Source organism: Actinobacillus equuli, assembly GCF_900636745.1.
In the GTDB taxonomy this organism is placed as follows: domain Bacteria; phylum Pseudomonadota; class Gammaproteobacteria; order Enterobacterales; family Pasteurellaceae; genus Actinobacillus; species Actinobacillus equuli.
This window is the reverse complement of record NZ_LR134310.1, coordinates 576,517-691,859: the sequence shown is the minus strand read 5'-3', so window position 1 is coordinate 691,859 and position 115,343 is coordinate 576,517. Positions and strand designations below refer to the sequence as shown.

The window sequence follows — 115,343 nt, the reverse complement described above, 5'->3', positions numbered from 1 at the left end:
CTCTGATTAGTTAGCTCACCGCTAAGACATCAAATAATTTTTCAAGTTGTGCGGTAAGTAACGAAATATCACGTTGGCTCTGTAGAATGAGCTGAATTGCAATTTCTTCGCCGGAATTAACCGCTTGTAGATTCAGAACTTCAAAACCTCGGTGGCGAATCACTCGTAAAATACGTTCAAGTGTTTCGGGACGTGTATTAGCTTTAATAGTTAAATCGTAACGTTGCATTATTATTCTCCTCAACACCTAAACTTCATCGTCCAGCATATCTGCGTTACAAGCGCCCGGCGGCACAAGCGGCCATACGTTATCTTCTTCCGGAATACAAACGTGTAATAAGTAAGCACTTTCCGCATTTAGTAAGCGGTCTAACGCATCAGAGACTTCACTAGCTTTCTCAATACGTTCGCCTTTAATGCCGAATGCTGAAGCAAGCACTACGAAATCAGGGTTGTCATCTAAAATCGTGTTACTGTGGCGACCGTGGAAGAAAAGCGATTGCCATTGGCGCACCATACCTAAACGTTGGTTATCCAGTAATAAGATTTTGACCGGTAAATTACCACGTTTGATAGAACCGAATTCCTGAATATTCATCATAATCGAGCCGTCACCAGTAACTAAAATCACTGGATCATTCGGACGAGCTTTTACCGCACCGACTGCCGCCGGTAAGCCGAAGCCCATCGTACCAAAGCCTGCTGAGGTAATGAAGTTTTCCGGCGCAAAGTGCTGTAAATGTTGCGCAGACCACATTTGGTGTTGACCTACATCCGTGGTGATAATCGCATTTTTCGGTTTACGTTGTGAAAGAGTGTTTAATAATGCCTTAGCATCAATATCGCCTTCACCTGCATTATCGACATATTGGAAATCTAAGTCGGCTTTTAAGCGTTTAACATCTTCACGCCAAGGATCGATATCTAGCGGTTGCGCTAAAGCATTTACCGCTTCAATCAAATCGCCTTGTAATGCAACCTGTACTTTGCGTAATTTGTTAATTTCAGCGCTATCAATATCGATATGAATTACTTTGGCGTGTGGCGCGAAGGTATCAAGTTTACCGGTTACTCGGTCATCAAAACGTGCGCCGCAAGCAATCAGCAGATCGCATTCTTGTACCGCATAGTTTGCTGCTTTGGTGCCGTGCATACCAATCATCCCCATATAAAGCGGCGCATCCGCTTCGATGGTGCCTAAACCTTTTAAGGTGGAAACAGACGGCATATTGGTAATTTTTAAGAAATTTCTGACCGCTTGTACACCACCAGCCATACCGACACCACCGCCGACATATAATACCGGGCGTTTAGCTTGAGCGATAAGAGCTTTAGCTTGCGCAAGGTTTTCGGCATTCTGTGCGCTAGGCGCTTGTTTGGTATATACGATAGGCTTCGCTGAAGTCGGTGCTAATTGCACGTCACGAGGAATATCGACTAACACGGGGCCCGGGCGACCGCTTTGTGCGATTTGGAATGCACGTGCGATAATTTCAGGTAATTCTTCTACATTTTGAACGATGAAACTATGTTTGGTACACGCAAGTGAAAGACCTAATACATCCGCTTCTTGGAAAGCGTCCGTACCGATTAAATGTGAAGCAACTTGACCGGTAATCGCTACCACCGGAATCGAATCTAATGCTGCATCACCCAAGCCGGTAATTAGGTTGGTTGCACCGGGACCGGATGTCGCGATACAAACACCCACTTTACCCGTTGCACGCGCATATCCAATTGCAGCCATTGCCGCACCCTGTTCATTGCGAACTAATAAATGATCTAAACCTGAGTCGTAAAGCGCATCATAAGTAGGCATAATCGCACCGCCCGGATAACCGAATAGTGTGGTCACACCCTGTGCTTTTAGACTTTCAATGACTAAATTTGCACCGTTCATTTTTGTTGTGTCCTAGTTATAATTATTTAATTAAATTTATAAAATTAAAGGCGTTATTGATAACATAGATTTAAGGATTTTTAAACCCGTAATCAGCAAAATTGTGGGAAATTCAACAAGAGAAAGCGGATATGGAAAGAAAACGGTCAATTTTGGCGTAAAATTTGCAAAAAAATACGCAAAGTTGACCGCTTGTTAGCGGTTAAGATGCTAACACTAGATTTGGACACTCTTCATTATTATGAATATGTTGAATATTACTGAGCGTGACTTCTGAAATATTGGTTAACGCTTCAGCCGTCAAAAATGCTTGGTGTCCGGTAAACAATACGTTATGGCAAGAAGATAAACGGCGGAAAACATCATCTAAAATGACATCGTTCGATTTATCTTCGAAGAATAAATCACGTTCATTTTCGTAGACATCCATCCCTAATGCACCGATGCGTTGTTGTTTTAAAGCTTCAATTGCCGCTGAAGAATCAATTAACCCGCCACGGCTGGTATTAATAATCATCACACCGTCTCGCATTTTGTCAAAAGCCTGCTTATTTAATAAATGATAATTTTCCGGTGTCGCCGGGCAGTGCAAACTGATAATGTGAGATTTCGCATATAGCTCATCAAGTTCAACATATTTGGCGCCGATCGCTTCGGCAGCAGGATTTTTAAACGGATCGAATGCTAAGATCTCCATACCGAAGCCTTTGAGGATCCGCATTGTTGCCAACCCAATTTTGCCGGTACCAATAATGCCGACTGTCTTACCATGCATATTAAAGCCAATTAAGCCCTCTAAAGAGAAATTCGCATCTCGTGTGCGTTGATAAGCACGGTGGATACGGCGATTTAAACTTAGCATTAATGCAACTGCGTGCTCGGCAACCGCTTCCGGCGAATAAGCCGGCACTCGCACGACTTGTAAGCCGAGTTTTTGGGCTGCTTTTAAATCAACGTTGTTAAAACCAGCACAGCGTAGCGCCACAATTTTTACACCGACTTTAGCGAGTGATTCCAAGACATCAGCGCTTGCATCATCATTTACGAAAATACATACCGCTTGGCAACCTTCAGCCATTTTGGCGGTGCGTTCACTTAACATAAAGTCAAAGAATTCAAGCTGAAAACCATATTGTTGATTGGCTAATTCGAGATATTTACGATCGTAATTTTTAGTGCTGTAAACGGCGATTTTCATGATTACTCCTGCAAGATAAATAAATCCTACTTTTTTAGTTGGTTATTGTTTATTTTAAGAACAATTCTAAAAAAGTCAATTTAACCCCAGTCTGGTTTATATTTCTTTTATTACATCAAATCATAAAAAGGGATGGTTAGGTAAGCGAAAAACACATACCTCTTAAGGAGTATTTGTGATTTTTTTGTTGATTTATTTCAATAAAAGTTAAGATTCACCTAGTAAATATTATCTATTTTATTCTATGCTCACGCGTGAAACGCAATGTTTATCTTATTGTTTTTAATAAGAAAAATTCTCATTTCTATCAGCATTTTGTGGGGGACACAACGTGAAACGTTTAACTAAAAAATTAGCAATGGCAACCATTGCAATGTTGGGATGTTTATCATCGTCAGCATGGGCGGAGGAAGCAAAATCGCCGTCTTTAACCGATAAAGCTTTAAAACATGAAAAACTAGGAGTGGTAGTAGAATCAGCAAACCATAAATTTGCTGAAAAATATCCGCTTCAATATAACTCATGGAAAGCAACTTCAGAATCAACCGACCGTGGTAGTGCTTTAGCGGCGGATCCTCGCTACGTTGTGTTATGGGCGGGTTATGCATTTGCAAAAGACTATAACAAACCTCGTGGCCACTATTATGCTGTAACAGATGTACGTGAAATTTTACGTACTGGTGCGCCGAAAGATGAGAATGACGGTCCACAGCCAATGGCTTGTTGGACATGTAAAGGTCCTGATGTTGCACGTTTAATCGAAGAAAAAGGTGAACGTGGTTATTTTGATCCTAAATGGGCGAAATACGGTGCTGAAATCGTAAACTCAATCGGTTGTGCAGACTGTCATGACACAACATCGAAAGAGTTTGAAGAAGGCAAACCTGCATTACGTGTTGCTCGTCCACATGTATTACGTGCGTTAGAAACTGTAGGTTGGAAATTTGAAGACTTAGATAAACATGGCAAACGTACAGCAGTATGTGCAAACTGTCACGTAGAGTACTACTTCAAAGGCAAAACAGACGTAACTTTCCCATGGGATAAAGGTGTAGATGTAGATAGCATTGAGAAATACTACGATGAAATTCAATTTGCTGACTGGACTCACGCATTATCTAAAGCACCAATGTTAAAAACTCAGCACCCGGATTTTGAAATCTGGTCGCAAGGTGTTCATGGTAAAAACGGCGTAACTTGTATTGACTGCCATATGCCGAAAGTGAAAGATAAAGACGGTAAAGTTTATACGGATCACAAAATCGGTAACCCGTTCGATCAATTTGACGCAACGTGTAAAACTTGTCACGAACAAAGCAAAGAAACACTTGAGAAACGTGTGAAAGAACATAAACACCAAGTGAAAGAAGCAATGATTCGTTTAGAAGATCAATTAGTGAAAGCGCACTTTGAAGCGAAAGCAGCTTGGGAAGCAGGTGCAACTCAAGAAGAGATGAAAGATATCTTAACTGCAATTCGTCACGCTCAATGGCGTTGGGATTACTCTGCAGCTGGTCATGGTAGCCATATGCACGCACCTGACGTAATGTTACACGTAATTGCAACCGGTATCGACCGTGCAGCGGATGCGCGTGCGAAATTAGGTGTGGTATTAGCGAAACACGGCGTAACTACTCCAGTAGCAATTCCGGACATCTCTACTAAAGAGAAAGCGCAAAAAGCGATTGGCTTAGATATTCCTAAAGACCAAGCAGCAAAAGATGAATTCTTACGTACAGTGGTTCCACAATGGGATGCGGAAGCTCGTAAAAAAGGCTTATTACCGGCAGTAGAAGAACCAAAAGCGGTTGTAGCACCAAAAGCAGAAGCGAAATAATAGAAGCTTGAGGTGAAATTATGAAAAACATTATCTCAAAAGCAGGGCGAGCAATCGCCCTCCAAGCGGTCGTATTTGCAAGTTTTTTTGCAATTTCAACCGCTTCCCAAGCGGAAATGCCGCAACAGCCGAAACCACTTTGGACTGAGCAAGCAAGTGATGCTCAAATTGCGGAAGATGCACGTCGTGACCCGAACAAATATTGTGTGCAATGTCATGAATCGGCAAATGCAACCGGCAAACCGTTCCACCATGCGGGTAAACACTTCCAAAAAGATGTGAAAAGTCCGAATAACGGCGAGCCAATCACTTGCGTAAGCTGCCACGGTAATATTTCTGAAAACCACCGTAAAGGTGTAAAAGACGTAATGCGTTTTAATCCGCACGGTAAAGCAAGCAATCCTTCACTTGAACGTTCGGTGAATGAACAAAACCAAGTGTGCGTAGCTTGTCATACGGCGGATAAATTACGTGAAAAATTCTGGGCGCATGATACTCATGCAACGAAAATCTCATGTACTAACTGTCATGAACTTCACCCGGAAAAAGAACCGATGAAAGACATTCCTGAAAAACAACGTATTAAACTTTGTACGGATTGTCATACAAAAATCCACTCAGGCGAATTTAAAACCCCTGAAATGGACTCACTCAAAGCAAAGGAAAATAAATAATGACTTGCACCCGTAGAGACTTCGTCTCAGGGGCAGGTGCTATCGCTGTCGTAGCAAGCACCGGGCTTGCTACCTCAGTAACTCTTGCTACTGAGAAAGAAGAGAAAAAAATTCGCTATGCGATGGTGCACGATGAAACCTCTTGTATCGGTTGTACCGCTTGTATGGACGCGTGCCGTACAACGAATAAAGTGCCGGAAGGTGTTTCTCGTTTAGAAATTATCCGTAGCGAGCCGTATGGTGAATTCCCTAACGTAGAGTATGAATTTTTCCGTCAATCTTGCCAACATTGTACAAACGCACCTTGTGTTGCGGTTTGTCCAACCGGCGCATCATTCGTTGATCCGGAAACCGGCATTGTTGACGTACATTCAGACTTATGTGTCGGTTGCCAATACTGTATTGCAGTTTGTCCATACCGTGTACGTTTTATTCATCCGGAGAAAAAATCAGCAGATAAATGTAACTTCTGTCGTGATACCAATCTTGCGGAAGGCAAACAACCTGCTTGTGTAGAAGCTTGTCCGACTAAAGCATTAACTTTCGGTGATATGAACGATCGCAACAGCGAAGTGTACAAAAAAGTACATGAGAACCCTGTGTATCGTACCAAAGTAGCTTTAGGTACAGAGCCGAACTTATACCACATTCCATTTGGCAAGGGGGAACATAGATAATGAACGACTATATTCCATTCCAAACCCCGAATTTAGTGTGGGACAGCACCATTGCGATTTACCTCTTTTTATTAGGTATTTCATCAGGTGCGGTGCAGTTAGCGATCGCTTACCGTAATAGCGGTAATAAAATCGAAAAAAATAGCGAAAACTGGGTAATCCGCAGTGCCGCTATTTTAGGGACGGTTCCAACTCTAATCGGTTTAACTTTACTTATTTTTCACCTAACGAAACCATGGACATTCTGGAAGTTAATGTTTAACTATAACTTCACCTCTGTAATGTCGATGGGTGTAATGTTGTTCCAACTTTATATGGCCGTATTGGTTGTTTGGATCGCCATTATGTTCAAAGATTGGGTGGCAGTGTTAGTAAACCGTTACTTACCGGCATTTAAATTTATTTTAAATTGGATTGATGTTGTTGAAAGTAAAGGTTTAAAAGCGGTTGAGTTTATCCTCTTTGTCTTTGCTGCCGTGCTAGGTGCTTATACCGGCTTCTTACTTTCAGCCTTAATCAGTTATCCAATGCTGAATAACCCAGTATTACCGGCGTTATTTTTAGCATCAGGTACATCTTCCGGTATTGCGGCGACGTTCCTCGTCATTTTACTTGCAGGTAAATTATCCGGCGAAAGCAAAGAAGTACACTTTATCCATAAATTCGAAGTACCGATTATGGTTACCGAATTAGGTTTATTAGTGGCGTTCTTTGTCGGTTTACACTTCGGTGGTGCAGATAAACAATTAGCATTACATAATGCTTTATCCGGCTTCTGGGGCGCAATTTTCTGGATTGGCGTACTGTTTATCGGTATTTTGATTCCGTTAGTAGCAAATATCTTCGGGAGTCATAAATTAAAACATAACGTGAAGTTTATCGTCTTAATCTCTATACTGGATTTAATTGGCGTACTTTGCTTGCGTTACTTCATTCTATATGCAGGGCAGCTCACTATCGCTAGCTAGTTCTACTGCAATATATCAACAAGCCCTAACCTATGGTTAGGGCTTTCCTTTTATAACAAGCGGTCAAATTTCGCTAAAATTTTGCGATTTTTCTTGTTAGCTCTGAATGGCTTCTTGTCTTTTCTCAACTCTTCATAAACCTATCTATCGTTTAGCTTTTCTATACTTTCTATAATGCTTTTAAATGTACGCTTTGATTTAGTTATGGCGATAAAGATAATAACCGGAAAGCAAAAGGTGATATAAGGCTATGTAATTGATTTGGATAATCATTTGCATTTGCTTGTTTTTGATAAGGCGCTATCAGTTTTTTAATCTGAAATGATTGTTTTTTGTTTTTTTTATGAAGATAAAATAATCTGTTTTTCATTGAAAATTTTATTAGAGTTTTTGTGTTTAAATAAGTTCAATTATTTTTAAAATAAATTTTGATAAATAATTAAATTAGTGTAATAAGTTCATAATCAATAAATGGTATGCTAAGTTTTAATGAAAAGTCTGTAATTTTTCGCTTTTTTTGAATAGGTTTTTATTGATTATAAGCTTTTGTATTTTGCTTAACTTATTGATTTTTATATGTTTTGTGTTTTTCATAAAAGGGTGAGCTATCAGTTTGATTGTCATGTCTTATTAAAGTCTTACATTAGTGTAAATATTGCTATCTGGTCTGATTTCTTGTGCATGATTAATTTGTGTTTTTGTTTATTATATATATAATATGATTTATTCTTATGAGTGTAAGAATCATAAATGTTCTTTTTTAATCATGGAGATTGAAGAAGAGCAAATTAATGAAAGTGATGGATTGTACTTTCATTATGTTGGAATGATGTATATTAAATTTAGGAGTATTGTATGAACCACATTTATAAAGTGGTTTGGAGCACGGTAACGAATTCTCTCGTTGTCGTGTCTGAACTCGCCCGTAGTAAAGGCAAAGCTGCCTCTACTGTCTCGGATGTCAAAGACGTTTCAAATAAAACAGCAGCGGTAGCCGTTGCTGCAGCCCTTCAAGTCGCCGCCGTCGGTACGATTGCTATCGGTTCATTTGCTCCAATGGAAGCAAATGCGATTATTGCTATTAGTCATGCGGAAAATGATGTTATAAAAAGTGATAATGCCCAAGCTAATGCAAGTAAAGTAGCTAGATATGTTAATGGTGTTTATACCACTACGGATGAAGGTACTCGAGCATATAACTATTATAACCCTGGCAACCCTGGTGATGGTTCAAATCTTTATAATGAATCAAAGTATGTTCATGGTATAGCGATTGGCTGCCATACAAATGCTATTGCGACAACCGGTAAAGGTGGTTCGAATGGTATTGCGATTGGTGATTATTCAGAGGCTACAGGCGGTTTATCTATTTCATTAGGTTCACTAGCCACTTCTCGAGATGTAGGTGCCGTTGCGATCGGTACCGCAGCGCATGCCGCGGGCTTTAATTCACTTGCAATGATGCGTCAATCAGCAGCAATAGGTAATTACTCTACTGCAATTGGTTCGGTTTCTTATGCAAAAGGTGAAGCAAGTGTTGCATTAGGTGCTTCTGCAACCGCACATGGTGAACAGTCTATCGCTATTGGTAGTGTTAGTCCTAAAACAATTAAAGGCACTAATGATGAAGCATTCCGTACAGCCTATGATGGTACCAATAGTACGGAAACCTATGGTGCTCGTTCAATGGCTTTAGGTTCTGGAGCGAAGACCAATGGTAATGATTCATTTGCTGTAGGTTCTGCAGCTAAAACGGGATATTTTACTCGTGGCACTGATTCTTTAAGAAATGCAGATGTTATTGCTGATACGACTCGTTCAGCGAATAAAGCAATCGCTTTTGGTAATGATTCAGAGGCGTTAAAAGATAAGGCTGTTGCTTTTGGTAATAATGCAACTGCTAAAGGTGAAGAATCAGTTGCATTTGGTTTTAATGCGACTTCAGTAGGTAATCAATCAGTTGCAATCGGTACAAATTCTAATGCTGCGCACGATCGTGTTGTAACTATCGGTACAAATTCAACCGCTACCCATAACCGCTCAATGGCAATTGGTGAACAAGCTAAAGCATTAGAAAATCATTCTTTAGCGTTAGGTGCTAATGCAATCGTAACAGTTGAGAATTCGGTATCTTTAGGTGCTGACTCAAATGCGGATGAGATCGGTGGTAGTGGGCAAATGCAGATCAATGGCAAAACGTATACGTTTGCTGGCGGTCAAGCACAAGGTACTGTGAGTGTAGGTAGCGGTTATGATAAAGATCAAGCTCGTGCAGGTACAGTAGTACGTACAATTACAGATTTAGGCGCTGGTCGTGTATTGGCTAACTCAACAGATGCAATCAATGGTAGCCAACTTTATGCTGTTGTAACTGAAATTAATAAAGGTTGGAATGTTACAACTGGTGCAGTAAATGGCGGTGTGTCAACTAATGCGTCGAATGCTCGTGTTATTAATGGTGAGACTGTTAAAGTAATTGCTGGTAAGAATGTATCAATTGATCAGCAAGATCAAAATATCACTATAGCAACTAAAGATGATGTGACATTTACTAATGTTAAATCAGGTAATGTTGATGCTACAACTGTAAAAGCAGGTGATTTAACTGTAACTGGCAAAACCCAATTAGGAAACCTTGAAGTAAAAGGTGGTTCTACTATTGATATGGGGGGGAACCGCGTTACTAATATTGGCGCACCACAAAATGCCAATGATGCGACCACTAAACAATATGTAGATGATGGACGTACAAAATTAGAATCTACAGATGGTTCTGTAACATTTAAGAAGACTCCTACTAATGGAAATAATGTTTATGACTTAAGTGTAAATGCAGATCTTCATTACACAGCAGATAATGGTAAGGGTTCTAATAAATTAAGCGCTCCGGTGAAATTTGCTGGTGTTAAAGGTGAAACAGCAACAACAGCAGTAGATGGTCAAGTAACAGTTGGTTTAGCTAAAGAAGCGACAGATTCTTTAAAGAAAGCTGATTCTGCAATGCAAGACTTTACTGTTGGCGCAGATTCTCAGCATAAAGCAGAGGGTATTAAAGTAAACCAAACAACAAATCGCTTTGATATTATCGGCACAGAAGGTTATGTAAATACGACTGTAACTGACGGTAGTGTGAAAGTTGATATTGCTAAAGATTTTAGAGATGCTGTAAGTAATAACACTAAAAATATTGCTGATAATAAGCAAAATATCACTAATAACGCGAACAATATCACTAAAAATACACAAGATATTGCGAAAGGTTTTGGCTTAAAAGATCAAAATGGTGGTGTTGTTAATAAAGCTTTAGGCGAGAAAATTGAAGTTGTTGGTGGTAATAAAAACATCGAAACTAAAGTTGAAGGTGAGCAGTTAAAAATTAATTTAAACAACACTTTAGATTTAACAGCAGGTGGTTCAGTACAAACTGGTGATACTAAAGTTGATAACAATGGTTTAACTATTGCTAATGGACCCTCAGTAACTAAAACTGGTATTAATGCCGGTAACCAAAAAATCACTAAAGTTCAAGATGGTGACGTTAGTGAAAATAGTACAGATGCTGTAAATGGTAGCCAATTACACAAAACTAACCAAAACGTTACTAAAAATGCAACAGATATTAAGAATGTAACTGATACAGTTAATGCTGGTTGGGAATTACGTGTTGAAGGCATAAAAGCTAAAGATGTTACACCAACAGATAAAGTTGCTCACTTCAAAGCGGGTGACAATATCGATGTTTCAATTGCTGATGATAAATCGGTAGTAATTGCAACTAAGAAAGATGTTACCTTTGATAATGTAACTGCTAAAAATGGTTTAACGGTTAACAAAAACGCAGCCATTAATATGGGTGATAACGTTGTTAATGGTGTAGCGAATGGTGAAGTTTCATCAACAAGTAAACAAGCAGTTAACGGTAGTCAGTTATACCAAACTAACCAAAATGTCACTAACTTAGAAACTAAAGTTAATGGTGGTTTCGGTTTAAAAGCTGAAGATGGTAAAAATATTACTAAGCAATTAGGTGATAAGATCGAAGTTGTTGGTGGTAATAAAAATATCAATACCACAATTGATGGTGATAAATTAAAAGTTAATTTAAACAATACGTTAGATTTAACTAAAGATGGTTCTGTAACGACGGGCAATACAACAGTTAATAACGACGGTGTAACAATTAAAGCTGCACCAGGTAAAACAGAAGTTAGCTTAACTAATAAAGGCTTAAATAATGGTGGCAACACTATTACTAATGTTGCAGCAGGTGTAAATAAAACAGATGCTGTAAATGTTGAGCAATTAGATAAAGTTAATGCGACTGCGAATGCTGGTTGGGTATTACAAGCTAATAAAGATAAAGCAACAGAATCTACAGTTAAACCAAATCAAACCGTTTCATTAAACAACACGGATAACAATATTGTTATTACTAAGAAAGCTGGTGATAACAACATTACATTCGGTTTAAATAATACAATTACTGTTGGTGATAAAACTAAAGGTGGTAATAATCCGGTAACAATTGATGGTACAAAAGGTACTGTTAATGGTTTAACGAATACCACATTTGATCCAAATAAGATCGTTTCTGGTCAAGCTGCAACGGAAGATCAGTTAAAACAAGTTAATGATAAGGTAAATACTAACATTAATAATGTTAATAATGATCTTACGAAAAAAGGCTTAAACTTTGTTGGTGATAACAAAGGTGAAGTAGTTCATCGTGATTTAGGTGCAACATTAAGCGTTGTTGGCGGTGCAGAAGAAAACAATTTATCTGACAAAAATATCGGTGTTATTGGTAATCAAGATGGTTCACTAACAGTTAAATTAGCAAAAACGTTAAAAGACTTAACGAGTGCTACATTTACTAATGGTGCGGGCAATAATGGCAACACTGTTATTGATGGTAAAGGTGTAACTATTACTCCACCGACAGGCGATAAAGCGAAAACTGTTAGCTTAACTAATAACGGCTTAAATAATGGCGGTAACACAATTACTAATGTTGCAGCCGGTAAAGACGCTACTGATGCAGTAAACGTAAGCCAATTAGAGAAAGTGAACGCAACAGCTAAAGCGGGTTGGAACTTAGCGGTAAATGATGAAGCTAAAGGTTCTAATATCGCACCAAACGCAACAGTTCGTTTAAATAATAAAGATGGCAACATTAAAGTTACTAAAGAAGGTAACAATGTAACATTTGATTTAAATAATACTGTTACGATCGGTCCTAAAGGTGGCGCTAAAAATGTAGTTATCAATGGTAATGAAGGAACAGTAACTGGTTTAACAAATAAAGAGTTTACTCCAGGTAAAATCGTAAGTGGCCGTGCGGCGACTGAAGACCAATTACAGTCTTCACATAACCAATTAAATACAAATATTACTAACTTAGGTACAGAGCTAACAAACAAAGGCTTAAGCTTTGTTGGTGATAACAATGGTACTAAAGTTCACCGTAAATTAGGTGAAACATTAAGCGTTATTGGTGGTGCAGAACAATCTAAATTAACTGATAAGAATATCGGTGTGATTGGTTCTGAAGGTAAATTAGAAATTAAATTAGCGAAAGAGTTAACGGATTTAACCAGTGCTAACTTTACCGGTAAAGGTGCAAATACCACAATTAACGGTAATGGCGTAACTATTACACCTAACGGTAATGACGCAACTAAGACAGTAAGCTTAACCGATAAAGGCTTAAACAACGGTAATAACACTATTACTAATGTTGCAAGAGGTGAAAAAGGTACTGATGCAGTAAACGTTGATCAGTTAAAAGAAGTAAGTTCAGCTGCAAATGCAGGCTGGAATATTTCTGCTAACGGTGTGAATTCAACAAATGTTGGACCTAAAGGTAAGGTAAGTCTAAATAACACTGATGGAAATATTGTTATTACTAAAGAGACGAAAGATAACAATGTTACTTTCAACTTAAGTAATGATTTAACCATTGGTGGCAAAGACGGTAAAGACGGTCAAATTGGCGTTAGTGGTAAAGACGGCAAGACTGGTGTAACGTTAAACGGTAAAGATGGATCAATCGGTTTAACCGGCGCAGCGGGTAAAGACGGTAAGAACGCAACCGCAAACATTACAGTTGCGAATGGTAAAGATGGTCTTGATGGCAAAAATGGTGCGAACGGTAAAACTCGTATCGTTTATGAAACTAAAACTCCGGACGGTAATTCAACTACCGAAGAAGTTGCAACCCTTAACGATGGTTTAAACTTTATCGGTAACCAAGGTGAGAAAGTTGCTAAGAAACTAAATGAAACTTTAACGATTAAAGGTACATTGGCAAATGATGCAGCAGCAAATTCTGAAAACGTGCGTGTAGATAGTGACGGTAAAGAATTGGTTGTGAAATTAGCACAAAACTTAACTAACTTAACGACAGCAACATTTGGTAATACTGCAACAGATAAGACGGTTGTAGGTAAAGATGGCGTAACTATCTCGAATGGCACCGATGCAGCTAAAACGGTTAGCTTAACTGACAAAGGCTTAAACAACGGTAATAACATTATTACTAACGTTTCAAGCGGTTTAGTGGGCAATGACGGTACGACTAAAGTTGCATTAAAAGATGCTAACGGCACAACATTAACAAATGCGGTAAACGTTGGTGACTTAAAAGATACGGTTAAAGAATTAACCAATGCAACCACCGGTGGTTTTGGTCTTAAAGATTCAACCGGCAAGGAAGTTAAGCAGGATTTAGGTACTTCAATTAAAGTTACTGGTAAAGACGGTGTGAATGCACAAGTTGTTACGGATGGCAACGGTAAAGCATTACAAATCGGTTTAAATAGCACAGTAACAGTTGGTAAAGATAATGAGCCTGGTGTAATCACTGTTAAAGGTGAGAACGGCAAAGATGGTGTTACTATCAACGGTAAAGACGGCACAATCGGCTTAAACGGCAAAGATGGTGCAAACGGTTCAATTACGGTTAAAAACGGTCAACCGGGTGTTGATGGTAAACCGGGTGAAACTAAAACTCGTATCGTTTACAACACGACAACTCCAGATGGTAAAACTACAACCGAAGAAGTTGCGACGCTTAATGACGGTTTAAATTTTGTGGGCGATAAAGGCGGTGTAATCGCTAAACCACTAAACAAAACATTAACCATTAAGGGTAACTTAGACGTTAATGCAAATGTAACCGATAAGAACTTACGTGTTGATAACGATAACGGTGAGTTAATCATCAAGATGGCGAAAGTGTTAACGGATTTAACCAGCGCTAACTTTACTGATGCTGCAGGCAACAACACAATCATCGGTGGTAATGGCGTAACTATTACACCTAATGGCAATGACGCAACTAAGACAGTAAGCTTAACCGATAAAGGTTTAAACAACGGTAATAACCAAATTACTAACGTAACAAGCGGTTTAACTGATGCAACAGGTAACAAAGCAGATCTTACAAATGCAGTTGATACAAATGCTGTAAATGTTGGTGACTTAAAAGAAACCGTTAAAAACATTACAACAGACGGCTTTGGCTTAAAAGATGATAAAGGTACTGAAGTTAAACAAGACTTAGGTAAGACTATCCAAATTAAAGGTAAAGACGGTGTAACTGTTACTTCAAATGTAACTGATAAATCATTAGAAGTGGCATTAGCGGGTGATGTGGTTGTAAACGGCAAGGATGGTAAAGACGGTACTATCGGTGTTAAAGGCGCGGATGGTAAAGACGGTACCACAATTACTAAAGATGCAATCGTATTTAACGGCGTTGACGGTGTAAACGGCAAAGACGGTAAAGATGGTGCTGATGGTAAAGCGTCAATCAAAGTTGAGAAAGGTGCGAAAGGCATTGATGGCAACGATGGTAAAGACGGCGAAAGCAAAACACGTATCGTTTACGAAAAACCAAACGGTGAGAAAGAAGAAGTTGCGACTCTTAATGATGGCTTAAACTTCGTTGGTAACGATGGCAAAGTCGTTGCTAAGAAACTAAACAAAACTTTAGCGATTACTGGTGGTATTAACACTGAAGCTGGTCTAACAGCAGCGTCAGATCGTAACGTAGGCGTTCGTAAAAACAATGATGGCTTAAATATCGTTATCGCAGAACGTCCAACCTTCTCTGGTATTATCGTTGACGGTAAAGACGGCAAGGATGCAGAAGTTAAATTTGCGAAAGACGGCAAAGACGGTATGTCTATCGTTGGCACTCGTGGTGCAGACGGTCAAAACGGCTTAACGTTGAAAGGTGCAGACGGTAAAGACGGCGTATCATTTAAAGAAGATGGTCGTATTACTAACGTAGCTGATGGTAAAGACGGCAAAGATGCTGTGAATAAAGACCAATTAGAGCGTGTAAATGCAACTGCAAACGCAGGTTGGAAATTAACCATTAATAACGGTAACAACCAAACTACGGTAACACCAAATGCAACTGTAGATTTAGCAAATACAGATGGCAACATCGTTATCACTAAAGCGGGTAATAACGTAAACTTCGGTTTAAATAACACCTTAACAGTAGGTAACGATAACAAGCCGGGCACAATGACTGTTAAAGGCGAAAACGGCAAAGACGGCGTTTCTATCAGCGGTAAAGATGGTATCAGCATTAAAGGCGAAAATGGCCAAGATGCAGTATCAATCAATGGTAAAGACGGTAACGGTGCAATTGCAGTTAACGGTAAAGACGGTAAAACCGGTGTTGGTTTAGATGGTGCAAACGGCACAATCGGTATCAATGGTAAAGACGGTTCTAACGGTGCAATTACTGTAGAGAAAGGTGCGGTTGGTGTTGACGGTACTGATGGTGCAAACGGTAAAGACGGTATGACTCGTATCGTTTATACGGATGCAAACGGTACTAAACATAACGTTTCAACCTTAAATGACGGTTTAAGCTTCGTAGGTGATACTGGTAATCCGATTGCTAAGAAACTTAACCAAACGTTAACCATTAAAGGTAACTTAGATGCTGCGGCAGCAGTTACTGATAAGAACTTACGTGTTGATAACGTAGATGGCGCACTCATCATTAAGATGGCGAGAACGTTAACGGATTTAACGAGCGCAACATTTACTAACGCAGGTGGCGATAAATCAGTAGTTGACGGTAACGGCTTAACGATTACTCCGGCAAACGGTGGTAATACAGTAAGCTTAACCACTAAAGGCTTAGATAACGGCGGAAACAAAGTTATTAATGTCGCTGATGGTGACGTAAGTGCAACAAGTACTGATGCAGTAAACGGTAGCCAATTATATGCAGTAAGCGAAGTGGCTAATAAAGGTTGGAACATTCAAACTAACGGTAATGCTTCAACTAACGTTAAACCGGGTGACACTGTAAACTTTGCAAACGGTGACAACATCAAAATTAATAACGATGGTACAAAAGTAACTGTTGGCTTAGTGGAAGATGTTGATTTAGGTAAAGACGGCAGCATTAAAGCTGGTGACACTATCATGGACAATGAGGGTGTGAAAGTTGGTGATAAAGTATCATTAATGAAAGACGGCTTAACTGCGGGTGATGTGAAAATCTCTGCAGAAACCGGCATCAATGCAGGTAACAAACAAATCACTAACGTAGAAAGTGGTTTAGGTGGTACTAAACTTGCAGATGCGAAAGGCGATACATTGAAGAATGCTGCGAATATCGGTGACCTCCAAACAGCTATCTCTGGCGTAACAGATGCAGAGCAAGGCGGTGGTTTCGGTTTAGCAGATGACAATGGCACTGAAGTGAAACAAAGTCTTGGTAAAACAATCCAAGTGAAAGGTGACGGCAATGTAACAACAACCGTAACTAATGGTTCACTCACAGTAGGCTTAAACAAGGATGTTGATTTAGGCAAAGACGGTAGCTTAACAGCCGGCGGTACGAAAGTATCTGAGAAAGGCGTAAGCTTCGCTGATTCACTAGTGAATTTAACCAGCGATGGTTTAAATAACGGTGGTAACAAAGTTACTAACGTGAAAGCGGGTGAAGTAAGTGCAACAAGTACGGATGCTGTAAACGGTAGCCAATTACATGCAACTAACCAAAATGTAACGAATGTTCAAAACACCGTTGCGAAAGGTTGGAACATTGAGGCTGGCACAGTTGAAGGATCAACTGGTAAAGTAACTGGCGCATCGAAATCTAAGGTTGCGATGGGCGATACAGTAGGCATGAAAGCAGGCAATAACATCGAGATTACTCAAGATGGTTCAAATATTGCAATTGCAACGTCAGCAACACCAACATTTGACACAGTAACTGTAGGCAAAGACGGTAACACTGCAACAGTTGGTACAGTGAAAGATAAACACGGTTCTGCAATCAAAGTAACGGGCGCAGACGGTAAATCTGAAACACGTATTAATAACGTAGCGGATGGTAAAGCTGATAATGACGCTGTAAACGTACGTCAGTTAAAAGGCGTTGCACAAAACGTAGCGAATATCGACAATCGTGTATCTAAATTAGATAAACGTGTTCGTGGTATCGGTGCGAACTCAGCGGCAGCTTCATCATTACCACAAGTAATGCTCCCGGGTAAATCAATGGTTGCTGTAGCAGGCGGTGCTTATAGCGGCGCATCTGCAGTAGCGGTAGGTTACTCAAGAGCAAGCGATAACGGTAAAGTTATCCTTAAAGTGAACGGTACGGCAAACAGTGCTGGTCACTACTCTGGTGGTGTGGGTGTAGGCTTCCAATGGTAATTAATTAGCCTAAAATAAACTAATCAATGCGACCTTCGGGTCGCATTTTTTTTTTGCTTTTAATTTATAAAAATCCAGTAGGATGATGGAAAATAAATAATGATCAAAATGAAGAAAAATATTTTTTGTGGGTTATTAAAAATATGTAGGAAAAATAAATGCTGTAGATGTGTAAATATTCTTTACGATCTATATTAAATTACATAAACTCATCGGATTAGTCTTTATTGTTTTTTAATTAATAATTTTATGTCTCTAAATTTAAAGCCTTTTATTTATTCTTCTTTTTTAACTTTCCCCGTATTTACTCTTGCTACCCCCACAATCGATCCGGTCTTAAACAATTTGGATGCGGTAGAACAGCAACGCCAGCAACAGCAAGCGCAGCAACGAGAAGCGCAATTTACCCCGCAAGCCGATATCCGAATGGATACCCGCCAAGACAGCCACTTACAAATCCCGACAGATGAATCACCTTGTTATCCCATTCATCGAATTTCTTTAATTGATTATTCTGCTGAAGAATTAAATCAAGCTAGCCAATTCCAATGGGCATTTAATAAAGCGGTTGCCGATTTAAAACTGACTTTACCGCATTGTTTAGGCGGAGAAGGTTTAGGTATTTTAATGAAGCAAACACAAAATAATATTATTGAAAAAGGTTATGTGACCACACGCGTTGTAGCACAGGAACAAGATTTACGTTCCGGTAATTTAGTGTTGACCGTGATTGCGGGCAAAGTCCGTCATACATTGGTGGCGGACGGCGGCATCGTGCCTCGCTTTACTCCGTTACATGCGCTGACCGGTTTAACGTTTGAGAAAGGCGATATTTTAAATGTACGTGATATTGAACAATCGTTAGAGAACTTAAAGCGCGTACCGACAGCGGATGCCAATATTGAAATTTTGCCGAGTGAAGGCGAAGGCAGTCAAGTCGGCGAAAGCGATTTAAAAATCAGCTATGCTCAAGCGATTCCGTTTCGCCTTAATCTCGGTTTAGAGGATTCCGGCTCGACCTCAACCGGTAAATGGCAGGCTTCAGCAACCTTATCTTGGGATAATATTTTCTCCGCAAACGACCTTTTCTATACCAGCTTTACCCACAGCATCAAACGTCATTCGGATGATAAGGGCAAGCGTGCCAGCCGTAACCTTTCTTTCTATTATTCTATTCCTTTCGGTTATTGGCAGTTAACCGCTAACCATTCAAGTAACCGCTATCACCAACAAGTGTTTGGAGCTTTTGAAAATTATCTGTATGCCGGTGAAAGTGAAAACGACAAGTTAACGCTTTCTCGCGTGCTATACCGCGATGCGGTACGTAAAACCACACTGTCCGGCGGGTTCTGGTCACGCAGTTCTAAAAACTTTGTGGATAATGCGGAAGTGGAAGTACAACGCCGCCGAATGGCAGGTTGGGAAGCGGGCATTGCGCATAAAGAATATTTAAGTAACGCTACCTTAGAGATGGATATGCACTTTAAGCGTGGTACCGGCGTGAGAGGCACAATCAGCGCCCCGGAAGAAGCGTATAACGAAGGGACATCTCGCCCTAAAATCATTACAGCTTCTATCGACTATAAAAAGCCGTTTGAGTTAGAAGGACAAGCTTGGCAATTTCATACCAGTGTCAATGCGCAATGGAATAAAACCCCATTAATTGCCCAAGACCGCATGAGTATCGGCGGTCGTCATAGTGTACGTGGCTTTGACGGCGAGTTATCGCTATCGGGTGAACGCGGTTGGTATTGGCGTAATGAATTGAGTTGGAATGTCGGGAATCGCGGCCACTGGTTTTATTGGGGATTAGACGGTGGACGGGTTTCCGGCTTAGATGGTAACTCACGTTTAGGTCATCACCTAATGGGCACAGTGATTGGTTTACGAGGCGGATGGAAAGGATTTTATTACGACTATTTTGTCGGCAGACCGATGCGCCATCCGGAAGGGTTTAGAACCTCAAAACACGTTACCGGCTTTAATTTAGGCTACAGCTTTTAGCCGAACATTTTACTGATTAAAAGCATTTTTAAAGGAATAACATCATGAATAAAAAATCTTTCCGAGTCATTTTTAGTAAAACGCTACAACGCCTTGTGGTAGTGTCTGAATTAGCCAAATCCGAAGGTAAAGGCAGCGAAGCTTCTGCAAGCTCAACAAGCGGGCTAATTTCGTCAATTTTTTGCAAAATCCGACCGCTTACCTTTAGCTTATTTTGCGCTTTAGGCTTTGTCAGCTTCTCGGAAAATGCGCTGGCGGAATTAGTTATTCAAGCGGATAAAAGCGCCCCGAAACATGCACAACCGATAGTATTAAAAACGGCGAACGGCTTACCGCAAGTCAATATTCAAACCCCGAATGACAAAGGGCTTTCACACAATAAATACAGCAAATTTGATGTGGATACCAAAGGGGCGATTCTTAACAACAGCCGCACCCAAACTCAAACGCAACAAGCGGGAATGATTCAAGGCAACCCTTATTTAGCCCGTGGTGAAGCGAAAGTAATTTTAAACGAAGTCAACTCAAATGACCCGAGCGTGTTAAAAGGCTATGTGGAAGTGGCGGGTAAAAAGGCGGATGTGATTATCGCCAACCCAAGCGGCTTACATTGCGAAGGCTGCGGCATTATTAATTCGGATAGAGCCACCCTGACGACCGGTAAACCGCAAATCAAACAAGGTAATTTAGACAGCTTTGTGGTGGAAAGGGGTAAAGTAAAAGTGTCCGGTAAAGGTTTGGATAACAGCCGTGTGGACTATACCGATATTATTGCTAAAGAAACCGAAATCAATGCCGGCGTATGGAGTAAGCAAAAACTCACGACAGTCACCGGTAAAAATACGGTAAAAGCTCGTACGGCAGCCGACTCGGACAGTGACTTACAAATTATCAACACTGCCAAACAAAGTGCTCAAACGCCTGCAACCAATGAGGCTCCGCAATATGCATTAGATATTAGCGAATTGGGCGGCATGTATTCCGGTAAAGTGCATCTTATCGGTACGGAACAAGGCTTAGGCGTACGTAATGCCGGTCATATCGGCGCAAGTAGTGAAAATATCAAAATTGATTCGCAAGGACGTATTGTTAACCAAGGCTTGATGAGCGGCGAAAACCAAGCGGAGCTAAGTGCAAAACAAGGGATTGAAAACCACGGAAAATTGGAAACCAAACAAGGCAATATCGTTTTAACTAGCCAAGCTGATATCCAACAACACGGCTCAATTGTGGCACGCCAAGGAAATATCCAACAACGTGCGGTAAATGGCATTCGTCAAAGCGGTGAAACCGTTGCGAAAGGAAAAATTAGCTTTGATGCCGACCATATTGAAGCGAGTGAATCGTCACTGATTGCTGCCGGTGTGGATATTCAAAGTTCGAAACAGGGGGAGACTCGTCAACTCTCAGCACAAGCGGATAACGGCAAAGATATTCATATTACTACACGCCAACAAGCGGTGTTAAATGGCAAAAATATTGCAAGCGGTACGTTACAAATCAAGGCGGACAGAGCCGATTTAAACAAAAGCCAAACCAGTGCCAACAGAATTGATGTTCATGCTAAAACGGGCGATATTCAAGCAAACCAAGCCAAACTCAGTGCCAAAGAGACGCTGCGTTTAAACACGCCTAAAACTTTATCTACCGAAAGTAGTCATGTCAGTGCAAAACGTATTCAAACGACACAAACCGACTTAAATACCCGAAATGCAGTATGGGAACAAACCGGTGAGCAAGATTTTGCCCTCAAAGCCAAAACAATAAATAACCAAGGCGGTGCGATAAAAACACAAGGTAAATTTACTGTTAGAGCGGAACAGCTTGATAATACGAAAGGGCGTTTAGTTTCGAATGCGGAAATGGACATCAAAACTCAAGCACTGAATAACAAGTTAGGTTATCTCGTAAGCAATCAAACCCAAACGGTTAACAGCCAACAATTAACCAACCAACAAGGTGTGATTGCCAGCCAAAACAGTAGCGTGGATTTAAGTGTCTCAAGCTTACTGAATAACCAACAAGGCACGATTTCTGCAAAAAATCAGCTAAATTTAACCGCTTACGGAGTGGATAATAAGCAAGGAACGCTTTATACAGTACAAGATAACCTTGTTTTAGATGCACAGAAACAAGCTTTGAATAACCAACAAGGGCAGATTTTATCCGGAAAAGCATTACAAATTGATTCGGCTGAAATTAATAACCAGAAGGGTACGTTTTTCTCTACGGAAAACCAGCAGATCAATACCAATGGTCAGCAGCTTATGAATACTCAGGATGGAAAAACTCAGAGTTTAGCGCAGCTTATCATCAATACGGCGTTGCTTGATAACCAAGGTGGTTTTATTCAGACGCAGCAGGGCGGAACTATCACGGCATCACATATCTTGAATAATAAAGTGGCGGAAAACGGCTCGTTAATTGAAGCTGGTGCGCCACTTGTTGTGAATACGCCAACCTTTGAGAATAACGGTACTGTTGCTCAAGACAAAACACCGACACAAGGTATTATTGCACAAAAACTGACGCTAACTTCGGATCGTTTAGAAAACGAAAAAGGCGGTATTTATCTGGAAAGCGAGGGTTTACTGAATATTGCTAAGGTAGTAAATAATCAAGCGGGTGAGATTTTAAGTTGGGGCGATTTAGTGGTTTTAGGTAATAAATCACTTATTGTTCATAATCGTGAAGGCAAATTACAAGCAACTAATAATTTTACAGTAACGGCGAAATCCTTATCCGGAGATGGTTATTTGCAAGCTAAGAATATTGCAATTAACTTACAAGATAACTTTGATATTCAGCAAGATATTAATGCGAAACATTCTCTTTCAATTAGTACCGAAGGGAATATTCTAAATCGTAAAAAATTAGCGGCAAATGACAACTTACAGCTTAACGCACGTAATATTACCAATGAACAAAATGCTCGAATCAGTTCGGCTGAAACCCGTCTTAATGCAAAAGCAACCGTACATAATGAAGGGCTAATTAATAGCCGCTCGGATAACGGTTTATCTAAAACGGTAATTAAAGCGGAAAAAATTGAAAATATTGGTACGGGACGTATTTATGGTGATCATGTTGCATTAGGTGCAGAGCAGATCTTAAACCAAGATAAAGACGGTAAATCGGCAACAATTGCTGCACGTAAGCGTTTAGATTTAGCTGCGAAAGAGATTGAAAATGGCACTAAAACGTATGAACTTAATAAAAAAGATGGTTCATTAATTTACAGTGAGGGTGACATTGCAATTGGGCGTCATTTAGATGAACAAGATACTGTGATTGGTAATGCCGAACATTTAAAGAACTTAAGTAGTGTTATGGAGGCTGCTGGCGATATTTATTTGAATGTGAATAAAATTAATAATGACAATATTCACTATAGCTCTAAATTGGAAATAACAGATACTCAGAAAGTGAAAGAGCATTTTATTATACCGAGGAGTAAGCATAACCGAGGAGGAGAAAAAGTTTTTAATGATGGTCATAATGAAAAAATTAATGTTAATGATTTGACTAAAGGCTATTACCGCAAAACTTGGAGTTATTGGCAAAAATATAACGAGGATAGTTTGCCGGTTATTACAGATGCGAGCCAAATTACAGAGAGTACCGTACTTGCAAAACCTTATGCTTTGAAATGTGTTGATCAAAACATGGCGGATTGTATAGCTTTACCTGCGGGGATCTATAACAAGGATAATCCTGTATGGAATAAGTTCGGTATTCAAGCGCCTGATGTTGATCAGCCTGAAATGACACCGGAAATTGTTCGAGCGATGAATGAGGAAGACCAAGCGACTAAACACTTAAGTGAAGAACAGCTGGATAAATTAACTCAAGATCAACAAAATGGTATCGCTCCTATTGTACCGACAAAACCTGTGAAACCGGTGAAATTGGCAACGGAGAGTGATGCGGAATATCAAAAACGAGTAAAAGCTTATCAAGCGGAACTAAAAACTTATGAAGCTGCAGATGCGGCTTATAAGCGTTATATTTTATTAAAGCCGTTTATTGATTGGGAAGCTAAATATGGTGATCGAGTTCAGCTGCTCGATAATGCAATTGCAGAGCATAATAAACGGATTCTAAATCAAGAATATGCGCATTTCTGGAATTTGTGGATCAACGAAAAAGTTGTAAAAGAAAATATCACTCAAACCAGTTTACCCGCACAGATTTTAGCGGGAGGAACGATTAACTATCAAAGTGATGAATTTATCAATGATAAAAGTTGGGTAATCGCAGGTAACGGTTTAAATCAAATCGGGAGCGGTAAAATTGCAAATTTAGATGATAAAGATGCTGTTCGCCAAGATTGGGAGCTAGGTACGCGTAACTTTTCTTTTACTGAATGGCGAGGTGGTTTAAAGCGCCGTCATTCACGTTATGATAAAGAGAGCGGCGATCTTGCTCGTTTGAAAGAAGTACACAAAGATATGAATATTTTTGTGGGGCTGGCGAATACGATTCCATCAAACTATAAAGGATATGTAGATGCTAAATCACTGAATCAGGTTAAAGATGAAGGTAATAATGTAAATATTACCTCGAGCAAAGGTGAATACCGTTCCGGTATTCAGGTAGTGAACCCAAGCCAAACAAACTCAACGTCTCAAGACGGAATAGAAATCCGCAGTACCAAAGCGGATACTCGTTTACCGAATCAGAGTTTATATAAAATTAACCCTGATGCGGATAGTCACGTCTTAATTGAGACGGATCCGGACTTTACCGACCGAAAAAGATGGTTAGCAAGCGATTATATGTATAACGCCCTTCGTTCAGAACACGAAGCGGTACATAAACGTCTGGGCGATGGTTTTTATGAACAGCGTTTGGTGAGAGAGCAAATCAATAAACTTACCGGAAGACAATTCTTAGGTGAGTTTGAAAATTTTGAGGCGCAATATAAAGCATTAATGGATGCCGGTATTACGTTTGCGCAAAAATTTAACTTACGCCCAGGCATTTCATTAAGCTCAAGCCAAGTAGCTCAACTAACTTCCGATATTGTTTGGTTAGAGACCGAAAGCGTGACATTACCAAATAGCCAAGTGGTACAAGTTTTAGTGCCGAAAGTGTATGCGGTTGCTCGCAAAGGTGATATTAGCGGCAAAGGCACATTGATTTCTGCCGATAAAGTGAATGTAAATCCGACTTCATTAATTAATGAAGGGACGATTGCCGGCCGTAATTTTGTAAAATTCGCAGCGGATAAATTGGTAAATAGCGGTAAGATTTCCGGCGGTATATTGCAAGGTAATGTTTCCGGTGATGCGGAAAACAATGGCGGTGTTATGGAAGCAAATAGTGCATTATTCCTTGATGTCGCAGGGAATTTTACACATTCTTCCACCACCCGAGATACTGAAATTGATTTAGACGGCTTTAAACGTAAACAAACTACGCTAGATCGTAAAGCGTTATTACACGTAAAAGATGCAAACGGCACCTTACAGGTGACGGCGAACAATATCACCCTTAACGGCTCGGATATTATTAATGACGGTCAAGGTTTAACTTATCTCAAAGCAAAAGACCAAATGCATTTAGGCACGGTTGCAGTCGGTTTTGATGAGAAAATGGGCGGCGGCAATCACTATCGTAATGAAGCAGTACAAGATGTAGTGGTAAGCCGTGTATCGGGTAACGGCAATGTGACTTTAGTTGCGAAAGATCTCTATGCGGAAGGTGGGGATTTTGAAGCAAAACAACGTCTTGTTGCATATGCAGAGAATAATCTTGTACTTGATTCAGCAACTCGCTCAGGTTCTTATGAAGAATATCATCGTACTAAAAGTGGTGGAGCATTAGGTAGTTCGAAGAAAATCACACGAGATACAGATCAGTACAGAGAAAAAGAAAATGTTCGCTTAGGTGGTGATGAGATTATTGTTTCTGCAGGTAATGATGTGACAGCAAGAAATCTGCAAGCGATTGCAGATAAAGATGTACTGATTCAAGGTAGGAATAATGTTACTTTGACGGCAGATACTAACTATTTTAAAGAAACACATTTTGAGAAAAAATCGAAATCAGGTGCATTTAGCGGCGGTGGACTAGGTATTACCTTTGGGAAAAAATCCGAAACGCATGAAAATGAAGCGGAAGGCTGGCAACAAAGCGAAGCAAGAAGTACGTTAGGTAGTTTATCCGGTAATATAACGGTTTCAGCGGGTAACCATGCACATATTTCAGGAACAGATATGGTTGCCTCGAAAGAATTGGGCAAACAGATTTTAGTCGAAGGTAATTCTACTTATGTCGGTGCAGGTCAAGATGAACTGAGTAGCAGAGAACGTCATGAATATAAGCAATCGGGTTTAACGTTAGCGTTTAGTTCAGCGGTGACGGATGCAGCACTTGCGGCAAAAAGTAGTTTCAAACGTTCAAATCAAGTACAAGATGAACGTTTAGGTGCATTATTAAAAGTGAAAGCGGCAAATGAGGCATTAGAGACGGTAAGAAAAGCGAAAGATTTAATTGATACGATTCAAAATGCGAGTAATGCGACTCAAGAAGCGAGTAGCCCGGACATTAAAATTTCCGTGAGTGTAGGGGCAAGTAAATCGGTATCGACAAGCCATACACAACAAAAGACGCATCAAGGCAGTAGCTTGAGTGCGCATCAAGTTACGATTAGAGCAAAAAATGGCGATAATACGGTTGAAGGCTCAAAGCTTGATGCAGTTAAAGCAGAGCTTGAAGGTAATAATGTGAATTTACTATCAACCACCGACAGCCAACGTAACCGTTCAGATAATAAAAACAGTAGCTGGAGCGTAGGGGTATTTGCCGGAAAATCGGGCGGTGCGTCAGGTTTTGGGGTTGAAGGAGCAGCGAATGTAGGTAAAGGTCATTCAAATAGTGAAAGTGAGGTACGCAATAATACCGAAATTAATGCCGAGCATTTAACCATTAATGCGAAAGAGAAAACCACGCTAAAAGGCGCAGTGGCTAATACTAACCACTTAAAGCTGAACACGAAACAGTTGCATATCGAAAGTGAGCAAGATATTGAAAAATACGAGAGTAAACAGACTCAAGGTGGCGTAGGTGCGGCATTTGCGTGGGGAACTGGTGGTAGTGGCTCAGCCCAAATCAGCCAAAACAAAGCGAAGGTGGATTACGCTCAAGTAAATCAACAGTCTGGCTTTAACATTGGAAAAACGTCAGAGATTAATGTAGAGGAAAACACACATCTAGCAGGCGGCGTGATTAATGCGGAGGGAGATAAAGCGAATCACCGGATGAAGACGGGGACGCTGACCACGGCAGAGATTAAGAATCGCAGTGAAATCAAAGTGAGCTCAGTGAGTGCGGGCGTAAGCAGTGATATGTCACAAATGGCAGGTCACGCGATGGGCGCGGCATTGAGTGCGTTGGGCAATATGAGTGAAAGCGAGCGAAGCACGACAAGTTCAGCGATAAGCGATAATATCGATTTGCAGATAACCGACAGTGATAAACAAAAAGCCCTGACAGGCAAAACAGCAGAAGAGACGTTACAAAGCCTGAATCGAGATGTAGAAAATGCCAATGGAAAAGTAGAAAAACAAGACTTAACCAAGTTACAAGAACAGCAAGAAGCCTCTCAAATCGTTGCAGAAATGGGCGCAAAAGCGGTGGGCGATTTAGCTCAGTTTATGGAGTGGGAAGAAGGTAGCCCGCAAAAACTAGCGCTACATGGTTTAGTGGGATATTTATCAGCGAAAGTGGGTGGAGGAAATACCGCTGCTGGTACGTTATCTGCTATGAGTAGTGAGTACATCAATACCGAAATTGCAAATTATTTAGTGAATAACACCGCTTTAACGGCGGATGAACGCAATGCGATTCAACAAGCAAGTGCAGCGGGTTTAGGTGCATTGATAGGCGCAAGTTTGGGAGGAAATTCTACAGAAGTGAAACAATCCGCTCAAATGGCATTGAGAACGGAGAAGTTTAATAGACAGTTGCATCCTGAGGAGAAACAGCGAATTAAGGATTTGGCGAAAGGAGATAAAGAGAAAGAAGCTCGTTTAACAGTAGCGGCTTGTGCATTAGTTCATTGTTCTGCTCAAATTCCCGAAGACTCACCGGAATATGCAAAAGCTAAGGCATTGGAAGAATTAGGTAATACGAGCGAATATGCGAGTGAACGAGCATTGCTTTCTAAACAAACAGCTTATATTGGTCATGATGCTTTTGCAGCAGGAGCAGAAAAGCCGTTATTTAATTACAATAAGGCTTACCAAGCCAAAGACTATGATGATGCGAATTTACAAGTAATGACACGAGCAGGAGGTTTGGCTCAAGCGACAGGTGGCGTTGCAGCAACAGCTTTAGGCGTAGGGATGTGTGAAACGGGATTAGGCTGTGTAGGCGGCGTTCCGGTTGCGGCTTATGGTGTAGATAATGCGGTTGCGGGAGCGAGAACGGTATATTCGGGTAAATATGTATCAACTCTAGGGGCGAAGGCGTTAAGTGAACTGACGGGAATGAGCAGTGAAGTAGCAGAGTTTATTTATGGCGTACCGGCAGTAGCTTCGGGTAGTGTGAATTTAGCTAAAGGAGCAGGAAAGGTGATGAATGTAGCAGGAAAACAAATGGCAGCAAGTACAGCTGAGGCTAGGTATGTGGCTACGGAATTAGGGAAGGATGTAAAATCAGCTTACAAAGCTATACCGAATAGTTATAAAGTTGTATTTGGTATAGAAGCAAGTATCAATACTGCTGCTGAATCAATCCCTTATTTTACAGGTAAAAAAGAAAGTAGTCTTGATAATTTAGGTAGCTCTGCGCGTAATATTCTTGTTGATTCTACACATGCAACAGTATTTTCTAAATCTAATATGGTTGTTGGGTTTTCTGCGGATTTTGCTAAAAATTTATCTGAAGGCAATAGTGCAGGAGAGGCTGTGATATCTAGTGCTATATCTTCTATTATTGGTAAGGGTGCTTCTATGCTGACTAAAAGTGAATCTTTGCAAAGGGTCATATCTTCGGGAAGTAGCAAGGTATATGAATATCAAAAAGAAAATTTGAAGGAACAAAATAATGAAAACTAAATTATTGTTTATTGTTCGTATTTTGTTAGCTGGTTTTTTTTCTACCTCAGTTATTTTTATTTCTTTATTTTTTCAAAATAAGATTATGAGTGGTAAAGATTTTCTATATTCCTTTGTTTTTTTATGTGTAGTAGTTTATTTGTCAACCATTCCTTCTAAATTTGATAAAAAGAATAGTGGTAAATAAAGGAGGATATATCACGAAGTGTATTATTGGTTTGATGATGCTTTTTACGAAACTTTGAAAGTTACATTAGTCCCATTTATCCTCTATGTTTTAATTTTCTAATCAAAAGGGCTAAGAATGTAAATGAATAAATTTGGAGGGGGAAGATTCTAGATAATAATTATCTCAATCTTTAAGGATAACAAGTAATAAGGATTCATTTATCTATCACCCTTAATGATCTATTATTTTTATAATAAAGATAAATAGGATAAATTTTTTTAATTTAAAGCGGTTAAATTTCCAAAATCTTTTGCAATTTGCAAATTTTTAGCGAAATTTGACCGCTTGTTTTTGTGTTAGGAGTCGATATCCAATAGACGTAGTGTATGTGTATTAGCCCAAATGAGCCAAAACAAAGCGAAGGTGGATTACGCTCAAGTAAATCAACAGTCTGGCTTTAACATTGGAAAAACGTCAGAGATTAATGTAGAGGAAAACACACATCTAGCAGGCGGCGTGATTAATGCGGAGGGAGATAAAGCGAACCACCGGATGAAGACGGGTACGCTGAGTACGGCAGAGATAGAAAACCGTAGTGACATTAAAGTGACAAGCGTGAGTGTGGGCGCAAGTAGTGATATGGGTCAAATGGCAGGTCACGCGATGGGCGCGGCATTGAGTGCGTTGGGCAATATGAGTGAAAGCGAGCGAAGCACGACAAGTTCAGCGATAAGCGATAATATCGATTTGCAGATAACCGACAGTGATAAACAAAAAGCCCTGACAGGCAAAACGGCAGAAGAGACGTTACAAAGCCTGAATCGAGATGTGGAAAATGCCAATGGAAAAGTAGAAAAACAAGACTTAACCAAGTTACAAGAACAGCAAGAAGCCTCTCAAATCGTTGCAGAAATGGGCGCAAAAGCGGTGGGCGATTTAGCTCAGTTTATGGAGTGGGAAGAAGGTAGCCCGCAAAAACTAGCGCTACATGGTTTAGTGGGATATTTATCAGCGAAAGTGGGTGGAGGAAATACCGCTGCTGGTACGTTATCTGCTATGAGTAGTGAGTACATCAATACCGAAATTGCAAATTATTTAGTGAATAACACCGCTTTAACGGCGGATGAACGCAATGCGATTCAACAAGCAAGTGCAGCGGGTTTAGGTGCATTGATAGGCGCAAGTTTGGGAGGAAATTCTACAGAAGTGAAACAATCCGCTCAAATGGCATTGAGAACGGAGAAGTTTAATAGACAGTTGCATCCTGAGGAGAAACAGCGGATTAAGGATTTGGCGAGACAACTTGCAAAAGAGCATGGTAAAGCAGAAAGTTATTGGGAAGAACAACTTACTTTGGTGACATCAACAATGGTAGATGAAAAAGAAAATCAGCAAGTATTGGGAGGAATTAATACGATTTTAAATGATGCCCAAATTTATGCGGATGATTATAAAGAAAGTCTAGCTATTGCTTATAAAACCTTAAAAACGGAAGCCGATAAAAACCAAGCTATTAAATGGAAAGATGGTAATGATGTAGTTTTATATGGAGAGAAGGTGAGAATGTTCCAAGCGACAGAGAAGCAGTATAAGGATAGTAGTATGTTTGGAAAAATAAACTATCCAAATATCGATGTTGTTTCAAGAAATAACTTGAATAGCTTAAATGAGGTTGGTTTGTTAAATGGTTTAAGTACGAGTGATAGTAAATACTCGGCTGAATTATTGGGGAATATAGGTAAAGCGAATCGGAATAGACAGGATAATAATAAGGTATTGCATAATGCTTATTATAATTATGTTATTTCGCCGAAAGGAGTTGCAGAGCCTGCTGTTGTAGAAGATCTCCTTATCGGCGGATCTGTATTTAAAGTTGGTTCAAAAGCTATTTCGGCTACAAATAAAGTATTAAGTAAAACAGGAGAAACCTTAGCTAATGCAATGGTATCGGATGAGGCTATTGCATTGGGTATTGTTGCAGATAATCAATTAAGGAAAGGGTTAGAACGAGTAGTAACATCAACAAGGACATATATTGGAGATTCAATAAAAGTAGTTCAAAATGCGCCATTAAAAACAACTATTGGAAATAGTGCGGCAACAGGAATAGCTGCAACAGTTGGTGAAATTTATGATTATACTAAAGATGAAAAACCAAAAGCATTAACCAAAGAAAATGTAATTAATTCGGCATATTCTATTGGGGTAGATACTTATAAAGGAGCCTTCTTTGGTGTAATGCCAATTGGTTCTGCGACATTAGGTAATATGGTTGTAGATAAAGTTACAACTGGAGATGGAGATGTTGGAAAGAATATTGCTACTGGTATTTCAGGTGCAGTTTGGGATGAAAAATTAAAGGCTAGCCCTAATCCATTTATAAGAGAAATATTTATTAAATATAGTGAAAAACAATTAGATAATTTATCATCCCCTTCTGAGAGAGAAAAGTAATGAAAGATTTGTTAATAATATTCAAAGTAACAATAGGTTTATTTTTTCTAAGTACGCTATATGTGGCAATTAAGAAAAAAGAGGTTTCAATGGACTTATTCCTCTCAGGAGTTGATTTTTTCCCTTATGCCTTTTTATTGGTTGCCTGTTATTATTTTTATAATAAAGATAAATAGGATAAATTAGTTTAATTTAAAGCGGTCAAATTTCTAAAATCTTTTGCAATTTGCAAGTGTTTAGTGAAATTTGACCGCTTGTTTTTTTGTGTTAGCTTTGGGAATTCAATAGGATCTGAGTATTAGCAGGCGCAGTAGCGAAAGGAAAAACCATTAATGCGGATGTGGGTGGTACATTAACAGTAGAAAGCCGTCAAGATGAACATCATTCTAAGAGCAGCAGTGTAGGTGCAGGCGGACGCGTGCAAGTCGCACTGGGTACAGCGTGGGGCGGAAGCGGTTATGGCAATGCCTCAAGTGGCAAATCGAACAGCAAGCAAGTGGTAGAGCAATCGGGTTTATTTGCGGAAGAGGGCGGTTATCATGTTAATGCAGACCACGTACAGCTAAATGGCGGAGCGATAGCGAGTACGAACCCGACTAAGAGTGAATTAAGCACAAATACGCTTGCTTTTAAAGATATTGAGAATGAAAGCGAGAGCAAAGCCTTAACGGGCGGCATGAGTGTATCGGCTAACCTGAATAAATTAGGTAATGCGGAAGCTGCAAGCAAAGAAGACGCGAAACAGCAAGCGGACTTAGCGAAACTGACGGGCACAACGCAAAGTAACGGTATCAACCCGACAGTCCCGATGTATGATAGCGAAAGTGATAGTAGTGTGACGAAAGCGACGTTAACGGAAGGCAAAATCACCTTAAACAAAGATAGCCAACCGACCGAAACGACGGCAGAAGCGCTAGGGCTAAACACAGACTTAAACCAAGCGAATAAACAAGTTGAAGCGACGTTTGATATCAAACAGAAGTTGAAAGACCAACAGGTACTTTCAGCGGCAGTGGGTGATATGCTCGGCGCAGTAGATAGCTATTCCGAACGGAAGCAGAAAGCGGCAGAGGAAGAAGTGAATGCGGCGGAGGAGGCGTTAGCTAAAGCGAAACGCACAGGTGCTTCACAAGAAGAGATATCACAAAAGGAACGTGTTTATACTGAGGCTAAAGCGAAAGAAGAAAGCTGGCGAGAAGGAGGGGCTTCAAAACGTAAGTTAGATACGGTCGCGGTGACGCTGGGTGCGATATTATCAGGCGGTAGTGCGGGAGAAGTAGCGGCGACGGCAATATCTCCGGAGTTAAATGCACAGATTCACAAATACACCTCGGATAATAAGACAGCTAACTTATTAGCCCATGCAGCGCTTTCGGCATTGGAGGCGGGCATTTCGGGTAATAATGCGCTATCGGGAGCGGCATCAGGCGTAGCTGGTGAAGCGAGTGCGATGTTATTATCGGAAGTGGTTTTTAACAAAGAGGCAAGCCAATTAAGTGAAGAAGAGCGAGAGTTACTGAGTGTTGCAGGTCAATTATCGGGTGCTTTAGTTGGTAATGGAGTGGGCGGTAATACGGCAGCAACATTACAAGGGATAGAAACGGCAAAAAGGACGGTGGAGAATAACTATCTCTCAGCTCAAGAAGCGGCAAGAAAATTAGAATTAGAGGATAAACTACATCGAGGGGTTATTACATCAGAAGAAATTACGGAACTTAGTGAAATTAAGAATAAGGATAGAGAAAGCGATTTAGCTTTAATTTCAGCTTGTGAGGGAGAGGCTCTATCTTCAGCATGTAACTCAGAGAGACAAAAATTAGAGCGAGATAAATTTAGCTATTCAAATGCAAAATATACACCAACAGGTTATAACTACCCGACATATACACGTTATTCAGACCTGTATGCAGAAGATTATAAAAAGGTGGCAATTTTTTCAGATAGATATGATGTATTGAAAAATGCCAAAGTAAAGGCGGATGCTGATTTTTATAATGCGACAGGTATTGATCCAAGTTGGATTGGAAGAATTGACGCAGCAAATCGAGTAGTTGCAAGTGTAGCGGGTGTAAAACTTTCAACAACGAAGGTTAATAGTTCAAGTGAAAATATTCCTAAATCTGCAAATTCAAATGAGAAATTGCCGGTTGTTGGTAAGACAGAAGGCTATAAAACAGCTCAGGCTATAATCAATGGTGATGTTGTTGTAAAAGCAACAGGTAAAATTGATCAAAATGAGTATATAGGGGTTAATCAGAAAGCGAAACTTGATAGAACAACTGAGAAACCAACATTAATTTTTGATGTAGTCAAACAAAAGGAAATTCAAAAAGGTAAAATATTACCTAATGCGACGGATAAAACAGCACATGCTGAGATAGAAGTGATACAAAAAGCATTTAATAGTGGTAAAACCAAAGGAGCTACATTGGAAATGCGAGTTGAAGGGAAAGATGTCTGTGGACATTGTAGAAAAGATATTGCAAGTATTGCAGATAAAGCAGGGTTATCAAAAGTGATAGTAAATGCTACCAGTGATAAAGATGGGAGACCAAAAGTATATTTTTGGGAAAAAGGTATGAATCAAATAAAAGAGGTTAAACCGAATAAAAAAAAGGGAGGGGGGAATGAATAATTTTTATTTTTCAGGGTTTGTTATTAATGAAAATCAAAGGGAACAAATATATAAAAATATTTCATCAATAAGTGATATGGAAAATTTTATTAAATTTTTTATGTCCCATCCTAATGGGGTTATGATTTTGTCTGATGAATCTAAAGAAGATGATGATAATTTTTCAGAATTATATTTATATAAGGATGGTGAGTTTTATATGCCTGTTTTACATATCAATGTGTCCGATGATTTGGAAGTGAAAAATATAAAAGGAGAAGGGGAAGGATGGTGTTTATTCCAAGGGGAACCTTACCCTAACAATATGATTACGAAGGATATTGAAATCGTATTTAGTGTTTTTCGTGAGTTTTATTTAACAGGTAAAGTAGAATCTATGGTTTAATTTAAAAAATAATTTACCTTCGTGAAATATGATTTCGATAGAGTATCTAAATGTTCAAGAAGAGGATACTTTTGCAGTAGATTTGTAAAAAAATAACCTTACAAGTGGTCAAGTTTCGTCGAAATTTGACCACTTATTTTTGTATTTTCTTTGGACATCCCGACAGGAGTTGATCGCTAGGTGAGGGAACTTTGAGTGAAGGAAGATAGTATGAAATTTAGAGGTTTAGAAATTAGGTATGATAGTGGAACAGCTGATATTAAAATTATCAAAGGCGTTGAAGATATTTTTAATATTAAGTTTCCAAAATTATATATTGAATTAATGTCAAAACATAATGGTCTCGCCGTAGAACCTAATTGTATTACTTATTATGATAGCTATAGCGATGAAGAAGGGATGGCTGCAATTGGTTTTGATAGTTTTGAAACGGAATTAAATCCAGAACCTCAAGATATTCGTAGGCAGTATATTTATGATGACCCAGTATATGGCTATGAACATGTATATTCATTTGGTCGTACAGCCGGTGGAGATTTTATTTGTTTTGATTATCGGGATGAACCAACAGGAGATGAACCGAAGATTTGCATCGTTATCCACGATGAATATGATGAGGAAACAGGAAAACATTTATTATTTCCTGTCGCGGATAATTTTGAAGAATTTTTAGACGGGCTAAAAACTTTTGATGAAATTATGGCTAAGTATGAAGAATAGATAATGTTTATCTAGTTTAGGATGATTCAGCTTCCTGTTGAATGTCTAAATATTCATAGATAAGCCTTTATATCTAAGCGGTCAATTCTCTAACTTTTTGCAATTTGCAAATTTTTAGCGAAATTTGACCGCTTGTTTTTGTATTGACTTTGGACACTAGACAGGAGTCAAGCGCCGGCGTGGTGTAGTAGATAGCTATTCCGAACGGAAGCAGAAAGCGGCATTGGAAGCTCATTTCAGGTAATAATGCGCTAGCGGGAGCGGCATCAGGCGTAGCGGGCGAAGCGAGTGCGATGTTATTATCGGAAGTGGTTTTTAACAAAGAAGCAAGCCAATTAAGTGAAGAAGAGCGAGAGTTACTGAGTGTTGCAGGTCAATTATCGGGTGCTTTAGTTGGTAATGGAGTGGGCGGTAATACGGCAGCAACCTTACAAGGGATAGAAACGGCAAAAAGAGCGGTGGAGAATAACTATTTATTTATTAATGAAGCCAAAGAAAAAATGGTTTTACAACGTAAAAAAGTAGAAGGTACAGCTACAAAAGATGACTTAGCTCGTTTAGAGGAAATTAATCGAATTGATGAGAAACGCAATCAAGAAATTAGAGATGCTTGTAAGCAAGTAAGTAGTGAGCAATGTTTATCATTAGCTAGGACTGCTCAATATGCTCAACGTGGTTATGAAGAATATTTTTCTTACCGAGGACAGTTAAAAGATATTTTTTCTAATGATTTTGCCAATGTAGAGCAAATTTTACGAGGAAAAGATGCGGATTCGGTATATATAGAGAAAGTAGCTTTATGTATTGCAAAAGCAGAAAATATTCCGTTAGAAGCGGCAAAATCTAAAGTTGAAAACCTAATGCTCTTTAAGAATTTTGCGGAACTTGTTGGCTCTATCAGAGGAGCGACATCTGCTAAATATGGAGCTAAGGTTACAGGGGTACCGGCGAATTATCCAAAAGTTGTTTTCAATGGCATTGAATTGCACCCTAATCTTCCTGAGCCAAAAGCAGGTTATGGTTTTGTTCCACAAAAAGCAAAAGGTAATTCGGTGTATCAAGAATGGAAAGATATTAATGGTTATCGTGGAGAAATAAATTTAGCGAATAGCATTCAAGAAACTCCAAATAGACAAGTAATAAAATGGGGGAATTCAACAGGTACAAATGGTAGTGATGTAATTTCTGTTAATACGAAAACAAGAGAGGTTGAACTTTGGGATAGTAAAGTAAGAACATCATTAACCAAAGGAAGAGAATCTCCAACTTTTTCTAGAGAAAATACTCGTAATAATGCAATTAGAGAGGCAATAGAAGAAATTTCAAATACTAAGATTATTTCTGAACACGTTAAAGACAAAGCTATACAGAATTTAAAAATAGGGAACTTTACAACCCATACAGTTGGATATAGTAAGGTAAAAAATTCTGTAACTCAAAAATATTGCAACAATCAAAAATGTGAGTAAGGAAAGAATATATGAGTTTTAAGGAAACTTTAATTAGGAAAAAAGACGCTTATTATAAAAGTGGATTCAATTATTCTTTTATAAAAAAACAAAAAGCTATAGATCAAAAATTTATTGGAAACTCATCAATTCATGATCTAGATATGGTAGTCTACGGATATAGCGTTGGATATAAAAAATTATATAAGCCTTTCTTACCTAGAATTATAGATTGGATATCTGAGGGAATAGATAACAATGAATGCTTTGGTTCTCTTGCATTCCATCAAAATAATTTAAACTCAGCTTTGGCATTTGCTACTTGGATAAATACGGGAGTAAATGATGTTGAGTTATGGAAAAAGTCTTTGAAATGGCGAGAAGAGCTTTATGGTAACGAAGATTATTCAAAGGGTATGAGTCGTGATGATAAAGAAATCTTTGCATTATCACTTTTGCACTATATTCAAGCTCAAGAATATGAAAAAGCAATCAAACTTTATCAGTCTGTGAAAGGTGATAAACTGCTTAAGTTGAATAAGAATATGAGTGGTTATAGGCTTGCTTATGCATATTGCCTGCATTTTTATGAAAATAAATTTACGGTGGAGCAATTGGAGAAAGCAGCAAAGCCATTTTTAGAAAAGCGCTTACAGATGCTTTATTCAATGGGGCGTCCAACAGAAATGCTTTATTGGTTAAAAATGGTTTGTGATGCAAGAGAAAAGGAATATACACCTGAAGAGGTGATTTATTCGTTTTATGAGTATATTTCAGAAGAAGAAAAGCCCGAGTTTGTTAAGGAATTGTTAGCCGGAAAAGTGGAGAAAAAATCATTTTTTTCCTTTTTAAAGTGGTGAATATAAGCAGAATTAGCAAAGGTATTTATCTTATTTTGTAGAAATTTCAAGCGGTCAAATTTGCAAAATTTTAGCGAAATTTGGCCGCTTGTTTTTGTGTTGGTTTTACTCACTTGATGAGAGTTGAATACTAGCAATTCAGAAGAAAGAAGAAGCAGAGAAATGGCAAACCTCGGGAGAGCATAAACGTAAAGTTGATGCGGTTACTACTGCAATCAGTTTAGCTATCGCAGGCAAACCAACAGAAGCGGTAGTTGCAGGGGCAGCCTCCCCTTATGTGAATCAGGCGATAAAACAGCTGACAGAGCAGAGTGAAACGGCAAATATTGCTGCTCACGTGTTGTGGGGCGCAATAGAAGCGGAACTAGCCGGAGGTAAAGCAAGCACGGGAGCCGTTGCGGCAGGTGCAGCAGAGATAGGCGCAAGAGTACTCACGCAGGGGCTTTATGAAAAAGAGCCGCATGAACTGACGACGGAAGAAAAAGAGGAGGTGTTAGCGCTCAGCAAAGCCTTAGCCGGTTTAGCATCAGGTGCCGTGAATGGTGGCTCAAGTGTAGAAACGCTAAACGCAGTGAGCACAGGTGTAGAAGTAGCGAAGAATGCGGTGGAGAATAATTATCTTACATCAGAACAGTCTCTTGCTTTTGAAAAAGAATTAAAGGAATGTAAGGCAAATAATAAGGATTGTAGTATTGTTATCCAAAAATATTTAAATATGAGTAATAAGAGCTCAGAGGAATTACAAGCAAAATGTAATAATGGTGGAATTATGTGTGCAGCTAAAGAAGAATTGATAGATGCTTATACAACGATAGCAAGGGCGAAGTGAGATAAGACAGGAAGAATCTATCTTGGAACGCCACTTATGGATGATGATACGATAAATATTGTGAATTATGTTAACGAAAGGGATTTAAGTTATTTACGTAATAAAGTTAGCGATACAGATCGAGCAATGTATTATGCAATGGATATTACTAATTGGCCGATGGTGGTCATGGGAATGAGAGGGTTGGTTACGAATAATTCTAAGGCTGCATTGACATCGGCTACTGCTTCAATGGGGATTAATGCAGGAGGACAATATATTTTTAATAAAGAAGTGAATTTGTCTGATTTAGCTATTGCAGGTGTAATAGGTAAAGCAACTGCAGGAAAGTCTCTAAGTGAAACAGTAATATCCAATATGGCCGGTTCGCATTATTCTAATAATATAAACCGCTCGGATAATTCAGCACTAGCAACATTATCTACAGGAATAGCGGCAGCGGGGGGATATAAATCAACAGAAATAATAGGTAATAAGCTGAATAACATGGTTAATCCGACATATAAAAAATATGAATGGAAAGATTTAGGTTATTTAGGAATTAGTTATCAGTCTAAGCCTAGTTATGTGCCTAGTATTGTTGCAGAGTTGTCAGGAAATACAAATAGTGAAATATTAAATAATAAGATTCCTACTTATATAAAGGAGAAGAAGAATGAAAAATAAGTATATTAAATTATTTGTTTTGGTTTTGCTATCTTCTTTGGTTTGTTTAAATGTAATAGGATTTATATTTACAGTGTTTGGCTACATAGATAATGGAGTGTGGGATATGGATATTATAGAAAAATGTTTTGTTTTGTCTGTGTTTTCTCCGTTTGTTGTTGTGAGTTCTTCATTAGTTATTGATTTTTTATATAAATTATTTAATAAGCTAGTTTTATTTTTTAAATAGGTATTTGTTGATACTGTTATTTAGCCTAAATAATATTTGCTTGTAAAGAGAGAAATAAAGCTGAACGCTATTTTTAAACGGTCAAATTCCCTAACTTTTTTGTAATTTGCAAATTTTTAGTGAAATTTGACCGCTTGTTTTTGTATTGGCTTTATACACTAGATAGGGGTTAATTGCTATTGAGGAAAAGAAGCTTGTATAAGGATAATAAATAGTGAAGGGAATGTTATTTTATTTTGTTGTTTTTTACTTTATATTTTCACTTTTGTTTTTCATAATTATCGCAACGATTAACAGCTACTTTTACTTTCTTATGACAGGAGGAATTTGTTTTTTTTCAATCATAACAGAGATGGAGTTGAAGATGTCTTTTATTCCGACCATATTTGTAGCTATGTGGATGGCAGTTATATTTAGAAAGAAATGAATAGTGTTTATTGATAGTAGAAGGTAAAAGTAACTTTGCGTTTAAATGGTCAAATTTTTGAGTTTTTTACTTTGAAGATTCTTAGCAAGAACTGACTTTTTATTTCGGAAAAAGTATTGAATATTGGTGAGGAAATCAGAATCACTTAATGAAGGGGGAATATACAAGTTAAAGATAGAATTCTATTTTTTATTATGCATCTATATTAAATTTTTATTTTTTTTTCTTGATGTTCATGTTGTTTGTTTTTTTATTTTGATTTTAGATGTGAGGAGTTGTTTTATTTTAGCGAGATTGAATAAGTTTGTTATATTTATCCCTCTTGTGATTAGTATAAGTGTATTATTTACATATATAGAAAGTAATTAATGCTTAAATAGTACTTTAGTAACAGTAGATAAAAAATAACTCGACGTTCAAGCGGTCAAATTCCTTAACTTTTTGCAATTTGCAAAATTTCAGCGAAATTTGACCGCTTGTTTTTGTATTGACTTTGGACACTAGACAGGAGTCAAGCGCCGGCGTGGTGTAGTAGATAGCTATTCCGAACGGAAGCAGAAAGCGGCATTGGAAGCGCATTTCAGGTAATAATGCGCTATCGGGAGCGGCATCAGGCGTAGCTGGTGAAGCGAGTGCGATGTTATTATCGGAAGTGGTTTTTAACAAAGAGGCAAGCCAATTAAGTGAAGAAGAGCGCGAGTTACTGAGTGTTGCAGGTCAATTATCGGGTGCTTTAGCCGGTAATGCGGTGGGCGGTAATACGGCAACAACCTTACAAGGGATAGAAACGGCAAAAAGGGCGGTGGAGAATAACTATCTCTCAGCTCAAGAAGCGGCAAGAAAATTAGAATTAGAGGATAAACTACATCGAGGGGTTATTACATCAGAAGAAATTACGGAACTTAGTGAAATTAAGAATAAGGATAGAGAGAGCGATTTAGCTTTAATTTCAGCTTGCGAAGGAAATTCACTCTCTTTAGCATGTAACTCAGAGAGACAAAAATTAGAGCGAGATAAATTTAGTTATTCAAATGCTAAATATACACCAACAGGTTATAACTACCCGACATATACACATTATTCAGACCTGTATGCAGAAGATTATAAAAAGGTGGCAATTTTTTCAGATAGATATGATGTATTGAAAAATGCCAAAGTAAAGGCGGATGCTGATTTTTATAATGCGACAGGTATTGATCCAAGTTGGATTGGAAGAATTGACGCAGCAAATCGAGTAGTTGCAAGTATAGCGGGTGTAAGACTTTCAACAACGAAGGTTAATAGTTCAAGTGAAAATATTCCTAAATCTGCAAATTCAAATGAGAAATTGCCTGTAGTCGGAAATATCTCAGGATATGAGATAAATAAGGTAGATTTTTCTAAATTAGGAATTGAGATATCCAAACAAAATAAACATATTGTGCATACAAATGAATATAAGATCGCTGTTGCAAATGGACAACAAAAAAGCATAATTACTGTTAGTCTGGATTCTTTAAAAGGATATGCTGGAACAGGGCAGCATATTGGAAAAATTGATGTTGGGCTACCAGGTTCTAAAGAAAGGGTTCATTTTAACAAAGTTATAGGAAATTATATCGATCCTATAACAGAGAAAAGCTCTCCGACGACAATAGGAATTATCCATTATAGTAAGAATGGATATCATGTAGTTCCAGCAAGACCTAAGGAGCATTAATATGGTTGATAATGATATTATACGGCTTAGAATATCTATTCAAAATGCCTTGATAGGGAGAATAACAAAAGATATAAGGGGTATATATATAAAAATTGTGGACAATAATATAATCTTAGATGTTGTAGTTGATGGTTCAGCCAATGATTGGAGTGAAGTAATCTATGAAGTTGGAGCAGAGGTTATAGCTGATTTTGATGAAGGGTACAATATCTATGAGAAATTAATTCGTGTAGATTATCCAAATAAATTATGTTTTAAGGATCATATATGCGTATATAAACGATATGAAGATTAAAGTTAAATATTTCTAAGGCATGGATAGTTCTTGTTTGTAATAAGTCGTGAGGCTTGTTTTATTTGTGAGCGGTCAAATTTCCTAAATCTTTTGCAATTTGCAAATTTCTGGTGAAATTTGACTGCTTGTTTTTTATTGGTTTTGGGCACTCTGCAAGGCTATCTAGGCGAATTTGAAGGCTGAGAATGTTGCGTTATATCCGAAGTTGAAAGAGCAGTTGATACAGGAAAATTTAAGTAACATTGCAAAGCAAAGACCGGAATTAACCCATGCGGCTATAGGAGAAGGAAATTTAACAGAAAAAGGAACATTTACCAGAGCTGAAATTGAAAAACTAGCCAAAGAATGGATTGGAGAAGGTGCTATTCTAAATACTGATGGGGGATTTACAAGCGCTGATGGGTCTAGAAAATATAGACCACCTCAACTTAAAAATCATTCAAAATATGCCCCTACAGGTATTCAAGCAAACTTTGAAAGAATACATCAAGTTTATGATCAAAATAAACGTAGATATGTAGAAAAATCGGAGAGTAATTTACATCTTAATGTTCAGGAGTGATAAATAATGGTTATTGCAGACTTAAAATCTATTAACTATTGTGGGGTTTCATCAAAAAATGAAGCTCAGGAATTAATGCTTGATCCTACAGGATATAATTTAAAGATATCTTTAACTATAGGTGAGAAAGGTAAAGAGGGGGGAGATTATTTTGCAGTAGAAGTCTTTAATACTCAATTAGTAAAATCTGCCCAAATAGTTCTTGCATCTAAAAGTTTTATTGTATGCGATGATATAGATGATATAGATGATATAGAGAGAGAAATCAAATATAAAGTAAATAGTATTTCTGGAAAAGATTGGGAAGACGTTTTAAATAAATTAAGGTACTACTTTGATTGGGAATATGAAAATTTAAAATTTGTTAGTTAAAGGAAGAGGTTTTACAAAATATTCTGATGATAACTAGAGTTGATTATAAAACATTAAAAGCGTGTTTTTTTATGATGCCTATATTTGGTGTCAGAGAAAATTTGAAAATGGAAAAATTACAAAATGGAATAAAGATTTCTCTGAATGGGGCGGGGCTTTAGATAGCTTTGATGGGAGTTTCGATTTGCCAATAGAGAATTTAATGCTAAGTGTTATTTATATTAAATGGAGCAAGACATACCTATAGTCACACTTTAGTGATGAATGATATAGATAAGATTTTATCAGACAATAATCTTGATGATCTCATTTCTGTCTTAGAAGATAGAGGAGAAGCAGGAATTTCTTTATGACTTAAATTTAGTTTTAAATAATAGAGAGATAGAAGAGTAAAATTAGTTGCATTTGTAAGCGGTCAAATTCCCTAACTTTTTTGCAATTTGCAAAATTTTAATGAAATTTGACCGCTTGTTTTATAAGAAGAACGTTAAAAATTATTCTGCTTTTTTAGCCGCTTCTTTTGGGAGAAGTAAGTTCATCACGATTGCGGCGATTGCGCAGAGGCTGATGCCTTTCAGTGAGAATTCGCCAACGTTGATCAGCATGCCGCCGATGCCGAAGGTCATGACTACTGAAACGATACAGAGGTTGCGAGCTTCGCCCATATCCACTTTGGCACGAATTAATGTACTCATACCAACTGCCGCGATAGAACCGAAAACTAACATCATAATGCCGCCCATCACTACGCCTGGGATGGTTTGTAAGAAGGCGCCCACTTTGCCGCAGAATGAAATGGCAATTGCCCAAATAGCGGCAAAGGTCATTACACGTGGGTTAAAGTTTTTGGTGAGCATAACCGCACCGGTAACTTCCGCATAAGTAGTATTTGGTGGGCCGCCTAAAAATGCTGCGGCAGAGGTTGCAACGCCGTCACCTAATAACGTGCGGTGTAAACCCGGTTTATTCATAAAATCTTTACCGGTTACCGAGCTGATCGCCATAATGCCGCCGACGTGTTCGACTGCCGGTGCAAGGGCGATAGGTAATAAGTAAAGAATCGCTTCTAACTTAAATTCCGGCGTGGTGAGTTTCGGTAAGCTAAACCAAGCGGCATTAGTTACCGGGCTAAAATCAATGATGCCGAACACGAGCGAAAGGATATAACCAACCACAATTCCGAACATAATCGGTACTAATTTCATTAAACCTTTGGCAAAGACCGCTACGATAAGTGTGGTGATTAAGGTTGCCATTGAAATCAGTAAGGCGGTATTCGGTTCAATTGTTGTACCTTTACCTAGCGCCATATCAACTGCAGTCGGGGCTAAACCTAAGCCGATAATAATGATTACCGGCCCAACTACCACTGGTGGGAAAAGTTTTTCGAGGATATTTGCCCCTTTCCATTTCACTAATGAACTTAATACGAAGTAAACGAAACCGGTAAATACCAAACCGCCCATGGTGGTTGGGATGCCCCATTGCTGTACGCCGTATTGAATCGGTGCGATAAATGCGAAGGAAGAGGCGAGGAAAATAGGCACTTGACCTTTGGTACAAAGTTGGAAAAGTAGGGTGCCGATACCGGCAGTAAGGAGGGCTGTATTAGGATCTAAGCCGGTAATTAACGGCATTAATACTAAAGCACCAAATGCCACAAATAGCATTTGTAAGCCAACAAACACCTGTTTAGGTGTGCTGATAGTTTGATTTGTCATTTTTGTTTCAACTCTCGGTTTGAATTAACATACGTAAACACTACCTCACGGGATAGTCGGCGCATTATAGCTGAAAAGAAAATGACTTGCTAAACAGAAAATAAAAATCCCCTCAGTTTATTGCTAAGGGGATAAATATTAAGCATGATTTATATCATGCTAATTCATTTCACTCATCAAGGTTGCATTACCACCGGCGGCTGCGGTGTTAATGCTGATCGATTTTTCATGTACCAGCGGTAGCAATGAAAGCGCCAATTCAAGGCTTTCCACATAAGTTAAAATCGCACCGTTACGCTCGGCATAATGTTGACGTTCTTGCGTGGAAAGCGGCTCAAGTACAATCATTACACTTAATGCCGAAAGATTATTGAAGTCGTCTGTTATCATTAAGTATTCGGCAAATTGATGTGCGTATTCCGCTAACGGTGAACCCTCTTTAACCACCGCTTTACTGCCGCATACCGCAATAGCAATCATTGCTTTGATTTGTTCGAGCAGTGAGCCATTACTTACTGCAATCATAGGACGAGCTTCAAAGCGTAAGTAGTTGTTTTCGCCGGTAATGCCCTGCATTTTAAACACTTTTGCAAGCGGTGATTTTGGGCGTAAAGTTTGCAAGAGTGTTAATGCTTCGCTTTGTTGTTCACCGGTAAGTGTTTGGCGAATGGCTTGTGCAAGTTTATCCGTTTCTATAATCGTTTCGCCTTCTAAATCAGCAAGCGTCCAAGCTTCGCTTTTTACCAAACGTTGTAAATAAAGCGGCCCGCCGGCTTTTGGGCCTGTACCGGAAAGTCCCATGCCGCCGAACGGTTGCACGCCGACCACTGCACCGACCGTATTACGATTAACATATAAGTTACCGGCGTGTACTTTGTCGAGCCATTGATTAATGGTGGTATCAATACGACTATGTAAACCGCTGGTTAAGCCGAAACCGGTCGAGTTAATGTCATGAATAATTTGTTCGAATTGGTTGGCATTAAAGCGAATCACGTGTAGTACCGGGCCAAACACTTCATGTTCGATTTGTGAGATATGATCGATTTCAAGTAAGGTTGGCGGCACGAAAATCCCGTTCTGTTCCACCTCCGCTGCAATAGGCACTTGATAGTACGATTTTGCCATCGCTTTCATTTTTTCAATATGCGCTAGTAAGCGACTTTGTGCCGTGCGATCGATTACCGGACCAATATCGGTATTCAGTAATTGCGGTTTGCCGACACGTAACTCCGCCATTGCACCTTTAAGCATTGCTAGAATATGATCGGCAACATCTTCTTGCAGATAAAGTACACGAAGTGCCGAACAACGTTGCCCAGCCGAATCAAACGCCGAGTTAAGTACATCCGCCACCACTTGTTCGCCGAGCGCGGAGCTATCCATAATCAAGGCGTTTTGTCCGCCGGTTTCCGCAATCAGCGGTACGATTTTGGTTTGTTTTTGCAAATTGCGGTTGATGGTTTTGGCAGTTTCGGTCGAGCCGGTAAAAATTACGCCGTCCACTCGAGAATCGGAAGTCAGTTGATTACCGATTTCCGCTCCGCTACCCGGTAAACATTGCAAAACACCTTTTGGAATACCGGCTTGATAGCATAATTCCACCGCATAATGAGCCATTAAGGAAGTTTGTTCCGCCGGTTTCGCCAACACTACATTACCTGCAACTAAAGCGGAGACGACTTCACCGGTAAAAATCGCCAACGGGAAGTTCCACGGGCTAATCGCAACAATAATTCCTCTTGGATTCTGATATGCTTGCGGGTTGCGCTTCACTTCATTTGCATAATAACGGCAAAAATCGACCGCTTCTCTGACTTCGGCAATCGCATTATTCAGCGTTTTACCCGCTTCCCGAACCGCAAGATCGAATAAAGTCGGCATATTGCTTTCCAGTAAATCAGCAAATTTTTCAAGAATCGCAGCTCTTTGCGTCGGTGGAGTAGCTTGCCAAGCTGTCTGATTTTGTTCGGCAATTACAAAAGCTTTTTCGACATCTGATGAGTGAGCGAAAATGACTTCACCGACTTGTTGGGTATTCAATGCCGGATTGAAAATCGGTTTGGCGGTACTACCTTCATAATAACTGTCGGCTAGTAATGGATAAGCTTTGTATTGCACTTTTGCCAACTGATTGAGCTGTGTTTGGAGGCGTTCAAGTTGCACCGCATCGCTGAGATCGTAACCTTGCGAATTAATACGATCGTTAAATAAGCAGCGAGGTAATGGAATTTTCGGGTGCATTGAGCCCGCGGTTTTTTCCGCTTTCAGCACCGGATCTTCGGTTAAGCTTTCGACCGATACTCGCTCGTCAACCAATTGATTGACAAATGAACTGTTTGAACCGTTTTCTAATAAACGGCGAACCAAATAGGCTAATAAGGTTTGGTAAGAACCGACCGGCGCATAAACACGGCATTGAATATCAAGGTTTTCTTTGCCGACCACTTGGTCGTATAAGGTTTCTCCCATACCGTGTAAGCATTGAAATTCAAATTTTTTGCCTTTAGCAAGATAATAAATGGTGGCGAGCGTTTGGGCGTTGTGGGTGGCGAATTGCGGATAAATCACATCTTGGGCGCCAAGTAATTTTTTTGCACAAGCAATGTAATTTAAATCGGTATGCACTTTACGTGAGAAAACCGGATAACCGCTGGCACAGTCTGCTTGCGCTCGTTTGATTTCGGCATCCCAATATGCGCCTTTCACTAAACGAATCATTAGCTTACGTTGTTTTTCTCGAGCTTTTTGAATGAGGTAATCAATCACCGATAAACAGCGTTTTTGATAAGCTTGTACCACGAAACCAATACCTTCAAACCCTGCAAGTGCCGGCTCATCTAATAAGCGGTCGATGAGATCGAGTGAGATTTCTAAGCGGTCAGCTTCTTCGGCATCAATGTTGATGCCGATATCATAGCGTTTGGCAAGTAAACATAAATCACGTAAACGAGGATAGAGTTCTGCAACAACACGATCGTGTTGCGCCAGCGAGTAGCGAGGGTGAATAGCGGAGAGTTTTACCGATATACCGGATGACTGATAAACGCCAAGTCCTTTTGATACCGCACCGACCGCATGTACGGAAGATACATAATCTTGATAGTAGCGCTTGGCATCTTCTTCGGTAAATGCCGACTCACCAAGCATATCGTAGGTAAAGCGGAAGCCTTTGTTAAAACGAGCTTCGCTATTTTTAAGGGCAATTTGAATGGTTTCACCGGTAACGAATTGTTTGCCGAGTAAGCGCATCGCAAAATCCATTCCTTGGCGGATAATCGGTTCTCCGCCTTTATTGATGAGTTGAATAAGCGTTTGGGAAAGTGAAGTTTCAGACAGCGAAAGCACTTTACCGGTAAATACCAGTCCCCATGCGGAAGCATTCACAAACAGAGACGGGCTTTTGCCTATATGCGACTTCCAATCACCTTTTGCGATTTTGTCTTTAATCAGTTTGTCTCGGGTCGCTTGATCGGGAATACGTAGTAAAGCTTCAGCTAAACACATTAAAGCGATGCCTTCTTGGCTTGAAAGCGAAAACTCGTGCATCAATGCATCGACACCACTGGCTTTTTGGCGATTAGCTCGCACCTTTTCGACAAGCTGACGGGTTAGCGCTTTAATATTCGGTTGATGCTCATCCGTTCTTGCTTCGGTTAAAAGCTGCTGCACAAGTTCGGTCTCATCAATGCGATAGTGTTGGCTAAGAGTAGGGCGAATCGAAGTGTTAGGGAGAAGATGATATTGTTGCATAATAGGCTCCTCGGTATGTTGTGTTAGCTTGTTAACAAGCGGTCGTTTTTGTCATATTTTTTACATAACGCCAAACAAAAAAGCGATTCACTGTTAAACAGCAAATCGCTTTTGTTTTTATTTTACTTCGTCTAAATAAGACTTATCGGCTCGTTCGAAAGTTTCGATAACGTCTTTACTTGGTGCCGGTGTGATAAGTGAGATAATCACGATGGTAAACATTGCACTGATAAAGCCCGGAATCATCGAATACATTTCAGGCAGTGAAAGCGCTACGGTTAAGTCTTTCCAGAAATAAACGATTAATGCCCCGGTTAACATACCGGCAATCGCACCAAAGCCGTTCATACGTTTCCAGAAGAGTGACAGTAATACGACAGGGCCAAATGCCGAGCCGAAGCCCGCCCAAGCGTCTTTGACCAATGCAAATACTTGGCTGTTCGGATCTTGTGCAATGTAAATGGCAAGCGCCGCTACGGCAAGCACCATTACTCGACCAAGCCAGACTAATTCTTTATCCGTTGCAGACGGGCGAATAATACCTTTATATAAGTCTTCGGTAATTGCACTCGAGCAAATTAAAAGTTGTGCTGAAAGCGTACTCATTACTGCCGCTAAGATCGCTGATAATAAAATACCGGCAATCCAAGGATTGAATAATAATTTTGCCAGTTCAATAAAGATTTGTTCATTATTTTGGTTAACGACTTGGGCATTTTCCGGGAATTTAAAGAAGTATGCCATACCGAAATAACCGATACCGATAGCGCCGGCAAGGCAGATAACCATCCAAGTCATACTGATGCGGCGTGCATTCTCAAGAGATTTGACACTTTCCGCCGCCATAAAGCGCACTACAATGTGCGGTTGACCGAAATAACCTAAGCCCCATGCTAATAAGCTTAATACGCCGAGGACGGTTGTGCCGGTAAACATATCATTGTAATTTTTATTGGCAGCAACTTCGGCAAGCGCAATGCTTTCTTGCATCGCCTCAATGCCGCCTACGTTTAAGATAACGAAAACAGGCGTTAAGATCAGTGCAAATAACATCAGTGAAGCTTGAATCGTATCCGTCCAACTTACAGCTAAGAAACCACCGATAAAAGTGTAGAGAATGGTTGCAACTGCACCATACCAAATAGCATCGGCGTAAGGTACACCGAATAGATTTTCAAAAACTCGCGCGCCCGCTACTACGCCTGAGGCACAGTAAACCGCAAAAAAGAGTAGGAAAATAACCGCAGATAGGATTTTGATCAGTTTGGTTTTATCACCAAAACGATTATGAAAGTATTCGGGTAAGGTTAGTGCATCGCCACTGTGTTCCGTATGAGAACGTAGACGGCCTGCAACTAATTTCCAGTTTAGGTAAGCACCGATGGTTAAGCCGATCGCTAACCAGCCTTCAATTAAGCCGCCAGCATAAATCGCACCCGGTAAGCCCATCAAAAGCCAGCCTGACATATCGGACGCTCCGGCGGATAATGCCGTCACAAAGCTACCTAAACGGCGACCACCTAAGATGTAGTCCGAAAGGTTATTGGTAACACGATAGGCGATAAAACCGATTAAGATCATTCCAATGATATAAATCAGGAATGTGGTCGTGGTAGGATCAAATCCAAACATAGTTATTCCTCTTATTCTTTCTATGTTTTCGTTAGCACAAAAAGGGCGAATTATAGCAAAAAATATCGGTAAAATGAATTTCTATCGCTATTTTCCGCATTTCTATGCGGCTTATATCGAGATAAATAAAATTATTGTTGTTTGTTGATAACCTATACAACCTGACTATAACTAATTTGCAAACGTTTGCAACAATTTTTTTACATTTTATAGCAAAAAATGATCGTTTTTTTAACGAATTTAGTTCGCTTTTTATCTGATTTTTTACGATGGGATTAACAGTTGTACACAGGCAATACTTGTCAAGCGGATTTACAAGAAATATTTTTAAAAATTTTTATCAAAAGGACTAGTCAAAACTTAACTTATTGATTTTCAAAGAAATGTTATTTTGTGCTCAATTTTGAGTGAAAGTGATAGAGGCTAGGTTTTATCTAGGGTTAGCTTGTTTTTCAAAAAGAAATCCACAAAGTTATCCACAGAGATTGTGGATAGAAAAAATACCTGAATATAAAATCAGATCTTCGTGGAATTTTTGCAAAATTCGTTGAAGATCTGACCGCTTATTCCCCTTGCCAGCCTAATTCTTCTGAAATTTTTTGTGCAGTAGTGCGAAGTGCCGGATAAAGAACATCGAAGCCAAGCTGGCTCAAGCGTGCGGTTGATAAGGAGATGGAGACTGCATAATTTACTTTTCCTTGGTTATCAAAAATAGGACAAGCAATACAAGATACGCCTAATTCATTTTCTTCATCATCCATTGCAAATTGTTGTTGGCGGATCTTGGCTAATTCGGCTTCCATTTCCGGAATTGTGGTAATCGTATTTGCGGTAAGTTGGCGAATGATGTCATGCTTTTGTTGCCAATATTGCGGGATATATTCAGCTTTATCATAGGCTAAGAATAACTTACCCATACCTGAGCAATATAATTGTAATCTTTGCCCGATATAAGCCCTGGTTTTCATCATACCGGTGGTCGGTTCGAGTTTATAGATCAAAATCGCATGATTGCCTTCACGTATCGCAAAATTAACCGTTTCACCCAATTTGAGATTAAGTGCTTCAAGGTGAGGAGCGGCAATGTGCAGAATGTTCAATGAACTTAATGCACGTTGACCAATAGCAAGACATTTCGTGGTAAGACGGTAGCTGCCGGTAGTAGGCGCAGGGCGAACGAAGCCTTCTTGTTGTAAGCTTTGTAATAAACGATGCACGGTACTTTTATTTAATTGGGCAAGTTCGGAAAGCTGAGCGAGCGGGCAGCCGTTCGGATATTGAGAAAGTAACTCAAGTAGTTTTAATCCTCTTACCAGCGTTTGGCTTCCTGATGATTCTTTTTCTGTCATTCTGTGTCTCCTAATATCAGATGATTGAGCGGCATATCCCAAGGCTCGACAGGAAGTTGTTCGATTAACTGGCAACGATAAGCTAATCCGACACTAATGGCTTGAGTTTGAGCGAGAGTTCGATCATAAAAACCGCCTCCATAGCCTAAGCGATTTAGCTGGCTATCGCAAGCGAGAAGCGGGGTAAAGATCATCTCTAATTCTTCAAGCGGCTTTAGCTGACGAATATCAAGTTTAGGCTGCTGCATACCGAATGCATGGCGTTCAAGTTGAGAAGACGGATGGTATTGCAGAAAAAGTAGATTACCGGGACTAAAAGGATGTAATACCGGCAGATAAATCGATTTACCTTGTTCAGCGAGGTGTTGCATTAGCGGTAGCGGTGAAATTTCTGCTTTAAATGGCAAATAGAAAGCAAGATGAGAGGCTTGATAATAATCAATCAAAGAAAGCGCCTGAGGGATAAGATTTAATGAAGCTGTAATTTGTTGATGTGTGGTAAGCTCAAGCCGTTTGGCTCGCATTTGATTTCGTATGAATTGACGAGTTTCTCGCCGAGATTGACTTGTTTGCATATTGAAATACCAAACAGAGAAATGAAAGAACCCGAAGTGCCGCCACCGGTGGTGGTCCTTGAACCAGACGGTTCAAGGGAGTCGAACTTAAGCGCCTTTAGGCTTCTTACTCAAGGTAAGCTTGCTCACCAGCAATTAGATGTCCAACTCAAAGTTTTCAATTATCGGCTCAGGGACGTAACCAGTCACGCACACCCCAGGCAAGAGTTATACTAACGGAAATTGAGAATTTTTCCTAGTCTTGAATTTAGAAAAATTCGCAAACGATCAGCTTTTAAACATTTTCTTGATTAATTGCAACCGATGTATTGGTTTGTAATTTATTTAATGAGCTATCGAGTTGTTGGATACAAGATTCTAATACCGCTTTATTATTCGCATTTTTTTGCTTTTCTTGCTCCAGTTCATAATTTAGGTTTAAGGCAACAATCGCTAAGACTTTTTCAAGCTGAATAATACCGGATTGTTCTTTTAATACCGCCACGCGTTCTTCCAAACGTTGCGCGGAAGCAAGTAAATTGTGTTGTTGATCCGGTGGACAATGTAAACGAAGCACCTGCCCAAAAATTTGAACTTCAATATAATTTGCCGACATAGTCGCGAAATCCTCACAAGTAATATAAATTTTTTGCTATTATGCCATTCTTTGACAGAATCACAAATAAGACACTATGGCTATTACACAATCAAATGAATTTAATCAATTAATCGCACAACTTCAAATTGCTGAAACAGCGGCGGAAGTACACGGTTTTTTAAGTGGATTAATTGCAGGTGGCGTACAAGATGAATCTTGGAAAACCTTAACTTACCAATTTTTAAATGACGGTCATGCCTTTTCGCAAGCGCCTTTAGCGGTGTTAACTGATTTTTATCAGCAATTGACCGAAAGTTTTGATGAGGCCAATACGTTATTCTCGCTTTGGACTCCAAGTAATGAAGATGGTTTCGCACTAGCGGATGCGATTGCAGAGTGGACGAGCCAATTTTTATTAGGTTTAGGCTTAGCGCAACCCAAATTAAGTCGTGAGACGGATGAGATTGGTGAGGCTTTAGATGATTTAGAAGAAATATCTAAATTAGGTTACAATGAAGACGATGATAATAATGAATTGTTAGAAGCGGGAGAAGAAGTGGTGGAGTATCTTCGAGTGCTTACGCTCTTCTTGCACAGCCACTTTGCGTTGAATGTGAAAACAGCCGAAAAACCACAAATTCACTAATCCCAATGAGTTATATACAAGCGGTGGCTTTGTGGCAAAATTTTGCAAATTTTTCGTGAAATTTAACCGCTTATTTATATAGAACCGATTACACAAGGAATATTATGAGCCAATTAAAAAATGATCGTTATTTAAGAGCATTACTACGCGAACCTGTGGATATGACTCCGGTATGGATGATGCGTCAAGCAGGTCGTTATCTACCGGAATATAAAGCGACTCGTGCAGAAGCCGGTGATTTTATGTCTTTATGCCGCAATGCGGATTTAGCGTGTGAAGTGACTTTACAGCCGTTACGTCGTTATGCGTTGGATGCGGCGATTTTATTCTCTGATATTTTAACTATCCCGGACGCAATGGGTTTAGGTTTAAGTTTCGGCGCGGGAGAAGGTCCTAAATTTGCTCGTCCGATTGAAACTAAAGCACAGGTAGAAAACTTACCGATTCCGGATCCGGAAGGCGAATTGCAATATGTAATGAATGCAGTGCGTACGATTCGCCGTGAATTAAAAGGCGAGGTGCCGTTAATCGGTTTCTCCGGTAGCCCATGGACATTAGCTACTTATATGGTGGAAGGCGGTTCAAGCAAGGCGTTCACCAAAATCAAAAAAATGATGTATGCGGATCCGCAAATTTTACACGCATTATTAGATAAATTAGCCGATAGCGTGATTTTATATTTAAACGCACAAATCAAAGCCGGCGCGCAAGCAGTGATGGTTTTCGATACTTGGGGCGGTGTATTGGCGCATAACGAATATAAAGAGTTCTCGCTACGTTATATGCATAAAATCGTGGACGGTTTAATTCGTGAAAATGACGGTAGAAAAGTACCGGTAACCTTATTTACAAAAGGTGGCGGCTTATGGTTGGAAGCGATTGCGGAAACCGGCTGTGATGCGGTAGGTTTAGACTGGACGATTGATATCGCTGATGCTCGTCGTCGTGTCGGACACAAAGTTGCACTACAGGGTAATATGGATCCGAGCGTATTGTATGCGCAGCCGGAACGTATTGAGCAGGAAGTGAAACAAATCTTAGCCGGTTTCGGTCAAGGCTCCGGTCATGTGTTCAATCTCGGACACGGGATTCATCAAGACGTGCCGGAACATAGTCCGAAAGTATTTGTGGATGCGATTCACGAGTACTCAAAGCAATACCATAAGTAATCTCATAGCCGGTTTGCCTTAAACAAGCGGTTAAATTTCGGGAAAATTTTGCAAAAAATTATGAAAATCCGACCGCTTGTATTTTGGAAAATCAGCTTAGTTTAACGAAAGAGGGAAAAATGAGAAATCCTATTCATAAACGTATGGAACGTTTTGAGTCTTGGCAACATCTAACGTTTATGGCGTGCCTTTGCGAAAGAATGTATCCGAATTATCAGCTGTTTTGTGAGGTGACTGAACAGCCGGAAAAAGCCAAGGTATTCCAAAATGTTCTCAACTTAGTTTGGGAGTTTTTAACGGTTAAAGGTGCAAAGATTAACTTTGATAATCAGCTGGAAAAATTAGAAGAAATTATTCCGGATGTGAACGATTATGACTTTTTTGGTGTCTTACCCGCACAAGAGGCGTGTGAAGCGCTTTCTGAATTATTACATAGTCTAATTGCCGGTTCGACCTTAGAACAAGCGATTCGCATTAGCCAAATTTCATTAGGTACGGTGGCAAGCTATTTAGAAATGCAGCAAGACCGTGAATTAAATGAACAAGAGCTTAAAAATGCGGAAGAAATTCAAGATGAACTTGATGTACAGTGGCAAGTTTATCGTTTGCTTAATGAGTGTGAAGAACGTGATATTGAACTCATTCTTGAATTAAAAAATGAGATTCGCAGTAGCGGAATTAGTAATATTGGGTTAAAATTTAATCAATAAATCAACTTCCCCATATAATGCTGCATTATTCACTTTGAGAATATCTCAGTTTGAATTAAGCTAGCGGGGCGTTATGCAACAAGTTTCAGGCGGGTTAACGCCATTTATCTAAATAAAATCTTAGAGGATACAATTATGAACAAAACTGAGTTAATCGATGCAATCGCAGCAGGTGCAGAGTTAAGCAAAAAAGATGCTAAAGCAGCATTAGAAGCTACTTTAGAAGCGATCTCTGAAAGCCTCAAAAAAGGTGATGCAGTTCAATTAATCGGCTTCGGTACGTTTAAAGTAAATGAGCGTAATGCACGTACTGGTCGTAACCCACGTACTGGTGAAGAAATCAAAATCGCAGCAGCTAAAGTACCAGCGTTTGTTGCAGGTAAAGCGTTAAAAGATTTAGTGAAATAATTCTTTTTAAAATTTCAAAAAAAAAAGCCTAGACTGTACAAGTTCTAGGCTTTTTTATTGCTATTTTTTAAATGTTAGACTGCGAACGGATATTGAATGCTTGGATGATATTCGTAGCCTTCTACTTTGAAATCATCAAGCGTCACCCAAGTTTCTAAGTCTTGCAATGATTTGATTTCCGGATTAATCCAAAGTTTAGGTACACTTAACGGCTCTCTTTTCAATTGTACATCACGCATTAATTCCAATTGGTCTTCATAAATATGCGCATTGACGATTTTATGAAATGCTTGTCCGGCTTTGTGTCCGGTAATTTGTGCCATTAAAGCTAGGAATGTGTAACATTGGATCATGTTCCAGTTTAAGCCTAACGGCACATCGGCAGAACGTTGCGTACTGTTTAAATAAAGCGTGCCGTCTAAAAGCGAGAAATGATGGCTATATAAGCAAGGACGTAAACAGCCCATATGAAATACACCCGGATGATAAAAAGTATAAATCTCACCTCGATTATCTACACCTTTTTTTAGGTCATCGACAATTTGACGCAGTAAATCAATCGAACCACCGTCCGGCTTAGGAAAGTTACGACCTACTGCACCATAAACCAATCCCATATCATCTTCACCTTTACGGTATGGATTTGCTAGCCAAGCGGCATTTTGATTGGCATTCGCGTCCCATGATTTTGTACCCAGATTACGGAAGTCAGCCGCATTATCGTAACCGCGAATATAGCCGAGTAATTCGGCAATTGCCGCTTTCCAGAAGCTGCGACGAGTAGTGACTAACGGAAATTCACCGTTAGCAACATCATAAGTTAAATCCGCATTGATAACAGTTAAACAACGCTTACCAGTGCGCTCATTCTCTACCCATTTCCCTTCGTTTACGATACGATGACATAAATCTAAATACTGTTTCATGATTACCTCTTAAAAAAATTTAGGTAATTTTGCCATTTATTCGTTAAAATAGATAATAAATTTTATAAAGCGATAAGGAGTGCGATATGAAAAACATCATTAAAACTATGTTGGTTGGTTTAACCTTAGCCGTATTAGCCGCTTGTTCTACAAAAAGTGGTTGGACTCGTTTAAGTGATTCTGAGATTGATCAGAAATCTTATGCGATTGCTTATGGTGCGACTGCACAAACTTACGCTGATCGAGTAAATGAAAGTTACGATATTGATTCATTTATGAATGGGGTAAATGACTGGTACAGCAAAAAAGTGAAAATGCCGGTTGAACAGATTCGCGCGATGATTTTAAATCGTATGATGGATCACAATATCTATGCCTATTATAGTGGCGTACTTTATGCCGCCGATCTACAAGGTAATTTTAACCATTTAGATCCGGAATGTTGGAACTTAGTTCAAACGCCAAGCATGAGCCAAGGTATTCATGATGCAATGTTAGATATTCAAAAAAACAAAGTACGTAGTGATGAATATATCCATAACGGTGTTGAACAGATTCTCCACCTTTGCGTAAAGACTATGGCGGAAGATGAGAATAAAGCAAAAGGCACTAAAGCTAAGAAATCTGCGAAATAATTAATTTGTTAAGCGGTCAATTTTCTCTGAAATTTTGCAAAAAATAGAGAGAATTTGACCGCTTTTTGTAGTTAAGGAGATAAGATGACTACTTATAATTTACGTTTAAAGGCAAAGAGTGAATTAACCCCACATCCGACAGCACAATATTGGCGAAAATGCCAAGTGGAGGAACTGTTTGCGATGCCTTTTATGGAACTAGTGTTTAAAGCGGCACAAGTGCATAGAGAAAACTTTGATCCGCAAGCGATTCAATTATCTACGTTACTTTCGATAAAAACAGGCGGTTGTCCGGAAGAATGTGAATATTGTCCTCAGTCTGCTCGCTATGATACCGGACTTGAAAAGCAAGTGATGATGGATGTAGAAGACATTGTCGAGAAGGCAAAAATTGCGAAAGCACGAGGCGCAAGTCGCTTTTGTATGGGCGCAGCTTGGCGCGGTCCGAAGCCGAAAGACATTAAAGTCGTTTCCAATATTATTAGTGCGGTTAAGGCATTAGGCTTAGAAACGTGCGGTACCTTCGGTTTACTTGAAGAGGGGATGGCGGAAGATTTAAAACAAGCCGGATTAGATTATTACAATCATAATTTAGATACTGATCCGGAACGTTATAGCAAAATTGTGCATACACGTAATCATGATGATCGGATGGATACGCTTGGTAAAGTGCGCCATGCCGGTTTAAAAGTATGTTGTGGTGGGATTGTCGGCATGAACGAAACGCGTCCTGAGCGTGCTGGGCTTATTGCAAGTTTAGCCAACCTTGATCCGCAACCTGAAAGTGTGCCGATTAACCAATTAATTAAAGTAGAAGGTACACCGTTGGAAGACGCTGAGGATCTAGATTGGACAGAATTTGTTAGAACGATTGCGGTTGCCCGTATTACAATGCCGAAAAGTTATGTGCGTTTATCAGCAGGTAGAACCGCAATGCCGGAAGCGATGCAAACATTGTGTTTTATGGCGGGCGCCAATTCGATTTTCTATGGTGAGAAGTTGTTAACGACTTGCAATCCGGAAGAAGATTCCGACCGCTTGTTAATGGATAAATTGGATTTGTATCCGTTGGCGTATGAGCCTAGTGACGTATAATAAAAAAGCCAGCAAGAGCTGGCTTTAAAATTTTAATAAGCATTTTAAGATTAAAGTGCTTTCACGTTTACCGCTGAAGGACCACGATCAGAATCTTGTACTTCAAATTCAACTTTTGCACCTTCTTCTAAAGTACGGAAGTTTGAACCAACAATACCAGAGAAGTGAACGAAAATATCTTTACCGCTTTGATCCGGAGTGATAAAACCGAAACCTTTAGTTGAATTGAACCATTTAACGATACCTGTTGCTTTAGACATAGGATTTTCCTTATAAAAATTTGATAAAAAGAATTGCTACACGTTTATTTGGAGATTAGAGATTTATCGGTGAAGAACTCTCGGAAAATCGAAATGATTTATAGAAAGGAAAACAACATAGAAAGAATCGAACTAATAACGCTACGAGAGCAAGACGATTAGAACACCAATTAGTCATTAAAGCAAATGTTTTTTTATTATTTACGAAACCTAAAGGAATATTCTTGTCTAACATGAACTCGTAGTCGAAAGATTTTGATTTTATATGGACTAGCTTCCTTAAATAAAATATAGTAACGAGCCGAGGCTTCGTATTAAGCTAAACATTTATCTAGACTTAAATTTTAACAGAGAAAACATTATGTCAGAACAACAAGTAAAAACGCAAAATGGCAATAAAACAAACCCAAGTGTGAAGGAAGTAATTGCATATTTAGCGGATAAATTTCCGCTTTGTTTTAGTATTGAAGGAGATGCTAAACCATTAAAAGTCGGCCTTTTTCAAGATTTAGCCGAAGCTCTGGTAGATGATGAAAAAGTGAGTAAAACATTATTACGTCAAGCATTACGTACTTATACGATGAGCTGGCGTTACCTTGCAGCTTGTAAAGCTAATGCGCAACGTGTCGGTTTACAAGGTGAAGAAGCCGGTATTGTGGATGAAGCACAAGCCGAGCATGCTGCACAGTCATTAGCGGTTGCGAAAGAAGCTTATGCAGCTCGTAAAGCTGAACAAAGAAAAGAACAACGTAAAGAACAGCGCAAAGAATTCTTCAAGAAAAAAGCGCGTGAAGAAAAGCCTAAAAAACGTGTTGATGTGCGTGTGAAAAAAGCACCGCGAATTTCTAAGGAAGCTTCAGCGAAAGCAACTGCAGAAAGCCTTGCTGCATTAACGAATAAATTTAGTAAAGGTAATAAATAATTCTAGTCTTTAAGTGATAAGGATAAGCGGTGAGAGTTGTTAACACCGCTTATCCTATTTACTTGGGCATACCTCATAATGAATTAGGATTTTTATGAAAATTAATAAGCTTAGCCGACTCATTGCACTGTGTCTTGGTTCTATGATGGGTACTGCATTTGCAGTTGAACCTCAGATTAAAGAAAGTGCATTAGTTACCCCTAAACCAACAGAACAACATAGTCTTTCTACTAAACGTGTTACCGCACGTTTAACTCAGTCTCATTACCATAAATTTAAATTAGATGATGAGTTCGCAAATAAGATTTTTAATCGTTATATCGATTGGTTAGATGGCACGCACAATACTTTTTTACAATCTGAAATCGATGCGATGCGTGCGAAATACGCAACAAAGCTAGATGAAGAATTGTATGAAGGTAAATTAGATTCTGCATTTGAAATCTATGATCTTATGACAAAGCGTCGTTATGAACGCTATAAATATGCCCTTTCACTTTTAGATAAAGAACCTGATTTAAAAGGTACGGATCAAATTGAAAATGAGCGAGATAAAGCACCTTTCCCAATAACTTCGGAAGAGGCGGATAAATTATGGGAACAGCGTGTTAAAAACGACATTATCAGCTTGTACCTTAAAGATAAAAAATGGCCGGAAATTAAAAAGACATTAACTAAACGTTATAACTTAGCGATTAAGCGTCTTACGCAAATAAAAGCGGATGATATTTTACAAACGTATTTAAATGCTTTTGCACGTGAAATTGATCCGCATACTAGCTATTTATCCCCCCGAGCGGCTAAAGCATTCCAAGAAAGCATGAATCTTTCGTTAGAAGGTATCGGTGCGACACTTGCTATGGAAGATGATGTTACTTCAATTAAATCGCTAGTACCGGGTGCGCCGGCGGCTCGCAGCAAGAAGATTGCAGTAGGTGACAAAATTGTCGGCGTAGGTCAAGAAAAAGGCGAAATCGAAGATGTAATCGGTTGGCGTTTAGATGACGTTGTTGACAAAATCAAAGGTAAAAAAGGCAGTAAGGTTCGTTTAGAAATCGAGCCGGAAAAAGGTGGAAAAACGAAAGTTATTACTTTAACTCGTGATAAAGTTCGCCTTGAAGATAGTGCTGCGAAGTTAACCGTTGAAAAAATTGCAGGTAAAAATATTGCTGTCATCAAAATTTCGACATTCTATATTGGTTTAACCAATGATGTTCGTAAATTATTAGATGATATGAAAACTAAAAAAGCTGACGGTTTAATTATCGATTTACGTGAAAACGGCGGCGGTTCATTAACGGAAGTTGTGGAATTAACGGGGCTATTTATTAAAGATGGACCGGTTGTTCAAGTTCGTGATGCTTTCAATCGTATCAAAGTCCACGAAGATCCGGAGGCGGATAAGTCACTTTATGATGGCAAAATCATGGTAATGATTAACCGTCATAGTGCGTCGGCGTCAGAGATTTTTGCTGCAGCGATGCAAGATTACAATCGTGCAATTATTGTCGGCCAACAAACTTTTGGTAAAGGTACGGTTCAACAAAGTCGTTCGTTAAACTTTGTGTACGATTTAGATCAAGAACCGTTAGGTTTTATTCAATATACGATTCAGAAATTCTATCGTATTGACGGTGGAAGTACTCAGTTAAAAGGTGTTGAAGCTGATATCAAGTTCCCTGAAGTAATTAATGCAGAGAAAACCGGTGAAAGTTTTGAAGATAACGCATTGCCATGGGACAAGATTCCGGCGGCGACTTATCATGCGGCAGGTCATGCGCGTGATGCGGTTTCTGCTTTAACTTCTAAGCATGAAGAGCGCATTGCGAAAGATCCTGAATTTGTAGCATTAAATGAAGATATTACAATTCGTAAAGAAAGGGATGCACGTAAATTTACATCACTTAACTTAGCGGAGCGTCAAAAGGAAGATAAAGCGGATGAAGCGAAACGCTTAAAAGATCTGAATGCTCGTTTTGCTCGAGAAGGTAAAAAGCCATTAAAAGATATTGATGCTTTACCTAAAGATTATGAAGCACCGGATTTCTTTTTGAAAGAAGCTGAGAAAATGATGGTCGATTGGCTAGAAATTGATAAAAAGTCATAAAATCGATTATAATGTATTAATTCAACTGCCGCTTAACCAGAGTTAAGCGGTCTGTTTTTTATGACTTTTTACAATCTCGGTTCTAAGGATTTAGTATGAATAAGGTGAAAACCTTTAAATTGTTGCCGGTTCTTATGTTTTCTGGCATGGCTATGGCGGAAACCGTTCCGGTTGCAGCAGTTGCTTCGGTACAGCCGAATGTTGCAACGGTACCCATTGCACAAGATGCAATTTTGCCTCAATTAAGTTTTGCTGCTCAGCAAGCGCGGGCGGCAGAGTTGGCAAAACGCGCGGATTATGCATTTGAGCAAGAGCAAATTCGCCAAGAAGAAGCTAGAAAGTTAGCGGAAGCAGAAGCAAAATTACAGCAGGTTGTAGGTGCTAATACATTACTATTAAGCAAAACAACCGCCAAAGTGTATTTAGATAATGCTTTTGCTAATATGTGGAATGACAAAGCGGCAGAAAAGCAATTCATCAAAGAATATGCATTGTTAGCGGCCAGCGGAGTATCTGCTAAATCGGCAAAAGCGTTAGAACAGATACTAAATCAGCCGGAAGGACAAGTTCGTGATATGTTATTAACGGATAGCTTTTTAGACTATCTATACTATAACAAGAATGTCTTTAAGAATGCGAACCAATGGTTATATAACTTAGGCAGTTATACACCAAAGTCGCCAAATGAAGAGCAGATTAATCAATGGATAAATGCCGTTCAAGAAGGACGTTCAGGGCAATTTATTGCTAATTTAGTGCCTCGTAATCACATTTATCAAGAAACTGCGCAGCGTGTATTGTCTATGTCAGAGCTGGGCAATGCGAAAAAAGCTACAAAAGCGAAGAAAGCAAAAGTGGCTGAAACTGGTGCTACAACGACGACAGGTAACGATACGTTTTATAAGTTAGCATTAAATGCGCAACGTTTACGAATTATTCCAAGTTTTAATAACGGTATTTTCGTTAATATTCCTAGTTACCAATTATTTTACTTCCGTGATGGTCAGCTGGCGTTACAATCGAAAGTAATTGTTGGTCGTGATGACCGCCGTACACCGGTAATGTATAGCAAGCTAAGCAATGTTGTTGTTAACCCACCTTGGAATATTCCGCCGACAATTTTGACCAAAGATATCATACCGAAGTTAGCTAAAAATCCGGGGTTTGCGGATTCTGCCGGCTATGAAATTTTTGATGGTAATGGTAATAAAGTTAATCCTCGCAGTGTGAATTGGGCGCAGTATGTGAATAGTAAAAATCTTCCTTACCGTATTCGTCAAAAAGCTGGCGATGATAGTGCACTGGGTCGTTTTAAATTTAATATGCCAAGTTCGGATGCGATTTATTTACATGATACACCAAACCGTGGTCTATTCGGTAAAACGGATCGAGCGTTAAGTTCCGGGTGTGTACGTGTTGAGCGTTCAGATGATTTAGCAAGTATCTTATTAAAAGAAGCTGGCTGGAGCATGGACAAAAAACAAAAAGTATTAGCAAGTCAGAAAACGACTTCCGCGAATATTCGTTCGGACAATCCGGTTTATTTATACTATGTTACTGCATGGGTAGAGAATGGGAAGGTATATACGTTACCTGATATCTATAAATTTGATGCAACGATTCCGAAGAATGCAGTAAGTTGGAATAAAGTGAAAAGTGTGATCTAATTCACAAATATAAAAATTTCCGAGAAGTAAGGCTTGCTTCTCGGAACTTTCTTTTTTAGAGTTAGCCTAAAAGGCTTATGAACAATAAGCCTTTATTTATGTATGGCTGATAGTAAATTATTCGAATTGAGTAATCTACTATCAATCATTACTCGTGATAATGAGGAAAAATTCAATGAATCAAACTAATGTTCAACGCCGTAAGTGGTTATCGCTCGGTGGTCTTGTTTTAGGGGCAAGTTTATTGCCAGGTAAAGTAATGGCAGCGCTTTCAACCCCAGCTCCGTTAGCGTTACGTTTCCGAAATATTAATACGGGTGATGCTTATGCGGTTAAATTTCACGGTGGTTATTTATCAGTGGCGGATCTACATCAATTAAATCATTTGATGCGTGATCGCCATACTAACCAAATTAAACGAATTGACCCTATGTTATTCGTTAAATTAAATCAAATTCAACAACGTTTAGGTTTTCGTAATGCGGAAATTTTAGTGTTAAGCGGTTATCGTTCAGCTCAAACGAACGCAAGAATGCATAGAACACAGCGTGGCGTAGCAAGCAATAGTTACCATATTCGTGGACAAGCGGTTGACTTTAGAGTATCTGGCGTACCGCTTGCAAAAGTGAAAGCAGCGGCAGAGAGCTTGCATAATGGCGGGGTTGGTTATTATCCTCGTAGTAATTTTGTTCATGTAGATACCGGTCCTGTTCGTACTTGGCGTGGTTAGGTAAGCGGTCAAATTTTATGTTTAATTTACAAATTATCCCGGTAAGTGCTTTTCAGCAAAATTGTAGTGTTATTTGGGATGATAATAAGAATGCCGCAATTATTGATGCGGGTGATAATGCGGATAAAATCATTCAGTTTGTTGAATCACAAAACTTGAATGTACAAAAATTGTTACTTACACATGGTCATTTAGATCATATTATGGCGGTTGAAAAAGTACGAGAGCACTTTGGTGTAGAAGTGTATGGTTCTCATATTGATGATAAGCCGTTATTTGAACAACTACCGCAAATGTGTGAAATGTTCGGTCTTCCTCCGGTGAAAGCATTCTTACCGGATTATTGGTTAAATGAAAATGATGTAGTTGAAGTAGGTTCGTTACGTTTTAGCGTTCGTCATTTGCCGGGGCATGCACCGGGACATATCGGTTTTTTTGATTTTGAAAATAAAATCGCTTTTAGCGGTGATGTGTTATTTAAAGACAGTATTGGACGTACCGACCTTTATATGGGCAGTTTAGACGTGTTGCTCAATACGATTCGTACCAAAATGTTTGATTTGGATGATGATTTTATTGTCGTTGCTGGTCATGGTCCTCACACCACAATCGGGCGTGAGAAACTGCATAATCCATTCTTAAAATAGTTTTTATGGTTCAAGAATCGCAAACCATAATTGATTTAACTGATTAATGGCAGAATGATATTCTGCCATTTTTTGTTTAAAGCCTTTCTCATCAAATTTTGTTGCTTGCAGATACAAGCGAAGAAACGCAGCTTGTTGTTGTTCGTTGAGTATCTGAGCATTCGCACTAAAGAGCATAGCAATCTCTAATGCCGGATCCGACACGGCACTATATTCCCAATCAATCAGATATAAGCGGCCATTTTTTTCAATAAAATTACCTAAATGTAGATCATGATGACAGATTGCCAGTGTAAAAGGCTGAATCGTTTGAAATGGGGGATGAAATCTCAATACGGCTTGTTGTTGAACAGAGAGTTTCTGCCATAAAAATTGACAGCGTTCAGCAAGATCTAGTTTTGGCAGTGATTCATCAATAGGGAAAAGATGTAATTCGGCAAGTTGTGACGCCAGTTTATCTAATAATGACGAACTGAAACGACTAGGTGTATTACCCTCAATCCAAGTCAATAAACTGGAATTTTCATTGTGGTAATAGACCTTTGGCGTAAAGGGTAAGCGAGTTAAATGGTGTAAAATTTGTGCTTCTTGAGCATAATTAATCCCGAACGTAGTTGCTCTCTCATTTTGTTGGCGTAAAACAAATCGCTCGCCGGAGGCGAACTGAATCTGTTGGCTGCAAGCGGTCAAACCTGCTAAATTTTTTCGAAAAATGACCGCTTGTTGTTGACTCTCAAGCCAAGCGAGGGCATTCATCGGCTACCACGTAAATAGACACGATAATTGCTACTTTCATTGGTCGGTTTTTCAAGCTTCAGTGGTTGCGACTGCTTGCTATTTAGCCATAAATTCAACCAAGGTTGCGTTGATATATCATTAGCGGTTTGGGTAACTCCTTGATTATCATACCAAAATAATTTGTAGTATAAATTAAGCGGATGCTCAGTTAAATTCGTAACAGAGAGTCTTTCGCTTTCTGCATCGACTTTAACAAGAGTAGCAATTTGAGCTTCAATATTTACAATCGGTTCTGATTTCCCTTTGATATAACTTTGCGGATTACTGCCACAAGCGGTCAAAAAAAGCGAAAAAATTGCAAATAGCCAATAAAATTTTAAATGTTTCATATTATTTATTACTTAACATTTTGCCTAAAGGTTCACCACCTACTAAATGCATATGGATATGGAACACTTCCTGACCGCCATGTACGTTACAGTTCATAATTAAACGATAACCGTCTTCTGCAATGCCTTCTTCTTTTGCAATTTTTGCCGCCACGGTAAATAAGCGACCTAATGCTAATTCATCTTCCGCTTCTACATGGTTTACGGTTGGAATTAATTTATTCGGCACGATTAGAATGTGAGTCGGTGCTTGCGGTGAAATATCACGAAATGCAGTGACTAATTCGTCTTGATACACGATCGAAGCAGGGATTTCTTTGCGAATGATTTTACTGAAAATAGTTTCTTCGTAGTTTTTAGTCATAATAAGATTCCTTTTTATATAAGTTATAGACAATAATTCTCCATTGTTTTGCGCTAATTTGCAAATTTACACAAAAATGTTACCACTTGTGAGTTTTTAAACGGCTGAAACATAGTGCTAAAACAAAAAGACTGGACTGAATGAGAATAATTGTCGGACCCGTTGCCGCATCAATATGATAGCTCAAGATCGTGCCGAAAACAGATGAACTGATGGCAATCGTCATTGCGATGACTAACATATAATCAAAGCGGTTTGACAGTTGGTAGGCAGTAATTCCCGGGGCAATTAACATTGCAACAACCAGAATCACACCAACAACTTGCATTGCACTAATGATGGTTAACGCTAAGAGCGCAAGCAATCCGTAGTGTAGCCATTTGACCGGTAAACCAATGACTTTAGCATGGCTACTATCGAAGCAATAGAGCAAGAAATCTTTGCGTTTGAAGATAATGATGCTAAAGGTTATCGCACAAATAATCATGGTTTGAATTAATTCGGCTTGAGTCACACCAAGCAAATTACCGAATAATAAGTGGGTAAGGTGTTGTTCGGTCGGTAGCGCGGTAAAAAGTACAATACCGAGCGCAAATAATCCGGCAAACATAATGCCCATAATGGTATCTTCTTTTAAACGAGAGTTTTCTTTGAGATAACCGACGGAAATCGCACAAAATAGCCCAGAGACAAATGCTCCGACCGCTAAAGGAAAGCCTAATAAGTTAGATACGACCACCCCCGGTAATACCGCATGAGAAATCGCATCGCCCATCAATGACCAGCCTTTTAAAATCAAATAACAAGACAATACCGCACAAACAGAAGCGACTAATATCGCAGTAAACAAAGCGGTTTGCATAAATTCAAATTCAAAAGGTTCAACAAACCATAGCACTAACTCATTCATTGATAACCTCCAAACGCTTACGTTTTTGGCTAATCAAACCGTATTTAGGTGCAAAGCAAAAAGCCAGTAAAAAGATAAAGGTTTGTAAGCAGACAATTACGCCGCCGGTCGCACCATTTAAAAAGTAACTGAGATAGGCACCGATTCCACTGCTGAGGCTACCGATAAGAATGGCAATAATGACTAAACGAGGGAATCTGTCCGTTAGCAAATATGCGGTTGCACCTGGGGTAACGACCATTGCAATCACTAAGATTGCGCCGACCGTTTGCAATGCCACCACGACACAAGCACTTAATAAGGTAAAGAATAAGATTTTGTAGCGAAGAGGAGAAAGTCCTACAGACAGCGCATGATGTTCATCAAAAAAAGTGAGCAGTAAGTCTTTCCAAAATAAGATAAGGCCGAGTAATGATAAGCCAATTATGATCGCAACTTGCCATAAATCTTCATCCGCAATACCGAGAATGTTGCCCATCACGATGGCATTAACGTCAACCGAAGTCGGGTTGAGTGATACAATAAACATACCTAGTGCAAAGAATGTGGTAAAGATGAAGCCGATAACCGCATCTTCTTTTATTCGAGTAATACTTTTCACCCATAAAATCGAAAGAGCAGCAAGAATACCAGAAAAAAATGCACCGAAAGCATAAGGAAGTTTTAACGCATAAGCGATAGCAACGCCTGGTACCACGGCATGTGAAAGGGCGTCACCAATTAAAGACCAGCCTTTTAGCATTAAAAAGGCAGAGAGAAAAGCACAAACCACGCCAACGCCCATACTGACAAAAATCGCTTTTTGCATGTAGTTATATTGGAATGGTTCGAGTAGTAGTTCTAACATTTATAAACCTAAGATTTTCTTCACTGGGGCGAAGCTCTTTCGGTGAAAAGGGGTTGCCCCAAATTGTTCCAGTTTTTCAAAATGTAGTTTAGTCGGATAGCCTTTATGCTTTGCAAACCCATATTCCGGATATTGCACATCTAATTCATCCATTTCCTGATCTCGGGCAACTTTCGCTAAAATGGAAGCTGCGCTGATCTCGGCAACTAAACTATCTCCTTTTATGACCGCTTGTGCCGGCATCGGTAAAGTTGGAATACGATTGCCGTCAACCAACACGAAATCGGGCTGAATATTTAATCCGGCAACCGCCCGCTGCATGGCGAGCATCGTTGCGTGTAAAATATTCAACTGATCGATTTCTTCCGGTTCGGCTCGCCCTAAAGACCAACAAAGCGCTTTTGCTTTAATTTCCTCCGCTAAAAGCAAACGCTTCTTCTCCGACAGTTTTTTAGAGTCGGCTAATCCTTCAATCGGATTATTCGGATCTAAAATCACGGCGGCGGTTACTACTGCACCCACTAACGGGCCTCTACCGACTTCGTCCACACCTGCGATCAAGTGGGCATTAGGATAAATGAAATTTGTACTCATTGCTATTGATTCTTATTCTTCTGTTCTAAAATGACGCTGACTTTTGGTTTCATCACGGCTTTCAATTAAGCGATGATAATTTTCAAAGCGAATTGCATTAATTTCGCCTTTTTCGACCGCTTCTCTAACCGCACAGCCCGGATCCGATTTATGCTTACAATCTCGGAATTTACAAGTGCCTAATACCGATTGAAATTCACGATAACCAAGCGTGATTTGCTCTGGTTCCAAGTGCCATAAGCCGAATTCACGAATGCCCGGCGAGTCAATTAAATTTCCCCCTTGCGGTAAATGGTATAAACGGGAAGAAGTCGTCGTATGCTGACCTAAACCCGAAATATCACTTACTGTACCGGTTAAGGCATTAACTTCCGGCAATAGTTGGTTGATTAGACTTGATTTTCCTACCCCGGATTGGCCGACAAAAATTGAAGTTCCTCGTGATAAATAGCGGTCTAATTTATCCATGTTTTCACCGCTATCAGCAGATAGACAAAGGGTTTCATAACCGATATTTTCATAAATGGCTAGCTGCTTTTGGACTTCTTGTCGTTCTGCTTCCGAGAGTAAATCAATTTTATTTAACACGATAAGCGCAGGAATTTTAGCTGTTTCACAAATCACTAAGTAGCGATCGATAATGTTTAATGAAAGGGTAGGCAATACGGCCGAAACAATAATGATTTGATCGATATTCGCCGCCATTACTTTGATACCGTCATAATAATCAGGGCGACTTAACTCGTTTTTACGAGGATAAATTGCCTCAATAACGCCGCTGATACCTTGCAATTGCTCACTCCCTTGGCGCCAAGATACCTGATCGCCAACGACCACATTTTTTAAGGTACGGCGGAGGTTACAGCGATAAATTTCACCTTGTGCTGTTTCGACATCGGCGTGTTTCGCGTGGCGGGTAACCACAATACCTTGCTGAACTTCACCAAGCATTTCGTCTTGCCATTCTAATTCGGGTTTTGCGATTTTTTTATGATGGTTGGATTTGATTCTGCGTTGCTGATTTTGGGTAAGTCTGCGTTTACTCAAAGTATTTCTCTTTAGTTAATAAAAATTAGTTAAAAGGATACTACAAAATAGCGGGTTTATATAGCAAATGGACGAGGAAGTTAAGTTTTTTGAAATGATTGATAAAATTTTTTATTTTTTAGTCGAATAGATAAGAAATTTTAATGAAAATTCTCGTTATCCACTAGCGAGATTTATTCTTTCTGTTACAATGCGAGAATTCAAGACGAAAAAAAACCGCCCAAATCGGGCGGTTAATAAACCAAAAGGGTTCAAAATATACAGGAAGTGAAACGAGTAACTAAATGTTACTCTAGTCTAGTTTCCTAGACCAATATGCAAACACAACATCATACTTAAAAATCTGAAATAGTTAAATTAGCAAAAAATAGACTTTCTACTGTTTAACTATCACTATCCGTCTAAGTACGGCGCGCATTATAGTGATGTTAGACCAGTATGACAAGCTAAAAATTTTAATTTTAACTATCAAAAAAAATAATGCGATAGAAATGAGCTATCTACGGAAAAAAAGAATTATTACTTATGAATAAAAAACTTCCACCTTTAAACGCCTTAAAAGCATTTGAATCAGCTGCTCGCCATCTTAACTTTACTAAGGCAGCAGACGATTTATTTGTGACTCAAGCGGCGGTTAGCCATCAAATCAAATTATTAGAAGATTTTTTAGGCGTATCGTTGTTTCACCGTCGTAACCGACTTTTAGAACTCACCGAAATCGGTGCGCAATATTTTGAAGATATTCAACCGCTTCTTGAACAAATTGCCAGTGCAACGGAAAAGGTAAAACTTAAAAATAGCCGTCAAATTCTCTCAATTAGTACGACCCCTTCGTTTGGAATGCACTGGTTAGTGCCTCGTCTTAACGAGTTTCACAAAAAATATCCTGATATTGAAGTCCGTTTGACTACGGCTTCGCAAGATGAAGGTTTATTGGGTAAAGATATTGATGTAGCGATTTATTATGGGACGGGTAATTGGCAAAATCTTGAAGCGATCGAACTCGTACAAGCCCGCATTATGATTTTAGCTTCGCCGGAATATTTACGTGAAAATCCTATTAGTAAGCCGGAAGATTTAGAAGGGAAAAATTTAATTCATGTATGTTCTCATACCAAGTGGAAACAAATGGCGGAACATCTTAGTTTAAATAATTTAGAGGCTGAATCAGGTCCAATGTATTCGAATACTTCAATGGGTATTCAAGCGGCTAAACATGGTCAAGGTGTTGTAGTAGCAAATAGAATCCTTGCTCAGAATGAAATTGAAGAGGGCTCAGTTATCGAACCTTTTGTGACAGACGTTTATGATGAAAAAGCATTTTATGTTGTTTACCCGCCGCAAATGAAAGAAGTGGAGAAAGTACAACATTTTGTCGAATGGATTACGCATGAAATAGAAGGAAGCTACAAATAGATGAAATATCGTTGGATTTTATTTGATGCGGATGAAACGCTTTTTTCTTTTAATTCTTATGACGGATTAAAAGCAATGCTTACTCGTTATCATATTGATTTTAGTCGAGCAGATTATGAACAATTTCAAGCGGTCAATAAACCGCTTTGGGTGGCTTATCAAAATAATGAAATTACGGCAAAAGATATCCAAATTCGCCGTTTTGCTAAACTTTCAGCACAAACCGGTGTGGATGCGCTCCAACTGAATCAAGAACTTATGGCGGAGATGGCAATTGTCAGTAAACCACTGAATGGGGTGATGGCAATGCTTAATCAGTTGTACGGTAAAGTCAAAATGGGAATTATCACTAATGGTTTTACCGAGCTGCAACAGCAACGATTGTTAAATACCGATACGCAACATTTTTTCGAATTTGTTGCCGTTTCGGAGCAAATCGGTGCGGCGAAACCTGATCGCCAAGTTTTTGAATACGCTTTTGCTTTAATGGATGAGCCGGATAAGACTAAGATCTTAATGGTAGGCGATACGTTAGCTTCTGATGTTCTCGGGGGCAATAATGCCGGAATTGATACCTGTTGGTTTAATCATGCGGGAGTGGTGAATGATACCCAGATTCGACCGACTTATGAAATTACGGATATTGCCGAATTAATTGAAATCGTAAAAGGAAAATAGCAATGAAATTACAGCAGTTACGTTATATTGTTGAAATTGTTAACCAAAATCTGAATATTACTGAAGCCGCTGAAACGCTCTATACTTCCCAACCTGGGATCAGTAAGCAAGTTCGTTTATTAGAAAGTGAACTAGGGATTAATATTTTTGAAAGAAATGGTAAACATATCAAAGGGTTAACGCCTGCTGGAGAAAAAATTGTTGCGATAGCTCGAGAATTATTGGTTAAGGCACAAAGCATTAAGTCAGTGGCGGAAGAGCAGACTCGTCCGAACCGTGGTGTATTAAGAATTGCAACACCGAATACGCAAGCGCGTTATGTCTTGCCGCCGATTATTGAGAAGTTTAAAACCAAGTATCCGGAAGTCAGCTTGCAATTGCATCAAGGATCGCCAAGTCAAATCTATGATGCATTGATGGCAGGCGAAGTAGATCTCGCTATCACAACCGAAGCTCAGCATTTATTTGAAGATGCGATTTTATTGCCGTGTTACTTATGGAATCGTTCAGTAATTGTTAAACCGGATCATCCGCTAGCCAAATTTGCGAACCAAAGTCAGAACTTAACGGTCGAAGAGCTAGGTAAATATGATCTGATCACTTATACTTTCGGGTTTACGGGGCAGTCGGATCTAGACCATGCATTTAATAAAGTGGGTATTCTGCCGCATATTGTGTTTACCGCAACAGATGCGGATGTGATTAAAACCTATGCACGTTTGGGCTTAGGAGTCGGGATTATGGCGTCAATGGCATATACCGAAGCGGATAGTGATTTGGTGGCGATAGATGCAAGCCATTTATTCCAATCAAGTATGACACAAATCGCATTTAAACGAGGCACATTCCTACGTAATTATATGTATGATTTTATTAATTATTTCTCGCCGCATTTAACCAAAATGCAAGTAGAGAAAGCAGAACAATTACGAGAAAGTAATGCCATTCTTCGTTTATTCGAAAGTACAAAATTAGAGGAAAAATAAATGAGTTTTTTAAAAAAAATTGCACTGTCATTTTTTGCAATTTCTTCATTAATTTCAACCGCTTGGGCAGAAGACTTTAATATAAAATATAGTTCGAATTATTTAATGCCGGCTTATGTGCATTTTAAAAATGGAGCGGGTCAGTATTCGATTCAATCGAAAATTAACGTGCCGTTATATAACATTGTTTTCTCAGCGAAAGGGACAGAGCGTAACGGTCAATTTAATATGTTGAGTTATCGTGATACACGTAACGGCAAAACGTACGCATTAGCAGAGATTGATTCAAGTACGGTTAAGTACGGTAAAGCGAAAGAGCCTTTAAAACAAGAGGCGTTAACGATGCCGACATTTGACTTATTTACCACAGCATTTCAGTTGAGTTATTACGATCAATTACCAACGAGTTTTCAAACGACAAACGGTAAAAAGTTATACCCGACACCGAATGTGAAGTTAAATAAAGTTCAGAAAACGGTTAAAGTAAAAGGGCAAACTTATCAAGAAATTACTTATAGCTTTAAAACCAGCGATCAAAAAGCGATTACTGTGAAAAAATATGTAGGTGAAAAATTCCCTCGTTATATTTCATATAATCGTGATGGCGATAACTATGAGTTAACCTTTGATAGCTTTGTAAAATAAGTGATAGTTACAAAAAGACAAGCGGTCTATTTTTCGCAATTTTTTGCAAGAAATAGACCGCTTGTTTATAGGCGAAAACTAGAAGTCTTCGAAATATTGTTGAATTGTGTTGATGTCTTTGGTTTGGGTTAAGGCAAGTTGTAATAGAACTCGTGCTTTTTGTGGATTTAGTGTGCCTGATGCCGCAAAGCCATATTTAGAATCATCTACTTCTGCATCGCGAGTAGTATAGCCGGTTGGTACTCGTGAAGAACGAATCACCGCCACACCATTTTTCGCCGCTTGTTCAAGTAACGCTAAATTTGCCGCATTCATATTACCGTTACCGACACCGGCAACCACAATACCTTGATAACCCGCATCCAATAATGCTTTAAGCGGCTCGGTTGGCATATTTGAGTAAGCGTAGATAATACCGACTTTCGGCAGTTCATTCAGATTATCAACCTTAAATGGGGTATTTAGCGTATGTTTGCTTTCCGGCGCACGTTCGTAATCGACTTTACTGTTATGAATATAGCCGAGTGTACCGAAGTTTGGCGAGCTGAATGTTTGTACGGCGGTGGTACTGGTTTTGGTCACGTCTCTCGCACCCAGTACCACATCATTCATTGCGACTAACACCCCACGTTTTGCCGATTTTTTATCTTTAGCCACCACAATCGAATTATATAAATTCAGTGGGCCGTCAGCGCTTTTTTCTGTCGCTGGGCGCATTGCACCGACAAGTACGACAGGCTTATCGCATTTTATCGTCATATCGAGGAAATATGCGGTTTCTTCCATCGTATCCGTACCATGAGTAATCACAAAGCCGTCCGTATTAGCACATTGATTATTGATGGTTTTCGCTAATTTCAGCCATACTTCGTCACTCATATCTTGTGAGCCGATTTTGACTACTTGTTCACCTTTAATGTTTGCCAGCGTTTTCATTTCTGGTACGGCTTCGATTAACGTATCAATGTTTAATTGCCCTGCTTGATAGGCTGAACTCACGGCACTTTGTCCGCTGCCGGCAATCGTGCCGCCGGTTGCTAAAATCGTAATATTCGGCAATTCCGCCGCATACACACTTGAAATCGCCATAGAAAGAACAGCAGATAAAGCAAGTTTTTTGAGTTTCATATAAGCTCCTTAAGATTTTAAAAAGATAAGGAATTATCCCATGTAATCCTATGTAAATAGAAACGGTTACTGCTTGTTGTTTGATCTTGTTCACAAAATTTCTGAATTGAACAAGCCGGTCAAATTTTTCTTTTTTATTGCAAAATAAAGTTGTAAAAAATTGGTTAAATTTGACCGCTTGCTGATTTTTCCGATAGCACAAAAATACCTTTTACTGTATACTACGCTCCCGTCCTGATAGTTTTATTTTACTATCCATTCCGAATTTTCTTATCTATTTAACTGATTATCAAAGGCAGATCAAAAATGGCAACGAATTATATTTTCGTGACGGGCGGTGTTGTTTCATCTTTAGGCAAAGGTATTGCCGCTGCATCTCTCGCATCAATTCTCGAAGCTCGTGGTTTAAATGTAACCATTATGAAGCTGGATCCTTATATCAACGTTGACCCGGGTACAATGAGCCCAACGCAACACGGTGAAGTTTTTGTTACGCAAGACGGGGCGGAAACCGACTTAGACTTAGGTCACTATGAGCGTTTTATTCGTTCTAAAATGAGCAAAGCGAACAACTTTACCAGCGGTAAGATTTATTCTGAAGTATTACGTAAAGAACGTCGCGGCGATTATTTAGGCGCGACAATTCAAGTAATTCCGCATATCACCAATGAAATTAAAGAACGTGTGATTGAAGGCGGTAAAGGTCGTGACGTGGTTATCGTTGAAGTTGGTGGTACGGTGGGCGATATCGAATCGTTACCGTTCTTAGAAGCGTTACGTCAGTTAGCAGTGGATGTCGGTCGTGAAAAAACCTTATTTATGCACTTAACTTTAGTGCCGTATATTCCGACTGCAGGCGAAGTGAAAACGAAACCGACTCAACACTCAGTGAAAGAATTACTTTCAATCGGTATTCAACCGGATGTGTTAATTTGTCGTTCGGATCGTGCGATTCCAAGCAATGAGCGTAAAAAAATCGCATTATTTTGTAATGTACCGGAACGTGCGGTTATTTCATTAAAAGACGTGGATTCGATTTACCGTATTCCTGAATTACTTAAATCACAAGGCTTAGATAGCTTCGTTTGCGATCGTTTTCGTTTAGATTGTCCGGAAGCGGATTTAAGCGAATGGGAACAAGTGCTTTATCGCCAAGCTAACCCAACCGGTGAAGTAACCATCGGTATGGTGGGTAAATATGTTGAATTACCGGATGCGTATAAATCAGTAAACGAAGCGTTAAAACACGCCGGTTTAACCAATCGCTTAACGGTAAATATCAAGTATATTGATTCACAAGATATCGAAACCAAAGGTGTTGAATTACTCCATGGCTTAGATGCGATTTTAGTACCGGGCGGCTTCGGCTACCGCGGTGTAGAAGGTAAAATCCGTACCGCACAATATGCACGTGAGAACAAAATTCCTTATTTAGGTATTTGTTTAGGTATGCAGATCGCATTAATCGAATATGCACGTAACGTAGCGGGTTTAACCCAAGCAAATTCATCTGAGTTTGATAAAGATTGCCCACAACCGGTAGTTGGCTTGATTACCGAATGGCAAGATGAGTCAGGTAATGTGGAAACACGCTCTGACGATTCGGATTTAGGCGGTACAATGCGTTTAGGTGCGCAACAATGCCACTTAATCGAAGGTACTAAAGCACGTGAAGTGTATGGTGCGGAAACCATTGTTGAGCGCCATCGTCACCGTTATGAAGTTAACAATACTTTATTACCACAAATCGAAGCGGCAGGCTTAAAAGTGAGTGGCTTATCGGCAGACCGTAAATTAGTGGAAATTATTGAAGTGCCGAATCACCCATGGTTTATTGCAGCGCAATTCCATCCGGAATTCACGTCAACCCCACGTGACGGTCACCCATTATTTGCCGGCTTTGTAAAAGCGGCAAAAGACTATCAAGATAGTCACAAAGCGTAAGCTGTAAGGCTTTTCTTTCTCAAGCGGTCAATTTCTTGCAAAATTTTGCGAAAAATTGACCGCTTGTTATTTATAAAAGGAGTAAAAAATGGCTGATCCACATATTCAATCACCTATGGATTTTTGGGATTACTTAACCGTTATTCTATATCGGATGGGCTTTGTGGTTGCAACATTGATGGTATTCTTGTTGCCTTATCAAATGCAGATCGCACAGAAAGGTTTACTTATTGCTGGCGTATTGCTTGCCTCGTCTTTACATCTCTATTTAAAAACTTTCCGTTTTCTGTTTCAATTTGCGGTATGGATTGGATTATTGTGCTATATTTTCAACCTACCGTTGATGGCATTGGGTGCAATGTTATTTACCATCGGCGGCTTAAGTTACAAAGAGTATTTTTGCTTTAGAGTATTCGGCTTAAATTTTCAGCCTATTTTAATGGCAGTACTTTGGTTATCGATCGTTTTTGAGCAAAATATATTATTACAACTATTCAGTATTGTTTGTGGTCTATTGTTACTTATATTAAGTATTCAAAAATGGCGAATGCCATTACATTTTGATATTGGTGATAAAACCAAGTATCAAATATAAAATTATAAATTTATCCCTGAGGAGTGAATAATGTCTGTTACAGCCCCTTCTGTAGCAATTATTACATCAACAATAGGTCGTCCGCATTTAGAACGAGCTATTTTAAGTGTACAGCAGCAGAGCTATACCAATTGTAAGCACTATGTCTTTGTTGATGGTGAACAATTCTTTACTAATGCGAAAGCGATTGTAGAGAAGTATCCACACGTGGTAGTGACATACCTACCGATGAATACTGGTGCGAACGGCTGGACAAATAGCAGTATTAATGCGATAGCCCCGTTTTTGGTTAAAGAAGATCTCATTTGTTATTTGGACGATGATAACTGGTATGAGCCAGAACATATTGAAAATTGTGTTCGTCAGCTTACCGCACACCAATATGATTACGTTTATAGTATGCGTAACTTTATGAATGTGGAAACCGGAAAATTTATTTGCCAAGATACGTTTGAATCGGTCGGTAAATATTACAAATTGGTTGGTGATATCGATATATCGTCAGATGCCCTAGGTATTTCTGGCACGATCTGTTTAGAACGTAAGAACCATATTGATACAAACTGTTACTGCTTAAAACGTGAGGTGGCGATTAAAGCAAGCCAGTATTGGTATTCCGGGGAGTGTAATGATAACAATGTGTCTAACTGGTTATTATCGTCTAATGAGTATCGAGGGGATTGTACTCATACCTTCTGTGTGAATTACGCATTGGATGCGAAGCGTTTTGCGGAAGGTATTTATGATGCGGTTTCTGCTACTGTATCAGAAAACGTCACCGAGGCGCAGAAAATAGAAATGCTAGAAGACTTTGTTTGTCATATTTCGGATTTTTATAAGAACCAATAAAAGAAAGCCAAGTAGTGATACTTGGCTTTAGTTTTATCAGACTAACGTAAAAATGCCGGAATCTTACTTTCGTAAGCTGCGATAGCATCTTCGTGTTGTAGGGTCAAACCGATATTATCCAAACCATTTAATAAACAGTGACGGCGGAATTCGTCTAACTCGAAACGGTAAACTTTGTCACCGACCGTTACCGTCATTGCTTCTAAATCAATATGGATTTGTTTACCTTCGTTCGCCCATACCCATTGGAAAATTTCTTCCACTTCTTCTTCACTTAAGCGAATCGGGAGCATATGGTTATTTAAGCTATTGTTATAGAAAATGTCCGCAAAACTCGGTGCGATCATCACTTTAAAACCGTAATCGGCTAACGCCCATGGTGCGTGTTCACGTGAAGAGCCGCAACCTAGATTTTTACGTGCCAGTAAAATGGTTGCCCCTTGATATTGTGGGAAATTTAACACGAAATCCGGATTTAATTGGGTTTCTTCCGCATCTAAATAACGCCATTCGTGGAATAAATGTTTACCGAAGCCGACACGAGTAATTGCTTGTAAGAACTGTTTTGGAATGATTGCATCAGTATCCACATTCGCCGCATCAAGCGGAACGACCAAACCTGAGTGTTGTTTTAATCCTGCCATTTTTTTATCCTTAATTTAATTCCACGTGACGAATATCAACGAATTTACCGAACATCGCCGCTGCAGCTGCCATTGCCGGGCTTACTAAGTGGGTACGACCGTTACGACCTTGGCGACCTTCAAAGTTACGATTAGAGGTTGAAGCACAACGTTCCCATTCGCCTAAACGGTCATCATTCATACCTAAACACATTGAGCAGCCCGGATTACGCCATTCTGCGCCCGCTTCGATAAAGATCTTATCTAAACCTTCTCTTTCCGCTTGTTCTTTTACTAAACCTGAGCCTGGTACAACTAATACACGTTTTACGTTATCCGCTTTTTTACGGCCTTTCATTACCGCCGCTGCCGCACGTAAGTCTTCAATACGAGAATTAGTACAAGATCCGATAAATACTTGATCTACAGGGATATTTGTCATATCGGTGTTAGCATCTAAACCAATATATGCGAGAGCTTTTTCTGCTGAAGCTTTCGTCACCGGGTCCGCCATTTCAGCCGGATTCGGTACCACTTGGTCAATACCGATGACTTGACCCGGGTTGGTTCCCCAAGTCACTTGTGGCGCAATATCTTTCGCTTCTAATACCACCACCGTATCAAAGACCGCATCATCGTCTGATTTTAAAGTTTTCCAATATTCGACCGCATCGTCCCAATCTTTACCTTTTGGTGCGTGCGGGCGACCTTTTAAGTAGGCGAATGTAGTTTCATCCGGTGCGACTAAACCGGCTTTTGCACCGAACTCAATCGCCATATTACATACCGTCATACGACCTTCCATCGATAAGTCACGGATCGCTTCACCGCAGAACTCCACCACATGGCCGGTACCGCCCGCCATGGTTGTTTTACCGATAATTGCAAGCACGATATCTTTTGCGGTAATGCCCGGATTGACTTTACCGCGAACTTCCACTTTCATACTTTTCGCACGCGCTTGTTTTAAGGTTTGAGTGGCAAGTACGTGTTCTACTTCAGAAGTACCGATACCAAATGCAAGCGCACCGAAAGCACCGTGTGTTGCGGTGTGCGAGTCACCGCATACAATCGTCATACCCGGTAGGGTTAAACCTTGCTCCGGTCCCATTACGTGTACAATACCCTGTTCTTTGGTTTGCATATCGAATAACGAAATACCGCTTGCTTCACAGTTTTTCGCTAATTCTAAAACTTGGATTTTCGCCTGACCTTCTAATTTATTTACATCACGCACTTGAGTAGAAATACTGTGATCCATTGTGCCGAATGTTTTGTTAACTTGACGAACTTGGCGGCCGGCAACACGTAAACCGTCAAACGCTTGCGGGCTTGTCACTTCATGAATTAAATGGCGGTTGATATAAAGAATCGGCGTTTCGCCTGCGGCTTCATATACAACGTGAGCATCAAATAGTTTTTCGTATAATGTTTTTGCCATGATATTGTCCAACTCTAAAATAAATGTTGTGAATGCATATGAATAAATAAGCGGTTAAATTTGCTCTCTTTTTTGCAAGAGCAACCGCTTGCTTATTGTTGTTAATGAATATAGCGGTTAAAAAAATGAAAGTAAAACGCTATTTTGGCAAGAAATGGCGTTTTTTATTCTAACAAGCAAGTAAAAAAATGCCTGTTTTTGAGAAAATACAGAATTTTATTCTAAGTTATCTAATCTATATAGACGCTTATCTATGCTTTATTAGGCTTTATAGCGTGATTACCTGAGTTATATTTATTAAATTATTTTCAATAAAAGGTGATTCCTATCACAAAATGGAAAAAAAGCGAGAAGAATTAAAACGTAGCGCTTTACAAAGTGATTTTTTTATTTTAAAACTTTAAGGATATATATCTTATATATTTATTCAAATAAAGGGAATAATTATGCAAACAAAACTGACTCGCTCATTATTAAATATCGCAATCGTACTTGGCTTATCCAGCACGGCTTTTGCCGCAAAAGTGCCGGAAGGAACGGTATTGGCGGAAAAACAAGAAATTATTATTAATAACGGTTCAGAGCCGGCTAGTTTTGATCCACAAAAAATAGAAGGTGTGCCTGAATCACAAGTCGCTTATCAGCTGTTTGAAGGGCTGATTACTAAAGATGAAGAAGGAAAATTACAAGCCGGTGTGGCAGAGAGCTGGCAGAGTTCTCCCGATTACAAAACCTGGACATTTAAATTGCGTCAAAATGCAAAATGGGCAAACGGAGAGCCGGTAACGGCACATGATTTTGTCTATGCGTGGCAACGCTTAGCCAATCCATTAACCGCCTCGCCTTACGCAAGTTATCTGACTTATCTACAAGTAGAAAATGCGCAAGAGATTATTGATGGCAAGAAAAAACCGGAAGAACTGGGTGTGAAAGCGGTAGATGATTATACGTTAGTGCTGTCATTAACTAATCCGGTTCCTTATGCAAACGAATTAACCACCCATTCATCATTATTGCCGGTAAATAAAAAAGTGGTGGAACAGTTTGGTGATAGTTGGGCCAAAAAAGCGAACTTAGTTGGCAACGGAGCGTATAAATTAGCTGAACACGTTATCAATGAAAAAATCGTGTTTGAGCGTAATACAAATTATTGGAATGACAAAGAAACCGTGATCAATAAAGCGACATATTTAGCTATTCCGAATGCAACTACTGATGTGGCTCGTTATAAAGCAGGTGATTTAGATGTAACGAATTATACGTTACCGCCGGAACAGTTTGCTAAGTTGAAAAAAGATCTACCGGAAGAAGTTTTTACCGCAAGAACGCTTTCTACTTATTTATATGAAATCAATTTGAACAGAAAACCGTTTGATGATCCTCGAGTACGTAAAGCATTGAATTTAGCACTCGATCGTACGATTATCACTGATAAAGTACTAGGACAAGGACAAACGCCGACTTATGTGTTTACGCCGACCTATATTCACGAAGGGCAGAAAATTCAATCGCCTGAATATAGCCAGCAAGCAATGGCAGAGCGTAATGCACAAGCGGTTAAATTATTAGAAGAAGCTGGGTTCAGCAAAGCGAATCCGTTGAAATTCTCAATTTTATACAACACCAATGACAACCATAAAAAAATTGCAATTGCAGCCGCTTCATTATGGAAAGCCAATACTAAAGGGCTGGTTCAAGTTGAATTAGAAAATCAGGAATGGAAAACCTATTTAGATACACGCCGTGAAGGCAAGTATGATTTAGCACGTGCGGGCTGGTCGGCAGATTATAACCAAGCAAGCACTTTTGTGACTTATTTCCTATCGGATTCAAGTAATAACAAAACAGGTTATGCAAGTAAAGCGTATGATGCAGCGGTAGCGGAGTCCTACAAAGCTACGGATGCGGAAGGTAGAGCGACCGCTTATGCGAAAGCGGAAAAAGTACTGGCGGACGATTACGCTATTGTGCCGATTTATAACTATGTGAACCCACGTTTAGTCAAACCGTATGTAAAAGGTTATAGTGGCAAAGATCCGCAAGATGACATTTTATTGCGTAACCTATATATTCTTAAACACTAACCTTTATATCCCCTGCTTGTCAGGGGATTGTTTTTTAAGCGGTTTATTTTTTCTGTTTTTTTGCAAAAAATTGGAAAAATTTGACCGCTTGTCGCTGATTTTTAGCGTTAATTAGAGAAGAAATGATGAAACTAGACAAACAAACCGCACAAGCTATTGTCAAACGCACCATGCAAATTATTCCGAACTCGGTGAATGTGATGGACGAACAGGGCATTATTATTGCCTCCGGCGACCCGAGCCGCGTAGGTGAGCGTCATACCGGTGCCGTAATTGTATTACGTCATGATCAAGCGGTAGAAATTGACGAAAAATTAGCAAAACAGTGGAACTATGAAGCGAGAGAAGGGCTGAATTTACCGATTCGCTATTTAGGTAAAACGATCGGCGTGATCGGCATTTCCGGTGCACCGGAGGCTGTTCGTCATTATGCGGAATTAGTCACTATGGCGGCGGAATTAATTGTCGAACAAGCGATCGTTTTAGAAACGGAACGTTGGCAGCGCCGCTATAAAGAAGAATTTATTCGCCAATTATTAAAAGGCAGCTTAAATAGAGAACAAACAGAGCAACAAGCTCGTTTCTTTAATTTGAATCCGGCTCAAGCACTGGCTGCGATTATTATCAAATTAAATAATCCTACTTCGGAAGAATTGCAGACCGTATTATTACATTTAGAGCAGCAGCAACAGAATGCTAGTGTTGTTGTGGTTGATTTAGATAAATTAGTTTTGCTACTACCGGCAGAAGAATTACTTCATCGACAAAAACATAAAACACTTAACCAGTTGTTTCCGTCACAAACGGTTGAAACGGATTATCGTATGGTGATCGGTTGTCAGGTTGGACATTTTGTCGAAGCGCATTTTTCTTATCAGTCTGCATTACACACCTTAGCGTATGCGGAAAATAATCATACGAAGAAGCAGATTATCTGTTTTGAAAATTATCGCTTACAGGCGCTATTAGCGGATTTTTCTCATTCGTGGCAAGCCAAAGAATTATTTACACCGGTTCAACAGTTAATTTCTCAAGATGAGAAAAACGTGCTGTTTAAAAGTTTGCAGCAATATTTTTTGTCAAATTGTGATCTGGTTCACGCTTCGGAAAAATTGTTTATTCATCAAAATACCTTACGTTATCGTTTAGAACGAATCGAACAAATAACTTCTTTATCTTTCAATAAGATAGAAGATAAATTTATTTTATATTTAGGTGCGATTTTAATGCCTTGATTTGTTGAATTTTACAATATTAGCCGGTGTAACTCGTTATTTTTTGTAATTTTCACTAACGACTTTCCATTAAAAATCCGCATAATGCCGAACAATTTATTTTTGTATTTATGTTTTGGGTATTAAGGAGAATATTATGGTTGCGGTAACTGCAGTCGGTGCTGTTGTGGCACTATCAGTCGCGATAGTTTTAATTTTAAAGAAAGTACCGCCGGCATACGGTATGTTAATTGGTGCATTGGTCGGTGGTTTAATCGGTGGTGCGGATCTGTCGCAAACCGTGAGCTTAATGATTGGCGGTGCACAAGGGATTACCACGGCGGTCATGCGGATCTTAGCTGCGGGTGTATTAGCCGGTGTATTAATTGAATCCGGTGCGGCAAGTACTATCGCCGAAACCATCGTGAAAAAATTAGGCGAAACCCGAGCATTGCTTGCGCTAGTACTTTCAACCATGATTTTAACTGCTGTTGGGGTATTCGTGGACGTGGCGGTTATTACCGTTTCCCCAATCGCATTAGCGTTAGCGAAACGTGGCAATTTATCGAAACCGGCTATCTTATTAGCGATGATTGGTGGCGGTAAAGCGGGTAACTTAATGTCGCCGAATCCCAATGCGATTGCCGCTTCAGACGCTTTCCATCTACCGCTAACTTCTGTGATGGCGGCGGGTATCATTCCGGCTATCTTCGGTATTATTCTGACCTATTTTTTAGCCAAACGCCTTATCAACAAGGGTTCAAAAGTGGCGGATAATGAAGTTTCTGCAAATAATCTGCAAAATTTACCCGCTTTCCTGCCGGCAATTGCCGCACCGCTTTGTGCGATTATCTTATTAGCATTACGTCCTATCGCGGATATTAAAATTGACCCGCTGATCGCATTACCGTTTGGTGGTTTAGTCGGTGCGTTGGCAATGGGCAAATTAAAACAAGTAAATCAATTTGCGACTTCAGGCTTATTAAAAATGTCACCAGTTGCCGTGATGTTATTAGGTACGGGGGCATTAGCCGGTATTATTGCCAATTCGGGTTTAAAAGATGTGTTAATTGAAGCGTTAACCGCTTCAGGTTTACCGTCTTATTTACTTGCACCGATTTCAGGGGCGTTAATGTCACTGGCAACCGCTTCAACCACAGCAGGTACCGTGGTTGCTTCAAATGTATTTAGTGCAACCTTAATTGAATTAGGTGTAAGTGCATTGGCTGGTGCGGCAATGATTCACGCCGGTGCGACCGTATTTGACCATATGCCGCACGGTTCTTTCTTCCACGCCACCGGCGGAAGCGTCAATATGGATATGAAAGAACGCTTAAAATTAATTCCGTATGAAACAGCGGTCGGTTTAATTATGACTATTGTTTCAACCTTGGTATTTGGTGTGTTTAAATTATTCTAAGAGGTAAAATATGAAAATTGTTATTGCTCCCGATTCATTTAAAGAAAGTCTTACTGCACTTGAAGTAGCGCAATCGATCGAAGGCGGTTTCAGACGTATTTTCCCTGATGCACAATACATCAAAGTACCGATGGCGGACGGTGGTGAAGGTTCGGTTCAGTCATTAATTGATGCGACTAAAGGCGAATTATTAGAAGTTGAAGTGACTGCGCCGCTTGGTAATAAAGTGACCGGCTTTTTAGGCATTTCAGGCGATAAACAGACCGCTTTTATTGAAATGGCGGCGGCTTCCGGTTTACATCTTGTGCCTTTTGAACAACGTAATCCGCTTAAAACTACCAGTTTCGGTACCGGTGAATTAATCAAAAAAGCGTTAGATTTGGGCGTGAAGAAAATTCTGTTGGGTATTGGCGGTAGTGCGACCAATGACGGCGGTGTCGGTATGTTGCAAGCGCTCGGCGCTTCTTTCAAAAATGCCGCAGGTGAGGAAATCGGTTTTGGGGGCGAACAGCTACAACAAATCAGTCAGATTTCGTTAGAAAATTTAGAGCCTCGTTTACAAAGTGTTGAGTTTGAAGTGGCGTGTGATGTAAATAACCCGTTATGCGGTGAGCGTGGTGCTTCGGCGGTGTTTGGCCCACAAAAAGGTGCAACGCCAGAGATGGTTCAAACCTTGGATAATGCGTTGGCGCATTTTGCGGATATCGCATTAGCTCAACAAGGGATTGCGATTGCTAATCATGCCGGCGCAGGTGCGGCAGGCGGTATGGGCGGCGGTTTATTATTACTGCCGAACGTGCAGCTTAAAGCAGGTGTACAAATCATTATCGAAGCGACTCGTTTGGCGGAGCATATCCAAGATGCGGATTTAGTGATTACCGGCGAAGGGCGTATGGACGCACAAAGTATTGCCGGCAAAACACCGGTGGGTGTGGCAAAAACGGCAAAACAATTTGATGTGCCGGTGATTGCGATTGTCGGTTGCTTACGAGAAGATTACAATGTGGTTTATCAGCACGGCATTGATGCGGTATTCCCGATTATTCGTCAATTAAATTCACTCGAAGAAACCTTAAAACAAGGACGAGAAAACTTGGAGTCTAGCGCAGAAAATGTTGCACGTTTAATTAAATTGAAAATGTAGAAATTGGCGGAGGGCTTATGCAACAGAAACAGTTTATTGTGACCGGACATGTACAAGGTGTCGGTTTTCGATTCTTCACGCTACAAGAGGCAGGAAAAATCGGCATTAAAGGTTATGTGAAAAATCGCCCTGAAGGCTCGGTGGAAGTGGTTGCAATGGGGAGTGAAGCGCAAATGGCAGCGTTCAGAAACTGGCTACAAAAAGGCCCTCCGACATCTGCTGTGCGTAATTTAATTGAACAAAGTTATCAAGGCTCGGAACAATTCGAACGCTTTGAAATTCGACGCTAGCCATGGCGGATTTGGAATCAGACAAGCGGTTAAATTTGCAAAAAATCTTGTAAATTTAACCGCTTGTTATTTATTGCTCTTTGATAAGTTGCAAAACTTTAATAAACAGCTTTCTAAATAAGCGAGGAATCGCTTGATTGCCTCTTTGTTTGATTTCAGTTGAAATCGCAATCGCTAAATCTGGTTTTGAGGTGTACTGAATCGCTCGTTTGATAATGGTTTTAGTCGGGTATTTATGATCTCTCGGCTGCCAACGGGCAAGACGCACAAATACTTCCCTTAGTCCTTCGTGATAGAAAAAATGTTCGATATCTTGGCGTGGAATGACGGTCAAATGTTTACTTGGGTGTTCGTTTTCCTGTAACATGCTTTTGGCAATATCGGCATATTTTTCGCCCGCTTGATCGCCATCGGTCAACACATACCATTCAATGCCCATTGCCTTGGCGTATTTAATTAACGGGCGTAAGCCGCATTGGGCAAATTCCACAATCCGAATCCCTTCCATTTCCAAGTTAATATCCAGTAAATTCGCCAGCTCAGTTAGAATCCAAACTTCCGTTTCGCCTTCGACTAAAATCCATGCTCGAGAAAATAAAGCTAAACCTCGATTGTAGTGAATATGAAAGGTCAGTTTACGTAGGTCTTCTTTGCCTAACGAACTATGCACAAGCGAGAATGCCTCGGTATGATCTCGATAACGCACTAAACGGCTAATTTCTCGTAGCGGCACTTGAGAAAGTAATTCCATCGAATTGGTGGTGGTGATGCGTTGTACCGGTAAATAATTTACCAATTCCCAAAAGATCGCAATCATACGGGGGTGTAAACGTGCTTCGAGATCTTCAAATAAGATAATCGGCTTTTCAACATGGCGTAATTTCTGACTGATCATAAACAGTGAGGAAAGGTGGGTGCGCACCTTATGAGTCAGTTCTCCGCCTTGATCTTGTTTTAAACGTAAACAAAGTGATTTGACTCTTTCCCATAGTACGGAAGTGTCTTGCATCGCATCGGCTAATTGTTGACGACTTTTGATACTTAAAAAGTAATAGCGCAATAATAAAGAGAGTGCTTGCAATTCGCTTTGGATAGTATCTTGCTCATTTTCGATATGAGGAGAAAGGGTTTCAAGCGGAGAGAATTTATTTAAACGGGCATCTCTAAAGCGGTAAACGGGCGAGTGATTGATAATCGATAGAATAATTTCTTCATGATTGGCAACCGTTAGTGGTTTGGCGAAGTTATCCAGAAAACAGTAGCCAGTTTCAATAACGCCATTTAGGTGTTTACCGGAAACTTGTAGATTAATACAAGGCTTGCCTTTTTCATCCGGATAAAAAAGATGACAATAAGATTGATGGATATCAGCCTGACATTCGCCTTCATGTTCGGCACAGAAGGTGAACAGTAGGCGGATTTGCTCCGCCTTAGTTGTGGCATGATATTGTTGGTGGAAGTCCGATTCACTAAATTGATAAAGCTCGCCTTTGATATTGAAGATATGGCTGAGTGCATCCAGCAAACTGGATTTACCCCAAGCGTTTTCACCAATCAATACCATATTCGGGCGCAATTGTAATGTGAGCTGATTAATCCCTCGAAAGCCGCTGATTTCAATCTGTTGTAAATACATAATTCCCCCTCGCTATTTATGAATCTGATAACAAGGTTTGTAAGCCTCTCCGGTCGGTAATTTCATACGATGTTGCTGAATAAAGCGTTGTAACAAGCGGTCGATTTTCTCCATTAATTTGCGATCGCCTTTAAGCTGGAAGGGACCGTATTGTTCAATCATATCTTGTGTATCCGGTTTGATATTACCGGCAACAATACCCGAAAATACTCGGCGTAAATTCGCCGCTAATTGCGCCGGAGCTTGGTCAAAATGCAGATCAATATTTGCCATATTTTCGTGAGTCGGAGCAAAAGGCAAAATAAAAGCGTCATCAATTTTTAGCGACCAGTTAAAACTGTATGAATCGGCTAGCGCTTGGCGCTGACGTTTCACTTCTTTCATTGCCTGTGCCATTTTTTGGGCGACTAAAACCGGATCATCAATGATGATTTCATATTGTTGTTGCGCTTCTTTACCAAGCGTTTCACCTATAAATTCATCAATCGCGGTGAAATAATCGGCGCTTTCCGGCGGTGCGGTCAAAATTACCGGTAATTGTTGTAACTTATTAGCCGGATTGAGTTTTATACCAATGATATAAAGTAATTCTTCTAATGTGCCGGGGCCGCCGGGGAAGATGACAATGCCGTGTCCCATACGCACGAATGCTTCTAACCGTTTTTCAATATCGGGCATAATAATTAATTCGTTGACGATCGGGTTCGGCGGCTCGGAGGCAATAATAGACGGCTCGGTGATTCCGATAAAACGGCTATGCTGATAACGCTGATTCGCATGACCGATTGCAGCACCTTTCATTGGCGCTTCCATCACGCCGGTACCACAGCCGGTGACAATATTAAGTAAACGTAATCCCAATTCGGTCCCGACTGCTCGGCAATATTGATATTCGGTTTGGTTAATCGAATGACCGCCCCAGCAAACAATTAGATTCGGATCAGAACCAATCTCAAGTGCCTTGGCATTGCGTAAAATTGAAAAGACTTGATTGGTGATATAGCGACAATCGGTTTGCGGTTGATCTTGTTTGAAATATTGAGAAAGGGCGTTTACAAAAACGATGTCACGTAATACGGCAAATAAATGATATTGAATATTGAGCATCATTTTACCGTCAACAAAAGCGGTTTCTGGCGGGTTGTGCAACTCAAGCGTTACCCCTTTTTCACGGGTAATCAGATTGATGTCGAAGTGTTGATATTGATTGAGCAGTGCGCGACTGTCATCGGTGACTGCGCCGGAATTTAGCACGGCAAGCGAACAATTGCGATAGAGTGAATAGAGATTACCTTGTGCGTTTTTGGTCAGCAATTCCATTTCCAAATGTGAAAGTTGGTCTAAACTGCCTTTTGGATTGACTGAATGAATAGTCATATTTCCCCCGAAGGATACATAAGATAAAAACATTATGCCTGCTTAGGGGGAAATAGCAAATTTAATTATTCTTGTACAAAGCTGAGTGCCTGTTCAACGACTTCAACGCCTGCGCCTTGCTTGGTGGCGTTTTCACTTAAATGACGACGCCATTGACGTGCGCCTTTACAGTTTTGGAATGCGCCTAACATATGGCGAACGATATGGTTTAAATAAACCCCTTTTTGCGTTTGCGCTTCAATATAAGGCAACATTTTTTCAACTGCTTCTCGGGCAGTGACAAGCGGTCGATTTTCACCGAAAATTTGCGAATCGATTTCGCCTAACAATGACGGGTTTTGATAGGCTTCACGCCCCACCATTACACCATCGACAAATGCCAAGTGCTGTTTGATTTCATCAACAGTTTTAATACCACCGTTAATCGAAATATTTAAATGCGGAAAATCACGTTTGAGTTGATAAACACGCTCATAATCAAGCGGTGGAATTTCACGATTTTGTTTCGGACTTAAACCGGACAACCACGCTTTGCGAGCATGAACGATAAAATCGTTACTATACGGCTGTACTTTCTCAATAAAATCACATAAGAATTCGTAGCTGTCCAAGTCATCAATACCGATACGATGTTTAACCGTCACCGGAATTTGCACCGCATCTTGCATTGCTTTGATACAGTCGGCAACCAAATCGGCTTTTGCCATTAAACAAGCGCCGAACATCCCGTTTTGTACACGGTCGGAAGGGCAGCCGACGTTTAAATTGATTTCCGCATAGCCGCGTTCTTCAACTAATTTGGCACAATGGGCAAGTTGAGCCGGATCGCTGCCGCCAAGCTGTAATGCAACCGGGTTTTCACTCGGATCGTATTCAAGCAGATCGTATTTTGCGTGAATGATCGCCGGCGCGGTGATCATTTCGGTATAAAGCAAAGCGTGTTGGCTAAATTGGCGATGGAAGTAGCGACAATGACGAGTGGTCCAATCAAGCATTGGTGCAACGGAAAAACGTCCGCGGTAAAATTGATTTTGCATAAGGTTGTTCACGAATAAAAATAACAAGCGGTGTCATTTAGCGGATCTTTTGTAAATTTTTCGCTAAATTTAACCGCTTGTAAAGGGATCAAAATTTCGTTCATCATACTATAAAACGCTTGTGAATTCACGGTTTTTACGTTCGGCTTGTAATTTGATTATAATTAATGCAATACAATATCTAGTAGATTTTTACAAATAAACCACTAGATATTGATTTATAAATTGACAAAAATTTTTTTCTTTATAAATCAAATGACTAGCTAAAAAGCTTGTTTGTCAAGACTTGTGGTACTAAAAAATTTTCCCTAAAATCCACGCCTTAATTATTAATGAATAAAGATAGAGTTAACGAGTATGTCCAAAAGAAATCTTTTTGAAAAACGCTTGAACATCAAGCCATACGAATACCCTGAATTATTAGAATTTAAAGATGCAATTCGCCATTCTTATTGGTTGCATACGGAGTTTAATTTTACCGGTGATATTCAGAACTACCGTATTGATATCAATGATCACGAACGTCATGTGTTAACTCGTGCGATGTTGGCGATTTCTCAAGTGGAAGTAAACGTAAAACGTTTCTGGGGTGAACTATATCGCTATTTCCCAAAACCGGAAATGGATGATGTAGGTGGTACATTCGCAGAGTCGGAAGTTCGTCACAAAGATGCATACTCGTTTTTATTAGAAAAATTAGGCTTAAACGAAATGTTTAGCCAAATCCAAGACATTGAACCGTTAATGAACCGTATTCGTTATATGGAATCGTTCATGAAAGATAAAGATGCGGGTAAAGGTGAATTCGTACTTTCACTCGTTTTATTCTCTCTTTTCGTAGAACATATTTCATTATTCGGTCAGTTCTTAATTATGATGTCGTTCAATAAGCATAAAAACCTCTTTAAAGGGATTTCTAATGCGGTTGAAGCAACATCAAAAGAAGAAGAAATTCATGGTAAATTCGGTATTGCGTTATACGAAATTTTACGCGATGAACACAGTGAGCTTTTCACTCCGGAATTTTTTGAAGAATTAAAGACCCTATCTACTCAAGCGTTTGAGGCGGAATGTGGCATTTTAGATTGGATTTTTGAAGAAGGCGATTTAAGCTTTATTAGTCGTGAAGCGGTAGAAAACTATATTCGTAGCCGTTATAACAACTCGTTAATGACGCTAGGTTTAGAGCCTCCATACGATGTAAATCCTGAATTACTAAAAGAAACTGAGTGGTTTGATATTGAAATCCTGTCAACGAAAGAAACAGATTTCTTTAACAAACGTAGTACTGATTACAGCAAAAAAATGAAGCAGATTACCGCAGATGACTTATTCTAATACTCGCCCTGATTTTGAATGGCTAAATGAAGATAGCCGCTTATTTTTACAACGTGGTTACTTACTTGAAGGAACAACCGCATTAGAGCGTATTCGTTTTATCGCTGAACACGCAGAGCATAAACTCGGTATCGAAGGTTATGCGGATAAATTCTATCACTATATGGCACGTGGTTATTTCTCACTTTCTTCTCCGATTTGGTCGAATTTCGGTTTAGATCGTGGTTTACCGATTTCTTGTTTTGGTAGCTACATCGGTGACTCAATCCACGAAATTATGGTGACGACCGCTGAAGTGGGGATGATGAGTAAAATCGGTGGCGGTACTTCCGCTTATTTCGGTGATATTCGTCCGCGTGGTTCGGCAATTAAAAATAACGGTAAATCAGACGGTTCGTTCAACTTTAGTAAATTGTTTGATACGGTGATTGACGTTATTTCTCAAGGTACGTCACGTAAAGGCCAATTTGCCGGTTATATCGATATTGAACACGGCGATATTGACGAATGGTTAGATATTCATACCGAAGGTAACCCAATCCAATTAATGTATTACGGCGTATGTGTCGGTCATGATTGGTTAGAATCAATGAAAGCGGGTGACCCGTATAAACGTCAACTTTGGGCAAAACTTTTACAACGTAAAACGGAAACGGGTATTCCGTATTTATTCTTCAAAGATAATGCGAATGCCGGTCGTCCGGACGTTTATAAAGATAAAAATATGACGGTACACGCTTCAAACTTATGTACCGAAATTATGCTTCCGTCAAGCAATGATGAAAGCTTCGTTTGCTGTCTTTCTTCAATGAACTTACTTTATTTTGATGAGTGGAAAGATACGGATGCGCCTGAAGTATTAACCTACTTCTTAGACGTGGTAATGAGTGAGTTTATCGAGAAAAGTAAAGATATGCCGTTCTTAGATCGTGCACATCGCTTTGCAACTCGTCACCGTGCATTAGGTTTAGGCGTATTAGGTTGGCATAGCTACTTACAAGCGAATAACATTGCGTTTGATAGCTTCCAAGCAATGCAAAAAAACAACTTAATCTTTAAAACGTTACAAGAGAAAACCTTAAAAGCGTCACAAGTGTTAGCGAAACGTTTTGGTGAGCCGGAAATCTTAAAAGGTTATGGTCGTCGTAATACCACTTTAATGAGTATTGCGCCAACGAAATCAAGTAGTTTTATTTTAGGTAGCGTATCACCATCGGTTGAACCGTTTAAATCTAACTACTATGTTAAAGATTTAGCGAAAATCAAAACCGTGTATAAAAACCCGTTCTTAGAGAAATTACTCCAAGAAAAAGGTTTAGATACGGAAGAGATTTGGGAATCGATTTTACATAATGACGGTTCTGTACAGCACTTAGAACAACTAACCGATGAAGAAAAAGAAGTATTCAAAACCTTCTCTGAAATTAGTCAGTTAAGCGTGATTCAGCAAGCGGCACAACGTCAGAAATATATCGACCAAGGTCAAAGTATTAATATCATGGTTCACCCGGCAACACCGGCTCGTGACTTAAACCAATTATACTTAACCGCAGAAGAACTCGGTTTAAAATCAATTTATTACCAATACTCAATGAGTGCGGCACAAGTGTTTAACCGTAACTTATTAAGTTGTTCTAGCTGTGAAGGTTAATTAAAATCTAGTAAACACCACCGTAAGGTGGTGTTTTTATATCTGTAATATTTCTCGGAAATTACACCGCTTATTGTTTTATATATTGTTATTTTGCGTAAATTTGTGTAATCTTTGTGCAACCATATATAAAATATCAATAACAGTTAAGGAGACAATATGGCTTTAAACTTAGCAACATATGGGGTGATAGACCTACATTTGCATTTAGATGGTTCTTTATCACCACAATGGATGATTGAATGGGCTGCTAAACAGCAAATTCAACTCCCTTCCTCTGACCCGCAAACCTTACTTCCTTTTATTTCCGTCCCGCAAGATTGTAGCGATTTAAATCAATATTTACGCTGTTTCGAGTTACCCATTTCGTTATTACAAACCCCTGAAGCGTTAGCTTCGTCCGTTACCGATGTTCTACAGCGATTAGATCAAGCCGGCTTGCTTTATGCGGAGATTCGTTTTGCACCACAATTTCATACGCAAAAAGGTATGGAGCAAGAGCAAGTGGTACAGGCGGCGATTAAAGGTTTACAAGAAGGCTTAGCCAAGACCCAATTGTTTAAAGCGAATTTAATTTTATGCTGTATGCGAGCAGCGGATAACCAGGCGGAAAATTTAGAAACTGTACGTTTAGCCCATAAATATTTAAGCAAAGGCGAAGCCGGTGTGGTGGCGGTGGATTTAGCCGGTGCGGAAGGTATATTTCCGACAGCGAATTTTAGTGCAGAATTTGATTATGCAAATGGATTAGGTGTACCGTTTACCCTTCATGCCGGAGAAGCTGCAGGCGCAGAGAGTGTTGAGCAAGCACTGAATTTTGGCGCTTCACGTATTGGACATGGTATTCGTTCAATTCAGTCGGAAAGCGTGATGCGTAAATTGATTGGTAGTCGAACACCGTTAGAAATGTGTCCGTGTAGTAATTTGCAAACTAAAACGGTTCAATGTTTGCAAGATTATCCGCTACGTACATTTTTAGAGCGAGGTGTGGTGGCAACGTTAAATAGCGATAATATGACGGTTTCGCAAACAAATGTGAAAAATGAGTTCCACCTATTGGAAGCCGATTATCAGCTTAGTAAAGAAGAGGCGCAGCAACTTTTATTTAATGCGATTGAAGCGGCTTTTCTCTCGAAACAAGATAAAAAAGCCTTATTGAGCGAAATTCAACAACGTTATCCAGCATTACTCTAGTCTAGCAAGCGGTTAAATTTGGCTGAAAAGTTGCAAAAAAAAGCACGAGCTAAGTTACTCGTGCTTTTTTATGTTATTTAGTAGTAAGAATGTTCGCCGTGTTGGTGTTCGGTTACATCTTTCACTCCGACTAACTCGTCAGGGAACATTGCTAATAATTGTTTCTCGATCCCTTCTTTTAAGGTGACATCCACCATCGAGCAACCGTTACAGCCACCACCAAATTGTAGAATCGCATATTTATCTTCCGTCACTTCGATTAACGTCACTCGACCGCCGTGACTTGCTAATTGCGGGTTTACCTGAGTTTGAATCACATAATCTAAGCGTTCGATAAAAGGCGCGTCATCCGCAACCTTACGCATTTTGGCATTTGGCGCTTTTAACGTAAGCTGTGATCCCATTGGATCCGTTACGTAATCGATTTCCGCTTCATCTAAGAAAGGTAAGCTAATTTCATCTACAAACGCAGAGAAACCGTTATATTCAAATTGTGTATCGGTCTCTTCAACAGCATTTGGCGGGCAATAAGATACGCCGCATTCAGCATTAGGGCTGCCTGGATTTACCACGAAAATACGGATATTGGTATTTTCTTCTTGTTGTTCTAAAAGACGACGGAAGTGCGCTTGCGCAGCTTCAGAAATCGAAATATGAATGACTTCTTGTTGTTCCATTATGAGTTTCCAAATTCGTTATTTAAATTGAGTAAAATTATCGGGTATTCTACGCTTTACAGGCGGTTTTTTCTACTCAAAATTTTGTAATTACCAATTGTTACAAACTTTGCAAAAAGTTTAGAAAATCTGACCGCTTGTTTGGAGTTAAAACACTGAAATATGGATTACCCCTTTAGAGGTAAATGTTAAAAAATTGTCTAATAAATATTGATTTATTTCAAATATTCAAGGTCTAGCACCCGAAAATCGTGTGTTTTTGTGGAAAGTTAGCTCGTTTTTAAGGTAAAATACCTCGTTTATTTTAGCTTGTGAATTAATTCCAAGATAAAAACCCAGATTTGAGAACTTAATGTAACTTTTTAGAAACAAGTGGGGGAATTCGTTTGTTTTTAAATTAACGTTACGGCTCAAGAGAAGCGATTGCGATTTTTCGCAATCTTATTTTTTAACCCAACAAAAAGTAGTGCAAACAATATGATTACAATCAAAAAAGGCTTGGATTTACCTATTGCAGGTACGCCGGCACAAGTAATCCATAACGGCAATACCGTTAATGAAGTTGCGATGCTTGGTGAAGAATATGTGGGGATGCGTCCTTCAATGAAAGTTCGTGAAGGCGATGTAGTGAAAAAAGGTCAGGTACTTTTTGAAGATAAAAAGAACCCTGGCGTAGTATTTACAGCCCCAGCAAGCGGTACGGTAGTAACGATCAACCGTGGTGAAAAACGTGTTCTTCAATCAGTCGTAATTAAAGTTGAGGGTGATGAGCAAATTACCTTTAAGAGCTATGAAGCTGCGCAATTAGCCTCTTTATCAGCGGAACAAGTAAAAGCAAATCTTGTTGAATCAGGTTTATGGACAGCATTCCGTACACGTCCGTTCAGCAAAGTTCCTGCTGTTGATGCGACACCTGCATCAATTTTCGTTAATGCAATGGATACCAATCCGTTAAGCGCTGATCCGACAGTGATTATTAACGAATACAAAAACGATTTCGAACACGGTTTAACGGTATTAACTCGTTTAGGCGTGAAAGTGAATTTAGTGAAAGCAGCTGGTGCGAATGTTCCGTCAGTTAGCGGTGTAAACGTTCACGAATTTGCAGGTCGTCACCCGGCAGGTTTAGTGGGTACTCACATTCACTTTATTGATCCGGTAGGTTTAACCAAAACCGTATGGCATTTAAATTACCAAGATGTAATCGCAATCGGTAAATTATTCACAAGCGGTGAATTATTTACCGACCGTGTTGTTGCACTTGCTGGTCCGCAAGTAAAAACACCACGTTTAGTACGTACTCGTCTTGGTGCAAACCTTTCACAATTAACGGCAAACGAACTGAATGCAGGTGAAAACCGTGTGATTTCAGGTTCAGTGTTAAGTGGTGCGACGGCGACAGGTCCGGTTAACTACTTAGGTCGTTATGCGCTACAAGTTTCTGTACTTGCGGAAGGTCGTGAGAAAGAATTATTCGGTTGGATTATGCCAGGTTCGGATAAATTCTCTATCACACGTACCGTATTAGGTCACTTCAGCAAAAAATTATTTAACTTCACGACTGCAGTTCACGGCGGTGAGCGTGCAATGGTGCCAATCGGTGCATATGAGCGTGTAATGCCGTTAGATATTATTCCTACGTTATTACTTCGTGACTTAGCGGCCGGCGATACCGATTCTGCGCAAAACTTAGGTTGCTTAGAGCTAGATGAAGAAGATTTAGCGTTATGTACTTATGTTTGCCCGGGTAAAAACAACTACGGTCCGATGTTACGTGCTGCGTTAGATAAGATCGAGAAGGAAGGTTAATAAAATGGGTTTAAAAAATCTTTTTGAAAAGATGGAACCTGCGTTTCACAAAGGTGGAAAATATGAGAAATGGTACACGCTTTTTGAAGCGACATATACCATTCTTTATACACCGGGTACTGTGACTCGTAAAGATTCACACGTACGTGATGCGTTAGATTCTAAACGTATGATGATTATCGTATGGTTAGCGTTATTCCCGGCAATGTTCTGGGGTATGTATAACGTGGGTGCGCAAGCAATTCTTGCAACAAGCCATTTAGGTACATTAGCGGATTCAATCGCAAGTAACTGGCATTACGGTTTTTCAGATGCATTAGGTGCAACCTTAACCGCCGATGCAGGTTGGGGCAGTAAAATGCTTCTTGGTGCGACTTATTTCCTTCCTATCTACTTAACGGTTTTCCTTGTAGGTGGTTTCTGGGAAGTCGTATTTGCAATGGTGCGTAAGCATGAAATTAATGAAGGTTTCTTTGTTACTTCTATCTTATTAGCGTTAATCGTTCCACCAACATTACCATTATGGCAAGCGGCGCTTGCTACAACCTTCGGTGTTGTGGTTGCGAAAGAAGTATTCGGTGGTGTAGGTAAAAACTTTATGAACCCGGCATTAGCGGGTCGTGCGTTTTTATTCTTCGCTTATCCGGCACAGATTTCAGGTGACTTAGTGTGGACTGCTGCGGACGGCTTCTCTGGTGCAACAGCGCTTTCACAATGGGCGCAAGGCGGTCAAGGTGCGCTTAAACACGCAGTAACCGGTCAAGAAATTACTTGGATGGATGCTTTCTTAGGTAATATTCCTGGTTCAATCGGTGAAGTTTCAACACTTATGTTAATGATTGGTGCGGCAATTATCGTGTTCACACGTATTGCTTCATGGCGCATTATTGCCGGCGTATTTGTTGGTATGGCGGCAACAGCAACCGTATTCAACTTAATCGGTTCAGACACAAATCCACTATTCTCAATGCCATGGCATTGGCACTTAGTGTTAGGCGGTTTCGCATTAGGTATGTTCTTCATGGCAACAGACCCTGTATCAGCGGCATTTACTAACAAAGGTAAATGGTGGTACGGTGCGTTAATCGGTGTGATGTGTGTTGTTATCCGTGTAGCAAACCCAGCGTATCCGGAAGGTATGATGTTAGCAATCTTATTCGCTAACTTATTTGCTCCGATCTTCGACTACTTAGTAGTTCAAGGCAACATCAAACGTAGAAAAGCGAAGGCGGCATAAAAATGGCTAAATTTAATAAAGATAGCGTAGGCGGTACTTTAACCGTTGTTGTGTTATTAAGTTTAATCTGTTCTCTTATCGTAGCGGGTGCGGCAGTATTGCTTAAACCTACGCAAGATATTCAGAAAGTGCTTGATAAACAAAAGAACATTTTACAAGCAGCAGGTTTAATGCAGCCAAATACAAACGTGCAAGAAACCTATGCGAAATTCATCGAACCTAAAATCGTTGATTTAGCGACCGGTGATTATGTTGAAGGTGTAGCAAACTTTGATGCGAAAGTAGCTGCGAAAGATCCTGCACAAAACGTAGCGATCAATCCGGCTGATGATAAAGCGAACATCAAAGTACGCGCTAAATATGCGGAAGTTTATTTAGTAAAAGACGAAGCGGGTAAAGTAAGCCAAGTCGTACTTCCTATGTACGGTAACGGTTTATGGTCAATTATGTACGGCTTTGTTGCGGTTCAACCAGATGCGAACACCGTAAATGGTATTACTTACTATGAACAAGGTGAAACTGCGGGTCTTGGCGGCGAAATCGCTAACCCTAACTGGCAGAAAAACTTTGTAGGTAAGAAATTATTCAACGCAAACAATGAAGTGGCATTAACCGTTGGTAAAGGTGCTTCAGCAGATAAAGATCACGGTATTGACGGCTTATCTGGTGCAACATTAACTTCAAACGGTGTTGACGGCTCATTCAAATATTGGTTCGGTGCTAACGGTTTCGGTCCATATTTAGCGAAATTCAAAGCAGCAATGGGAGCTAACTAATGGCGAGTAACAATCTTAAAAAGTTATTGTTATCTCCAATCGCGGATAACAACCCGATTGCATTACAGATCTTAGGTATCTGTTCTGCATTAGCGGTAACTACTCAGTTACAAACTGCGGTAGTAATGGCGATTGCAGTAAGTTTAGTTACTGCTTTCTCTAGTATGTTTATTTCAATGATTCGTAACTTTATTCCTAATAGTATTCGTATCATTGTACAAATGGCTATCATTGCATCACTTGTAATCTTAGTTGACCAAATTTTACGTGCGTATGCATATGACTTATCGAAACAGCTTTCTGTATTCGTAGGTCTTATCATTACTAACTGTATCGTAATGGGTCGTGCTGAAGCATTTGCAATGAAATCAGGTCCGGTAGAAAGTTTCGTTGACGGTATTGGTAACGGTTTAGGTTACGGTGCGATGTTAATCATCGTGGCATTTTTCCGTGAATTAATCGGTTCAGGTAAAATCTTCGGTATTACCGTATTAGAAACTGTTCAAAACGGCGGTTGGTATCAAGCAAACGGTTTATTCTTATTAGCGCCAAGTGCGTTCTTCATTATCGGTTTTGTGATTTGGGGAATTCGTACCTGGAAACCAGAGCAAGTGGAGAAATAAGATGGAACATTATTTAAGTCTATTTGTTAAGTCTGTATTCATTGAGAATATGGCACTTTCTTTCTTCCTTGGTATGTGTACATTCCTTGCGGTGTCTAAGAAAGTTTCAACTGCTTTTGGTTTAGGTATTGCGGTAATCGTAGTATTAGGTATTGCGGTACCGGCTAACCAATTAGTTTATACACACGTATTAAAAGACGGCGCACTTGTTGAAGGTGTGGATTTAAGTTTCTTAAACTTCATCACGTTCATCGGTGTGATTGCAGCACTTGTTCAAATCTTAGAAATGATTTTGGATAAGTTCTTCCCGGCATTATATAGCGCATTAGGTATCTTCTTACCGTTGATTACCGTAAACTGTGCAATCTTCGGTGGTGTATCATTCATGGTTCAACGTGAATACAATTTCACGGAATCTGTGGTTTATGGTATCGGTGCCGGTACGGGTTGGATGTTAGCAATCGTTGCGCTTGCAGGTTTAACTGAAAAAATGAAATATTCTGATGTTCCGGCAGGTTTACGTGGTTTAGGTATTACCTTTATCACTGTTGGCTTAATGGCGTTAGGCTTCATGTCATTCTCAGGCATTCAATTATAAGGAGCATATCGTGGATAGTAATTTTATTTTCGGTATTATCGCATTTACTGCTCTTGTATTAGTGCTTGCGGTGATCATTCTTTTCGCTAAATCAAAATTAGTCGATTCAGGTGATATTACCATCTCAATCAATAACGATCCGGAAAAAGGCATTACACTTCCGGCGGGTGGTAAATTACTTGGTGCTTTAGCGAGCAAAGGTATTTTCGTATCGTCAGCTTGTGGCGGCGGCGGCTCATGCGGTCAATGTAAAGTACAAGTAAAATCTGGCGGCGGTGAAATTCTTCCAACCGAGTTATCGCACATTTCGAAGAAAGAAGCGAAAGAAGGTTGGCGTTTAGCGTGTCAGGTAAACGTAAAATCTTCAATGGATGTTGAACTTCCGGAAGAAATCTTTGGTGTGAAAAAATGGGAATGTACCGTTATTTCTAACGATAACAAAGCAACCTTCATCAAAGAGCTTAAACTTCAAATTCCTGAAGGTGAAGAAGTACCTTTCCGTGCGGGTGGTTATATCCAAATTGAAGCGGAACCTCATACAGTTAACTATAAAGACTTCGATATTCCGAAAGAGTATCACGAAGACTGGGATAAATTTAACTTATGGCGTTATGTGTCAAAAGTAGACGAGCATATTATTCGTGCTTACTCAATGGCTTCATATCCGGAAGAGAAAGGCATCATTATGCTAAACGTGCGTATTGCAACGCCTCCACCACGTAACCCAGATGTTCCACCGGGTCAAATGTCTTCATACATTTGGTCATTAAAAGCAGGTGATAAAGTAACGATTTCTGGTCCGTTCGGTGAATTCTTCGCGAAAGATACCGACAACGAAATGGTATTTATCGGTGGTGGTGCTGGTATGGCGCCAATGCGTTCACATATCTTTGACCAATTAAAACGTTTAAAATCTAAACGTAAAATGTCATTCTGGTATGGTGCTCGTTCTAAACGTGAAATCTTCTATCAAGAAGACTTTGACCAATTAGCGGCTGAAAACGATAACTTCGTATGGCACGTAGCACTTTCAGATGCGTTACCGGAAGATAACTGGACAGGTTACACAGGCTTTATTCACAACGTACTTTATGAGAACTATCTGAAAAATCATGAAGCGCCGGAAGACTGTGAATACTATATGTGTGGTCCACCAGTGATGAACGCAGCGGTAATCGGTATGCTGAAGAGCTTAGGTGTTGAAGACGAAAACATCTTATTAGATGATTTCGGTGGTTAATACCAAATCGAACAGGGTGTAAATGCGCCCAGATTTACAAGCGGTGTGATTTGCAAAGTTTTTTGTAAATCACACCGCTTGAAGTGCTTTAAATTATTAGTGAAAAAGTTTGCTGTTGCAGTCTTTTTCAATAGTAATTTCTTTTGTTAGGGCGAAGTGATGTATTCGTCCGTAAATCTTACCTACTAAAATAAAGAGGTTTAATTTGAAACTTAAATCTATTTTAATTTTTGCAATGTCGGCAATTTTTTTAACCGCTTGTAATAAAGCTCCGGAGCAAATTACCTTACAAGGTAAAACGATGGGAACAACTTATACAGTCAAATATATTGATGACGGTAAAGTTGAAGACTTAGTTGCACCAGACGAGTTACAAAAGCAATTAGATAGTTTATTGGTAACAGTCAATAATGAGATGTCGACTTACCAGAAATCGTCACAAATTAGCCACTTTAATCAGCTGAGCCAAGTTGGACAAGCGGTTGAAATTCCATCGGATTTTGCAAAAGTGGTGGCAGAAGCGATGCGATTAAATAAAGTGACTGAAGGGGCGTTAGATGTCACGGTTGGGCCTTTAGTTAACTTATGGGGTTTTGGACCGGACAAACGTTTAAATAAAGTGCCTTCAGCAGAACAAATTGCTGAACGAGCAAAATCGGTTGGTATTGAAAAACTGAAGTTAACTACAGGTGAAAAACCGTCATTGACAAAATTGGTGCCTAACCTTTATTTAGATCTTTCTTCCATCGCAAAAGGTTTTGGCGTAGATAAATTGGCGGAACATCTGGAAAGTCTCGGTTTGGCGAATTACTTGGTGGAAATCGGTGGCGAGTTGCGTGGTAAAGGGAAAAATTTACAAGGCGTCGATTGGCGTATTGCGATTGAGCAGCCAACATTAGCACAAGGGCAAGCGGCACAGATTACTGTTCCATTACATAATTTGGGTATGGCGACTTCCGGTAATTACCGCAATTATTTCGAAGACGAGCAGGGTAACCGTCTTTCACATATTATTAATCCGAAAGAACTGCGTCCAGTTAGCCATAAATTAGCCTCGATTACCGTATTTGCTCCAACAACAATGACGGCAGATGGTTTATCAACCGGCTTATTCGTATTAGGACCAGAAAAAGCGCTGGAAGTAGCTGAACGTGAAAAGTTAGCGGTTTTCCTGATTATTAAGAACGGCGAAGCATTTGAAACTAAAATGTCGAGCGAATTTGAAAAATTAATTAACCAAAAATAATTGGAGTAAACAATGGAAACATTATTAATTACTTTCGGCTTTTTTATTGCTGTGATTTTTGCAATGTCGATTGGTTTTATCGTAAAAGGAAAAACAATCAAAGGCAGCTGTGGTGGAATTACCGCATTAGGTATGAAAAAAATGTGTGACTGTGAAGAGCCTTGTGACAATCTAAAAGCTAAAATGGCGGACGGTACGGCTGATCCTGAAGAAGTGGCACGTTTCAGCAAAGAACCGCAATTTTACGAAGTAAAATAATTGAACAAATGAATAGGATAAGCGGTTGAATTTGTAAAACTTTTTGCAAATTTGACCGCTTGCAATATTTTAATGGCACAAACATTCGGTTTGTGCCGTTTTCTATATGTGTAAGTAAATACTTACCTATCTGTTAAACCAACCAATGTGCTTCGCCTTAACCGAAGTTACGGGAGAATTATGACAAATCAAACTCAACTTAGCTCAAAAACTTATGATACTCACTTTGCTAAATTAACCGCTGAGCAATTAGCGGAGAATGCGAAAAAGAAAGTGATTATTGGAATGTCCGGTGGCGTAGATTCATCAGTATCCGCTTTTATTCTGCAACAACAAGGTTATCAAGTTGAAGGCCTGTTTATGAAGAACTGGGAAGAAGACGATGATACTGATTATTGTACCGCAGCGGCGGATTTAGCCGATGCTCAAGCGGTGGCGGATAAACTGGGCATGAGACTGCATAAAATCAATTTTGCCGCAGAGTATTGGGATAATGTCTTCGAGCATTTCTTAAACGAATATAAAGCGGGTCGTACACCAAATCCGGATATTCTTTGTAATAAAGAAATTAAATTTAAAGCATTTTTAGAATATGCAGCGGAAGATTTAGGTGCGGATTATATTGCAACCGGTCATTACGTACGTCGTAGCGGTGATGATAATAACGCACAATTATTACGTGGTTTAGATGCAAATAAAGATCAAAGTTATTTCCTTTACACGTTAAGCCATAAGCAAGTAGGACAGAGCCTATTCCCGGTGGGTGATATTGAGAAACCGATTGTACGTCAAATTGCTGAGGATCTCGGTTTAGCGACAGCGAAGAAAAAAGATTCGACCGGTATTTGTTTTATCGGTGAACGTAAATTTAAAGATTTCTTAGCGCGTTATTTACCGGCACAACCGGGCGAAATCAGAACAGTGGACGGTAAAGTTGTCGGTCGTCATGATGGTTTAATGTATCACACCCTCGGTCAGCGTAAAGGCTTAGGAATTGGTGGGGTAAAAGGCTTGAGCGAAGATCCGTTTTATGTGGTCGAAAAAGATCTCATCAATAATGTGTTAGTCGTGGCACAAGGCCATGATAACTCAGCATTGCTTTCAAGCGGTTTAATCGCAACTCAGCTACACTGGGTAGATCGCCAGCCTATTCGTGAAAATTTACGTTGTACGGTCAAAACACGTTATCGTCAAACGGATATCGCGTGTGAAATTCAGCCGATGGATAATGATACGATTCGAGTGATCTTTGATGAGCCGCAAATTGCGGTGACACCGGGACAATCAGCGGTTTTCTATCAAGGCGAAGTTTGCTTAGGTGGCGGTGTTATCGAAGAACAATTGAAGTAAGGATTAACTTACTTATATAAAGCAAGCGGTCATATTTTGTAAGAAATTTGCAAAATATGACCGCTTGTTTTTTAGCATTTCTTTTTTACATTTCTTTTTTAATAGTGCCTTACATTATCTGTTGCTTGAATACGTGCAATAACCGGTTTTGCCGCTTCGCTGGTAAAAAATTGATATGTAGAAGCCGGTACCATCTGTTTCATCGTAGTGAAATCACCATTTTTAATCAACTCTCGAACAGCAGAAGCGCTAATGATTTGTTCGTTCACTCCTTTGCGAGGTACGATAACGCATTCGATGCTCTGTTCTGGTAATTTATCTTGCATAATTTGGTTATAAATATTGGTTACTCGGCTAAAAGGCTCATCGCCAACGTAACGACGTTGAATGCCTAACGCAGTGGCAATACGTGTAAAAATTTGCAGATCGAGCATTGCATTACTTTCAATGACCGCATTATCGTTTTCTTGGAAGTAACTCGGGAAAGTTGCCGAACTAATAATATAAGACCCACTTTCATGACAAATCACATTGTTTAAATGTGCTACACCCTGTTCTACCAATTGTTTTCGAACTGCAAACGGAACCAAACTTTTATCTTCAGACACAATAAAGAGATGTACCAGATCGTTTTCGCTTGCCGCTTTTTCTACCAAATAAAGGTGTCCCAAAGTAAACGGATTGGCATTCATTACGATCGCCGCCACCCGTTGAGTCGCGAGAGGAACCGGACTACAAGCGGTCAAATTTGCTAAATAATTTGCAAATCCGGTGCGCTGATTTTCCATAAAGGAAATTTTCCCTTCTATATGGGCAATTTCGTGAAAACCTAAACTAGCAAAAAATTGGCTGGTGGAGGTTTTGGTATAGAGAAAAATATGTGAATTACCTCGTTCAAATTGTTCATTAATTAAATGTGTAACAATTTGGTTCATTAAACCTTCGCCTTGATATTGATGAGACACCGCTAAGCAACGTAGCGTATTTGAAAAACAGCTGCCGGTTGCAATCACTTCATCATCGTTGTTATACATCGCACAGGTGTAATCAAGATTATTATCTCTACGAATGCCTTCTTGTTCGAGCAGTTGATCAATTGCCTGATAAGTGGTTTTGTCGGAAGTAAATACTTTGCCAATACTATATTCAGACATGATTTTCTCCTTGCACTAGTTTCACCTCAAATTTTTTGGGCACGATAAAAATTGCCGGCACAACGATAATCGCCATCAACCAGAAGACAAAGTTGGGTATATCTTGGTATAGCATGCCCGATATAAAGGTAAAAATCGCCGTAAAGCCACAATTCGATAACGCAAAATATAAGCCCTGCAATTTGGTGATTTTTTCCGGATTTTGGGCGGAAATATAACGAATCATCGCATAGTGCGCCATACCGAATGTGATAGCATGAAATGTTTGTGAGATCGCTAATAGGGTAATTTCAGTGGTTGAAGCTAAAATCGACCAACGGAGAATCGCAACCAAACTTGCAATTATCATCAAATGTGAAATTCGCCACGCTTTAAATAAGCGGTTGGAAAATAAGAAAAATAAAATTTCGGCACACACCGCAAAGCCCCATAACAAGCTGCTGGTTTGGGTGGAAATACCGGCTGCCGACCAATGAATCGTACTATAAATATAGTAAGCGGCATGTGAACCAAGAATTAATGAAACGGCAAACATCATACGTAACGTAGTTGGTTCTTTGAGAATTTGCCAATAGCTGAGATTTGATGAAGATTTCTTATCTTGTTGATTTTCAAATCTGACTTTAGGTGTAAGTAATTGCCCACAGCCTAATAAGATAAAGAAACCGAACATAATCCAAATAATTGAGCCTTCACCCAGCCAGCCGGTTAAATAACCGGTACTCAGTGAGCCGACCACAAAAGCGATTGAGCCAAATAAACGGGCTTTGCCGTAATCAATGCCGACTTGTTGTTGCCAAAGCGAAGCGATGCTGTCACCGATAGGCATTGCACCGGCGTTAAAAATATGGAAAAGCATCAACGCAGGGAATAGCAACCAAATAGAATCTACCGACCACACAATGAGAATAATCGCAATCAGATTTAATAACGTGAGCACACGTGCGGTTGGAATTAATTGATTGGACGATTTAACCTGTTGTGATGACAGCATTCCGCCGGCAAAACGGAATAGATAGCCGAATGAGGCGAGTAAACCGATCATCTCGGTGCTATAGCCATGATGTTTTAACCATACTGGCATAAATGGTAAAAATACGCCGAAAGCACAAAAGAAACCGAAAAAGTTAAATGCCGACCACAGGAAAGGAGTAGGCCTTATCATAACTGTTGCTCCATTTCTTCTGCTCGGTGAATGGCTGCCCACATCGCTTGATCAACAATTTTTACTAATGCTTGCTGTTCAAATACTGCTAAGGCTTGAGCTGTTGTTCCACCTTTTGATGTAACGTTCTCTCGTAGTGTGGCAAGCGAAGTACTCGGATTTGCTTCGACTAATTTTGCTGCGCCTAACGCTGCTTGTTGCACTAGTAAACGTGCATCAGCTTCGCTAAATCCCATTTGCATTGCACTTTGTTGCATTGCTTCCATAAAACGGAAGAAATACGCCGGGCTGGAACCAGTTACCGCAATAATATGATTGATTTGTTGTTCTTGTTCGACCCAATAGCATTTTCCGACCGCAGACATTAAGCTCTCTGCAAATTGACAAGCGGTCGAATTTACTGATTTTTTTGCAAATAACCCGGTCATTCCCTCACCAATTAGCGAAGGGGTATTCGGCATGGTACGGATGATATTTTTAGCAGTGGGTAAGAGCTGCTCTAAACGATCTACTGAAATCCCTGCTGCGACAGAAATCACGGTTTTATCCGAAAAATCTACGCTGGAAAATTCGCTGCAAACTTCCGCCATCATTTGCGGTTTGACTGCTAACACAACGACTTCCGCCTGTTCGACTGCTTCGTGGTTGGTAAAATTTGTTGCAATGCCAACCGCTTGTAATTCCGCTCGGCGAGCTATATTGCTTTTGTTACAAGCGATGATTTGCGAGGCGGGATAATGGCTTTTGAGTAAGCCTTGAATGATGGCGTATGCCATATTGCCGGTGCCGATAAAGCCTAGAAGTGGGTATTGTTTCATTATTATTTCCAGCTAATGTTAATAAATTTTATCTGTTTTTTGTCACTTTCTTTGCTTCACCAAAGAAAGTAACCCTCAAAAAATAACTGAAGAAAGGCGCCCCCGGATTTTCCTTCTCCCTACGCTTATTGCTAACTTTTGAGGCGAACTTTTCAAACTCGTTTGCAAGCAAACTCAAACACGAAAAGTTGCCTTCAAAAGTTTACGCAACCGCTTTGGCGGGAAATAGGGGATAAATCACAATTTCCCTCAAGCTCCCTTTCTTTAGAAAAAAGGGAAAGGAGATTTGATTAGAGCCCAAAAGAGAAATCTGTTAGAATTTTACCCATTCTAACACCCTAAAAGGATCCATAAAAATGTTCTGGTTCAAAAATGTCATGATTTATCGCCTGACTTCGCCGCTTTCGTTGGAAAGTCATTCACTGGAAGAGCAACTGCAACAAACCAAATTTAGCCCTTGTTCACAAAGCGATATGAGTAAATTCGGTTGGTCGAATCCGCTTTCCGGGTCGGAATTATTACATTTTTCGCAGGGCAAACAGTTTTTATTGGTTTCACATAAAGAAGATAAGCTGTTACCGGCGAATGTGGTGAAAAAAGAAACGGAAGAACGTATTGCCGTTTTAGAAGAAAAAGAAGCCCGTAAGCTCAAGAAAACAGAAAAACAGGCGATCAAAGATGATGTGGTGGCAATGTTGTTGCCTCGAGCATTTAGTAAACATCAATTTACCGCAATTTGGTTGGATTTAGATGCCCAGCTAGTTTATGTTGATGCCGGTTCAAGCAAACGAGCGGAAGATACGCTCGCATTATTGCGTAAAACATTAGGATCGCTACCTGTTGTGCCAATTTCATTTGCTTTATTGCCGAGTGAAGTGATGACGAACTGGATTGCCAAAGGACATACGCCGAATTGGTTGAATTTATTGGAAGAAGCCGAGTTAAAATCCTTTGATACAGACAGCGTGATCCGTTGCAAACGTCAAGATCTGGAAAGCGAAGAGATTGCTCAACATTTACAAGCGGGCAAATTTGTTACAAAACTTGCAATTGATTGGGAGAACCATTTCTCGTGTGTATTGAATGAAGATGCAACGCTTTCTCGTGTTAAATTTGCTGATGAAGTGCGTGAGAAAAATGACGATATTTTAAAAGAAGATATTGCTCAACGTTTCGATGCGGATTTCTTATTGATGACCGAAGAGCTCAAATTATTTACCCAAAAAATGATTGAGGAATTTGGCGGCATTAAAGAACGTATTTAGGAGAAAGCGATGTTAGTCAGTGCAGAAATTTTGGATCAGTATCAGGCTCTCATTTTTGATATGGACGGCACTATTATTGATACGATGCCAAGCCATGCAAAAGCGTGGGAGATTACCGGCGAACATTTTGGCTATCAAGTGGATAGCTCGGTAATGTACGAGCTAGGCGGAGCAACCACTTACACCATCGGACGTGAAATTATGCAACGAGCAAATATGCCGATGGAATTGCTGGAAGAAGTGGTGCAAATGAAGCGTAAAATTGCGATGGATCTTACTTATGAACATTCCTCTCTGTTACCGGCTTTTGAGATTATCCAACATTATTCAGGTAAAAAGCCATTAGCAGTAGGCACCGGCGCACATCGGATCCAAGCCTATAAATTACTCGATAAATTTAACCTCCGCCCGTATTTTAATACGATTGTCGATGCGGATGATGTGAAAGAACATAAGCCATCACCTGAAACCTTTTTATTATGTGCTGAGCGTTTAGGCGTAGAGCCTAAACATTGTCTGGTATTTGAAGATGCTGATCTCGGCATCCAAGCTGCTCTTGCCGGCGGAATGGATGTGTTTGATGTGAGAACCAATCAGATTACAAAGGCACGATAATTAACTCTCTCCCTTGCGGGAGAGAGCTATTTTCTAGTTCGCCACGGTAAAACGCTCAAATAAATGAGCTTTCTGTTCGACATCATCAGCAATCGCGGCGGCGAGATCCGGCACAGTAATATTAGCTGGGCTGCCGTCTGTGTTCAGCAACATATCATCTTTACCTAAACGATAAGTGCCGGTTTTATCGAAAGATAACGGTAAGACGGCAAACATTGCGGCAGGCGATAAAAATGCCCAGTTAATATCTCGGCGAGCTTGTAATTCAGTCAGTAAATTACGCACCACATTTGCCGCCGGATAAATTTCCGCAGGGAATTCCGCCGTATCAACTAACTGAAGATTCGGGGCAACATATAGGCTACCTGCTCCGCCGATGACCAATAAATACGGCACTTGAGCGGTTTTAGCCGCAGCTAAAATAGCCTTCCAACCTCGCTCGGTATCCGCTGCTAAGTTTGGATTGTCCCAACCGCCGTTAAATGCGGCTACTACGGCATCAAAGCCTTTTAATTTTTCGGCAAAATCAGCGGCATTTACGTCTGCTTGTACTGCCGTTACATTGTCCGCTTGGAATACTTTCTCAATGTTACGTGCAAAGCCGATGACCTGATGACCACGCTCAGCTAATTCTTGTACAGTTGCATTTCCGACTAATCCTGTTGCTCCGATAACTGCAATTTTCATTTTATGCTCCTATTTGATAAATGTTTGAGTATTGAGTTGAATCAAACCTTGTTCGGTTTGTTTAAAAATTTGCGGTACTCCACGTACACCAAGTTCTGCCGCTAATGCCGCCCCTTGGGTAATGCGTTCCTTAGCAAGATCTATCGTGGCAGAATTTTGCAAAATATTGACCGCTTGTGTAAAACCATTCTCAGTTAAAATTTGGCTGAGTACGTTAATATCCGCCGTATCTAGACCGTTTTCATAGCGAGCTTTTTGGAATAGGCGAAGCACGTTTAATTCTTGAGTGGGTTCTACTTGTCGTACCGCCGTTAAGGCTTGCACCAGTGCGAAAGAATTAAAGTTTTTCGCTCCAAGCAAGATATTTTGTCGGTAAGTTTCACTAAAAGATAGTCCGGTAAGTTGATGAATACGTTGGTCATTTGTCCAAGCGTGTTCTGCCCAATCGGCATCAATCAAACGGTCATAACTAAATAAGCCGGTTGGTATCAGTTCAATTTCGGCATTTTCCGCTAATTCTGCCAAGCCGTTGGAGACGGCATAGCACCAGCCACATAAAGGGTCGAAAAGATAATAAATTTTTTGCATTTTATTTCCTTGAAATCTTATTTCTTCATCAGTAGATGAGCTGCATTATACGTAAATGAATCCAGTGAAAAAGAATCTCTTTAGCAAAAGTTTGTTTCATTATTTGAAATAAATTTGGTGAAAATAATGAATTTTAAATTATAATTGTTTCAATTTAAAATGTTAGAAGAATGAAAAATGGACAGAATTACAGCGATTCAAGTATTTTTAAATGTGGCGGAAACTCATAGTTTTACAGCAGCGGCGGAGAGAATGGAACTTTCTCGTCCAATGGTAACCAGAGCGGTTGCGTTAGTGGAAGAGTGGTTTAATGCCCGATTATTACATCGTACTACTCGCCACGTTTCGCTAACGGATGCAGGCAGACAAGCGGTCGAATATTGCCGAAAAATTGCAAATATAACCGATTCGATTGAGCAGGATTTTCATCAGCAACAAAATAGTTTGCACGGCACATTGCGTATTGCTTCGAATACTACCTTTGGCAGTTCGCATTTATTGGACGCAATTCAAACATTTATGGAAATACATCCGCAACTTAATGTGCAAATGCAGTTGGGAGATAAAGTAGTGAATTTGGTGGAAGAAGCGATTGATGTTGCGATTCGGATTACCAATAATCCGGATCCGAGTTTAATTGCTCGCCCATTGGCGAAGTGTCATTCCTTGATTGTCGCAAGCCCGAACTATTTAGCACGATACGGAACGCCAAAACGACCGGAAGATCTAAGTCAGCATCGCTATTTAGCTCATGCCAATATTAATAAAAAGGAATGGAAATTTAGCCAAGCTGATCAGGAAGTCCATTTAGAATTAACCAGCACCTTTACGACCAATGATACATTGGCATTATTGAACTTTACGCTTTCAGACGGCGGTATCGCAATGCTGCCGAAGTATTTGACTAGTGAACATTTAGCGGAAAATCGTCTGACTGCGATACTCACTGACTGGCAATTACCAACTTATTCGATTTATGCTCTTTATGCTTCACGCCATAAATTGTCGCCTAATGTTCGGCAGTTTGTGGACTTTTTAGTCGAACGTTTTGCCAACCAAGATTGGTGATACAAGCGGTTAAATTTTTAAGAGAAAAAGGAAATGCACTCTCTCCCCTTGCGGGAGAGAGACAGCGAAAATTGCGTCAAGCAATTTCCGCAGAGAGAGGGGTCAAGCCGCTTTCCGATGATAAAAACGCAAACTGTGTTCTTTTTGGCGGGCGGAGCTGAAAGCGGATACACGTTTTAAGTAGCCGATCACTCGTGTGCCGTAGTCGATATTTTGCGAACCGCATTTTGAACAACTACATAAAGTACGTTTATCAATGTGTGCACATTCGTTACAAATGGTGATTTTCACATTGATACAGAAATAGTTACAGCCGGTTTTTGCTGCAATATCAAGCAATGAGCGATAGCCCGTTTGAGTTAATGCTTCGTCTAGGTTGAGGTGTAACGCAGAACCGCCATCTAACCACTCAATTAGCTCTTTTCCGTGGAGCAAGAATTTATCCAAAGCATTAGTATTTTCATCTTCCACTACATAGAAATAAGAGTTATAGCAATCACGAGGCACAAAATAGCCATCTTCTTTATCCCATTTCGCATTTTTCACACCGAGATTTTCTGCCGGTACAAATTCGGTATTGAATTTCACACCATATTTTTTGGAAGCGGTCTGATTTGCATCAAAAATTACTTTTAAACGGCTTTGTACAAACTGCATATAATCCGGATTATAACCGACGGTTAGTCCTTGTGATTCGGCAGCCTCCGCCATTCCATTAATACCAATCGTGAGGAATTGCTTATCCAAAGAAATAAATCCGGCGTCATAAACCGGTAGCATTCCGGCGGCTAAATATTCTTCCATTAGTTTGCGATAAGCATATTGATATTTATGGATCTTGCCGACTTCTTCGTCTAAATTACGTTCATCTTGCACTAAACGGTTCATATTGATGGTAATTACGTTAATCGAACCGGTCGCCACGCCACCGGCACCCAATGAATAAGAGAATGTGTGATCCGAGATTTCATTACGTAAACGGCAACAAGAAGCAAGTGAATCAGGATTATCGGATTGATAGATAAAAAATGAGTTACCTTGCGAAAGCTCTTCTGCCATTTGATCAGCAAATTCGTTGTCTTTGCATTTACCATTTTCGGTTAGCATTGCTGCCGTTACTACTGGGAAAGTTAAAATCGCTTTAGTACGTTCTTGGTTAAACCATTTCATAAAGAAAATTTGCAATGCGGCAGTCGTTTCCCAATTCGGGCGTTCAAAATCAGGGAACACAAAATTACCGAACATCGCATCAAAATAGTGTTTGTCATACAGCGAAATATTCCAGAACACACTTTGATAACCACGAGCGGCAGCCGGTTGATTAATACTATAAACCACTTGTTGTAGATGATTTTCGATTTCACTACGGTGGGTTTCAAGATAATTATCACCAAAATCTTTACGTGCGAAATAGTCAAAATAGGTTAAAAATTCAACGGTTGCCACAGCACCGGCAAATTGTGAACTGACCGCAAACACAAAATTCACAAAAGAACCGCAGAATGATGCAAGGTGTTTTGGTGCTTTGGATTCTCCGCCCAATTTGGTGAGCCCATCACGTAAGAAAGGGTACATTGTGACCGATACGCAATAAGGCTTTAAGCTTGTCTCATCGTGTACGTAAATCTCATGCGCTTCAATTTGGCGTAAGTATTCGCCAGCAAGCCCTTCATCAAATAATTCTGCAATTTTGTTACTCACTTTGGCACGGTTAATTTGCACAAAGAAGTCTTTCATCATTTCGTTTTCCATGGTGGCAATGTTTTTTTGGGTCACATTGGCATTCGCATCCATTTTGGAACCGTCCGCCGCATTTTTTGCGTGCAGATAATGCTCAATAAAGCCTAACTTGCCTTCAAGTTGATTAGGTTGTAAGCGAATCATGTAATTAAACTCCCTTGCTAAATAAGTGATTTAGATTTTCACCGGTGCGTAAATCGATAAAACGTTGATTGGTGGTAAGACTGTTTAAACCGCCTCTTTCTGCAATCCAACGCCCTGTTTTTAGGTAGGTTAATTGCGAAAGTAACTCTGCGGAAAGCTCATCTCGTTCAAGCCCTGTATAAAGGCAAGTCTGTAGCCCTCTTTGTTTGCAGTAACTCAGTAGCGGAATAAGTTGTTCAGGCAGCCATTCGCCACCCATAAAAAGTACGCAGCTGACTAAGCCTTGGTATTTATTTAATTGCTCGGCGAGGTAATTTTTTGTCAAAATTTGACCGCTTCCTAGTTTCCAGCTTTCCGTACTATGACAGCCTTTACAGCCTAACGGGCAACCGGTAATTAAGAAGGCGAGTGAGGTTTCGTGCGGCACTTCTTGCCAAACGATTTGTTCCGAGCAAAATCTGAGGTTTTTCATTTGTTATAAAAATGTTGCTATATATTGTGTTTTAATTAATTATTAACACAAGATGTTGTGTATTTTAGTCATTTTTTTTGAAAATAAAATCAAAAAATTTGCAGGGGAGGGGTTGCAATTTGCTAAGTGACGGAAAAATAAAGCGGATAACGGATTGTAAATTTTTGTGATAAAAAAGGCTGTCTGAATATCAGACAGCCTTATAAAAATGAGAACGATTTAGCGCTCTTGCATTGCTTGCTTCATACGCGTAATCGGTTTGATGAGATATTGGAAGATCGTTTTTTCACCGGTACGGATATCAACCGTAGCAGTCATCCCTGGCGTAATCTCAAGCGGATTGCCATTTTTGTCGAAGATTTTACTTTCGTTGGTTTCGATTAAAATACGGTAGTAAGACTCTTCCGGATTTAATTTTAACGTACTTTGTGTTCGATCATCTTGTAGCGTATCTGGACTGATAAGCGTTACTTTGCCTTCAAGTCCGCCATAAATTGCATAGTCATAGGCACTAATTTTAACCAGAGCAGCTTGCCCGTTTTGGATAAAAGCAACGTCTTTAGGGCTAATATAAGCTTGTACCAGCAATTTTTCATCCAGCGGCACAATTTCCAGAATATCTTGTCCGGCTTGAACCACACCGCCGACCGTATTAATTTTGATATTTTTCACAATACCACGTAGCGGTGCTTTAATTTGTGAACGTTCCACCGGATCTGCATACATCGCCAGTGTTTCTTTTGCTTGTGCTAACTCTGATTCCGTACGAACTAATTCCTCATTTGCTTCGGCGGCATAACGGTTTTTACGTTCCGCGATTTGTTGAGCAAGATCGGCAGATTGTCGCTTGGTTCGGAGTAACTCAACTTCAGACATTACCCCTTTTCTAACCATTGGTGAGGTGAGTGCGATTTCACGATCCAATAATGCTTTACTTTGCGTTAAACCTTTCACCGCATCACTCATGGCACGTAGGCGAGCTTGGTAAGCGGCTTTTTCTCGAGCTTGAATATCACGAGGAATATCTGCGCTAAATTTGAGCGGCATACCATAAGCTTCGGCTTGTAAACGAGCTGCAACAGCTTGTAAGTTAAGTACTTTCGCTTTACTTTCTCGTAGCATAGCAGAACTGCGGGTATCGTCTAAAGTCAGTAAAATTTGGTCTTTTTCGACAATATCGCCTTCTTTTACTTTCATTTCGCGAATAATACCGGGATCAAGACTTTGCACGATTTGTTCACGACTGGTCGGAATAACGCTCCCTTGTCCACGCGTGACTTCTTCTAACGGGCTATGATATGCCCAGATTACGAAGACCACCAGAAAAGCGAAGAACAAGATAATCACGGCAAATATGCCACGATGTTTTTCAGTTTGCATAGCAGCGTTCAGATCGTTAATTAAAGCGAGATCAGCTTGGCTAATTTTTTCTTGGTTGCTCATTATTTTCACTTCCTTGTGATTGCGTTGCTACAGGTTCTGCTTGTTTAGTACTAGCGGTCGAATTTTGTTGTTTTTTTGCTTGTTCATTCTCACGCAATTTTGCTAGAACGGCATCACGAGGGCCGTCTAATACGATTTTGCCATTTTCGACGACAATCACTCGCTCAACAATTCTTAATACTTGCGGACGATGTGTCACTACTAGCATTGTGCGATTTTTCGTCCAATTGGCTAAAGCGTTTAACACCATCATTTCCGAGCCTTGGTCAAGATCGCTAGTTGGTTCGTCAAGCAATACTACCTTCGGATCTTTTAAGGTTAAGCGTGCTAAGGCAACTAATTGTTTTTGACCACCGGATAGCCCTTGTCCGTTTTCACCTAAAGGCATATCTAAACCGCGAGGGTGTTGCTGGATAATGCGATCTAAACCAAAGCGGCGTAGCGCCAGTAATAATTCTTGGTCACTGGCGAAATTGTCGGTACGAGCC

The 115,343-nt window shown here is 39.8% G+C and carries 93 protein-coding genes, 1 other RNA gene and 1 pseudogene (1 of these 95 running past the window's edge); 60 read left to right on the top strand and 35 right to left on the bottom strand.

Annotation, left to right across the window (positions count from 1 at the left end):
- Positions 1–10 precede the first annotated feature (10 nt).
- From ilvM to EL121_RS03105, 3 genes are all read right to left on the bottom strand, one after another.
- Entirely contained in the window at positions 11–229 is a 219-nt protein-coding gene (gene ilvM, locus EL121_RS03115) for an acetolactate synthase 2 small subunit (protein ID WP_039197637.1), read from the bottom strand.
- Positions 230–247: 18 nt separating this feature from the next.
- Positions 248–1,900 carry an acetolactate synthase 2 catalytic subunit gene (gene ilvG, locus EL121_RS03110; RefSeq protein WP_039197635.1) on the bottom strand — a complete coding sequence of 551 codons (1,653 nt, stop codon included), beginning with the start codon at positions 1,898–1,900 and terminating at the stop codon, positions 248–250.
- A 202-nt stretch (positions 1,901–2,102) separates the two neighbouring features.
- Positions 2,103–3,098, bottom strand: a complete 996-nt coding sequence (locus EL121_RS03105) for a 2-hydroxyacid dehydrogenase (protein ID WP_039197632.1) — start codon at positions 3,096–3,098, stop codon at positions 2,103–2,105.
- Between the two features lie 331 nt (positions 3,099–3,429).
- Between EL121_RS03105 and nrfA the strand changes: the two genes are divergently transcribed.
- The 22 genes and pseudogenes from nrfA (at position 3,430) to EL121_RS02995 (ending at position 42,774) form a co-directional block, all read left to right on the top strand.
- The gene (nrfA, locus tag EL121_RS03100) at positions 3,430–4,935 is read left to right on the top strand and encodes an ammonia-forming nitrite reductase cytochrome c552 subunit (RefSeq protein WP_039197630.1); all 1,506 of its coding nucleotides are present in this window, start codon (positions 3,430–3,432) and stop codon (positions 4,933–4,935) included.
- 20 nt (positions 4,936–4,955) lie between these two features.
- Positions 4,956–5,609, top strand: coding sequence for a cytochrome c nitrite reductase pentaheme subunit (gene nrfB / locus EL121_RS03095; protein ID WP_039197628.1), 654 nt, complete (start codon positions 4,956–4,958; stop codon positions 5,607–5,609).
- On the top strand, positions 5,609–6,286 hold the full coding sequence (gene nrfC, locus EL121_RS03090; RefSeq protein WP_014992036.1) for a cytochrome c nitrite reductase Fe-S protein: 678 nt from the start codon (positions 5,609–5,611) through the stop codon (positions 6,284–6,286). Before nrfB ends, nrfC begins: the two co-directional genes overlap by 1 nt.
- Positions 6,286–7,254: a cytochrome c nitrite reductase subunit NrfD gene (nrfD, locus tag EL121_RS03085; RefSeq protein WP_014992035.1), complete on the top strand. Its 969-nt coding sequence runs from the start codon at positions 6,286–6,288 to the stop codon at positions 7,252–7,254. The genes nrfC and nrfD overlap by 1 nt, the downstream gene beginning before the upstream one ends.
- Positions 7,255–8,109: 855 nt before the next feature.
- Positions 8,110–17,952 (top strand): YadA-like family protein, encoded by a 9,843-nt coding sequence (locus tag EL121_RS03080; protein ID WP_039197626.1) that lies wholly within the window; start codon positions 8,110–8,112, stop codon positions 17,950–17,952.
- A 249-nt stretch (positions 17,953–18,201) separates the two neighbouring features.
- Positions 18,202–19,956 carry a ShlB/FhaC/HecB family hemolysin secretion/activation protein gene (locus EL121_RS03075; protein ID WP_039197624.1) on the top strand — a complete coding sequence of 585 codons (1,755 nt, stop codon included), beginning with the start codon at positions 18,202–18,204 and terminating at the stop codon, positions 19,954–19,956.
- Between the two features lie 44 nt (positions 19,957–20,000).
- Complete coding sequence (locus EL121_RS03070) at positions 20,001–29,021, top strand: two-partner secretion domain-containing protein (RefSeq protein ID WP_039197622.1); 9,021 nt, start codon at positions 20,001–20,003, stop codon at positions 29,019–29,021.
- Positions 29,011–29,208, top strand: coding sequence for a hypothetical protein (locus EL121_RS03065; RefSeq protein ID WP_039197620.1), 198 nt, complete (start codon positions 29,011–29,013; stop codon positions 29,206–29,208). The genes EL121_RS03070 and EL121_RS03065 overlap by 11 nt, the downstream gene beginning before the upstream one ends.
- A gap of 384 nt (positions 29,209–29,592) precedes the next feature.
- Positions 29,593–31,644 (top strand): hypothetical protein, encoded by a 2,052-nt coding sequence (locus EL121_RS03060; RefSeq protein ID WP_039197618.1) that lies wholly within the window; start codon positions 29,593–29,595, stop codon positions 31,642–31,644.
- A 310-nt stretch (positions 31,645–31,954) separates the two neighbouring features.
- A pseudogene (locus EL121_RS11770) lies at positions 31,955–32,041 on the top strand (hemagglutinin repeat-containing protein); the annotation flags it as partial.
- A 279-nt stretch (positions 32,042–32,320) separates the two neighbouring features.
- Positions 32,321–34,279, top strand: a complete 1,959-nt coding sequence (locus EL121_RS03055; protein WP_423841617.1) for a VENN motif pre-toxin domain-containing protein — start codon at positions 32,321–32,323, stop codon at positions 34,277–34,279.
- Complete coding sequence (locus tag EL121_RS03050; RefSeq protein ID WP_039197616.1) at positions 34,272–34,664, top strand: DUF6911 family protein; 393 nt, start codon at positions 34,272–34,274, stop codon at positions 34,662–34,664. The genes EL121_RS03055 and EL121_RS03050 overlap by 8 nt, the downstream gene beginning before the upstream one ends.
- A gap of 210 nt (positions 34,665–34,874) precedes the next feature.
- Positions 34,875–35,384 (top strand): SMI1/KNR4 family protein, encoded by a 510-nt coding sequence (locus tag EL121_RS03045; RefSeq protein WP_039197612.1) that lies wholly within the window; start codon positions 34,875–34,877, stop codon positions 35,382–35,384.
- A 293-nt stretch (positions 35,385–35,677) separates the two neighbouring features.
- Entirely contained in the window at positions 35,678–36,853 is a 1,176-nt protein-coding gene (locus EL121_RS03040; protein WP_039197611.1) for a VENN motif pre-toxin domain-containing protein, read from the top strand.
- Positions 36,854–36,864: 11 nt separating this feature from the next.
- On the top strand, positions 36,865–37,692 hold the full coding sequence (locus tag EL121_RS03035) for a hypothetical protein (RefSeq protein ID WP_039197610.1): 828 nt from the start codon (positions 36,865–36,867) through the stop codon (positions 37,690–37,692).
- A 277-nt stretch (positions 37,693–37,969) separates the two neighbouring features.
- On the top strand, positions 37,970–38,521 hold the full coding sequence (locus tag EL121_RS03030; RefSeq protein WP_039197607.1) for a VENN motif pre-toxin domain-containing protein: 552 nt from the start codon (positions 37,970–37,972) through the stop codon (positions 38,519–38,521).
- A 36-nt stretch (positions 38,522–38,557) separates the two neighbouring features.
- Entirely contained in the window at positions 38,558–39,187 is a 630-nt protein-coding gene (locus EL121_RS03025; RefSeq protein ID WP_039197605.1) for a hypothetical protein, read from the top strand.
- Positions 39,177–39,416 carry a hypothetical protein gene (locus tag EL121_RS03020; RefSeq protein ID WP_039197603.1) on the top strand — a complete coding sequence of 80 codons (240 nt, stop codon included), beginning with the start codon at positions 39,177–39,179 and terminating at the stop codon, positions 39,414–39,416. The genes EL121_RS03025 and EL121_RS03020 overlap by 11 nt, the downstream gene beginning before the upstream one ends.
- A 1,064-nt stretch (positions 39,417–40,480) precedes the next feature.
- Positions 40,481–41,542, top strand: a complete 1,062-nt coding sequence (locus EL121_RS03010) for a polymorphic toxin type 50 domain-containing protein (RefSeq protein ID WP_052190394.1) — start codon at positions 40,481–40,483, stop codon at positions 41,540–41,542.
- Position 41,543: 1 nt separating this feature from the next.
- Positions 41,544–41,840: a hypothetical protein gene (locus tag EL121_RS03005; RefSeq protein ID WP_039197600.1), complete on the top strand. Its 297-nt coding sequence runs from the start codon at positions 41,544–41,546 to the stop codon at positions 41,838–41,840.
- Between the two features lie 172 nt (positions 41,841–42,012).
- Positions 42,013–42,402: a hypothetical protein gene (locus EL121_RS03000; protein ID WP_052190393.1), complete on the top strand. Its 390-nt coding sequence runs from the start codon at positions 42,013–42,015 to the stop codon at positions 42,400–42,402.
- Positions 42,403–42,408: 6 nt separating this feature from the next.
- Positions 42,409–42,774: an Imm8 family immunity protein gene (locus EL121_RS02995; RefSeq protein ID WP_039197597.1), complete on the top strand. Its 366-nt coding sequence runs from the start codon at positions 42,409–42,411 to the stop codon at positions 42,772–42,774.
- Between the two features lie 494 nt (positions 42,775–43,268).
- On the opposite strand, the gene EL121_RS02985 is transcribed toward EL121_RS02995, so the two are convergent.
- From EL121_RS02985 to EL121_RS02955, 7 genes are all read right to left on the bottom strand, one after another.
- Positions 43,269–44,495: a uracil-xanthine permease family protein gene (locus EL121_RS02985; RefSeq protein ID WP_039197595.1), complete on the bottom strand. Its 1,227-nt coding sequence runs from the start codon at positions 44,493–44,495 to the stop codon at positions 43,269–43,271.
- Between the two features lie 159 nt (positions 44,496–44,654).
- Positions 44,655–48,248: a bifunctional proline dehydrogenase/L-glutamate gamma-semialdehyde dehydrogenase PutA gene (gene putA / locus EL121_RS02980; protein ID WP_039197594.1), complete on the bottom strand. Its 3,594-nt coding sequence runs from the start codon at positions 48,246–48,248 to the stop codon at positions 44,655–44,657.
- Between the two features lie 117 nt (positions 48,249–48,365).
- Positions 48,366–49,880: a sodium/proline symporter PutP gene (gene putP, locus EL121_RS02975; protein WP_039197592.1), complete on the bottom strand. Its 1,515-nt coding sequence runs from the start codon at positions 49,878–49,880 to the stop codon at positions 48,366–48,368.
- Positions 49,881–50,443: 563 nt separating this feature from the next.
- Positions 50,444–51,229 (bottom strand): IclR family transcriptional regulator, encoded by a 786-nt coding sequence (locus EL121_RS02970; protein WP_039197590.1) that lies wholly within the window; start codon positions 51,227–51,229, stop codon positions 50,444–50,446.
- Entirely contained in the window at positions 51,226–51,804 is a 579-nt protein-coding gene (locus tag EL121_RS02965) for a 5-formyltetrahydrofolate cyclo-ligase (RefSeq protein ID WP_039197588.1), read from the bottom strand. The genes EL121_RS02970 and EL121_RS02965 overlap by 4 nt, the downstream gene beginning before the upstream one ends.
- Before the next feature lie 24 nt (positions 51,805–51,828).
- A non-coding RNA gene (gene ssrS / locus EL121_RS02960) (6S RNA) lies at positions 51,829–52,010 on the bottom strand.
- A gap of 68 nt (positions 52,011–52,078) precedes the next feature.
- Positions 52,079–52,399: a cell division protein ZapA gene (locus EL121_RS02955; protein ID WP_039197587.1), complete on the bottom strand. Its 321-nt coding sequence runs from the start codon at positions 52,397–52,399 to the stop codon at positions 52,079–52,081.
- A gap of 76 nt (positions 52,400–52,475) precedes the next feature.
- Here EL121_RS02955 and EL121_RS02950 point away from each other — a divergent pair, with 76 nt between their 5' ends.
- The 4 genes from EL121_RS02950 (at position 52,476) to EL121_RS02935 (ending at position 55,314) form a co-directional block, all read left to right on the top strand.
- Positions 52,476–53,027 (top strand): UPF0149 family protein, encoded by a 552-nt coding sequence (locus tag EL121_RS02950; RefSeq protein WP_039197585.1) that lies wholly within the window; start codon positions 52,476–52,478, stop codon positions 53,025–53,027.
- A gap of 104 nt (positions 53,028–53,131) precedes the next feature.
- The gene (gene hemE, locus EL121_RS02945) at positions 53,132–54,196 is read left to right on the top strand and encodes a uroporphyrinogen decarboxylase (protein WP_039197583.1); all 1,065 of its coding nucleotides are present in this window, start codon (positions 53,132–53,134) and stop codon (positions 54,194–54,196) included.
- A gap of 119 nt (positions 54,197–54,315) precedes the next feature.
- Positions 54,316–54,906, top strand: coding sequence for a YjaG family protein (locus EL121_RS02940; RefSeq protein ID WP_039197582.1), 591 nt, complete (start codon positions 54,316–54,318; stop codon positions 54,904–54,906).
- A 132-nt stretch (positions 54,907–55,038) separates the two neighbouring features.
- Positions 55,039–55,314: an HU family DNA-binding protein gene (locus tag EL121_RS02935; protein WP_338029191.1), complete on the top strand. Its 276-nt coding sequence runs from the start codon at positions 55,039–55,041 to the stop codon at positions 55,312–55,314.
- A 74-nt stretch (positions 55,315–55,388) separates the two neighbouring features.
- On the opposite strand, the gene EL121_RS02930 is transcribed toward EL121_RS02935, so the two are convergent.
- Complete coding sequence (locus EL121_RS02930) at positions 55,389–56,240, bottom strand: thymidylate synthase (RefSeq protein ID WP_039197579.1); 852 nt, start codon at positions 56,238–56,240, stop codon at positions 55,389–55,391.
- An 86-nt stretch (positions 56,241–56,326) separates the two neighbouring features.
- Between EL121_RS02930 and EL121_RS02925 the strand changes: the two genes are divergently transcribed.
- Both EL121_RS02925 and bioB read left to right on the top strand, forming a co-directional pair.
- Positions 56,327–56,875: a hypothetical protein gene (locus EL121_RS02925; protein ID WP_039197578.1), complete on the top strand. Its 549-nt coding sequence runs from the start codon at positions 56,327–56,329 to the stop codon at positions 56,873–56,875.
- A gap of 84 nt (positions 56,876–56,959) precedes the next feature.
- Entirely contained in the window at positions 56,960–57,970 is a 1,011-nt protein-coding gene (bioB, locus tag EL121_RS02920; protein WP_039197577.1) for a biotin synthase BioB, read from the top strand.
- Positions 57,971–58,020: 50 nt separating this feature from the next.
- Here the strand turns inward: bioB and cspE are convergent, their stop codons facing one another.
- Positions 58,021–58,230, bottom strand: a complete 210-nt coding sequence (cspE, locus tag EL121_RS02915; protein WP_039197576.1) for a transcription antiterminator/RNA stability regulator CspE — start codon at positions 58,228–58,230, stop codon at positions 58,021–58,023.
- 361 nt (positions 58,231–58,591) lie between these two features.
- Between cspE and proQ the strand changes: the two genes are divergently transcribed.
- The 5 genes from proQ (at position 58,592) to EL121_RS02890 (ending at position 64,303) form a co-directional block, all read left to right on the top strand.
- Positions 58,592–59,152 carry an RNA chaperone ProQ gene (proQ, locus tag EL121_RS02910; RefSeq protein WP_039197575.1) on the top strand — a complete coding sequence of 187 codons (561 nt, stop codon included), beginning with the start codon at positions 58,592–58,594 and terminating at the stop codon, positions 59,150–59,152.
- Positions 59,153–59,246: 94 nt separating this feature from the next.
- On the top strand, positions 59,247–61,259 hold the full coding sequence (gene prc / locus EL121_RS02905; RefSeq protein ID WP_039197574.1) for a carboxy terminal-processing peptidase: 2,013 nt from the start codon (positions 59,247–59,249) through the stop codon (positions 61,257–61,259).
- 95 nt (positions 61,260–61,354) lie between these two features.
- Positions 61,355–62,926, top strand: coding sequence for a L,D-transpeptidase family protein (locus EL121_RS02900; RefSeq protein ID WP_039197573.1), 1,572 nt, complete (start codon positions 61,355–61,357; stop codon positions 62,924–62,926).
- Positions 62,927–63,101: 175 nt separating this feature from the next.
- Positions 63,102–63,656: a YcbK family protein gene (locus tag EL121_RS02895; RefSeq protein ID WP_039197571.1), complete on the top strand. Its 555-nt coding sequence runs from the start codon at positions 63,102–63,104 to the stop codon at positions 63,654–63,656.
- A gap of 17 nt (positions 63,657–63,673) precedes the next feature.
- Positions 63,674–64,303: an MBL fold metallo-hydrolase gene (locus EL121_RS02890; RefSeq protein ID WP_039197569.1), complete on the top strand. Its 630-nt coding sequence runs from the start codon at positions 63,674–63,676 to the stop codon at positions 64,301–64,303.
- Positions 64,304–64,306: 3 nt separating this feature from the next.
- On the opposite strand, the gene EL121_RS02885 is transcribed toward EL121_RS02890, so the two are convergent.
- From EL121_RS02885 to rsgA, 7 genes are all read right to left on the bottom strand, one after another.
- Positions 64,307–65,059, bottom strand: a complete 753-nt coding sequence (locus EL121_RS02885) for a choline/ethanolamine kinase family protein (RefSeq protein WP_039197567.1) — start codon at positions 65,057–65,059, stop codon at positions 64,307–64,309.
- Entirely contained in the window at positions 65,056–65,430 is a 375-nt protein-coding gene (locus EL121_RS02880; protein WP_039197565.1) for a YcfL family protein, read from the bottom strand. Before EL121_RS02880 ends, EL121_RS02885 begins: the two co-directional genes overlap by 4 nt.
- 1 nt (position 65,431) lies before the next feature.
- Positions 65,432–65,794, bottom strand: coding sequence for a purine nucleoside phosphoramidase (gene hinT / locus EL121_RS02875; protein ID WP_039197563.1), 363 nt, complete (start codon positions 65,792–65,794; stop codon positions 65,432–65,434).
- 79 nt (positions 65,795–65,873) lie between these two features.
- The gene (locus EL121_RS02870) at positions 65,874–66,704 is read right to left on the bottom strand and encodes a metal ABC transporter permease (protein ID WP_039197561.1); all 831 of its coding nucleotides are present in this window, start codon (positions 66,702–66,704) and stop codon (positions 65,874–65,876) included.
- Positions 66,697–67,551 carry a metal ABC transporter permease gene (locus tag EL121_RS02865; RefSeq protein ID WP_039197560.1) on the bottom strand — a complete coding sequence of 285 codons (855 nt, stop codon included), beginning with the start codon at positions 67,549–67,551 and terminating at the stop codon, positions 66,697–66,699. Before EL121_RS02865 ends, EL121_RS02870 begins: the two co-directional genes overlap by 8 nt.
- The gene (gene rnhB / locus EL121_RS02860) at positions 67,552–68,145 is read right to left on the bottom strand and encodes a ribonuclease HII (protein WP_039197558.1); all 594 of its coding nucleotides are present in this window, start codon (positions 68,143–68,145) and stop codon (positions 67,552–67,554) included.
- A gap of 12 nt (positions 68,146–68,157) precedes the next feature.
- Positions 68,158–69,192 carry a small ribosomal subunit biogenesis GTPase RsgA gene (rsgA, locus tag EL121_RS02855; RefSeq protein WP_039197556.1) on the bottom strand — a complete coding sequence of 345 codons (1,035 nt, stop codon included), beginning with the start codon at positions 69,190–69,192 and terminating at the stop codon, positions 68,158–68,160.
- Positions 69,193–69,717: 525 nt separating this feature from the next.
- Between rsgA and EL121_RS02850 the strand changes: the two genes are divergently transcribed.
- Genes EL121_RS02850 through EL121_RS02835 form a run of 4 tightly spaced genes read left to right on the top strand, consistent with a single transcriptional unit; the run spans position 69,718 to position 72,917 of the window.
- On the top strand, positions 69,718–70,608 hold the full coding sequence (locus tag EL121_RS02850) for a transcriptional regulator GcvA (RefSeq protein WP_039197555.1): 891 nt from the start codon (positions 69,718–69,720) through the stop codon (positions 70,606–70,608).
- Positions 70,609–71,286, top strand: coding sequence for a pyrimidine 5'-nucleotidase (gene yjjG, locus EL121_RS02845; RefSeq protein WP_039197553.1), 678 nt, complete (start codon positions 70,609–70,611; stop codon positions 71,284–71,286).
- Positions 71,287–71,288: 2 nt separating this feature from the next.
- Positions 71,289–72,272 carry an HTH-type transcriptional regulator CysB gene (gene cysB, locus EL121_RS02840; RefSeq protein ID WP_039197552.1) on the top strand — a complete coding sequence of 328 codons (984 nt, stop codon included), beginning with the start codon at positions 71,289–71,291 and terminating at the stop codon, positions 72,270–72,272.
- Complete coding sequence (locus EL121_RS02835) at positions 72,273–72,917, top strand: hypothetical protein (protein ID WP_039197551.1); 645 nt, start codon at positions 72,273–72,275, stop codon at positions 72,915–72,917.
- Between the two features lie 78 nt (positions 72,918–72,995).
- Here EL121_RS02835 and ansB read toward each other — a convergent pair whose 3' ends face one another.
- Complete coding sequence (ansB, locus tag EL121_RS02830) at positions 72,996–74,045, bottom strand: L-asparaginase 2 (RefSeq protein WP_039197549.1); 1,050 nt, start codon at positions 74,043–74,045, stop codon at positions 72,996–72,998.
- Between the two features lie 306 nt (positions 74,046–74,351).
- Here ansB and pyrG point away from each other — a divergent pair, with 306 nt between their 5' ends.
- The 3 genes from pyrG to EL121_RS02815 all read left to right on the top strand — a co-directional run bounded on the left by pyrG (position 74,352) and on the right by EL121_RS02815 (position 77,433).
- On the top strand, positions 74,352–75,989 hold the full coding sequence (gene pyrG / locus EL121_RS02825) for a glutamine hydrolyzing CTP synthase (protein ID WP_039197547.1): 1,638 nt from the start codon (positions 74,352–74,354) through the stop codon (positions 75,987–75,989).
- An 88-nt stretch (positions 75,990–76,077) separates the two neighbouring features.
- Positions 76,078–76,584, top strand: coding sequence for a DUF2301 domain-containing membrane protein (locus EL121_RS02820; protein ID WP_039197546.1), 507 nt, complete (start codon positions 76,078–76,080; stop codon positions 76,582–76,584).
- A gap of 30 nt (positions 76,585–76,614) precedes the next feature.
- The gene (locus tag EL121_RS02815) at positions 76,615–77,433 is read left to right on the top strand and encodes a glycosyltransferase family 2 protein (protein ID WP_039197544.1); all 819 of its coding nucleotides are present in this window, start codon (positions 76,615–76,617) and stop codon (positions 77,431–77,433) included.
- A 41-nt stretch (positions 77,434–77,474) separates the two neighbouring features.
- Here EL121_RS02815 and leuD read toward each other — a convergent pair whose 3' ends face one another.
- Both leuD and leuC read right to left on the bottom strand, forming a co-directional pair.
- A complete protein-coding gene (gene leuD, locus EL121_RS02810; protein ID WP_039197541.1) occupies positions 77,475–78,077 on the bottom strand; it encodes a 3-isopropylmalate dehydratase small subunit in 603 nt (200 codons plus the stop codon).
- A gap of 10 nt (positions 78,078–78,087) precedes the next feature.
- Positions 78,088–79,497 (bottom strand): 3-isopropylmalate dehydratase large subunit, encoded by a 1,410-nt coding sequence (leuC, locus tag EL121_RS02805; protein ID WP_039197539.1) that lies wholly within the window; start codon positions 79,495–79,497, stop codon positions 78,088–78,090.
- A gap of 446 nt (positions 79,498–79,943) precedes the next feature.
- On the opposite strand from leuC, the gene EL121_RS02800 reads away from it, so the two are divergent.
- From EL121_RS02800 to EL121_RS02780, 5 genes are all read left to right on the top strand, one after another.
- The gene (locus tag EL121_RS02800; RefSeq protein ID WP_039197538.1) at positions 79,944–81,581 is read left to right on the top strand and encodes an ABC transporter substrate-binding protein; all 1,638 of its coding nucleotides are present in this window, start codon (positions 79,944–79,946) and stop codon (positions 81,579–81,581) included.
- Positions 81,582–81,706: 125 nt separating this feature from the next.
- Positions 81,707–82,816 carry a CdaR family transcriptional regulator gene (locus EL121_RS02795; RefSeq protein WP_039197537.1) on the top strand — a complete coding sequence of 370 codons (1,110 nt, stop codon included), beginning with the start codon at positions 81,707–81,709 and terminating at the stop codon, positions 82,814–82,816.
- 136 nt (positions 82,817–82,952) lie between these two features.
- A complete protein-coding gene (locus EL121_RS02790; RefSeq protein WP_039197536.1) occupies positions 82,953–84,215 on the top strand; it encodes a GntP family permease in 1,263 nt (420 codons plus the stop codon).
- Between the two features lie 10 nt (positions 84,216–84,225).
- A complete protein-coding gene (locus EL121_RS02785; protein ID WP_039197535.1) occupies positions 84,226–85,359 on the top strand; it encodes a glycerate kinase in 1,134 nt (377 codons plus the stop codon).
- Positions 85,360–85,376: 17 nt separating this feature from the next.
- Positions 85,377–85,649 (top strand): acylphosphatase, encoded by a 273-nt coding sequence (locus EL121_RS02780; protein WP_039197534.1) that lies wholly within the window; start codon positions 85,377–85,379, stop codon positions 85,647–85,649.
- 70 nt (positions 85,650–85,719) lie between these two features.
- Here EL121_RS02780 and EL121_RS02775 read toward each other — a convergent pair whose 3' ends face one another.
- From EL121_RS02775 to dusA, 3 genes are all read right to left on the bottom strand, one after another.
- The gene (locus tag EL121_RS02775) at positions 85,720–87,285 is read right to left on the bottom strand and encodes a DUF2813 domain-containing protein (protein WP_039197533.1); all 1,566 of its coding nucleotides are present in this window, start codon (positions 87,283–87,285) and stop codon (positions 85,720–85,722) included.
- A 12-nt stretch (positions 87,286–87,297) separates the two neighbouring features.
- Positions 87,298–88,662: a nucleotide 5'-monophosphate nucleosidase PpnN gene (gene ppnN / locus EL121_RS02770; RefSeq protein WP_039197532.1), complete on the bottom strand. Its 1,365-nt coding sequence runs from the start codon at positions 88,660–88,662 to the stop codon at positions 87,298–87,300.
- Between the two features lie 65 nt (positions 88,663–88,727).
- Complete coding sequence (dusA, locus tag EL121_RS02765) at positions 88,728–89,699, bottom strand: tRNA dihydrouridine(20/20a) synthase DusA (protein ID WP_039197531.1); 972 nt, start codon at positions 89,697–89,699, stop codon at positions 88,728–88,730.
- Between the two features lie 357 nt (positions 89,700–90,056).
- On the opposite strand from dusA, the gene EL121_RS02760 reads away from it, so the two are divergent.
- The 3 genes from EL121_RS02760 to add all read left to right on the top strand — a co-directional run bounded on the left by EL121_RS02760 (position 90,057) and on the right by add (position 93,882).
- A complete protein-coding gene (locus EL121_RS02760) occupies positions 90,057–91,037 on the top strand; it encodes a ribonucleotide-diphosphate reductase subunit beta (RefSeq protein ID WP_005624106.1) in 981 nt (326 codons plus the stop codon).
- Positions 91,024–92,688, top strand: coding sequence for a ribonucleoside-diphosphate reductase subunit alpha (locus EL121_RS02755; RefSeq protein ID WP_039197530.1), 1,665 nt, complete (start codon positions 91,024–91,026; stop codon positions 92,686–92,688). The genes EL121_RS02760 and EL121_RS02755 overlap by 14 nt, the downstream gene beginning before the upstream one ends.
- 159 nt (positions 92,689–92,847) lie before the next feature.
- Positions 92,848–93,882: an adenosine deaminase gene (gene add, locus EL121_RS02750; RefSeq protein WP_039197529.1), complete on the top strand. Its 1,035-nt coding sequence runs from the start codon at positions 92,848–92,850 to the stop codon at positions 93,880–93,882.
- A gap of 77 nt (positions 93,883–93,959) precedes the next feature.
- Here the strand turns inward: add and nfuA are convergent, their stop codons facing one another.
- A complete protein-coding gene (gene nfuA / locus EL121_RS02745) occupies positions 93,960–94,559 on the bottom strand; it encodes a Fe-S biogenesis protein NfuA (protein ID WP_039197528.1) in 600 nt (199 codons plus the stop codon).
- 477 nt (positions 94,560–95,036) lie between these two features.
- Between nfuA and EL121_RS02740 the strand changes: the two genes are divergently transcribed.
- The 9 genes from EL121_RS02740 to mnmA all read left to right on the top strand — a co-directional run bounded on the left by EL121_RS02740 (position 95,037) and on the right by mnmA (position 103,696).
- Positions 95,037–96,368: a Na(+)-translocating NADH-quinone reductase subunit A gene (locus tag EL121_RS02740; protein ID WP_039197527.1), complete on the top strand. Its 1,332-nt coding sequence runs from the start codon at positions 95,037–95,039 to the stop codon at positions 96,366–96,368.
- 4 nt (positions 96,369–96,372) lie between these two features.
- Positions 96,373–97,605, top strand: a complete 1,233-nt coding sequence (locus EL121_RS02735) for an NADH:ubiquinone reductase (Na(+)-transporting) subunit B (protein ID WP_014991978.1) — start codon at positions 96,373–96,375, stop codon at positions 97,603–97,605.
- A gap of 2 nt (positions 97,606–97,607) precedes the next feature.
- Entirely contained in the window at positions 97,608–98,381 is a 774-nt protein-coding gene (locus tag EL121_RS02730) for a Na(+)-translocating NADH-quinone reductase subunit C (protein WP_039197525.1), read from the top strand.
- Positions 98,381–99,004: an NADH:ubiquinone reductase (Na(+)-transporting) subunit D gene (locus EL121_RS02725; protein WP_005624087.1), complete on the top strand. Its 624-nt coding sequence runs from the start codon at positions 98,381–98,383 to the stop codon at positions 99,002–99,004. Before EL121_RS02730 ends, EL121_RS02725 begins: the two co-directional genes overlap by 1 nt.
- Position 99,005: 1 nt before the next feature.
- Complete coding sequence (gene nqrE / locus EL121_RS02720; RefSeq protein WP_005624085.1) at positions 99,006–99,602, top strand: NADH:ubiquinone reductase (Na(+)-transporting) subunit E; 597 nt, start codon at positions 99,006–99,008, stop codon at positions 99,600–99,602.
- Between the two features lie 10 nt (positions 99,603–99,612).
- Complete coding sequence (gene nqrF / locus EL121_RS02715) at positions 99,613–100,842, top strand: NADH:ubiquinone reductase (Na(+)-transporting) subunit F (RefSeq protein WP_039197523.1); 1,230 nt, start codon at positions 99,613–99,615, stop codon at positions 100,840–100,842.
- Positions 100,843–101,047: 205 nt separating this feature from the next.
- Positions 101,048–102,088 (top strand): FAD:protein FMN transferase, encoded by a 1,041-nt coding sequence (locus tag EL121_RS02710; protein WP_039197521.1) that lies wholly within the window; start codon positions 101,048–101,050, stop codon positions 102,086–102,088.
- A 12-nt stretch (positions 102,089–102,100) separates the two neighbouring features.
- Positions 102,101–102,346, top strand: a complete 246-nt coding sequence (gene nqrM, locus EL121_RS02705) for a (Na+)-NQR maturation NqrM (RefSeq protein ID WP_005595875.1) — start codon at positions 102,101–102,103, stop codon at positions 102,344–102,346.
- Positions 102,347–102,526: 180 nt separating this feature from the next.
- Positions 102,527–103,696 carry a tRNA 2-thiouridine(34) synthase MnmA gene (mnmA, locus tag EL121_RS02700; protein ID WP_039197519.1) on the top strand — a complete coding sequence of 390 codons (1,170 nt, stop codon included), beginning with the start codon at positions 102,527–102,529 and terminating at the stop codon, positions 103,694–103,696.
- A 98-nt stretch (positions 103,697–103,794) separates the two neighbouring features.
- Here the strand turns inward: mnmA and citC are convergent, their stop codons facing one another.
- The 3 genes from citC to proC are packed head-to-tail and all read right to left on the bottom strand — an operon-like array spanning position 103,795 to position 106,833.
- Positions 103,795–104,850 carry a [citrate (pro-3S)-lyase] ligase gene (gene citC, locus EL121_RS02695; RefSeq protein WP_039197517.1) on the bottom strand — a complete coding sequence of 352 codons (1,056 nt, stop codon included), beginning with the start codon at positions 104,848–104,850 and terminating at the stop codon, positions 103,795–103,797.
- Positions 104,843–106,015, bottom strand: a complete 1,173-nt coding sequence (locus tag EL121_RS02690; RefSeq protein ID WP_039197515.1) for a 3-phenylpropionate MFS transporter — start codon at positions 106,013–106,015, stop codon at positions 104,843–104,845. Before EL121_RS02690 ends, citC begins: the two co-directional genes overlap by 8 nt.
- Positions 106,012–106,833 carry a pyrroline-5-carboxylate reductase gene (gene proC / locus EL121_RS02685; RefSeq protein WP_039197512.1) on the bottom strand — a complete coding sequence of 274 codons (822 nt, stop codon included), beginning with the start codon at positions 106,831–106,833 and terminating at the stop codon, positions 106,012–106,014. Before proC ends, EL121_RS02690 begins: the two co-directional genes overlap by 4 nt.
- A 356-nt stretch (positions 106,834–107,189) precedes the next feature.
- Here proC and rdgC point away from each other — a divergent pair, with 356 nt between their 5' ends.
- Together rdgC and EL121_RS02675 are read left to right on the top strand one after the other, a co-directional pair.
- Positions 107,190–108,098, top strand: coding sequence for a recombination-associated protein RdgC (gene rdgC, locus EL121_RS02680; protein WP_039197510.1), 909 nt, complete (start codon positions 107,190–107,192; stop codon positions 108,096–108,098).
- A gap of 9 nt (positions 108,099–108,107) precedes the next feature.
- Entirely contained in the window at positions 108,108–108,713 is a 606-nt protein-coding gene (locus EL121_RS02675; RefSeq protein WP_039197508.1) for a beta-phosphoglucomutase family hydrolase, read from the top strand.
- 33 nt (positions 108,714–108,746) lie between these two features.
- Here the strand turns inward: EL121_RS02675 and EL121_RS02670 are convergent, their stop codons facing one another.
- Together EL121_RS02670 and EL121_RS02665 are read right to left on the bottom strand one after the other, a co-directional pair.
- Positions 108,747–109,400 (bottom strand): NAD(P)-dependent oxidoreductase, encoded by a 654-nt coding sequence (locus tag EL121_RS02670; protein WP_039197506.1) that lies wholly within the window; start codon positions 109,398–109,400, stop codon positions 108,747–108,749.
- Positions 109,401–109,409: 9 nt separating this feature from the next.
- Positions 109,410–109,988, bottom strand: coding sequence for a DsbA family protein (locus tag EL121_RS02665; protein ID WP_052190392.1), 579 nt, complete (start codon positions 109,986–109,988; stop codon positions 109,410–109,412).
- Between the two features lie 177 nt (positions 109,989–110,165).
- Here EL121_RS02665 and EL121_RS02660 point away from each other — a divergent pair, with 177 nt between their 5' ends.
- On the top strand, positions 110,166–111,056 hold the full coding sequence (locus tag EL121_RS02660) for a LysR family transcriptional regulator (protein WP_039197504.1): 891 nt from the start codon (positions 110,166–110,168) through the stop codon (positions 111,054–111,056).
- Between the two features lie 102 nt (positions 111,057–111,158).
- Here EL121_RS02660 and nrdD read toward each other — a convergent pair whose 3' ends face one another.
- The 4 genes from nrdD to EL121_RS02640 form a co-directional block, all read right to left on the bottom strand.
- Complete coding sequence (gene nrdD / locus EL121_RS02655) at positions 111,159–112,940, bottom strand: anaerobic ribonucleoside-triphosphate reductase (protein ID WP_039197502.1); 1,782 nt, start codon at positions 112,938–112,940, stop codon at positions 111,159–111,161.
- Between the two features lie 4 nt (positions 112,941–112,944).
- Entirely contained in the window at positions 112,945–113,412 is a 468-nt protein-coding gene (nrdG, locus tag EL121_RS02650; protein ID WP_005616641.1) for an anaerobic ribonucleoside-triphosphate reductase activating protein, read from the bottom strand.
- Positions 113,413–113,631: 219 nt separating this feature from the next.
- Complete coding sequence (locus EL121_RS02645; protein WP_039197500.1) at positions 113,632–114,855, bottom strand: HlyD family type I secretion periplasmic adaptor subunit; 1,224 nt, start codon at positions 114,853–114,855, stop codon at positions 113,632–113,634.
- Positions 114,833–115,343 carry the final stretch of a type I secretion system permease/ATPase gene (locus tag EL121_RS02640; protein WP_039197498.1) on the bottom strand. Its footprint extends 1,706 nt past the window's final position, so only the last 511 of its 2,217 coding nucleotides appear in the window; the start codon falls outside the window, past its right edge — the gene reads right to left on this strand; the stop codon is at positions 114,833–114,835. Before EL121_RS02640 ends, EL121_RS02645 begins: the two co-directional genes overlap by 23 nt.

What these genes read in the sequence shown, in the direction of transcription:
- EL121_RS03020 (WP_039197603.1), top strand. Translation starts at nt 39,177, where the DNA reads ATGAAAAATAAGTATATTAAATTATTTGTTTTGGTTTTGCTATCTTCT.
- hinT (WP_039197563.1), bottom strand. Translation starts at nt 65,794, where the DNA reads ATGACTAAAAACTACGAAGAAACTATTTTCAGTAAAATCATTCGCAAA.
- EL121_RS02925 (WP_039197578.1), top strand. Translation starts at nt 56,327, where the DNA reads ATGAAAAACATCATTAAAACTATGTTGGTTGGTTTAACCTTAGCCGTA.
- EL121_RS02900 (WP_039197573.1), top strand. Translation starts at nt 61,355, where the DNA reads ATGAATAAGGTGAAAACCTTTAAATTGTTGCCGGTTCTTATGTTTTCT.
- EL121_RS02665 (WP_052190392.1), bottom strand. Translation starts at nt 109,988, where the DNA reads ATGCAAAAAATTTATTATCTTTTCGACCCTTTATGTGGCTGGTGCTAT.
- dusA (WP_039197531.1), bottom strand. Translation starts at nt 89,699, where the DNA reads ATGCAAAATCAATTTTACCGCGGACGTTTTTCCGTTGCACCAATGCTT.
- proC (WP_039197512.1), bottom strand. Translation starts at nt 106,833, where the DNA reads ATGAAACAATACCCACTTCTAGGCTTTATCGGCACCGGCAATATGGCA.
- EL121_RS02740 (WP_039197527.1), top strand. Translation starts at nt 95,037, where the DNA reads ATGATTACAATCAAAAAAGGCTTGGATTTACCTATTGCAGGTACGCCG.
- prc (WP_039197574.1), top strand. Translation starts at nt 59,247, where the DNA reads ATGAAAATTAATAAGCTTAGCCGACTCATTGCACTGTGTCTTGGTTCT.
- EL121_RS02985 (WP_039197595.1), bottom strand. Translation starts at nt 44,495, where the DNA reads ATGACAAATCAAACTATCAGCACACCTAAACAGGTGTTTGTTGGCTTA.
- ilvM (WP_039197637.1), bottom strand. Translation starts at nt 229, where the DNA reads ATGCAACGTTACGATTTAACTATTAAAGCTAATACACGTCCCGAAACA.
- cysB (WP_039197552.1), top strand. Translation starts at nt 71,289, where the DNA reads ATGAAATTACAGCAGTTACGTTATATTGTTGAAATTGTTAACCAAAAT.
- EL121_RS02940 (WP_039197582.1), top strand. Translation starts at nt 54,316, where the DNA reads ATGAGAAATCCTATTCATAAACGTATGGAACGTTTTGAGTCTTGGCAA.
- EL121_RS03045 (WP_039197612.1), top strand. Translation starts at nt 34,875, where the DNA reads ATGAAATTTAGAGGTTTAGAAATTAGGTATGATAGTGGAACAGCTGAT.
- bioB (WP_039197577.1), top strand. Translation starts at nt 56,960, where the DNA reads ATGACTACTTATAATTTACGTTTAAAGGCAAAGAGTGAATTAACCCCA.
- EL121_RS02870 (WP_039197561.1), bottom strand. Translation starts at nt 66,704, where the DNA reads ATGAATGAGTTAGTGCTATGGTTTGTTGAACCTTTTGAATTTGAATTT.
- nfuA (WP_039197528.1), bottom strand. Translation starts at nt 94,559, where the DNA reads ATGGAACAACAAGAAGTCATTCATATTTCGATTTCTGAAGCTGCGCAA.
- EL121_RS02800 (WP_039197538.1), top strand. Translation starts at nt 79,944, where the DNA reads ATGCAAACAAAACTGACTCGCTCATTATTAAATATCGCAATCGTACTT.
- EL121_RS02660 (WP_039197504.1), top strand. Translation starts at nt 110,166, where the DNA reads ATGGACAGAATTACAGCGATTCAAGTATTTTTAAATGTGGCGGAAACT.
- yjjG (WP_039197553.1), top strand. Translation starts at nt 70,609, where the DNA reads ATGAAATATCGTTGGATTTTATTTGATGCGGATGAAACGCTTTTTTCT.
- EL121_RS02735 (WP_014991978.1), top strand. Translation starts at nt 96,373, where the DNA reads ATGGGTTTAAAAAATCTTTTTGAAAAGATGGAACCTGCGTTTCACAAA.
- nrdG (WP_005616641.1), bottom strand. Translation starts at nt 113,412, where the DNA reads ATGAAAAACCTCAGATTTTGCTCGGAACAAATCGTTTGGCAAGAAGTG.
- nqrE (WP_005624085.1), top strand. Translation starts at nt 99,006, where the DNA reads ATGGAACATTATTTAAGTCTATTTGTTAAGTCTGTATTCATTGAGAAT.
- EL121_RS03055 (WP_423841617.1), top strand. Translation starts at nt 32,321, where the DNA reads ATGAGTGTATCGGCTAACCTGAATAAATTAGGTAATGCGGAAGCTGCA.
- EL121_RS02675 (WP_039197508.1), top strand. Translation starts at nt 108,108, where the DNA reads ATGTTAGTCAGTGCAGAAATTTTGGATCAGTATCAGGCTCTCATTTTT.
- EL121_RS02725 (WP_005624087.1), top strand. Translation starts at nt 98,381, where the DNA reads ATGGCGAGTAACAATCTTAAAAAGTTATTGTTATCTCCAATCGCGGAT.
- EL121_RS02895 (WP_039197571.1), top strand. Translation starts at nt 63,102, where the DNA reads ATGAATCAAACTAATGTTCAACGCCGTAAGTGGTTATCGCTCGGTGGT.
- citC (WP_039197517.1), bottom strand. Translation starts at nt 104,850, where the DNA reads ATGTCTGAATATAGTATTGGCAAAGTATTTACTTCCGACAAAACCACT.
- ansB (WP_039197549.1), bottom strand. Translation starts at nt 74,045, where the DNA reads ATGAAACTCAAAAAACTTGCTTTATCTGCTGTTCTTTCTATGGCGATT.
- mnmA (WP_039197519.1), top strand. Translation starts at nt 102,527, where the DNA reads ATGACAAATCAAACTCAACTTAGCTCAAAAACTTATGATACTCACTTT.
- EL121_RS02865 (WP_039197560.1), bottom strand. Translation starts at nt 67,551, where the DNA reads ATGTTAGAACTACTACTCGAACCATTCCAATATAACTACATGCAAAAA.
- hemE (WP_039197583.1), top strand. Translation starts at nt 53,132, where the DNA reads ATGAGCCAATTAAAAAATGATCGTTATTTAAGAGCATTACTACGCGAA.
- nrfC (WP_014992036.1), top strand. Translation starts at nt 5,609, where the DNA reads ATGACTTGCACCCGTAGAGACTTCGTCTCAGGGGCAGGTGCTATCGCT.
- EL121_RS02880 (WP_039197565.1), bottom strand. Translation starts at nt 65,430, where the DNA reads ATGAAACATTTAAAATTTTATTGGCTATTTGCAATTTTTTCGCTTTTT.
- cspE (WP_039197576.1), bottom strand. Translation starts at nt 58,230, where the DNA reads ATGTCTAAAGCAACAGGTATCGTTAAATGGTTCAATTCAACTAAAGGT.
- leuD (WP_039197541.1), bottom strand. Translation starts at nt 78,077, where the DNA reads ATGGCAGGATTAAAACAACACTCAGGTTTGGTCGTTCCGCTTGATGCG.
- add (WP_039197529.1), top strand. Translation starts at nt 92,848, where the DNA reads ATGGCTTTAAACTTAGCAACATATGGGGTGATAGACCTACATTTGCAT.
- EL121_RS02850 (WP_039197555.1), top strand. Translation starts at nt 69,718, where the DNA reads ATGAATAAAAAACTTCCACCTTTAAACGCCTTAAAAGCATTTGAATCA.
- EL121_RS03105 (WP_039197632.1), bottom strand. Translation starts at nt 3,098, where the DNA reads ATGAAAATCGCCGTTTACAGCACTAAAAATTACGATCGTAAATATCTC.
- nrfD (WP_014992035.1), top strand. Translation starts at nt 6,286, where the DNA reads ATGAACGACTATATTCCATTCCAAACCCCGAATTTAGTGTGGGACAGC.
- leuC (WP_039197539.1), bottom strand. Translation starts at nt 79,497, where the DNA reads ATGGCAAAAACATTATACGAAAAACTATTTGATGCTCACGTTGTATAT.
- ppnN (WP_039197532.1), bottom strand. Translation starts at nt 88,662, where the DNA reads ATGACTATTCATTCAGTCAATCCAAAAGGCAGTTTAGACCAACTTTCA.
- EL121_RS03035 (WP_039197610.1), top strand. Translation starts at nt 36,865, where the DNA reads ATGAGTTTTAAGGAAACTTTAATTAGGAAAAAAGACGCTTATTATAAA.
- EL121_RS02760 (WP_005624106.1), top strand. Translation starts at nt 90,057, where the DNA reads ATGTCCAAAAGAAATCTTTTTGAAAAACGCTTGAACATCAAGCCATAC.
- EL121_RS02730 (WP_039197525.1), top strand. Translation starts at nt 97,608, where the DNA reads ATGGCTAAATTTAATAAAGATAGCGTAGGCGGTACTTTAACCGTTGTT.
- EL121_RS02815 (WP_039197544.1), top strand. Translation starts at nt 76,615, where the DNA reads ATGTCTGTTACAGCCCCTTCTGTAGCAATTATTACATCAACAATAGGT.
- EL121_RS03080 (WP_039197626.1), top strand. Translation starts at nt 8,110, where the DNA reads ATGAACCACATTTATAAAGTGGTTTGGAGCACGGTAACGAATTCTCTC.
- rdgC (WP_039197510.1), top strand. Translation starts at nt 107,190, where the DNA reads ATGTTCTGGTTCAAAAATGTCATGATTTATCGCCTGACTTCGCCGCTT.
- nrdD (WP_039197502.1), bottom strand. Translation starts at nt 112,940, where the DNA reads ATGATTCGCTTACAACCTAATCAACTTGAAGGCAAGTTAGGCTTTATT.
- EL121_RS02970 (WP_039197590.1), bottom strand. Translation starts at nt 51,229, where the DNA reads ATGACAGAAAAAGAATCATCAGGAAGCCAAACGCTGGTAAGAGGATTA.
- EL121_RS03010 (WP_052190394.1), top strand. Translation starts at nt 40,481, where the DNA reads ATGTTATTATCGGAAGTGGTTTTTAACAAAGAGGCAAGCCAATTAAGT.
- EL121_RS02670 (WP_039197506.1), bottom strand. Translation starts at nt 109,400, where the DNA reads ATGAAAATTGCAGTTATCGGAGCAACAGGATTAGTCGGAAATGCAACT.
- pyrG (WP_039197547.1), top strand. Translation starts at nt 74,352, where the DNA reads ATGGCAACGAATTATATTTTCGTGACGGGCGGTGTTGTTTCATCTTTA.
- nrfB (WP_039197628.1), top strand. Translation starts at nt 4,956, where the DNA reads ATGAAAAACATTATCTCAAAAGCAGGGCGAGCAATCGCCCTCCAAGCG.
- EL121_RS03075 (WP_039197624.1), top strand. Translation starts at nt 18,202, where the DNA reads ATGTCTCTAAATTTAAAGCCTTTTATTTATTCTTCTTTTTTAACTTTC.
- putP (WP_039197592.1), bottom strand. Translation starts at nt 49,880, where the DNA reads ATGTTTGGATTTGATCCTACCACGACCACATTCCTGATTTATATCATT.
- EL121_RS02790 (WP_039197536.1), top strand. Translation starts at nt 82,953, where the DNA reads ATGGTTGCGGTAACTGCAGTCGGTGCTGTTGTGGCACTATCAGTCGCG.
- ilvG (WP_039197635.1), bottom strand. Translation starts at nt 1,900, where the DNA reads ATGAACGGTGCAAATTTAGTCATTGAAAGTCTAAAAGCACAGGGTGTG.
- EL121_RS03025 (WP_039197605.1), top strand. Translation starts at nt 38,558, where the DNA reads ATGGATGATGATACGATAAATATTGTGAATTATGTTAACGAAAGGGAT.
- EL121_RS02775 (WP_039197533.1), bottom strand. Translation starts at nt 87,285, where the DNA reads ATGTATTTACAACAGATTGAAATCAGCGGCTTTCGAGGGATTAATCAG.
- EL121_RS03040 (WP_039197611.1), top strand. Translation starts at nt 35,678, where the DNA reads ATGTTATTATCGGAAGTGGTTTTTAACAAAGAAGCAAGCCAATTAAGT.
- EL121_RS02755 (WP_039197530.1), top strand. Translation starts at nt 91,024, where the DNA reads ATGACTTATTCTAATACTCGCCCTGATTTTGAATGGCTAAATGAAGAT.
- EL121_RS02785 (WP_039197535.1), top strand. Translation starts at nt 84,226, where the DNA reads ATGAAAATTGTTATTGCTCCCGATTCATTTAAAGAAAGTCTTACTGCA.
- EL121_RS03065 (WP_039197620.1), top strand. Translation starts at nt 29,011, where the DNA reads ATGAAAACTAAATTATTGTTTATTGTTCGTATTTTGTTAGCTGGTTTT.
- EL121_RS02890 (WP_039197569.1), top strand. Translation starts at nt 63,674, where the DNA reads ATGTTTAATTTACAAATTATCCCGGTAAGTGCTTTTCAGCAAAATTGT.
- EL121_RS02780 (WP_039197534.1), top strand. Translation starts at nt 85,377, where the DNA reads ATGCAACAGAAACAGTTTATTGTGACCGGACATGTACAAGGTGTCGGT.
- EL121_RS02965 (WP_039197588.1), bottom strand. Translation starts at nt 51,804, where the DNA reads ATGCAAACAAGTCAATCTCGGCGAGAAACTCGTCAATTCATACGAAAT.
- proQ (WP_039197575.1), top strand. Translation starts at nt 58,592, where the DNA reads ATGTCAGAACAACAAGTAAAAACGCAAAATGGCAATAAAACAAACCCA.
- EL121_RS03060 (WP_039197618.1), top strand. Translation starts at nt 29,593, where the DNA reads ATGAGCCAAAACAAAGCGAAGGTGGATTACGCTCAAGTAAATCAACAG.
- EL121_RS02835 (WP_039197551.1), top strand. Translation starts at nt 72,273, where the DNA reads ATGAGTTTTTTAAAAAAAATTGCACTGTCATTTTTTGCAATTTCTTCA.
- EL121_RS03070 (WP_039197622.1), top strand. Translation starts at nt 20,001, where the DNA reads ATGAATAAAAAATCTTTCCGAGTCATTTTTAGTAAAACGCTACAACGC.
- EL121_RS02690 (WP_039197515.1), bottom strand. Translation starts at nt 106,015, where the DNA reads ATGATAAGGCCTACTCCTTTCCTGTGGTCGGCATTTAACTTTTTCGGT.
- EL121_RS02995 (WP_039197597.1), top strand. Translation starts at nt 42,409, where the DNA reads ATGGTTATTGCAGACTTAAAATCTATTAACTATTGTGGGGTTTCATCA.
- nqrM (WP_005595875.1), top strand. Translation starts at nt 102,101, where the DNA reads ATGGAAACATTATTAATTACTTTCGGCTTTTTTATTGCTGTGATTTTT.
- rnhB (WP_039197558.1), bottom strand. Translation starts at nt 68,145, where the DNA reads ATGAGTACAAATTTCATTTATCCTAATGCCCACTTGATCGCAGGTGTG.
- EL121_RS03050 (WP_039197616.1), top strand. Translation starts at nt 34,272, where the DNA reads ATGAATAATTTTTATTTTTCAGGGTTTGTTATTAATGAAAATCAAAGG.
- EL121_RS02955 (WP_039197587.1), bottom strand. Translation starts at nt 52,399, where the DNA reads ATGTCGGCAAATTATATTGAAGTTCAAATTTTTGGGCAGGTGCTTCGT.
- putA (WP_039197594.1), bottom strand. Translation starts at nt 48,248, where the DNA reads ATGCAACAATATCATCTTCTCCCTAACACTTCGATTCGCCCTACTCTT.
- EL121_RS03005 (WP_039197600.1), top strand. Translation starts at nt 41,544, where the DNA reads ATGGTTGATAATGATATTATACGGCTTAGAATATCTATTCAAAATGCC.
- EL121_RS02795 (WP_039197537.1), top strand. Translation starts at nt 81,707, where the DNA reads ATGAAACTAGACAAACAAACCGCACAAGCTATTGTCAAACGCACCATG.
- EL121_RS02820 (WP_039197546.1), top strand. Translation starts at nt 76,078, where the DNA reads ATGGCTGATCCACATATTCAATCACCTATGGATTTTTGGGATTACTTA.
- EL121_RS02885 (WP_039197567.1), bottom strand. Translation starts at nt 65,059, where the DNA reads ATGAATGCCCTCGCTTGGCTTGAGAGTCAACAACAAGCGGTCATTTTT.
- EL121_RS02645 (WP_039197500.1), bottom strand. Translation starts at nt 114,855, where the DNA reads ATGAGCAACCAAGAAAAAATTAGCCAAGCTGATCTCGCTTTAATTAAC.
- EL121_RS02930 (WP_039197579.1), bottom strand. Translation starts at nt 56,240, where the DNA reads ATGAAACAGTATTTAGATTTATGTCATCGTATCGTAAACGAAGGGAAA.
- EL121_RS02950 (WP_039197585.1), top strand. Translation starts at nt 52,476, where the DNA reads ATGGCTATTACACAATCAAATGAATTTAATCAATTAATCGCACAACTT.